Below are 115,343 nucleotides of genomic sequence, written 5' to 3' on the forward strand. Positions count from 1 at the left end.
GCGCACGCCTGATAAGCGTGAGGTCGATGGTTCGAGTCCATTTAGGCCCACCATAATTATTCCGCAGTAGCTCAGTGGTAGAGCTATCGGCTGTTAACCGATCGGTCGTAGGTTCGAGTCCTACCTGCGGAGCCATATTATAGAGAAGTACCCAAGTGGCTCAAGGGGCTCCCCTGCTAAGGGAGTAGATCGCGAACGCGGTGCGAGGGTTCGAATCCCTTCTTCTCTGCCAGATTTGGCCCGTTGGTCAAGTGGTTAAGACACCGCCCTTTCACGGCGGTAACACGGGTTCGAATCCCGTACGGGTCATACTAAAAGAGATAGCATAAACTGCTATCTCTTTTTTGTTGTGTAAAAGTGGACTTTGAGTAGTCTGCTTTTTTTTATAGATTTTTGTATACTTTTTTCTATTCTAATCGTCTAACTAATAGAAAGGAGCGAGCGATGGAGTATGAAAAGATCATTATAGAAACCTCTAAAAGCATTTATAGGTATTTTCTTAAAATAGGGCTAACATCAGCAGATTTACAAAAATTAAACGGTCAAAATTATGTAAAGGCTGCTGTATTAGGGGCTACTGTGGAAAATAAATAATATATAGAAGAAGCTGTCTTTCAATAGGTAATCTATTTGGGGCAGCTTTTTTATGATGTTATCATTATCGATAAGGCGATATATTGCAAAAATCGCTGATATAATGTGAGTTGCGGTCGATATATTCAGAAAATCGCCTATATAATTTCATTTATCGGGATACTTCTAAGAAAAAAGCTTTCACAATCTAAAGAAAACGCCTCCATTGAGATGGATTTCACCCGCACTCTAATAACTTTACACTCTATGTGAAAAAGTTCACAAATAGGTCATAATTTGTGAAGTAATTCACAATGAATCGTGCTACAATATGAATGTAAAGAAGTTAAACAACATTAAATTAGTATTTTAATTAATTACTTAAACAATAATATAAAATATATGTGAACAATAGAGAGGGGAAATTAACATGAAAAAAGGTATCAATCGTGTAGTATTAGTAGGAACAGGAGCTGTAGGTTGTAGTTACGCTTACTCAATGATTAACCAAGGTGTAGCTGAAGAATTCGTACTTGTAGATGTAAATGAAGCAAAAGCAGAAGGGGAAGCAATGGACTTAAGCCATGCGGTACCATTCTCTCCAGCACCAACAAAAGTTTGGAGCGGTAGCTATGCAGATTGTAAAGATGCAGATCTAGTTGTTATCACTGCTGGATTACCACAAAAGCCAGGCGAAACTCGTTTAGACTTAGTTGAGAAAAATACAAAGATCTTTAAACAAATCGTTCGCGGTATTATGGATAGCGGATTCGATGGAATCTTCTTAATCGCAACTAACCCAGTTGATATTTTAACTTACGTAACTTGGAAAGAATCTGGCTTGCCAAAAGAGCGCGTAATCGGCTCTGGTACTACTTTAGACTCTGCTCGTTTCCGCTACATGTTAGGTGACTACTTAGATGTAGATCCACGTAACGTTCATGCTTATATCGTTGGTGAGCACGGTGACACTGAACTTCCAGTATGGAGCCACGCTACTGTAGGTGTACAAAAACTAGAAACAATCTTAGCGAACAACGAACAGTACAACCAAGAAGATTTAGATAAAATCTTTGAAAATGTACGCGATGCAGCTTACCACATTATCGAGCGTAAAGGCGCAACTTACTACGGAATCGGTATGTCACTACTTCGTGTAACTAAAGCGATCTTAAGTAACGAGAACAGCGTGTTAACTGTATCTGCATACCTTGAAGGCCAATATGGTGAGAAAGATGCTTACGTAGGTGTTCCAGCTGTTATTAACCGCGAAGGTGTACGTGAAATCGTAGAGCTTGAATTAAACGAAGAAGAAAAAGTGAAATTCGCTCATTCTGTAAAAGTATTAAAAGAAACAATGGCACCAGTACTTTAATAATTGATAAATAATTCAGAGGTGGGAAACTGCTTCCTCCTTCTGGACTTATATATAATTGAATATAAATTCCTTTTCCGGTTTCCCTTGTATATCCCCAATATACCCCTTTTGCTGGAGAAGGGTCGTTTATAGAAAAAGCACTCTATTTTTGAATAGAGTGCTTTTGTGCGTTATCCCACTATTTGCGAGCAGAGTTTCACTTTATTCTTTAGGAGTTAACCTTGTGGCAATTTTTCCTAACCGCCATTCATCTCACGCATACTCATTGGACCATGTCCTACCTATTCCTTGAGGTGGGAGTTTTCCGTCGGGAAATGATAAAATTTGTGACAAAAAATGTTGAGAAATATTTTTAAACAATAGATTATTTCACTTGTATTTTACGTGAGAAATAGCGTAAAAAATGGAGAGAAACCAATAAAATAAATATTGAGCAACAATGAAAGGCGAGAAATAGTAAGGAAAATGAAGCGTTTGCAATGAATATTCGTCAAAATTCGATATTTTATATGGAAATTCGAAAAAAATTAAACATTTTCAAGGAAAAAACGTATATTTTTAAAAAATAACAAGGGTATTTCAGTTTTTTGCAGAAATAGTTAAAGTGTTAAAAATTTCTGTCATCTTAGTGAGGTGAACATATTGGATGTAATAAATTGTGAAGAAGTGAAACGAGATGAGTTTCATACAGAAAAGTACTATGACAGTTATAACATCTTTGGGGCACATATTGTGACGGAAGATGGGATGCGAGGTGTACGATTCACAGTATGGGCTCCTCATGCGAAAGCAATGAGTGTTGTTGGGGATTTTAATGAATGGGATTATGAGCAACATAAGATGCTACAAGTGACAGAAGAGGGGATTTGGTCCTTGTTTGCACCGCATATTGAAGAGAACGAGATATATAAGTATGCGATTGAAACGATGGACGGTGACGTTATTTTAAAAGCGGATCCTTATGCAGTATATGCAGAAGTAAGACCAAATACGGCATCTGTAGTTTTTGATATAGAGGGATATGAATGGAATGATAAAAACTGGATTCGTAAGAGAAAGAAAAAATCGATTTATAAAGAAGCGATGGCAGTTTATGAATTACATTTCGGTTCTTGGAAAAAGAAAGAAGATGGCGCTCTGTATTCTTACAGAGAAATGGCCGAGGAGCTCATTCCGTATGTGGTGGAACATCAATTTACACATATTGAAATTATGCCGCTTGTTGAGCATCCATATGATCGTTCTTGGGGATATCAAGGAACAGGATATTATGCAGCGACAAGTAGATTCGGCACGCCACATGATTTGATGTATTTTGTCGATGAATGTCATAAATGTGGAATCGGTGTCATTTTAGATTGGGTGCCGGGGCATTTTTGTAAAGATGCTCACGGTTTATATTTGTTTGATGGGACACCGACCTATGAATATAAAGATAGAGACGTACAAGAAAACCTGGTATGGGGAACTGTTAATTTTGATTTAGGGAAGAGAGAAGTACGTAATTTCTTAATTTCAAATGCGTTATTTTGGATGAGGCATTTCCATATTGATGGTTTCAGGGTAGATGCGGTTGCGAATATGCTGTACTGGAATAAAGAAGGAAAAGAGCAAAGCAATGAACACGCTGTTTCTTTCTTACGAGAGTTAAATGAAGCTGTGTTTGCAGAAGATGAAGAGTTTCTTATGACAGCGGAGGATTCAACAGCTTGGCCACTTGTAACAGCTCCAACATACGAGGGTGGACTTGGATTCAATTATAAATGGAATATGGGTTGGATGAATGACGTGCTGAAATATATGGAATGTGCGCCAGAGTACCGGAAATACATTCATGAGAAAATGACATTCTCTTTAATATATGCTCACTCTGAAAACTTCATATTGCCGCTTTCTCATGATGAAGTCGTTCATGGGAAAAAGTCGTTATTAAATAAAATGCCGGGAGATTACTGGGATAAGTTCGCCCAACTTCGTTTATTATATGGATATTTCTTTACTCATCCAGGTAAGAAATTACTCTTTATGGGTGGAGAATTCGGGCAATTTGATGAGTGGAAAGATCTTGAAGATTTAGATTGGAATTTACATGATTTTGAAATGCATCGTTACATGCATGATTACTTTAAAGAGCTCATAGCATTGTATAAGCGCTCAAAACCACTTTGGCAGTTAGATCACTCGCCTGAAGGATTTCAGTGGATTGATGCTAATAATAATGAGCAAAGTATTTTCTCGTTTATCCGCCAAGGTGATAAGCAGGAAGATGCGTTAGTTGTCGTATGTAATTTTACGAAAGCTACATATGAAAACTATAAAGTAGGTGTACCAGATTTCGAGTATTATAACGAAATTTTAAACAGTGACGCTATGCAATATGGCGGATCGGGGCAAGTTAATAAGAAACGTCTCAAGACGATTCTAGAGCCATATCATAATCAAGCGGCACATGTAGAAATTACAATTCCACCATTTGGCGTATCCATATTACGACCAGTGAAGACGAGAAAGGGGAGCAAAAAACAAGATGGCTCAAAAACAAAAGTGCGTAGCAATGTTACTAGCAGGGGGAAAAGGTAGTCGTTTAAGTGCATTAACAAAAAATTTAGCCAAGCCAGCTGTTCCATTTGGTGGTAAATATCGCATTATTGATTTTACGTTAAGTAACTGTGCAAACTCCGGTATTGAAACGGTGGGGATTTTAACACAATATCAACCGTTAGAACTTCATAATTATATTGGAATCGGAAATGCTTGGGATCTTGATCGTGTAAACGGTGGAGTCACTGTGTTACCTCCTTATGCGGAGTCTTCAGGTGTGAAGTGGTATACAGGTACGGCAAGTGCTATTTATCAAAACTTAAATTATTTAAGTCAGTACGAACCAGAATATGTCCTTATTTTATCAGGTGACCATATTTATAAAATGGATTACAGTAAAATGCTAGATTACCATATTGAGAAAGAAGCAGATGTTTCGATTTCTGTTATTGAAGTGCCGTGGGATGAAGCAAGTCGCTTTGGCATCATGAATACAAATGAAGAGATGGAAGTTGTTGAATTTGAGGAGAAACCGCAATTTCCAAGAAGTAATCTTGCATCAATGGGAATTTATATTTTTAACTGGGCTATTTTAAAAGAATATTTAGAGATGGATGCAAGAAACCCTGAATCTAGTAATGACTTCGGAAAAGATGTACTTCCGCTTTTATTAGATGAAGGGAAGAAGCTGATGGCGTATCCGTTTGAAGGATATTGGAAAGATGTTGGAACGGTGAAAAGCTTATGGGAAGCGAATATGGATTTACTTCGCGATGAAACATCGTTGAACTTGAACGATCGTGATTGGCGCATTTATTCTGTGAACCCAAATGAGCCACCACAATATATTGCAGAACAGGCAAAAGTAGAAGAGTCACTTATTAATGAAGGGTGCGTCATTGAAGGGGACGTGAAGCATTCTGTTTTATTCCAAGGAGTGACGGTGGAAGAAGGTAGTATGGTAATCGATTCTGTCGTTATGCCGGGGGCAAAGATTGGTAAAAACGTTGTGATTGAAAGAGCGATCGTTGGATCGGAAATGGTTATTGAAGATGGGACAATAATTCGCCCAGAAAAAAATGTTGATGACGTAGTACTAATTGCTGAAGGGAAATAGAAAAGGGGGATGAAATGAATGGGAGAAAAAATGTTAGGAATTATTAATGCAACGGGAAGTTTTCCTTCCTTAAAGAAAGTAACAGGGCATCGTTCATTAGCGGCGTTACCGTTTGGGGGCCGTTACCGACTCATTGATTTCATGCTTTCAAATATGGTGAATTCTAACATTCATAGCGTGGCGGTTTTTACAAGTCATAAAAATCGTTCTTTAATGGATCATGTCGGTTCAGGACAACAGTGGGATTTAGATAGAAAGCGTGATGGACTGTTTTTATTCCCACCGAACTGCCAATGTGATCATGACGAATTTGGATCTTTTGCACATTTTAGAAGACATATTGATTATTTTCTAAGAAGCAGAGAAGAGTATGTTGTTATTACGAATAGCCATCTTGTAACAGCATTAAACTTTCAAGCGGTGTTAGAGCGACATATACATACGTCTGCAGATATTACTGAAGTTTGTCATGAAGGGGTTTCGCTTCAAACATATGTGTTAAAGAAACAATTATTGCTAGACTTATTTGAGACATATAAAGATGTGGAGCAATACAGTTTATTTGATGTAGTGAGAGCAAAGAGCGGGAAATCACTGCATATTGCTACGTATGAACATACAGGATATGTAGCTATTATTGATTCGATTGAAAGTTACTATAAACATAGTCTAGAAATTTTGCAGCCTTCTATTTGGAAGCAATTATTTAAGAAAGAAGCACCAATCTTTACGAAAGTAAAAGATGAGCCGCCAACTCGTTATATGAAGGGTGCAGCCGTGAAAAATACAATGATTGCAAACGGCAGTATTATTGAAGGGGAAGTAGAAAATAGTGTTGTCTCCCGTTCTGTTAAAATTGGAAAAGGTTCAATTGTTCGTAATAGTATTATTATGCAAAAGAGCCAAATTGGAGATAACTGTATAATAGATGGTGTTATTATCGATAAAGATGTGAAACTTGGTGATGGTGTAGTGTTAAAAGGAAGTGCTGATGAGCCATATGTTGTAGAAAAAGGTAGTGTACAAAATAGTACAATCAACAGTTATTCGTAAATAGCAGGTGCATAATTAGTGGGGGATTTAGAAAACCCCCACTAATTAAGGTTTTACTCTATATGAAAACTTGAAGGGAGGAAGCTGTAAGAAGAGCGATTTATGATGTATACGCTTTTCGTGCAGTGGGACAACAGGTGAATATTTTATTTGCAGTATCAGAATGTGTACCGTTTGTGAAATCTGGAGGTTTAGCTGATGTAGCGGGAGCGCTCCCGAAAGAATTAAAAAAATTAGGAGTGAATGTTCGCATTATACTTCCAAACTACAGTCTTATCCCGAAAGAGTTAAGAGAAGGATGTACGCTTCATAAAGTAATTAACGTTCCTCTTGGATGGAGAAACCAATATTGCGGGATTTTAAAAGGTGAGCAGGATGGGATTACGTATTACTTAATAGATAATGAATATTATTTTAAGAGAGATTCTCTATATGGCCATTATGATGATGGGGAGCGTTTTTCTTATTTTTCAAAAGCAGTTTTAGAGTGTATTCCGCATCTTGATTTCGAAGTAGATGTTCTTCATAGCCATGATTGGCATACAGCTATGGTTAATTTCTTACTTCGTGAAAAGTATCAAGATAACCCGTTATATGAGCATATTAAAACGGTATATACGATTCATAACTTGCAGTTCCAAGGTGTATTTCCTCCTGAAGTGATGTACGACTTACTGGAGCTTGGTCATGAATATTTTCATAGTGAACAGCTTGAGTTTTATGGAAACGTGAACTTTATGAAAGGCGGTATTATCGCATCTGACCAAATTACAGCGGTTAGCCCGACATATAAAGAAGAGATTCAATATGAGTTTTTCGGTGAGAAGTTAGATGGATTGCTACGAAAATATAATGATAAGCTTAGTGGCATTGTAAATGGAATTGATACGAGCGTATATAATCCAGAAACAGATCCATATATTACGGCTCAGTATAGTGCAGAGTCGCTAGATGAAAAGAATGAAAATAAACGCGCATTGCAGCGTTATTTTGGTTTACCAGAAAAAGAAGATACACCAGTTATTTCGATGGTAACACGATTAACGAAGCAAAAGGGGCTTGATCTAGTACGTACTGTATTCCGTGAAATAATGGAAGAAGATGTACAATGTATTATTTTGGGGTCAGGCGATTCTGAATACGAGCAGTTCTTTGAATGGATGGCATACGAGTATCCAGAAAAGGTAAAAGTATATATTGGGTTTAATGAAGCGTTAGCGCACCAAGTGTACGCGGGAAGCGATTTGTTTTTAATGCCATCGCTGTTTGAACCGTGTGGACTTGGACAACTTATTGCGCTAGCATATGGCACGATTCCAATTGTAAGAGAAACAGGCGGATTAAATGATACTGTACATTCTTACGATGAGGACACTGGAATTGGGAATGGCTTTAGCTTTACGAATTTTAATGCGCATGACATGTTACATACGATTCTTCGTGCAATTGAGTTTTATCAAGATAAACCGGTATGGGATAAGCTTGTAAAGCAAGCGATGACTGAAGATTACAGCTGGGGGAAATCTGCTCTTGCATACAAGAAATTGTATAAAAGTCTCATGGAATAACATTGAGGTGGTGAAAAAATGTTTACTCATGTTGAAAGCTTCAAATCCGCTTTTCTAGAAAAATTAGAAACGATGTATGGGAAAAGTTTCAAAGATTCTACAACTCGTGATCAGTATAATACGCTTGGTCATATGGTACGTGAGTATATGAATAGTCAATGGATTGCAACGAATGAAAGTTATCGTTCTGGAGATCAAAAACAAATGTATTATTTATCCATTGAGTTTTTACTTGGGCGTTTGCTAGGCAGTAACATATTAAATTTAGGCATTCGAGATGTATGTGAAAAAGGACTTTTTGAACTTGGAATTTCTTTGCACGAGTTAGAAGAGATTGAAGCAGATGCTGGCCTTGGTAACGGTGGACTTGGACGTTTAGCAGCCTGTTTCCTCGATTCACTCGCTTCTTTAAACTTACCAGGACATGGCTGTGGTATTCGTTATAAGCATGGTCTGTTTGATCAAAAAATTGTTGATGGCTATCAAGTAGAATTTCCAGAACAATGGCTTCTTCATGAAAACGTTTGGGAAGTAAGAAGGTATGACCAAGCCGTAGAAGTAAGTTATTTTGGAAACGTTGAACCACTAGAAATTGATGGACGTTTAGAGTTCAGGCATACAAATGCAGAAGTTATTATGGCAGTACCATATGACGTTCCAGTTGTAGGGTATGAAACAAGTACTGTAAATACGCTTCGGCTTTGGAATGCGGAGCCAGTTCCTTTCCCGCAAAATTGTAAAGATATTTTGAAATATAAGCGTGAAACAGAGGCCGTATCGGAGTTTTTATATCCAGATGATACGCATGATGAGGGGAAAATACTTCGTTTAAAACAACAGTATTTCCTCGTATCAGCAAGTTTGCAAAATATCGTTCGTATGCATAGGGAGAGACACGGTAGTCTTCGTCAGTTACATGAAAAAATCGCGATTCATATAAACGATACACATCCGGTTCTGGCAATTCCAGAACTTATGCGTATTTTATTAGACGAAGAAAAATTGACATGGGAAGAAGCTTGGCACATAACAACGCAGACGATTTCCTATACGAATCATACGACGTTATCAGAAGCGCTTGAGAAATGGCCAATTCACATTTTTAAACCGTTATTACCGAGAATTTATATGATTATTGAAGAAATTAATGAACGTTTCTGTCATGAGCTTTGGGACCGTTATTCGTACGATTGGAAGCGTATTGAGGACATGGCCATTATTGCGCATGACCTTGTGAAAATGGCTCATTTAGCGATTGTTGGTAGCCATAGCGTTAACGGTGTGGCGAAAATTCATACAGAAATTTTAAAGCAGCGTGAAATGCGATTGTTCTATGAATTTTATCCAGATAAATTTAATAATAAAACGAATGGAATCGCTCATAGACGCTGGCTTATGAAAGCAAATCCGCAGCTGACCAATCTCATTTCAGAGGCGATTGGAACAGAGTGGAAGAAAGAACCAATTAAACTGCAAGCATTGCAAACATTCCAACACGATGCTAGTTTCCAAGAGAAGGTTGCAGGAGTAAAACAAGAGCGTAAAGAGATTTTAGCGGAGCGTATTCATAATAAAATGGGGATTACAATTGACCCAAATTCTATTTTTGATGTGCAAGTAAAAAGACTGCATGCTTACAAACGACAATTATTAAATGTTCTTCATATTTTATACTTGTATAACCGTTTAAAAGAGGATAATAGTTTTTCATTTTACCCGCGCACTTTTATTTTTGGAGCGAAAGCATCACCTGGCTATTATTATGCGAAGAAAATTATTAAATTAATAAATGAACTTGCAAGAAAAGTAAATAATGATCCGTACGTAAGTCAATATATGAAAGTTATCTTTCTGGAAAACTACCGAGTTTCTTTAGCGGAAGATATATTCCCAGCAGCGGATGTAAGTGAACAAATTTCAACTGCGAGTAAAGAAGCATCGGGAACAGGTAACATGAAATTCATGATGAATGGTGCAATTACACTCGGAACGCTAGACGGAGCTAATATTGAAATAAAAGACCGGGTCGGTGATGATGCCTGCTTCATTTTTGGCTTAACAGCGGATGAGGTTCTTCATTATTACCAAAATGGTGGATATCGTGCAAGTGACTATTATCACCACAATATGCACATTAAAAAAGTAGTAGATCAGTTAACGAATGGTTTCTTTGCACAGTCGGGAGCTGAATTTGAAGCGATTTATGATTCTCTCGTTATTCAAAATGATGAATACTTCGTTCTTCGAGATTTTAACCCATATGCTGAAAGACAAGAAGCTGTCGGAAGGGCCTATGAAAATAGGACGAAATGGCTAGAAATGTCGATTTTGAACATTGCACAATCTGGGCATTTTGCGAGTGATCGAACAATTTTGCAGTACAGTAATGAAATTTGGGGTATTGGTAATACTGTTAAACTTTTTTAGATGAAAGCCCCTTTTGAAGGGGCTTTTATTTATTCACTTTTAAAGCAGGGATACGCTTGCTTAGAAAAATAAAACGAGCTTAAGGATATTAAGCTCGTTTTACTTATGTTGCTTAAGAAAGGTAAGGCAAGAATGTATATATTATACCTGTTCCGCCATACTCCCCTGTCGCAAAGTATGAAAATGTAAAGAAACCTGTAAACGAAAAAATTATTATAAGAAAAAGTGCAAAGAAAAATTTTAGCATGTAAGGTCCCCTCATCCGAAAGTAATTTCATAGATTATTATAGTATACAAATATTTAATTTCCAATTGTTTACTGGTTAAAAATGAGAGGTCAGACATGTTTTGTATGTTGTAATGGAATGATTATTCGTAATGGATTTTGTATTTTTCGTAAATGTCATGTTGTGATGGACGTGTGCATATTCCCAGTCTTTCTCATTAAAATGGACATTTCTTGGAGGGAGAAGAGGAACGACATCGAATAAATTGACAAAACGAAAGCTACTAGCTACTTGCAGTTTATAATAATTTCGAAAGGCGATATCTCCAACTTTTGGAGAGGCAAAGGTATAAAGACCGTACTGTGCGAAGGCAGTATTTATACGTGCATCTAGTATGTGTAGTGTAGCGAGTGCACCGCCTAAGCTATGGCCTGTTGCAAGAAGTTTCTTATGGGCTGGTAATGACACGAGCATATCCATAATAGAATCCCGGCAAGATTCATAAATTGAAAGAAAGCCGTTATGAACATTTCCGCTATTTAAAGCGTATGGGTATGGTCTTTGGTTGACGAGTGAATCGATAATCCAATCTGTATCTGTTTGTGTGCCCCTAAAAGCTACAATAATCGTATCTTCAGATTCTAATATGAACCCAAACCATTCCATCGTTTGAATCGCTTTTCCTTGAAAGCCTTGTACATATTGGAATCCATCAGGTATTTCAAAAATCCCATTTTGTTTATATTGTTCATACGTTAGATCGCAGCAAGAAGCTAACAATATGGCAGTATCTTTATCAAAGGATAAAGGAGTACGCATCAAGAAAGCCCTCCTTAAGAAAAGGTATAGTTCAATATATGCAGTGAGGGACTTGATTCATTCTTTTTGAAAAAAGGCTTGAACCTACTGTTACGTGAGGGAGTATGATTTTTGTAAACATAGTGTTAGGAGGAGTGTAGGATGAGCAAAAAGGAAGGCTATTCAATTGGTGAGTTTTCAAAGAGAACAGGCACATCAATACGGACACTACAGTATTACGAGGAACAATGAAGTGATGGAATATTATATGATTAAAAATAGTTTATATAGTCCAAAAGAAACAGATAGTTCCCTATGAAGGGGACTATCTGTTTTTAGTGTTTTACTCTTTCCCATCTAAAAGGCGACCAAGTCCGCCTAAAACGCTGCCTTCACCGCTATTTTGAGCTGCTGGGCTTGTAAGACGTGCTGCTAAGCGGCTAAGTGTTAAGGACTGAATCCAAACCGTTCCAGGACCTTCTAACGTTGCGAAGAATAAACCTTCACCGCCAAATAGAGCTGTTTTTACTTTTCCAACGAATTGAATATCGTAGTTAACATCTTTTGTCATTGCAACGAGACAACCTGTATCAATGCGAAGTTTCTCGCCAGGTTTTAATTCGCGCTTATATACAGTTCCGCCTGCATGCATGAAAGCTAGACCATCACCTTCAAGTTTCTGCATGATGAAACCTTCACCACCGAAGAAACCAGTTCCTATTTTTTTAGTAAACTCAATTCCGATAGAAACACCTTTTGCGGCACAAAGAAATGCATCTTTTTGGCAGACTACTTTTCCTTGATATTCTGTTAAATCAACAGGAATAATTTTTCCAGGATAAGGAGCGGCGAATGATACGTGTCGTTTGCCATGACCTGTATTTGTAAATACAGTCATAAACATACTTTCACCTGTAACGAGACGTTTACCTGCGCCCATTAATTTACCGAATAGACCACTAGATGGTCCAGAACCATCACCGAAAATCGTTTCCATTTCGATATGATCTTCCATCATCATCATTGCGCCAGCCTCTGCGATAACGCTTTCTTCTGGATCCAATTCAATTTCAACAAACTGCATATCATCGCCATATAATTTATACTCGATTTCATGTGCTTGCATTTTTCACCTCATCATATGTAGTAATTATATTGTACAGAAATCAAAGGAATTAGAATACTGTAGTTTTGTTAATTTTTGAATAAAAGTAGAATGGAAATTTAAGGTTATACTAGGATTATAAAAAATGATGGGACGAAAGTGTTCTCATTTGACGTTTTTGATATAGCATGATATAGTGAAAACACTATTGAGCTACATAATGTGGTACGGAAATAAAGCACGTTGTATTAAAGGCTGTAAGCTTGTTATACATTCATGTCCTTTATATCCACCTTTTCATGTGGATTCATAGTTTCATTTTTATTTAGGAGGTACATGACATGCAAACAGGTAAAGTAAAATGGTTTAACGGCGAAAAAGGTTTTGGCTTCATCGAAGTTGAAGGCGGAGAAGACGTATTCGTACATTTCTCAGCTATTCAAGGCGACGGCTTCAAAACTTTAGAAGAAGGTCAAGAAGTTTCTTTCGAAATCGTTGATGGAAACCGCGGACCACAAGCAGCTAACGTTACAAAAAACTAATTAGCTAGCGAAAAAAAAAGCATTCCGAATTTCGGAATGCTTTTTTTATGCTTTAGAACCAGACTCATCTGAAGATAATTCACCTTTAAAGGTGCGCTCTTCAAAGTCATCAAGCAATTGTTCATATTCTTCATGTTCTTCTGTTGCGAAAACTTGTAGGTTTTTTCCATACATATCTGTTCCAATAAAATTTTCGAAATCCTCTACATACCCAACATTTTCTTCACTATTTACGTACATGCCATTATAGTTTTTTGAATCCTGTCTTTCTAAATCGGATGGTGTTTCTGATGTTCCGTAATTTGCGACGTCTTGCCAAGCATCTTCAGCATCGTACTCTACAGAATGATCTTCGTCGTGCTTGTGAAACGAAGGAGCCAACACTTCTTCTTCAACTGGGCGCGCCTTCATATCTAATTTATTTGTAGTGTGCTGAATACACGTTGTAGCAGTTGGCATTGCTTCTAATCTTTCAAATGGAATTTCCTCACCAGACACTTCGCAAATTCCGTACGTACCCGCTTCAATTTTTTGCAGGGCATGTTTCGTATCTTCTAGCTGTTTATGCCAGAATTCGATGAGTCCGAAATCTTTCTCACGTTCGTACAATTCTGTTGCCATATCACCTGGGTGGTTGTCATAGCTAGATAATTCTCCTACTGAATCACGTTCAGATGCACGGTCTTCATTTTCATGAGTTTGTATCGTTTGTTCAATTTCTTGTTTTTGCTTTTCTAAACTCGATTTAAATTGATTTATTTGTTGTGGAGTTAACATAGTAGTCCACCTTCCTACAATTCAGTTTCTTTACATAGTATGAGCGTTGAGAGTAGGAATTATGAGATGAATTTCAGCCGGGAAGTCGGTATATTCGGTATATGAAAAAAGGAGCCGCATAAGCAGCTCCTTTCTATAGGAAGTATCCAAGCAATAATCCGATTCCCATTAGGAAACCGAAAATTGTATTTGTTTTTGCTGTTGAAATCATCGCAGGTACCATTTCCATTGGAATACTTTTGCCGATAAAGCCTTTCGTCGCTTTAAATGCTTTCGGTGCACTTAAGAATACGATAAGCATCCATGGTGATACGATGTTAACGATGATTAAAGCGATTGTCCAAATGTAGGCAACGATAAACATAGAAGCAAGTACACCAACGGCTCTTTCGCGTCCAACGAGAATCGCTAACGTTTTACGACCATTTTCTTTATCACCATCTAAATCACGAATATTGTTAGATAGTAAAATTGCACCAATTAAAATGGAGCTTGGAATAGATAATAAAATCACTTCTGATGTTACTGCCCCTGTTTGGATAAAGAATGAAATACCAATAATAATGACACCCATAAATAATCCTGCTGTTAGCTCTCCAAATGGTGTGTACGCAATTGGAATGGGGCCGCCGGTGTAAAGGTAAGCAACGGCCATACAAACAAGACCGATTGCAGCAAGCCACCAGCTAGAGTTCATACAAATATAAACACCTAATAGCGTTGCGATACCTAAAAATCCGAATGCTAAGTTAAGCACGGTTTTTGGTTTAATGCCATCGCGGACGATAGCACCGCCGATTCCAACCGAACCTTCATGATCGAGTCCTCTTTTATAATCAAAATATTCATTAAACATGTTCGTTGCTGCTTGAATGAGAAGGCAAGCAAGAAGCATCATAAAGAAAAGAGGAAGATGTATTTGATTTATACCTCCGACCTGCATTGCAAAAGCTGTTCCGATGAAAACAGGAACGAAAGCTGCTGTTAATGTATGGGGACGTAATAAACTCCACCAAATGCGCCAGCCTGTTTGCTTACTTGGCTTTTGCGCCGTAGGAGAGGAATTCGTTTCGACGTTCATTTCCATGTTGAATCCTCCTTGGTCACATATTGTACACAATTAAGTGTAGAAAAAGCATCATTTAGTGTCAACGTTTATTTTCTAGGAAGAGAAGGTGAATTTCTCAGAAATGCTAAACGTTGACAGGCCTTTCCTTTGAGGTGTATCTTAAAATCAAGCGTAATTATGACTATTTTTCGCCCATAGGGGGGAGACAATTGTGATTCAAACGAAACAAAAAGGCTTACAAGAAGTTCTTGTTACAGCTATTAAGCGTGTGACTGATGAAAAAACATTAGTTAGTTTTGTAAAACAAATAGATTGGGTGGATCCACTTCTGTTTTATGCAGCAGGAAAAAGGATCGCATTCGAAAATAGATGTTATTTTGCAGACCCAGCTCAGCATGTAATATTTGCTGGAATCGGCTCTGTTTTCACTATAGCAAATTCTTCTCACAAACGCTTTCAAACTGCTCGTGACGAGTGGGATAAAGTAAAAGAAAAAGCATTTGTACAAAGAGAAGGATACGAATTTGGAACAGGTCCTCTTTTATTTGGTGGATTTTCATTTGATCAAGAAAAAGAAAAAACGAATCTTTGGAAAGAATTTGATGATACCACATTTTCACTACCAGCATTTTTATTAACTGTAAAAAATGAAAAAGTGTGGTTAACGATTAATAAGTTCGTTTCAGCTGAAGATTGTGCAGAAACTCTTTATAACGAAATTATTTCTGTAGAAGAGAGAATTTTACAAGAGAGTAAATGTGAACTAGAAGGATCAAAATTAACAGTTACTTCTAAAGTAGAAGTTGATCCGAATGGCTGGATGAATGCGATTGGAAAAGTGCAAGATGAAATGAAGCAAGGGAACGTGCAGAAGGTTGTATTAGCAAGGGAGCTAAAATTAACGATGGATCAACATATTGATTCCGTTCTTGTTTTAGAAGCGCTTCGCATTGGGCAACCGGATTGTTACGTATTTTCTTTTGATTATAAAGGAGCATGCTTCTTAGGGGCGACACCTGAGCGATTGATTCGAAAAGAAGGCGAGAAGTTCACATCGATGTGCCTTGCTGGTTCAATTGGTCATGGCAATTCTATAGAAGAAAGTAAACAAAATGGTGAGACGCTTCTTCATGATGAAAAGAATTTGGCTGAACACGGTTATGTAGTTAACATGATTCGAGGTGTGCTAAGTGAGCATTGCGAATCTGTTAATATTCCGGAGAGCCCAGGCTTATTAACGACGAAAAATTTAATCCATTTATATACGCCAGTAGAAGCAAAAGGTGATGCAAGTCTTTTAACGATGGTAGAAGAATTACATCCAACACCAGCTCTTGGTGGTACACCTCGTCATGAGGCGTTGAAATTAATCCGTGATGTAGAGCTTTTAGATAGAGGATTATATGGCGCACCAATTGGCTTTATAGATGATGAAGGAAATGGTGAATTTGCGGTTGCACTTCGCTGCGGATTATTAAATGGCGAGAAAGCATCCTTATTTGCCGGCTGTGGTATCGTAATTGATTCAGTAGCTCAGCTTGAATATGAAGAAACAAGTTTGAAGTTTAGACCGATGCTTGGTGCTTTGGAGGAATTAATGAAATGAACAAACATATAGAAGCATTATCATATTATTTAGGCGCGTTCGTAGACGAACTGACGCGTCTAAATGTATGTGATGTTGTCATTAGTCCTGGCTCACGGTCAACGCCGATTGCCTTACTAATGGAACAACATGAAGGAATGAAAACATATTTACATGTAGACGAAAGATCAGCAGGATTTTTTGCGCTCGGTATTGCGAAAGCAAAAAAACGTCCTGTTGCGCTATTATGTACGTCAGGGACGGCAGCAGCGAACTATTATCCAGCTGTATGTGAAGCGTTTCATTCACGAGTGCCGCTCATCGTATTAACAGCGGATAGACCGCATGAATTAAGAGATGTGGGTGCACCACAGGCGATGAATCAATTTAATTTATACGGTACTTTTGTGAAGCAATTTACAGAGATGGCACTTCCTGAAGCGAGTGAAGCAATGTATCATTACGCTCGAATGACAACGCAGCGTACGATAGCAAGTGCCTGTTTAGCGCCGCAAGGACCTGTTCATCTTAATTTTCCAGTTCGCGAGCCGCTTATACCGGATTTCTCATTAGAAAGTTTATGGGATAAAGGGCGTGGTGAATATACAGGAGTAGTTCAGCAAGGGAACGTGACGATGCCGAGTGAATATGTAGATTCTCTTGTAGGGCGCCTTTCACATATGGAAAAGGGGCTTATTATTTGTGGAGACGGCAGTCATCCAGAAATCATAGAAGTTGTTATGAAAGTAGCTGAGAAAACAGGGTATCCAATTTTAGCAGATCCACTTTCTAACCTCCGTAGTGGTAATCATGATAAAACGATGGTTATAGATTGTTACGATACATTTTTACGAAATGAATTGTTAAAAGAAACGTGGAAGCCGAATGTTTTAATTCGTTTCGGCGGAATGCCTGTCTCTAAAGCATTAACGCAGTTCATCAAAAAACAAACGAAAGCTGTTCATATCGTTGTTGATGAATCTGGACAATGGAGAGATCCAGCTCTAGTTGCGACAGAAGTTGTACAAGCTAGTGACATTGAATTTTGCAGAGCATTATTAGAGAAAATGCCAGTTATGAAAAAGAATGATTGGTTTGGAATGTGGAAACATATAAACGAGAAAACGAGAGAAACACTTCGTGAGATGGAAACATATGAAACGGCATTTGAAGGAAAAGTAATTACGGATATTGTACGTGTATTACCAGAAGGGGCAACGTTATTTGCGAGTAATAGTATGCCAATTCGCGATACCGATTCATTTTTCTTCACATCGGATAAAAACATTCAAGTAATGGCGAACCGCGGTGTAAATGGTATTGATGGAATCATTTCAACAGCTTTAGGAGCGAGTATTATTTGTGATCCGCTCGTATTAGTAATCGGTGATTTATCATTTTATCACGATTTAAACGGATTATTAGCTGCAAAATTACATGAATTAAATATAACGATTGTTGTTGTGAATAATGATGGTGGAGGTATTTTCTCATTCTTACCACAATATGAGAAAAAGGAACATTTCGAATCATTATTTGGAACACCAATTGGGCTTGATTACGAGCATGTTGTCAAAATGTATGGTGGTTCATTTAGCCGTGTGAATGGATGGGAAAACTTCCGAGAAGAAGTACAAACTGGAACGAAAACGAATGGATTACACGTTGTGGAAATTTGTACGAATCGCGAAGAAAACTTGAAATTACATCGTGAACTATGGGCAAAAACAATGGATGTTATTACTACATCATTGCAAGGTGAATCAAAATGAGAGTAACATTGCAAGATGTATCGTATGAATATGAAGTAGCCGGAAGCGGGGAACCACTTCTACTTCTTCATGGTTTTACGGGAAGCATGGAAACGTGGCGTCCCTTTATTCCTTCTTGGAGCGAGCAGTTTCAAGTCATTCTAGTAGACATTGTTGGACACGGGAAAACGGAAAGTCCTGAAGATGTGACGCATTATGATATTCAAAATGTGGCGCTGCAAATGAAAGAACTACTGGATCATCTTCATATTGAAAATGCACATGTACTTGGCTATTCAATGGGGGGGAGACTTGCGATTACGATGGCATGCTTATATCCAGAATATGTGCGTTCGCTTCTTTTAGAAAACTGTACAGCTGGACTTGAGAGTGAGGAAGAGCGAAAAGAACGCAGGGAAAAAGATGAACGACTTGCCGATAAGATTGAGCAAGAAGGTATCCGAATTTTTGTATCAATGTGGGAAAATATTCCGCTATTTGAAACGCAAAAACGTTTAGCGCAAAACGTAAAAGAAGCGGTGCGAAGAGAACGACTTGCTAATAATCCAAAAGGACTTGCAAATAGTCTTCGCGGCATGGGAACAGGGGCTCAGCCTTCATGGTGGAAAGATCTGCAAAACCTAAAAATGCCTGTCCTTTTACTGAATGGAGAAAGCGATGAAAAGTTCTTTCGCCTATTAAAAAACATAGAAAAATGCATCCCACACGCGAATTTTGTCAAAATTGATGGTGCTGGCCATGCAATTCATGTGGAACAACCGGAAAAGTTTGATACAATAGTAAAGGGATTTCTAAAAACTATGCAGTGATGCTTTTTTCCTTGTGAAGGAAGTTGAGCTTATAGAGAAATTAATGAGAGATCATTAAGAGTATAAAAAGGAGGTAATAGTAATGACTATTGAATGGGTAAAAGAAGGAAATTACGAAGATATTATTTATTCAACATACAATGGCATCGCAAAGATTTCGATTAACCGTCCTGAAGTACATAACGCATTCCGTCCTAAAACGGTAATGGAGTTAATCAATGCTTTTGCGCACGCTCGTGATGATGCAAATGTTGGCGTTATCATTTTAACAGGTGAAGGTGGACGTGCATTCTGTTCTGGCGGCGACCAAAAAGTTCGCGGTCATGGTGGATATGTAGGCGACGACCAAATCCCACGTTTAAACGTATTAGACTTACAACGTCTAATTCGCGCAATCCCTAAACCAGTTATCGCAATGGTAGCAGGTTATGCAATCGGTGGTGGACACGTACTTCATATCGTATGTGACTTAACAATCGCTGCAGACAACGCTGTATTCGGACAAACAGGTCCTAAAGTAGGAAGCTTTGACGGCGGATATGGAGCTGGTTATTTAGCTCGTATGGTAGGCCATAAGAAAGCTCGTGAAATTTGGTACCTATGCCGTCAATATAGTGCACAAGAAGCGCTTGATATGGGCTTAGTAAACACAGTTGTACCATTAGAAGAGCTTGAAGCAGAAACAGTACAATGGGCACAAGAAATTTTAGCAAACAGCCCAATGGCACTTCGTTTCCTAAAAGCTGCATTCAACGCAGACACAGACGGTTTAGCTGGTATTCAACAACTAGCTGGAGACGCAACGTTATTGTACTACACAACTGACGAAGCAAAAGAAGGCCGCGACGCGTTCAAAGAAAAACGCAGTCCCGACTTCGGTCAATTCCCTCGTTTCCCTTGATCAAAAGCGGAAGCGGCTCGTTTAGAATGTGAGGGGGATGGAGCTTCTGACAAAGAGGCGCTTTTTGCCTCGTAGGAAGAAGCGAAGCCACCGAACATTCTAGCCGCTGTAGCTGGATGAGATCAAAAGCGAAAGCGGCTCGTTCAGAACAAGAGGGCGTTGGAACTCCTGACGAAGAGGCGCTTTTTGCCTCGCAGGAAGGCGTGAAACGACCGACTGTTCTAGCCGCTGTAGCTGGATGAAACCAAAAGCGGAAGCATCTCGCACAGAATGTGAGACGCAACCGAAGATCAAACCAGAAACAAAACAACTAAGAGACTTGATTTCATATCAAGTCTCTTTCTTTCATGAAAGGAGAATGGATGATGGAGACGATGCCTAATTGGTTAATGCAACGTGCATTTTTAACACCTGATCGCACTGCAATTGAAATAGAGGACGAGAAGATTACTTTCGTGCAGTTACATGAAAAAGTAGTATCTGTTTGTGAACACCTTTCGCATGTAGGAGTGAAGCGGGCGCAAAAGGTGGCTGTTCTGATGAAAAATGGTATGGAGATGATTACAGTTATTCACGCCTTATCTTACGTAGGGGCAGTAGCTGTGCTTTTAAATATGCGTCTTTCAAGAGAAGAGCTACTTTGGCAAATGGATGATGCTGAAGTTGTTTGTTTAGTGACGGATCAAGAGTTTGAGACGAAAAATGTTCCGGTATATTCATTTGCTGAAGTGATGCAAGGACCGAAGGCGGAAGCATCTATACAAGAAGAATTCTCTTTAGAAGAAGCGATGACAATTATTTATACGTCAGGGACGACAGGGAAACCGAAAGGCGTTATTTTAACGTACGGTAATCACTGGGCAAGCGCAGTTGGTTCCGCGCTTAATTTAGGACTTCGCGAAGATGATTGTTGGTTAGCCTGTATGCCAATGTTCCATGTTGGTGGGTTATCTCTTTTAATGAAAAATATTATGTATGGTATGCGCATTTTACTCGTTCCAAAGTATGATGCTGATTTTATTCATAAAGCACTTCAAACGAGGGGCGTTACGATTATTTCTGTCGTTTCTAAAATGCTAACAGATTTATTAGAACGACTTGGAGCGGAAACATATCCAACTACTTTACGATGCATGTTACTTGGGGGAGGACCAGCACCGAAACCGTTATTAGAAACGTGTGTAGAAAAAGGAATTCCTGTTTATCAAACGTACGGTATGACAGAAACGTCTTCGCAAATTTGTACGTTATCAGCAGATTATATGTTAACGAAAGTAGGATCAGCTGGAAAACCACTATTTCAGTGTCAGCTACGTATTGAAAACGATGGTGTAGTTGTGCCGCCCCGTGCTGAAGGAGAAATTGTTGTAAAAGGACCGAACGTAACAGGTGGCTATTTTAATCGTGAAGATGCGACGCGAGAGACAATTCAAAATGGCTGGCTTCATACGGGTGACCTCGGTTATTTAGATGAAGAAGGATTTTTATACGTGTTAGATCGCCGCAGTGATTTAATTATTTCTGGCGGGGAAAATATATATCCAGCTCAAATTGAAGAAGTATTACTTTCTCATCAGGCGGTAGTGGAAGCGGGTGTTGTCGGTATGAAGGATGAAAGTTGGGGACAAGTACCAGCTGCTTTTGTTGTAAAAAGTGGAGAGGTAACAGAAGAAGAAATTCTTCGTTTTTGCGAAGAGAAATTAGCGAAATATAAAGTGCCGAAGAAAGTATGTTTCTTAGAGGAATTACCACGAAATGCTTCAAAGAAATTGTTAAGACGAGAGTTAAGACAATTAGTGGAGGAGATGTAGGTGGAAATAAAAAAAGCGACACTTTATATAACGGAAATGCCACTTGTCATTCCGTTTGCCGCAAGCTACGGGACTTACGAAAAACGTGAAAGTATCGTCATTGAATTAGAAGACACGGATGGATACATTGGTTTTGGTGAAGTCGTTGCATTTTCCGAGCCTTGGTATACGGAAGAAACGGTGAAGACAGCGCTACATGTACTTCAGGATTTTTTATTACCAGATTTATTGAAAGCTGAAATCCCTCATCCGAATGAAGTACCGTCTTTGTTCAAACATATAAAGAGAAACCGAATGGCAAAGGCCGGAATTGAAGGTGCCGTTTGGGATTTATATGCGAAGCGTCAAAAGAGGTCATTAGCGACATTACTTGGCGGAACGAAGTCTGAAATTGAAGTCGGCGTTGTGATTGGGATCAATACGATTCAGACGATACTTAAACAAATCGAGAAGTACGCGGAAGAAGGATACGAGCGTTTTAAAGTGAAAATAAAGCCAGAGCATGATTACGAATTGCTGAAAGAAATTCGAAAAGAGTTTCCGAATATACCATTAATGGCTGATGCAAATTCAGCTTACACATTAGCGGATACAGAGAAATTGAAACGACTAGATGAATTCCAATTGATGATGATTGAACAACCATTAGCGGATTATGATTTTCTTGATCATGCACAGTTGCAAAAGAAAATCGAAACACCGATTTGTCTAGATGAAAGTATCCATAGTTTAGAAGACGCGCGTGTTGCCATTACGCTTGGCAGTTGCCGCATCGTTAATATTAAACCAGGGCGAGTGGGCGGATTAACAGAATCCATTCAAATCCATAATTATTGTATGGAGTATAACATACCAGTTTGGTGCGGCGGTATGGTGGAGATGGGGATTTCGCGAGCGCAAAATGTTGCTCTCGCTTCGCTGCCGAACTTTACGATTCCAGGAGATATATCTGCTTCTAGTAGACATTGGGAGAAGGATATTATTTCACCGGAAGTGACGCTAGAGGGCGGGAAAGTGATTGTACCGCAAAGTATTGAACGTGAGTATGAAGTTGACCGCGGAAGATTGGAAGAAATAACGAAGCAGCGGATTGTGTTTGAAAGATGAAATAACAAAGGTTACTCTTATGAGTAGCCTTTTCTTATTGTACAAATTGGATAGACTAGTTTACAATCGAGCGTATGAAAACGGAATGAAGTAGGGGGATTAAAATGAAGCATATTTCAATTTTAATAGCTGATGATGAGGCGGAAATTGCTGATTTAATTGCGATACATTTAGAAAAAGAAGGTTACCACGTCGTTAAAGCAGTTGATGGAGAAGAGGCAGTTCATGTTATTGAAACTCAGCCAATCGATTTAGTGGTTTTAGATATTATGATGCCGAAAATGGATGGTTATGAAGTGACGCGCCAAATTCGCGCCAAGCATCATATGCCGATTATTTTCTTAAGTGCGAAAACATCTGATTTTGATAAAGTAACAGGTCTTGTGCTTGGTGCGGATGATTATATGACGAAGCCTTTCACACCGATTGAATTAGTCGCGCGTGTAAATGCACAATTACGCCGTTTTCTTACGTTAAATCAACCGAAAGTAGTGGAGAATAAATCTGCTTTAGAAGTAGGCGGAGTTGTTATTGATCCTGAACAAAGAACGGTAAATGTGTACGGAGAGCCAATTGAGTTAACACCGAAAGAATTTGATATTTTATATTTATTAGCAAGTCATCCGAAGAAAGTGTACAGTGTGGAAAATATTTTTCAGCAAGTATGGGCTGAAGGGTATTACGAAAGTGGAAATACAGTTATGGTACATATCCGTACTTTGCGTAAAAAACTTGGAGAAGATAAAAGAAAGAATAAGTTAATAAAAACAGTGTGGGGAGTAGGTTATACTTTCAATGGCTAAAAAGATGAGAAGCTTTCGCTCGAAGATGGTTATGCTATTTGCGTTAAGTATGATATTAGCTGGTGGCGTAACGTATATGATTTATGAAGGATTACGGCTTTACTATAAATCAGTAGTCCGTTATGAGGATCCTTTAGCTCAATTTCGTTCAATGGTAAGACAAATTGGGGACATTAATTTCTTTTTAATTATATTTATTCCTCTGTCCATTATGTTTTTCTTCTTCCTTACTAGACCGTATTTAAAATATTTTGATGAGATTTCTAATGGGATTCATCATCTTGCGAACGGAGATTTTACAAATCAAGTTCGGGTTTCATCAAATGATGAGTTTGGATATATCGCCCGCGAAATGAATGTAGCGAGTGAGAAATTAAAAGAAGCAGTTGAACGAGGAGATTTTGCGGAAAGTAGTAAGGATCAGCTCATTGTTAACTTAGCTCACGATTTAAGAACGCCATTAACATCTGTTTTAGGTTATTTAGATTTAATTCTTAAAGATGAAAATTTGACGAAGGAACAAATCAAACATTTTTCCACAATTGCTTTTACGAAATCCGAAAGACTGGAAAGTTTAATTGATGAATTATTTGAAATAACGAGAATGAATTATGGCATGTTGCAAATTGAAAAAAGACCAATTGATATAAGTGAATTACTTATACAGTTAGATGAAGAGTTATATCCGTTATTAGAAAAAAAGGATTTAGAAGCGAGATTGAATATTGCTCCTCATTTACCTATTAATGGTGATGGAAAATTATTAGCACGAGTATTTGAAAATCTTTTAACGAATGCAATTCGCTATGGGTATGATGGAAAGTTTGTTGATGTGAACGGATATATTGATCTTGAAGAGGTAGTTGTACAAATTATAAATTACGGAGATAGCATTCCAGAAGAAGATTTACCGTATCTTTTTGATATGTTTTATACAGGTGATAAAGCAAGATCGGAGCAGCAGGGCGGAACAGGTCTTGGACTATTTATCGCTAAAAATATTGTCGAGCAGCATAATGGGACAATCACTGCTGAAAGTAATGTAATTCGAACTGTATTTGAAGTGAGATTACCGAAAGAAGAGACTGCGGAAATTTAATAAAAATTTAAACTTTGCCCCACTTTTTATTTTAATAGTTTTTTCTATTCTATACGTAAGTTACGTTAAGGAGGAACTAGAAATGAAAAAGTGGGTATTTATTTCTCTTTTTATATTATGTACAGTCTGTGTAGGCTTTTATATATCACCATTATTTCAAAAGGATATCGATGTTAAAATTGCAGAAAAAGCTAATAAGGTAAAATCGGCGAATATTGAAAAGATAGAGGTTACAAAAGAAGAGATTTATAAGGGAAATCTATTATTAGTTAACAAAGATTACCCAGTAAAAAAAGATAGTATTAGGTCTGATATTATAAATGTAAATCACAATAGTGAATTAGTAAGAGGTTATGTGATATTCGATAGAAATCTGCGTTTATCAAAGGAAGTTGTGAAAAAGTTTTTAAACGTTGTTGATGCAGCTGGAAAAGAAAGTGTTAATCATTTTTTGATTAGTAGTGGCTATCGAGATTTCCAAGAGCAAAGACAGCTATATGAAAAAATGGGATCCGATTATGCACTTCCACCAGGATATAGTGAGCATAATTTAGGATTATCGCTGGACGTTGGATCAACTCAAAAGAAAATGGAGAAAGCTCCTGAAGGAAAATGGATTGAAGATAACGTATGGAAATACGGATTTGTTTTACGTTATCCGAAAAATAAAAGTAACATTACGGGCATTCAATATGAGCCGTGGCATATACGTTATGTCGGCCTACCTCATAGCGCAATTATGCAAAAAAAGAAAATTACATTAGAGGAATATTTGGACTTCTTAAAAGAGGAAAAAGAAATTTCGACTGATGTTGAAGGGAAGAAATACACGGTTTCTTATTATAAAGTTTCAAATCGCATGAGCGTAAATATTCCGGTGAATAAGCAGTATGAGATTTCGGGGAATAATATGGACGGGGTTATTGTGACGGTTCAAGAATAGATGTTCCTTTGAAATAAAGTGAAACTTTAATCAGTGGGGGTTTTGTCCATCCCCCACTGATTATTAGCCTTCACCAATCGGGCTTTTACGGGCAGCCCGACTCCCACCTCGCATTCGCCGAATTTTGAGGTGGGAGTCTTACTACCCGCAAATAGCGGGATAAAGTTTGATTTTCCCATAATAGGAGAATCAAAATAGAGGAACAGGTACAATTCTTAATAATAGAAAAAGCAATCTTCATAGGAAGAAGATTGTAATTAAAATATTCTCAACGGCTTTCATTCAGAGTGAAAAAAATTGGAGCCTCATCAACATTCTTCAGCCATATATACTCTTGACCATTTAAACCATTCTTCACCCAAACATCACCTTTATATACATTTGTCTTCTTGCGAAACCAAGTAAGATAAGATTCAACAACTTGAGGATCTTCATCAAGTTCATTCTTTTTGGGGAACGAGATTTGTCTTTGTTCTTTTGTTTTTATATTGATAATATAAAGCGTTGTGACCATCGTCGGAACAGGACCTTCCTTCCATTCCTTGTTCTCTTTTGCACGAGCCACAATCACTTTGTCTGGTGAGAACCATTCCAAATCAAGGTCTACATAACCTACAGGTGTGTATTCCTTTTGTTGCGTTAATGTTATTATGTCTGCAACTGTGAATTTTTTGTTTTCTACAAAAAATCTTCCTTCTCCTGAAATATAGGCCAGTTGATTGGCTGATGGAGCCCACTTCATCCAGTCTTTGAACCCTAGCATTTTACCAATCGCTTGAAAGTGCTCTCCTTTTGATGAGATTGCACATAACGTATTGCTATCCATTGACAAGGAAGCGGTAGGGGTGGCTAAAAAACTAATCCACTTTCCATCAGAACTCCACTTAAAATAGTTAGCATTAATCGAAAATAAATCATTTTCATTTGTTTGAATCGTATAAAAAGGTTTCACTTTATTTGTAGCAAGACTTGCATCTACTGGAATTCTATAAAGTGGGATTGGTCCCCATCCAGTAGGACGCAAGCAGGATTGTGAGGAAACGATAAATTCCTTCCCATTCGGGAACCATTCGAAATCACTAACCCCAAGTGATACATTTTCAAAACCTTGCGGGCGACCATTCTTTGTTTTTGTAATGTTTAATAAACCTTGATCGGTGTAGGCTAATTGATTTTTGTTTGGTGACCACTTAAAGTCAGATGTTACGACCCTCACATAAGGCTGATAGCTTATTTTCTCCTTAGTATCATAAATGAATAGATTAGATTTTTCCGCCTGTTCATCACTATCAATATAACCAATAAACCTACCATCATAAGACCATTTCGGAGAATACACATATTGATTCTTTGTGATTTGTATTTCTTGATTACCCTTTTTAATCCATAGCCGTGAGTGGTGGGGTCTCTGCGCTAACCATCGTTGATAAATGAAAACTGATTAAGATTATAAATAATAAAATCCGAAATCCCAAGAACATCCCTCCTACATATAGGCTGTCCGGATATTTAATGAAAATTCTCCAAGATGCTCATTTCAATTTATAATATTCTAAGTGTTCTTCCACAAAATTGTCCTTTAGTGGAACGACTTTATTTCAAATTCACATTAGAGGAGGAAGTAACGTACAATTAAACATTATAACGTTATATTTACTTCTCCCTTTTTTTGTGTTACGCTAAACGTGTAAAAGAGATATAAAATGAAACTTTAATGTAAGCGTATTCTTATGGCTTCTTATAGAAAAGGGTGGAAATACAATGACAGAACGATTCGTGCTACGTAATGTGAAGCGTGTGAACGGGGAAGAGGTTGACATTGTAGTTGAAAATAATAAAATCGCTGAGGTGACGAAAGCTGGTGCTGGCGTGGGTGGAGAGGTTCTTGATTACTCAGGTACTTACGTATCGAGTGGCTGGATTGATTTGCACGTTCATGCTTTTCCAGAGTTTGATCCGTATGGCGATGAGGTGGATGAAATTGGCGTTAAGCAAGGGGTAACGACAATTGTTGATGCGGGTAGCTGCGGGGCTGATCGTATTACAGATTTAGTATTAAGTAGAGAGCAGGCAAAAACGAATTTATTTGCCTTTTTAAATATTTCTCGCATCGGTTTGAAACGAATTGATGAATTATCCAATATGGAATGGATAGATAAAGAGAAAGTGATAGAAGCAGTAGAAAAGTATAAAGATGTAATCGTTGGATTAAAAGCGAGAATGAGTAAAAGTGTCGTTTGTGATAGTGGAATTGAACCGCTTCATGTTGCACGCTCTTTATCTCGCGAAACATCATTACCGATTATGGTACATATCGGATCAGCACCTCCGCGTATAGAGGAAGTTGTACCACTTTTAGAAAAAGGTGATGTGATTACACATTACTTAAACGGGAAAGAAAATAATTTATTTGATGAAGAAGGAAAACCGCTACCTGTATTACTAGATGCAGTGAAACGCGGTGTGCATTTAGATGTTGGTCACGGTAATGCTAGTTTTTCTTTTAAAGTAGCAGAGGCAGCGAAGCGTCACGGCATTGCCTTTAATACAATTAGTACAGATATTTACCGGAAGAATCGTATACATGGTCCAGTTTACAGTATGGCTAACGTTCTTTCGAAATTCCTTTACTTAGGTTACACACTTGAAGAAGTGATTGATGCGGTTACGAAAAATGCAGCAGAATGGATAAAAAAACCAGAGCTTGGCCGCATTCAAGAAGGGGATATTGCAAACTTAACTTTGTTTACGGTTAAAGATGAACCGATTACGTTAATTGATTCAGAAGGGGATCAGCGCATTGCTGAAAGAAGAATTGATACGAAAGGGGTTGTAATTAATGGGTCATTCATTGAATGCTAAGTACGGATTAAAAAGAGTTATTAATGCGAGCGGTAGAATGAGTATTTTAGGTGTATCGGCTCCTACAGATACAGTCATGGATGCGATGAAGCATGGTGGACAAAATTATGTGGAAATTGCCGATTTAGTAGATAAAGCGGGGGACCATATTGCGAGAATTCTAGATTCAGAGGCGGCAGTTGTTGTGAATTCAGCATCGAGCGGAATTGCGCTTTCTATCGCAGCACTTGTGACAGAAGGAAATCGCCGCAAAAGTGAAAGACTTCATCAAGAAGTCATCGCGAAAAATGAAGTGATTATGTTAAAAGGTCATAACGTTCAATACGGTGCTCCTGTTGAAACGATGATTTATTTAGGCGGAGGTAAGCTCGTTGAAGTAGGTTACGCAAATGAAGGGAAAGCAGAACATATTGAAGATGCGATTGGTGAAAATACAGCTGCGATTCTTTATGTAAAATCACATCATGCAGTGCAAAAAAATATGATTTCTGTTGAAGAAGCATGGGAAGTAGCGCAGCGAAATAATGTGCCACTTATCGTCGATGCGGCAGCTGAAGAAGATATTCAAAAATATGTGAAGTATTCAGACCTTGCAATTTATAGCGGTTCAAAGGCAATTGAAGGACCTACTTCTGGTATCGTTGGCGGTAAACGAAAATATATTGAATGGCTGAAAGTGCAATTACATTGCATCGGAAGAAGTATGAAAGTTGGGAAAGAGACGACTTTTGGCTTACTTCAAGCGCTTGATGAATACGGAGTAAAAGAAGATAAGAGCCAGCAAGAAAAAGAGTTGTTACAAGTACTTATGCCGCTGAAGGAATTAAACGGTGTAAATGTAACGATCGTTCAAGATGAAGCAGGAAGAGCGATCTTTAGAGCACGTATTCAAATTAACGAGAAAGAGTTAAATAAAACAGCAAAAGATGTTGTGACCGCGTTACGCGAAGGGGACATCGCAATTTACACACGTGATTATGGAGTAAGACAAGGATTCTTTGATATTGATCCACGTCCACTTCAAGGTGATGATATACATGTTATTGAAGAAAAAATGAGAGAAATTGTAGGGGGAAACTAAAATGACAAACATTCAAAAACGTTTTTATAAAGGCCGCGTAGCATTAAATGTATTAGCGAACAATATCGAGAATGCGAAAGACATTTTCGAAGCAGCAGAAGGTTATGTAGTAGTCGGTGTGTTATCAAAAGATTATCCGACAGTAGAAGAAGCAGTTACAGCGATGAAAGCATACGGAAAAGAAATTGATGACGCTGTATCAATCGGACTAGGTGCTGGAGATAATCGTCAAGCGGCGGTTGTAGCTGAAATTGCGAAGCATTATCCTGGTAGTCATATTAGCCAAGTGTTCCCTTCAGTTGGAGCAACGCGCGCAAATCTTGGCGGGAAAGATAGCTGGATTAATAGTTTAGTATCCCCTACAGGAAAAGTAGGTTACGTAAATATTTCTACTGGCCCAATTAGTGCGGCTGGGGAAGAACAAGCAATCGTTCCAATTAAAACAGCGATCGCACTTGTACGTGATATGGGCGGAAATTCATTGAAATACTTCCCGATGAAAGGTTTAGCTCATGAAGAAGAGTATCGCGTGGTTGCGAAAGCTTGTGCTGAAGAAGGATTCGCACTAGAGCCAACAGGCGGAATTGATAAAGAGAACTTTGAAACAATTGTACGTATTGCGTTAGAGGCAAATGTAGAACAAGTTATCCCGCACGTATACTCTTCTATTATTGATAAAGAAACTGGTAATACGAAAGTAGAAGATGTTCGTGAATTATTAGCAGTAGTGAAGAACTTAGTTGATCAATATGCGTAAGAAAATTGCAGCGTTCGGCGAAGTAATGATGCGCCTGCAAGTGCCGGGATATGAATTGCTATCGCAAGCAAACACATTAAATTACTCATTTTCTAGTACAGGTGTGAATGTTGCAGCAGCACTTTCACATCTAGGGCATGAAGGATTTCTTATTTCAACTTTACCGGAAAATTCAGTTGGAGATGCTGCGGTATCGCATATTCAAAAATTAGGCATTCAGGCACCGTTTATTTCAAGAGGCGGTAAATATGTTGGCATGTACTTTTTAGAAAATGGATTTGGGGCACGTGCAAGCCGCGTTACATATTCGAATCGACTAGAAAGTAGTTTCAATACGGCATCTGAAGAGATGTATCAATTTGAAGAAATCGCAAAGGAAATTGATATCGTTCATTTTTGCGGTATTACACTTGCGATGAATGATACTGTTCGTCATCATATGAAATCTTTAGCGAAAGCGGTAAAGGAAAACGGAGGTACTGTTGTTTTTGATTGCAACTATCGTCCATCGCTTTGGGGAGAAGAGGGGTATGAACAGGCGAAACCGCATTATGAAGAAATGCTGGGGCTAGCCGATATTGTAATGATGAATGAAAAAGATGCGATGTTTGTTCTTGGAATGAAAACAGAAGAGACTGAGCGGGAAGCACAGCTTGTCGATCTTATTCCAAAAGTCGCTGAAATATATAATATTGCTACAATTGCTGGTACACATCGTTCTATTAACGGTGATAATACACATTCGCTTCGCGGATTCATATGTAAAGATGGAACGTTCACTTTTGCAAAAACACTTACGTTTTCTGTATATGATAGAATAGGTGCTGGAGATGCTTATACGAGCGGAATTATTCATGGCGAGATAGAAGAGTTTGCACCAGAGAAAGCTGTTTCATTTGCGTCAGCAGCTGGAATGCTTGCGCATACAATCGTCGGTGATACGCCAATGTCATCAGAGAAAGATATACTTCGGGCAATGACGGCATCAGTAGGTGATGTAGAAAGGTAGAGGGTGTAACGGTGAACGTAACGAGAAAAAGAGGTCCATTATATTTACAAATTAAAAATATTATTCGTGATCGAATATTACATGGTGTTTATGCCATTCATACAAATATTCCTTCTGAACCACAATTAGAAGAAGAGTTCAAAGTGAGTAAAATTACAGTGCGAAACGCAATTAAAGAACTCGTTCAAGAAGGATATTTAGAAAAGAAAAGTGGTAAAGGAACGAGGGTCATCCGTAATACTTCTGCCACAAAGCTTTCAAAAGGGAAGAAATTTACAGAAGTGTTAGTGGAAGAAGGATATAAAGTACAAAAGAAATTGTTAAAGGCAGAAGTAGTTCATAATGAAGAAGGAACAGTGCCATTTCGATTATTCGGTAAAGAGAGTTTTCGTATTGAGCGTCTATATGCTTTAAATGATACTCCGTACATTCATTATACGCACTATTTCTCAGCACAAATGGCAAGTACAGACTTATCGGACTTTGACTTACAATCGCTTTATGATCTAGTCGAGGACCGTGGTATACATTTAGAAAACTTCAGAGATGAATTCGCTGTTGGATTTGCGCCTAATTTCGTTGCAGAAGCATTAGGAGAAAAAGAGGGAACAGCATTATTAAAACGTATGCGTTATTCTTACGATGAAGTAGGCGAAGTAATTGAATATAGTGAAGGCTACTACAATACGGAAATGCAGCATTATGTAGTTAATTATGACGTATAAAAAAGAGGGGATATTCCCTCTTTTTTTATAAAAGTAAGGGGAATGAGATATGGATATATACTTATTAATCGTCACGTTAATTGCAATCGCAATTGTTATTTTAGGAGTATCGTGGTGGAAATGGCATGCGTTTATTAGTTTAACGGTTGCTAGTCTATTTTTAGCTATCATGTCTGGATTGAACTTGGCCAAAATTGTTACTGCCTATGAAACTGGTGTTGGAAGTGTACTAGGGCATTTAGTTGGTATTTTAGCTCTCGGTACGATTTTGGGTAAAATGATGTCTGATTCAGGGGCTGGCATGCAAGTAGCAGATTTCTTCATTCGATTCTTCGGGGTGAAAAAATTACCTTGGGCAATGTTATTTGCTGGATTTGTAATCGGGATTCCAGTGTTTTTTGAAGTAGGGATCGTCATCTTATTACCACTCGTTATTTCTATTCGAAAAACAACGAAGCAAAATATATTATTAATTGCTTTGCCTGTTATTGCGGGATTATCCATAGTACATGGACTTGTGCCGCCGCATCCAGGTGCGATGACAGCAATCGGTATTTATAATGCGAATTTAGGGAAGGTACTATTGTATTCATTAATTATCGCGTTACCAACAGCAATTATCGCAGGGCCGGTATTTGCAAAGTGGGTACATAAGCGAGTTATACCTGAAAATGAACCAGAACTTGTTCGTGTTAGAACAGTATCTACCGATTTACCAAGTCGTAAAGCTTCATTCTTTATCATTTTATTACCAGTAGTCTTAATGATTTTATCAGTAGTCGCACCATATATTTCATTACCGAAAAAAATGACGGAATTTTTAATCTTTATTGGAAGCCCAGTGATTGCTTTACTTATTTCATGTTTCGCAGCATTTTATTTATTAGGTATACGACAAGGTATTGATAAAAAGATGATTAAAAAATTAACAGATGAAAGTTTATTACCGGTCGGTTCAATTATTTTAATTATCGGTGCAGGTGGTGGATTTAAACAAATATTAATTGAAAGCGGTGTCGGAACAGCAATCGCTCAAATGGCAGAGCATATTTCATTATCACCAATTGTATTAGCTTTCATGGTAGCTGGATTAATTAGAATTGCAACAGGATCAGCCACAGTAGCATTAACGACAGCAGCAGGAATTGTTTCACCGGTTATCCAGCACATGTCTGGTGTGAATTTAGAATTGCTCGTTATAGCGACGGGGGCTGGTTCATTAATGTTTTCTCACGTAAATGATGCAGGGTTCTGGCTTGTAAAAGAGTATTTAGGTTTGACGGTGAAGGAAACGTTTAAAACGTGGACGGTACTGGAGACATTGTTATCATTTATTGCATTCGGCTTTGCTCTTTTATTAAATATGTTTCTTTAGAAGATACCTTAACAGGTATCTTTTTTTTGCAGCCCTTTTCACGAAACAAGCCCGTTTTTAGGAATGCCAAGCTTCCTATTTGCCCTGAAAACATACTATAAATGGAATCCCCTCATTTAGAACAAGAAGAACTTGTTATGAATGATACTAAAGGAGGAATAGAATAATGGGCGAAAAGTGTGAACACAGACATGATGATTGCGACCGCAGACATGATGATTTCGATCGCAGACGTGGCTGCGGAGGCGGTTTTGCGCTTCTAATCGTATTGTTTATTTTATTAATCATTATCGGTGCTAGCTGCTTCGGCGGAGGCGGCGGTTGTGGCGGTTATGGTGGCGGTTATGGTGGTTATGGCGGCGGCTATGGTGGATACTGCTGCTAATTATTAAAAACTATTGAAAATGGCCTTGTGCGTATTGCACAAGGCCATTTTATTCATGTTCTAATATGCTGTGATAATTTATTAATGTACAGGGAGCGGATTAAGAAGAAGAAAATGATCTCGATAATCCCGAATAAAGTGAGGATGATTAATAACTCTTTTAGTAAAGAGAAAGCGAACATGCTTTGTAAAAACTTAACCGCAAATAATGTGTGAACACCAGCAACGATATAAGGAACGAAAAATAAAATTCCTAATTGAATCGTTGCAGAGCGAAACATTTCTGATTCTGTTAAACCGAGTTTTGTAATCGTAATGTACTTTTGTTTTTCAGAAGTTAAGTCGTTATACATACGGAAGTATAAAACACTAGCTGCACCAATGAAGAAAATAAAGCCGAGAAATGCCCAAATAAAGAATTGAGCAACCGCATTTTCTTTACTGTGAACGAGTTCATCTGTAGCTGTATGAATATAAAACGGTTTGATAAAACCTTCTTCATCCTTATGTGCTTCATACAAGTTGTTTGCATCATGATCTAAGCTTTTTAATATATTTTTTGTGGGGACAATTGCATTTTCCCAATTTTCCACGAAGTAGTTATAAACTGTAATTGTTTCAATATGAGGAATCATATTTTCAATCACACTATCTTGCATAACGATTAAATGAGGTAATGCAAAGGATGGTTCGATTCCTTTATTAATAAAGCCTTTAATATGAAATTTCTTTTTATTAGAGCCAAGTGTAATAGTGTCCTGCTTCGCAAATGGGTTTGACACGAGATTTAATAACTCTGGCGAATAGTGAGAAATAATATAAACTTGTGTAGAATCGAGAGTGATTTCTGCCCTATTTAATTGTTTAGCTAATGCGTTATAATCACTCATTTTCATAATGGCAATTGACTCTTTTAAAGCTGTATCTTTTAAAACGGTAAATTTATATTTGTTATATTGAAAATTAGCATTTGTAAGTTCAGTTTCAATAGTAGTAATATGTTTTTGTTCAAATGCATTATCACCTTCTGAAGTATAGGTGAATGGTATTGGATATCGTTCTAATATCGATGCTTTCGTATGGTTATTTGCAGCAAATAACCCGATAATGATTGTAAATGCAAGTGCAGATAGCATAGAAACGATAAAGAGTACATTAATATTACTACGGGTACGAGCAACTAAATCTGAAATCCATAACATATTTATTTGTTTCAGATAAAACTTTCTTCGCTGTTTTAAAATGTAGATAAAGAGAAGAAATGTTTGTGAAAAGAAAAAATATGTTCCGACTACTACGAGCGGTAAAATAGATAACATAATAAAGACTACAGAGCCATTTTGTACATTTTTTTCTGTTACGTAGCCTTGTGGATAACCGGCAATATAATAACATAGTCCTAAACAAGTTAAAGCGAATATCGAAATGAGTATAGATGGTTTTTTTTCGTTCTTTTCTTTTTTGGTCCCCTTAATGAGCTGCGTTGTTTTACGAGTACGAATAAATATGGGTGTAAACGTAGAAACAATTAAAAATAAAATGATAAAGGTAACGGTTGTAACGATAATCGCTTCTGTTGGCCAATATAAATAAAGGCCTTTCGCACTTGTCAATTTCGAAGTGACTAATAAGAAAAAATTAGAAAATACAAGCCCACCTTGAATACCGATAAAGATAGACAATATCCCGATTATCATGTTTTCGGTAAATAAAAGTCTTTTTAGTTGTCTCTGTGAGATACCAAGAATAGTGAGTATCCCGAATTGTTGCTTTCGTACATTTAAAAATGTTCCGATTGAATATAAGAGAAAGAAGAACGAGAACAGAACGATAACAAACTGTGCTGTACTAGCTAAATTCATTAGAGGATCCCGTTCTTGAAAGCTTTGTACATTGTGTAAGCGCGGGTGATATGCATATACAGTAAATGAAAAGAAAACCATAATGGAAAATGCACTGCTTACAAAATAAGCGAAATATGCTTTAGAATTACGCGTGACATTTTTAAATGCAAATTGCCAAAACGTCATCCACGTCTTCCTCCTAATAATGCTAAAACATCTAATATTTCTTGATAAAATTTCTCGCGATATAGTCCGCGGTGCAGTTCATTGTAAAGTCCACCATCTTTAATGAAGATGACGCGGTTACAATAACTAGCTGCAAACGGATCGTGAGTAACCATTAAAATCGTTGCATCCTCTTCTTTATTTAACTTCGTAAATAACTCCATTACATCAATTGCCGCTTTCGAATCTAAGTTTCCTGTCGGTTCATCCGCAAGTAGAAGTGACGGATTATGAATAACAGCACGTGCTACCGCGGTACGTTGTGCTTGTCCTCCAGAAACTTCAAAAATACGCTTGTCCAAAATATGATCAATTCCAAGTTTTGTTGAGATGTTATCGAGTTTTTCGTCCATTTCTTTCAAAGGGACATTATCTAACGTTAAAGGTAGTACGATATTTTCACCGATTGTCAGTGTATCTAGTAGGTTAAAGTTTTGGAAAACAAATCCTAACTCTTGGCGACGGAAAATAGCAAGCTTCTCTCTGCGGAACGTGTGCGGTTGTTTTCCGTTAATAATGACTTCACCAGAAGTAGGTGAATCAATTGTAGAGATAACGTTTAAAAATGTAGATTTTCCGCTTCCAGAAGGTCCCATAATCGCAACGAATTCACCTTTATCTACGTGTAAATTTATATTTTTTAAAGCAGTATGAGGGACTTTTCCTTCATACACTTTTGAGACGTTTTTTATGTGTAATACTTCTTCCATAATAATCACCTTTCTATTCGTTAAAACTTAATATGTTGTGATAATTTTTGCATATAAAAGGAACGAATTAAAAGGAAAAAGAGAATTTCAACCGTTCCAAAGATTACAAGTACAACTGTAATCTCAGCGAATAATGAGAGATTTAATATTTCTTGCAACATCTTTGTCGCAAACATCGTATGGATGGATGCCATAATGTAAGGAACAAAGAATAAGATAGCAAGTTGGATTGTAGCGGACTGTTTCATCTCAGTTTCTGTTAAACCGATTTTTGTAATCGTTATATACTTTTCCTGCTCATTTGTTAAATCTGTATACATACGGAAGTAAAGAACGCTGCCAGCACCGATAAAGAAAATGACACCTAGGAAAGTACCGATTAAGAAGAACGAAGCGACATTTAGTTTTGTTTTGTATAGAGAATCGCTCGCTTCACTTGCATGGAAAGGTGGGTGTTCTGCTTGGATAGCTTCATTATCTTTATTAATTTTTGTTGTAAATGCTGAACCAATGTCATGTGCTTTTTCCCAATCGTTCACTTTGAAACTATATACACTCATCTGTTTTGAAACGTTTGATAATGCTTCTACATTTTCATCAGATAATACGACTAACTGTGATATTAAGCTATTTGGGAACGGGTTATAACTTTTATATTCTTTTATTTGTAACTGTAAAGAATTTTGGTTCAGCGTAAGAGTATTTTTTGCTTTTTGATCATGAATGGTTCCAATAACTTGACTGTCTAAATCTTTAATAAGGATATAAGATTCATTATTTTTTACGTTGAGATGTTCCCAGTTTAATGCATTAGCCAGTATGTTGTAGTCAATTTGTTTAATTGCATAATAGAGCTGCGGGCTTTCTTCCGCCGAAGATACTTCATATATATCTGTTTTAAATTTCTTATAAGTAAACTGCTCTTCGTTAAATTTTTGTTCTAACCAATTTAAATGTTCATCGGCTAACGTATTTTCAGTATGTGATAAATAAGTAAAAGGGAAAGGGTTTTGCCTTATTTCATCAAACTTTGTGAATTTCCCAAACCCATATAAGAATGTAATCATTGTGAAAGCGAGCGTTGATAACATCGTCACAATGAAGAGCATGTTAATATTTGTCCGAATACGAGTTGCTAAATCAGAAATCCAAAGCATATTAATACGTTTCATATAAAACTTTCTTCGCGCTTTTAATATACGAATGAGTAAGAAGCTAATTTGTGAGAAGAAAAAATATGTCCCAGCTGCAGCAAGTGATGGAATGACAAATATACTGGCGGCGGCGTATAAAAGTCCAGCGATATCTCCTAGTGACATAAAATATAGCGGATTCGCTGATAAAGCATATCCCGATATTAAACATGTCGCGCCAAAGAGAGAGATGAGTACAGATGCTTTTCTTTCTTTTTGTTTTTCACCTTCTTGCAAAAGTCGTACAGCTTTTCTCGTACGGATTAGCATCGGTGTAAAGGAAGATACGAGAATAAAGAGTCCGAAAAAGATTATTATTGTTAAAATAATAGCACTTGTAGGCCAGTATAAATATAGACCAGGTACATGTGTGATTTTGGCGGTAACTAATAGAAAGAACTGTGAAAAGACAAGGCCAAATTGAATGCCAAAAAATATGGAAAGGACACCAATTAACATGTTTTCTAGAAATACAAGCCTCTTTAACTGCTTTTGAGATATGCCAAGTACTGTTAAAATCCCAAACTGTTTTTTTCGTACCTTTAAAAAGGTACCGATCGAATATAGTAAAAAGAAAAATGAAAAGAATACAATGACAACTTCTGAAATTGTCATTAATATGTTCAGAGCATAATTAACGTCTGTCATATGCAATTTAGGATGAAATAAATAAACTGCAAATGAGAAAAAAATTGCAATGGAAAACGCACTGCTTACAAAATAGGCGAAATAAGCTCTGGCGTTCCGCGTCACGTTTTTAAATGCAAACTGCCAAAATGTCATTCACCTAAACCTCCTAATAGAGTTAACGTGAAAGGAGTATGGGGAGAGGTTCCCTCATACTCTTTTCATCAAGTTTGTTTTAAATATTTTGCCCATTAGTATACTGTGATAATTTTTGCATATAAAGCGAACGAATGAATAAGAAAAATACGATTTCAACGACTCCAAAAATAATAAGAACAGTTGCAATTTCAGTAAACAATGATAAACCAATTACATCTTGTAGCATCTTTGTTGCAAACATTGTATGAATGGATGCCATAATGTACGGAACGAAAAATAAAATACTAAGTTGAATGGTTGCAGAGCGTCTCATTTCTGCATCTGTTACGCCAATTTTTGAAATCGTTATATACTTCTCTTGTTCGTTCGTTAAATCGGTATACATTCTAAAGTAAAGAACGCTACCAGCTCCAATGAAGAAGATAACCCCTAAGAATGTCCCAATTAGGAAGTATGCAGCACTTCCTGATGTGATTTTATATAATAAGCCTGCTGATTCATAGGAGCGTATAAGAGGCCCTTCGTACTGGAATTCTTGTCGATCCTTTTGTACTTTTCGTATAAACTCATCAGCAATTTCATACGTTTTTTCCCAGTTTTGTACTTTATAATTGTACGCTGATACATGCTTTATTGTACTTGGTAAGCTGTTTACAACAGCGTCCGGTAAAATTAAAGTTTGATATGAAAAGTCAGATGGAATGGCTCCTGCTTGTTCATAGCCCTTTACTTGTAATATCGTATTTGTGCTAGAAAGTGTAATGGATTTTCTATTGTAGCTTGGCTCAAACTCGCTGAATAAGGTGAAATAAGCGCTACCGCTTAAGACATATGCTTCGTTATCGCTCATGAATAGTTGTTTCATTCGCAGGGCAGCTGCAAGTTTATTATAGTCACTTTGTTTCATTGCATATATGTCATTATAAGCTGTTATACCTTCATCTTCTTTCAGTGGTGTTTCATATAAATCAGCCTTTATCTTTTTATAAGAGAAATTTTCCTTTTGTAACTGCTGTTCAAGCCAAGTTAAATGCTCGTTGACAAAAGGATTTGCGTCATATGAAAAATAAGAAAATGGAAAAGGTGAACTTCTCGTAACCTCTAGCTTTGTAAACTTTCCAAATCCATATAGAAATGTAATCATTGTGAAGGCGATTGTAGATAGCATCGCTACAATAAAAAGCATATTGATATTCGTTCGAATACGGCTTGCTAAATCCGAAATCCAAAGCATATTAATCTGTTTCATATAAAACGTTCTTCTTTTCTTTAAAATATAAATAAGTAAGAAACTAATTTGAGAAAAGAAAAAATATGTCCCAATTGTAACAAGTGTTGGAATCACGAAAATACTTGAAACCATATATATAACGCCTACTTGCGGGTTTATTGAGAAGAAATATTTAGGATTTGCAGCTAACGCATAACCACCTAATAAACAGATTGCACCAAATAAAGAGATAAATATGGATGGTTTTCTTTCTTTTTGTTTTCCGCCATTTGTTTTTAAAAGATGTACCGCTTTTTTTGTACGAATAAGCATTGGTGTGAATGCAGATACAATGATAAAAAGACTAAGAAAAACGATGGTCGTTAAAATGATCGCGTTAGTAGGCCCGTATAAATATATACCTGGTACGTGCGTAATTTTCGCTGTCACTAATAAGAAAAATTGCGAAAAAACAAACCCAAACTGCATGCCGAAAAAGATAGATAAAATACCAATTAACATATTTTCCGTAAAAACGAGACGATGTAATTGCTTTTTCGATATACCTAAAATGGCTAAAATCCCAAATTGTTTTTTTCGAACTTTTAAAAACGATCCGATTGAATATAGTAAAAAGAAGAAAGAGAACAGTACAATGACAACTTCTGAAAAAATCATTAATCCTGAAATTTCAGAGATCATACTGAAATTTTGTAATTTCGGATGAAATAAATAAACAGCAAACGAAAAGAAAACAGCAATGGAAAAGGCACTGCTTAAAAAATAGGCAAAATAAGCTCTTGAGTTGCGCGTTACATTTTTAAATGCAAATTGCCAAAATGTCATAATATGTACCTCCCGTTAGAAGGCCAATATGCAGTTTTATTGCAAAAAATGTATGAGAGTATATTCTCATACATTTTGCTAGCATATGTTATGGTCATGCTTTGGTCACCTTCTCTGTATTTTCTGCTTGATTATTTGCAGCGTTGTGGAAGATGATTTTAATCGTCGTTCCTTTACCAACTTCAGAGTCTAGTTTCACAGAATGACCTAAATAATCACAAATTTTACTTACGATATAAAGTCCCATACCAGTAGATTCTCCGAATGTACGACCATTTTTCCCAGTGTAAAATGGTTCAAATACTCTTCGAACATCTTCTTGCGGAATACCGACGCCTTCATCACGAACTTCTAAAATAATATCTTTTCCATTTCGATAAGCTGATAAGAAAACTTTCTTTCCGCGTTCACCAGAATACCGAACAGCATTTGTCATTAACTGATAAATGATGAACTTTAGCCATTTCGCATCAGAAGTAACTTTTAAATCTGAATGAACTTCTAAAACAGGGAAGACCCCGTTTCGAATGAATAGTTCTTTTAATCCGTTAATATTTTTTGTTACAGTATCTTTTAATGAAATCGTCTCAACATGGAAATCTTCATGGAAATTATTCAACCTTGCCATGTATAAAGCCATATCGAGTCCTTGATTTAGTCGCTCTAACTCTTTTTTAAATTGCGGGATTAAATGTTCATCTTCCATTTCAAGCACCATAAGTTGCATAACAGAAACGGGCGTTTTCATTTGATGTACCCAATGGTTAATAAATAATTGGTGTTCTTGTTGTTTTACTTCGAATGTTTGTAGGTCTTTTTGGAATAGACGATATTGCGTACGAACGAGCTCGTTTACACCGTGGGGCATAGGAGCAGTCGCTCTTTCAATAAACGCATCTTCCATTTTCTCTGGTGGTTCACTTAATCTGTGGTACATTCTACGATTACGAACGTAACGATAAGCGAGGAAACAGATGAATAAGTAAAGACTTAAAACGATGAAGTAAAATTTATTATTTTGAAATCCGTCTACTGCATCATAGAGAACGAAAATAATTCCGAAGTTTAATACATATAGTAGAAAAAATGCAAAATGATCACGTAAAAATAGCTTCATGCTTATTCACTCCAAGTTGCGTTAAAACGATACCCAAGTCCACGTACTGTTTCAATAGAGTTCTCAATACCAAGCTCATTAAACTTTTTACGAAGACGCGTGATGTTTACGTTTAATGTATTTTCTTCAACGAAGCTCTCATCATCCCAAAGGGCAGCTAATAAATCTTCACGGCTTGCTGTACGAGGGAATTTAGATAATAGCATTTCCGCTAAAATTGCCTCTTTCTTTGTTAAAAGAACTTGCTCAGATTCAAAATGAATTTCTGGACGCTCAGGGAATAATTTAAGCCCTTCTACTTCAACGATACGCTCAGAAATATTTGGTGCATAATCACCGTAAATACGGCGTAATTGACCTTTAATTTTTGCCATTACAACGTCGTAGTGGAACGGTTTCGTAATATAATCGTCCGCACCGCTTTCAATCGCCATAATTTGCTCCATTTCACCTGCACGTGCCGAAATGAAAATAATTGGACAAGTAGATTCATGGCGAATTTGACGGCACCAGTAGAATCCATCAAATTTCGGTAAGTTTACATCAAGTAAAACAAGGTGTGGTTTCACAGCGTTAAATGATTCCATAATATCATCAAAGTTTTCAGTAACAACAGCGTCGTAACCGTACTTTTGAATGTGAGATTGCAGTAATGATGAAATATTTGGATCGTCTTCAACGATTAAGATTTTGTACATATGTATATTCCTCCTCAAAAAAACAATTGTAGCTATAGTGTACCATGTGTTTCTCGTCTTTTCATTATGTTGAAATGAGAGCTATATAAATATAAAAATTTAAAAGACGACATAGAACTTGTCTTTTTAGGGGAGAGAGAGGATCCAGTCATGCATAGAAGCGGTCAGAGCCTTTTTCTGCCCAGTACGAAGTAAAAACAAAGAAATCAAATGAATAGGCTTTCCTTTTTTGTTATACATAGTATAGCTGTGGCGTATTTATATGACGAAAGATTAAACAGGATTTATATAGTAAACAGTATAGGTCAAAAGTGGAAAAAGTAAAAAGGGCCTCATAGATAATTGACAATTGACTGAAATCATTTTAACATTTAGATAAATATCTAAATGTCTAATTAGTGGAAGGAAGAAAGACATTGAATCAAGCATTTAAAGCATTAGCAGATCCAACAAGGCGAAAAATTTTAGATTTATTAAAAGAGGGTGATTTAACTGCCGGTGAAATTGCCGAACAATTCAATATGACGAAGCCAAGTATTTCACATCATTTAAGTGCGCTTAAAAATGCTGAACTTATTCAAGATGAAAAGAAAGGACAATTCGTTGTGTATTCTTTAAACACAACTGTCTTTCAAGATTTATTGACTTGGGTGTTTACGTTTACGAATAAGGGGGAAGAGGGGAAATGAGGAAGCATGTATTTCCGTTATTATTAATTGCTTTAACGATTATTGTATGGTGCATCGCATGGCCATATTTACCAGAAGAGGTTCCGAGTCATTGGAACGTTGCTGGTGAGGTAGATGGGCATATGTCAAAAATGGGAATGATGATTTTTGATATAGCAATTATGGTTTTCATATATGCATTATTGACTGTATTGCCTATGATAGATCCGAAGCATGGGAATTATGATAAGTTTTCTAAAGGATATAAGGTAATGAATTATAGCGTACTATTCGTATTATTTTTAGTAAATATCATTGGAATTGGAGCTGGATTAGGTTATCAAGTTCTGATGAATAGTACACCGTATATTATTGTTGGTCTTTTATTTATAGTCATTGGAAACTATTTACCACAGTGCAAACCAAATTACTTTGTAGGCATAAAAACCCCTTGGACGTTAAGTAACGAAGAAGTGTGGAGAAAGACACACCGTTTTAGCGGAAAAGTGTTTGTTGTATTAGGGGTTGTTATGATGTTAAGTAGTTTTGCACCGGTGGCATGGAAATCTTTCTTGGTGATTGGCATTATTATCGGTGCAGTAGGACTAACGATGGGTTATTCTTATGTTGCTTATAAGAAAGAGATAGGGTCTTAATAGAAAAATATAAAATTTATGGTGGGTGGAGTGATATTAATATATACCTTCATATCAGCAATAAAAGCATATGTTATTTATAACAAAGAACTAGCATAGAACGAGTGAATTAAAAACAGGGGAGTGCAGGAAAGATGAAGAAACATCTTTTTGCAATTATATTAATTGTTACAACTTGTGTAGCGTGGGCGTTTGCTTGGCCACATTTGCCAGATACAATCGCGACACATTGGAGTGGCGGTAAGGTAGATGGCTATTCTTCTAAATTTTACGGAATGATTTCTATGGTTGGAATTATGATTGTGCTATATATATTTCTAAATGTAATACCAAAGATTGATCCAAGGAAAGCAAATTACGAGAAATTTTCTAAAGCTTTTATGATGATGAATAACGGGATACTATTGCTACTATTTGTAGGGAATATAGATATTATTACAAGTGGATTAGGATATAACTTATTCATTAATCGGGTGCCAGAATTATTAGTTGGTATTTTATTTTTAGTAATGGGGAATTATTTACCGCAGTGTAAGCCTAACTTTTTCGTTGGGATGCGTAATCCGTGGACGTTAAGTAATGAAGAAGTATGGCGGAAAACGCATCGATTTAGCGGAAAAGTATTTGTGGCTTTAGGAATTATTATGATTATAAGTGTTTTCGCTCCAGCTGATTGGAGATCTTATATGATGCTTGGGATTATAGTAGTTGCTGTCCTCATAACGAATTTATATTCTTACATTTTATATAAAAAAGAAATGCAATTGTGAGCAATAAGGGATTGAACTACACTATTCAAATTTTATATTTATAGTTTCTATGTGTTAAGAGGTTCTAATACTCAGTGGGGATAACGAAAAAGCTCACTGAGTAAATTTTTTGTTATCAGGTCTGAAAATTCAGTCAAAAATATAGTTTGGGGGAAATAACATGTTAGAAATTATAAATTTTAGCAAGACATACAAAGGTGGAAAAAAAGCAGTAGATCATTTAAATATTACTGTTCAAGCAGGAGATATCTTTGGATTTATCGGGCACAACGGTGCGGGGAAAAGTACAACAATTAAGTCGTTAGTAGGAGTTATAGATTTTGAAGAGGGTGAAATTTTTGTTGATGGTCATTCAGTAAAAAAGGATCCGATTGCATGTAAGAGAGTAATGGCGTATATTCCCGATAATCCAGATTTGTATGAGCAATTAACAGGAATTCAATATTTGAACTTTGTTGCGGATGTTTTTAAGGTGTCTGCAAAAGATCGGGAAAAGGAGATACAAAAGTATGGAGATGCTTTTGAGATTACACCGCACTTGGGAGATTTAATATCTTCTTATTCACATGGTATGAAACAAAAAGTGGCGATTATATCAGCGGTTTTGCATAAACCGAAATTATTAGTTTTAGATGAACCTTTCGTTGGTCTTGATCCAAAGGCTGCTGTAGTATTGAAAGGGATTATGAAAGAGCTTTGTGAAAAGGGAAGTGCGATTTTCTTTTCTACTCATGTTTTAGATGTGGCGGAGAAGTTATGTAATAAAATAGCGATGATTAATAGAGGGAAATTAGCACTTTCAGGGGAAGTGAATTCTTTAATAAAGGAAGGCTCATTGGAAGAGCTCTTTATGAAGGAGCTTGCTAATGAATATTAGTAGTCTAGGTCTTTTAAAAATCCGCTTGATAACACAGCTTGGTTTAAATACTTTTAAATACGAAAAAGATAAAAAGAAGAAGCAGAATAAGATTTTGCTGTCAGTGTCTATTGCCTTGGTGGGTGTCATGTTAATGCTATATTGTGGTGCCTCAGCATATGGATTGGTGAAACTAGGAATAAGTGAAATTATCCCAGTTTATGCACTAGTTATTAGCAGTGTATTGACGTTGTTTTTCACTATATTTAAGGCAAATGGAGAAATTTTTGCTTTTAAGGACTACGATCTTTTAATGTCATTACCGATTCGTGTAAGTACTGTTATTACAAGCAGATTTTTGTATTTATATTTGCTGAATACGATATTTTCAATCATAATTATGCTACCAATGGGAGTTGTTTATGGCATACATGAGAAACCATCAATTTCTTTTTACTTTATGTGGTTCATCAGTATGTTTATAGCATCTTTAATTCCAACAACAATCGCAGCGATCTTTGGAGCTATGATTACGGCAATCGCTTCTAAATTTAAAAATACGAATAAAATAACTACGATTTTAAGTTTTATAGTAATTATTACATTCGGCTTCTTTATGCTAAAAAACGGAAATGCTCAATATAGCCTTAATGATATGAATGGGATTGGTGCAATTGTTTCAGAGCAACTAACTAAAGTGTATCCATTAGCTAACATGTTTCAAAAAGCAATTGTTAATGCTGATATTGTAGCTTTCATCCTATTCGTTGGGATATCGGTTATTTGGTATTATCTTTTTGTAAAAATACTTTCGTTCAAATATAAGCAAATAAACACAGAGATTACCGCTTATCATATGCTTTCAAATTATGAGATTAATAGTATGAGAAAAGAAAGTGTATTAGTCGCGTTGTATAAAAAAGAACTGAAACGTTTCTTTTCTTCTACAGTGTATGTCATAAATAGTGGAATGGGAGTTGTGATGGCAATAGCTTTCGCGCTAGCTATAGTTGTAGTAGGACCAAGTCAATTAATAGCGTATCCTGGAATTGAGACCCTGTTGCAAAAGATTGCACCATTTGCTATTGCAGCAGCGATTTCGATGACGTGTACAACATGTGTGTCATTGTCTTTAGAAGGAAAAAATGTATGGATTATTAAGTCATTGCCTATAGCGCCAAAGATGATTTATGACAGTAAAATTCTTATGAATCTTTCATTAAGTATACCTGCATCACTTATCAGTGCCGTATTACTCATAATAGGGTTAAAACTAGATGTTTGGAGTTCTCTTTTAATCGTCATAACACCGATAACATATTCATTATTTTCGGCAGTATGGGGGATATTTATTAATAATCGATTTGGTTATTATGATTGGGTATCAGAAACTCAAGTAGTAAAACAAAGTGTAGGATCGTTTGTTGGTATGTTTGGTGGCTTAATTATGGCTGTTATACCAGCCTTATTAATCGGTACTGCTACGATTTCGAGCTACAGAGCATTTACTTTTGGAGTTGTTATAGTGCTAGTGATTATTACTATTTTCTTGTATAAGAACGAGTCGAGAAGAAGTATAAAATAAAGTGAAACTTTAATCAGTGGGGGTTTTGTCCATCCCCCACTGATTATTAGCCCTCACCAATCGGGCGTTTACGGGCAGTTATCTCCCACCTAACTTCCTCGCATTTGCTGAATTTTGAGGTGGGAGTTTTACTGCCCACAAATAGCGGGATAAGAAGCTGCTTTTCTTGTAAAGAGGAAGAGCAGCTTCTTATTTTGAAACAGTTTAGACCCTTATATTACTTTTTCAAAACAGGTACCCATATCTCGCTTCTGAAATTCGGCGAGGATACGTCTTTACTTTCATTCCATAAAATTTCTGGTCCTTCTGCTAATTCATAGTTTGAAGAAGGAAACCATTCGGAATAAATACGTCCCCACACATTTTGTAATGCATCAGGAAATGGACCGACTGCTTCAAATATAGCCCACGTTGAAGCTGCGACTGCAAGTTGTTTGAATTGCTCCGGACAATCTTTCGTTGTGGCTACCCCAATATAGTGATCGAGTTCGCCTTTTTCCTCCATTCTTCCTTCAGAAAAATTAGTTGAAGCACTAATAATTCCTGTAGGTTCAATGTTTGAAAGGGACTTTAATGTTTCGATTGATTGGCTGTCTAAACCTTTCCACATAGAAGCAATTTCTTCATTTACACCAGTAAAAACAATCGGTACTCGTTTTTGTATACCAATGATTCGAAATGGATCTTTTTCTTCAATTCGATAGTTCATTTCAGTTCCTCCTTGAATGGATAGTTGGAAGGTCATCGGTGAATAAGCTTTCAAAGAATGACTACTATTCCGAGCTTCTGAAGGTGTTATGCCGTGCAAATTTTGAAATGCACGAGCAAATGAATCTGGTGAATTGTAGCCATATTTTATAGCGACATCAATGACTTTTATATTGCTGTTTTTTAGTTCAAAGGCAGCGAGAGTAAGGCGTCTACAGCGAATATATTCTGATAGTGATATGCCAGCTAAAAAAGAAAACATTCTTTTGAAATGATATTCGGAGCAGAAAGCTATTTTTGCGACTTCTTTAAAATTAATTTCGTGTGTAAGGTTGTCTTCAATATAGCGCATTGCCGCATTCATGTTTTTAAGTGAATCCATTATATGACCTCCTCTGTACATAGAATAGCAGGAATGAAATAGCTCCATCCGACATTTCATGCACAACTTTGTAGGGTGCATTTTTAACCTTACAAAAATGTAATGTTCCTGTAAGGAGAATGAATGGATGGTATGATATCCCAATGCTATAGTAACAAAGTACTTTCATTCATTAGGTTAAATTTTGATTCCTCTGCTTATGTGCCTTACGTAACTGTCATGTTTGTGTAAGAAACATCGATAGTGGCAAGAGTAGAGAGTGTATATAGTTGAAAATAGAGAATAGAAGAAATGAGGGATGTCGAGATGAAAACAGTGTTAGAAGCAAAAAATATAAAAAAAGTGTATGACACAGGTGGTAATAAATTTGAAGCGTTAAAAGGCATTAACTTACAAGTAAAAGAAGGTGAGTTCGTTGGAATTATGGGACCTTCTGGTTCTGGTAAGACGACTCTTTTAAATGTTCTTTCTACAATTGATAATGCGACGAACGGTGAAATTTTAATTGATGGAAAAGATATCGTGAAGATGAATGATGATAAGCTAGCTTTGTTCCGCCGCGATCATTTAGGTTTCATTTTCCAAGATTATAACTTATTAGATACGTTAACGGTGAAAGAAAATATTGCGCTACCTCTTGCGTTATCAAAGGTGAAAGCGAGTGAGATTGATCGCCGCGTTCTTGAAATATCAAAGAAATTCGGCATTGATCATATTTTAAGCCAGTTCCCATATCAAGTATCTGGTGGGCAGAAGCAGCGCTGCGCAGCATCGCGTGCGATTGTTACAAGTCCTAGTATGATATTTGGGGACGAGCCGACTGGAGCACTTGATTCTAAATCAGCGACAGATTTATTAGAAAGTATGAAGTCGTTAAATGAATATGATAACTCTACAATTTTAATGGTAACGCACGATGCATTTGCGGCGAGTTATTGTAAACGAGTTATTTTCATTAAAGATGGTGAGTTATATAAAGAATTGCACCGAGGTGAATTAACGCGTAAACAGTTCTTCCAAAAAGTCGTTGATGTGATGTCTTCCATTTCTGGAGGTATGGCTGATGACCTTATCTAGCATTGCCCTCCGCAACATACAGCGGAACTTTAAAGACTACTTTGTATATTTTGCATCTATGATATTTAGCATCGTCATTTATTTTACATTTAAGGCGTTGCAGTATAATTCACAAATGGAAAAAGCTGCGGAAGCTTCTAAAAAAATTAGCGGTGCATTTCAAGTTTCAAGTGTCATGCTAATTATCTTCGTAGCGGTGTTCATTATATATTCGAACGGTTTCTTTACAAGAAAACGTAAAAAAGAAGTTGGGCTATATTCGTTACTCGGTATTCGAAAAAGACAGATCGGTAAAATGCTCTTTTATGAAAATATGTTAATGGGATTAATGTCTTTAATTATTGGGATTGCGATTGGTAGCGTCCTTTCAAAACTATTCCTTGAACTACTAGTAAGTATGATGGGGTTAAATTTAAATGTTCATTTTGAAGTACCGATGGCTGCAATTGTTGATACAGCAATTATTTTCTTTGTGATTATATTGTATACATCACTTCAAGGATATCGTTTAATTTATCGCTTCAAGTTAATTGAGCTTTTCCGCGCAGAACGTGAAGGGGAAGCAATGCCAAAAGGATCTGTAATTATGGCGTTAATTTCAATTTTCTTAATTGGTTCAGGTTATTTCTTAGCGTTAATGTTTATGAAGGCAGTTAAGTATGCAGACTTTATGGCAGTTGCACTTTATATTTTACTTGCGACAGTATTAGGTACGTACTTACTATTTATGTTCTTTACAGTATTCGTATTAAAACGAGCAAGAAATAATAAATCATCGTTTTATAACGGTATGAATATGGTAACGACGTCACAGTTACTATATCGTATTAAAGGAAATGCAAAGTCACTTGCGACAATTTCTATTTTAAGTGCAGTAACATTAACAGCAGTTGGTACGTCAGTTACGATGTATTACAACACATTTACGCAATCAAAAGAAGTGGCGCCATACAGTTATTCTTATGAGAAAAAAGATGCAGAACTAGATAAGAAAGTAAATGCGATTTTTGCTGAAGAGAAAGAGAATCATCCTGTTAAAGATCAATTTGAAGTTGAGATGGTTCCTGTAAAAGGAAAGTTTGAAGGAGATAAAGTTGATTTCATCCTTAATATGAACTACAGTATCTCAGAGAAATATCAATTTATGTCTCAATCTGAATTTAATAAACTTGCTAAAAAAATCGATGCAGAAACAGTGAATGTAGCTGCTGGTGAAGCATTTATATATGATAGTTCTTATATTGAAGGGCATGAGTTTAGTCCTCAGTATAAAGGAAGTAAAGCGGTATTCCAAATTGGAAATGAAACGAAGAAATTAACGATTCAAGGTGCAAATAATAATGCAATTACGAACTTAGGTGAACTAGTTGTTGTCGTTCCAGATGAAATGTATGAACAAGCGAAGCAAGCATTTGGAACACGTATTGTAAAAAATATCGATGTAAAAGATGAAAGAAACAGTAAAGTGTTAACTGAAAAATTAACAAAAGTGATGCCAGCTGGTGAATCAGAAATGGTACCACCATTTAGAGACTTCTACACTGGTTTCCATATGGGGCTTGAAGGAACTGGACTAATGATGTTCATCGGAATGTTCTTAGGACTTGTATTCTTACTAGCAACAGGTTCTATCATTTACTTTAAACAATTAACAGAAGCAAATGCGGATCGTGAGCGTTATGTTGTACTTCACAAAGTAGGGGTCACAAAACAAGAAATGAAAAAAGCTATTGCAAAACAAGTAAGCTTTATCTTTGCGATTCCGTTAGTAATCGGAATTTTACACAGCTTGTTTGCATTAAAAGGTTTAGGGAACATACTACCATTTGAAATTATGATTCCGCTCCTAATTAGTATCGGGGTATACGGTGTCATTTATATCGGATATTACTTCTTAACAGTTCGCTCTTATTATAAGATTGTGAACGCGAAATAATAGGCAATAGCTGTAAGAGAATAGAAACTAGAAAAATAGCCATTTACCTGATTTTTTATGAGGTGGATGGCTATTTTTTATTTTGCAATATTAGTACTACTAAGAGGAGGACAGAATTAACGTGCATCTATTATGTCAATAAAATTAAAATTATGTTTACGGTCAAAGGTATCTATGCATATTATAGAGCGCTTCAAAGGGTTTATTTCAATTACAGCCATACAACTTGTAGGAAAATAATCATCTTTATAATAAGTAATCAATATTTCTTTTTCTGAAATGTATGAGCGTAATAGATGATCTTCAATCCGCTCTCTATCATCGTATGGTGATACTTTTCGGTCGGCAGGTTGTTTAGACATAATAGTCAGTTGCATCGATTTTGTAATATTAGTACTACTCATGCTTTCTATTCTCCTAACAATATGTTTTCTATATCTTTCTGACTTAGGAAGTTATTAGTTAATCACTATGGAAGTAGCTATTATCAATAATTCAAGCGCCACATTGTATAAACATCCTATTTTAGATTTAACATGCATATAGCGAAGAAATTATGGATTAGTTGAAAGACTAATTTGCTTAGTACTAAAAAATTACCAAATTCACTAACTTATTTATAGTAATTTATTTGTCATTTTTGTACTTTTTTGAATGTGGTTAAAAATTTATTAAAATCAATTTGGATGAAGGAGAATAAAGGTATGGAAAGATTAGAAGAGTATAAAATCGAGGTACATGTTTATTAAATTAAGAAGAAATAAATCGTGATGGTATTACTAATTGAATGGATGAAGGTGAGCTAGTATTCCATCTATCTCACCTCATGTTAAGAAGGTGTTGTTATATTACAGTATGATTTTCACGATATTGTCTAGGAGTCATACTAGTTATTTTTTTGAAAACCCTTGTGAAATAACTTTGATCATTAAAATTAAGCCAGGTACAAATATCTGATAATGGGTAGGTCGTTAATGTTAATAACTTTTTTGCTTCTTCTACTCGCTCTCTCTGAATATATTCACTTAAAGGAATTCCCACTTCTCTTTTAAACAATTTAGATAAATAGGTAGGAGAAATATGTAAAAGGTTAGCAAGGTCATTGAGAGATATATCGTCGTAAATATGTTTGTGAATATGATTTAGGCATGTAGTTATTGAATTAGAATATGCTTGATTACTATATTCTTTAACACGTTCTGCGAAAGTACATAATGCATCTTCAATTAATCTATTTACGGAGTACATGTTATCTAGTTTTTCAATGGTTTGGATATATAAAGTACCAAGTGAAAAAGCAATATCTGATGGAAGATTACCCTCTATCGCATATCGAATAGCTAGAGTAATTGCGATAATACCATTATTTTTTTGGTTTCTGAGTTGATCTCCTTTTGATGAAATTGCCGCGTCTTCTTGTGGGAATGAATACGCATATTGTATTACTTTTTCTTTATTTCCTTCTTTAATTGCTGAAAAAAATTTACGTTCTAATGACATGTTGTAATTTTTAGGGTCATTCCGCCGGCGTTTTGAAATATATAAATCGGGATTTACAATTTTATAAGAAACATCCTCTAGAACTTTGTTTTTTTCCCACACAATATCTATATCTAATTTTTCATTGAAAATTACGTAATGTAACCAAATGCTTATATCAATGAGAGTACTTTTTTTAATCTCAGGTAGAAACTGATAGTAGTCTATTCCTTGTTGCATTTTATTATTAATGTTGGAATACTCCATAAGTTTGATAGCCATTTCATCTGATACTTTTGGATAGGTAGTGGGTCCGATTATAATTGTTCCTTTTATATGTTCATGATTTGTTATATGAATGATAACGAAATTCTCAAGATACTTATTCCCTTTAAGAATTGGAAAGTTACAGGGAGCGTTTTCTTGATAAATCTCACCAAGATGTTCTTCTTTAGAAGAATAAAAAGGACTACAAATAGTATTAGAAGTAGATTCATATAAGATTTTTCTATTAGTAGATAAAAATTGAATAGGTACATGAAAGGTTCTATGTACAAGATCACATAAGTATTGTAGGTCGATGGGATTATTCATTATTTTCTATCTCCTCCTTTTAATTAGGTCGTAAAACACCACATATTAATACCTAGATTTATCTTTTCCTCTGCAAGATGTAAATTTCCTAGTATCTAATTGTTCAAGCGTATTTAGCTATTCTTATTTAGTTGAACAAAAAGGATTACATATATTTCTGTTTGTAGATAAAAAACGAATAGGAACTGAAAATGATTTATGTATTATTTCACATTAGACGTAGCCATGGTGTTTCTTCTTTTAAAAACTAAATTCATTAATGTACTATTAGTTAAAAGTTTATCCAGCAAAAACGATTGGTAAGGGCCAATAATTAGTAAGGGATGAGGAAAATCCTCACTAATTAAAGTTTTAACTTATTTAATATCCATTATATCAAATAAATAAATTTATTAAGGGTAGATATTTATAAAATTAGGAACACAAAATATTTCATGTATAAGAACAAACACACATTGAAAGTATTGTAGCAGTGGCGATAAAGTAGGGCGTGTATTTGTATAGGCAAAAAAGGAGTACAGTGATGAGTAAATATCCAGAATAAAGGCCTAAGTTTATTGAGAGTAGTGTAAAAGATTAGAACAAAAAGAAGGAGAGTTATTCTGTAGAATAACTCTCCTTCTTTTTAATGTAATGGTTTTTCCGTAGATAGATCAGGCTTTGTTTGAAAAACGATTATATAAATAGTTAATATAATTGTATTGATCAGATTGGCTAATATAGTCATTAAATCACTTGATGGAATGAGGAGAACAAAGATTGAAAGTACGGCAGAAGCAAGTGGAATGAACTTTTGTAGAGTAGTTAACTCTCCATCTTTATGAAGCTTCGAAGACTTAAAGAAGCTAATTAAGAAAATAAAGGATGTAAATAATAATCCTAAATAGCCCCAACCATCTTCAATATACCAAGGTAAAAAGCTCATTCGTGATGTGAAAATAAAAAGATTTAATATTAACATGCTAATCATTAACATATTTAATATAGTGATATTTGTCTGTTTTTTCACTTGAATTACACTCCGATGTTTATTTGTTTTTTATAGATTATAGTATCAATTAACGCTTAGTGAATTGATTTAATTCTTGTAATTCCTTTTCTTTAAAGGAATTAAAGTTGCTCTTTTCAACTTTATAAATCTCTTCTTTTATAAGATCTGCTTTATATTGAGCATCTAAAAATTGAATCTCTTTATCCCAAACTTTGATACTTAATTGAAGGCATTTTTCTCGCTGATTAGTTGGTAAATCCTCTAGATGTTTCGGTTCTTTATGTGGATCTTTTGTATTATCAACACGAATTCCATAACTTAGTTCTAATTCACTTAATTGGTTATATAATTCATCTAACTCTTCTCGTTGTTTCATTATTGAATTGACTTCTGAGCTTGTGATAGTAGGATTAGTTAATTTGAAATGAGCTAGTTCCGCTGCATAAGCCTCAGTTTTTGTACCTGTATTTGCAAACACAACAGTGGATACTCCCATTAGTAGGCCAAGGGATAACGTTGTAATAATTATTTTTTTCATATCATTTTATTCCTTTCATTGTTTAGTATAAATAAAATGTTTTTCGATCTCTTTATTGAGACGTTTTTGCCATTTCCATAAATTTTTCTTCAATTTCATCCAATTCGAATGAATGACATATTCTGTGGTCTTCTTTATCTAAAATTCTATAGTGTTGAGATAGAATATTTTGTTGTATTTTATAACCGTTTACTTCTTTTATTTGTCGCCACCATACCTTTCCTCCTAAAGTCTTCGGGAAGTTAGTGTTGTAATGTGTAAAAGCAATCGTTTTTATAATTTCATTCACATCATCTCCGAATGTCATCTGGACTGTATTGCTCTGTTCAAAGAGTGTTACGACGCAAACTGCGCCTGCCCATGTGAGGGTGCGTCTACCCTTTTCAATTTCTACTAACGTTTTCTTTGATAAACCAATAATCTCTGACATTTTATCCTGTGATAAATCGCTCTCAACACGAATGAGTTTTAATTTTGAATTGACGAGTTCAATAAATTCTTGCTTATCCATAATGTATCTCCTTCTTTCTTGTAGTGTAAATTTACACTAAACGTGTAAATTTGTCAATGATAGTGAAAATGAATTTTTCCAATCAGTAGCTGCTGCAATAGAGAAGAAAGATCCAAGTGTTATTGTGAATAAGGATTCTAATACACATTGAAAAATTGGATGGATTTTGAGTGTGAATGAAATTTAAAGGATAGGAGAACTCATAATAGATGAAAAGAAGAAGAAAGTCCGGAGAAAAGATACAAATGAGCCGCTTTACACTCCCTTTATGTTACGGAAGTGAAGCACCATATTATTATTACGAGGTAGAGCCTTATGAAAGAGAGGGACGCTTCCATTTAACATCAGATCTTTGCGTAATGGACGATGAAAATTACTTTATTAGGGGATGTTTAGAGCTTCCTATAATTGATTACCATGAAAGTTTTATCTGGACTGTGTGGGTATCACTTAGTAAAGAAAGTTATGATAAAGTACTAGAAAAGTGGGATGAAAGAGGACGAGAAAATAGTGATCCTTATTTTGGCTGGTTATCTGTAGAAATACCAGTTTATTCAGAAACACTAAATTTAAAGACAAATATACATATAAGAGAAGTTGGAATGGCTCCGTTCATCGAATTAGAACCGACTGATCATCCTCTTGCGCTGGAACAAAGAAATGGAATTACTTTAGAGAGAGTTAAAGAAATACAAGAAATTATACAACGACATAATTAGATTAGAAGAGAAAAAACGAGTGATATCACTCGTTTTTTTTTATTACACAACATTAGGATTATAAATCATTGTAAAGTGCCCTTGTAACAATTCAATATGACAAGGTGTATGAAGGGAACTTTCTCCATCTGTATCTACTTCTTTTTCTTCTTCTGTTTCAATATGAATGGATTTTGCTTTTACGTGGAAGATGTCATTTTCATTTGAGTCTTCAAATAATTTCTTTCCGATATAATCTTTAAACGCCTGGATGCCTGTTGATTTTACGACGAAAATATCAAGTGTTCCGTCATCACATTTTACGTTCGGAATAAAGGAAGGAATACCACCGAGATATTCACCGTTTCCAACCATAACAAGGACAGCTTCGTCTTCATATACTTGCCCGTCGTAAGTGATTTTTACTGGGAATGTTTCAGCATTTTTTACAGTTCGAATTGTGCTTAAATAGTAACCAATTTTACCAAGCTTTGCTTTCTCTTCTGCATCGATATTGTTTGATACTTCAGAGACGAGTCCAATACCCCAAAAGTTTAAGAAGTGTTGTCCATTTGCTTTTGCGACATCAATTGGTTTTACATGTCCTTTTGTAATGAGTTTTGCTGCTTCTGCAATATTTTGCGGAACACCAAGTGTGCGAGAGAAGTCGTTGCAAGTTCCGCCTGGAATGATTGCAAGTGTAGGTCTAGTTTCAAGAGGGGCTAAGCCATTTGTGCATTCAAATACAGTTCCGTCACCACCGAAGACGATAATTAAATCTACTTTACTAGCAAACTCCTGACAATATTTTGTTGCATCACCTTGTTGTTTCGTATGTAGGATGCGTAGATCAGGAAAGGCCGTAGCAAGAGGTGGTACGATTTTCGTTAAGTTCGTATGTAAATCGCCTTGTCCTGCTTTCGGATTTACGATGAGGAGTACTTTTTTAAATTTTGTCTTTGTCATTCTTCATCTCTCCCTTTGTTTTTATAAATTACGATAGAAATAAAACTTCCACCAATAATGCATGGAAGCTTATTTGATCCCGCTATTTGCGGGCCAATAATCATTGGGGATGGACAAAATCCAATGATTATTGTTTCACTTTATTGTAATTAGTCTGTTACAACTGAAGCGATAAATGGTAAGTTACGATATTTTTCTGCGCAGTCGATACCGTAGCCAACGATAAATTCGTCTGGAATTTGGAAGCCAACATATTCAGCTTTTAAGTCCACTTTACGACGCTCAGGTTTATCAAGTAACGTACAGAATTTCAATGCTTTTGGTTTATGCATAAAGAAGTGATCTTTTAAGAAGTGAAGTGTTAAACCAGAATCGATAATGTCTTCTACGACAATTACGTTTTTTCCAGTAATGTTTACATCGATATCTTTTAATAGTTTTACTTTTCCAGTTGTTTCTGTTTGATTTCCGTAGCTAGATGCAGCGATAAAGTCGATAGTTAATTCGTTTTTAATATGACGAATTAAATCAGCAGCGAATACGAAAGATCCTTTTAATACAGCGATTACAACGATTTCTTCTCCTTCAAAATCACGTTCGATTTGAAGCGCTAGTTCTTTTACTTTTTCTTGTAATTGTTCTTCAGAAATTAAAGTGTCTTTTATTTCAATATTCATTGGAGTCCTCCTACAGTGTAAAACTTGTGAACATTTCGACTGTAAAGGATAGAAAGAAAAAAGTCAAAGAAGATATAAGGTTTTTACAGAAATCCCCACAAAATAGTCATATGATATGATATACTGATTACATTGAGAAAACGCTTCCATAAAGGGTGATTATGATGAAAAAGAAACAGTATACAAGTGTAACATTTATAAAAGCATTGCTTTTAACAATTGTTCTTGGTATGTTGGCCTACATAATTGATGTACCTGCAATTCGCATTTCACTAATTGGAATGGCTTTAGTATTAGGTGCAATTTCCCATGGTATGATGTCGCAGCTGCAAGAGGCTGGACTTGATGATATGAAAGATCCTATAGATAAGAAATGAGAAACCTTCACGTATATAGAGTGAAGGTTTTTTCGTTTCTTACAAAAATGTAAGGTGATTTGTAAGACAAATCGATAGTTGCATAGTAGTGTTTTGGATAAAATATAAGTGTAAGGTAAAAGGCAAGCATATTTTAGGTAAATTAAGTTTTAGGCACTCTATATGTGAAAAAGGAGTAGGAAGGTATGGAGAAACATTGGACGACCTTTTCTTTTTTAGCAACTAGTAACACCGTAATGCTAGCTGGAGAAACGGATTTTTTGCAGATGTTTGATCGAGAAGACGATCATTCTTCTTCTAAATTTACAATGAAATGGAGTAAGTGGAGCGATAGTTGTAAATTGGAAGAAGAGGCCCCTAACGACAGGCAAAAAATTATTTTAACAAATCCTATTAAAGCATGGGTCGTTCAATGTCGTAAGTGTAACGTCAAAAATCACTTCAAGAAAACTGAGCCGAGACAATTAGTTATCACTCCGGCCCTTTCTACTTCTCACTCACGCGAAAGTAACAAATAAATATCGAGACACACACCCGAAAAAACATCGTATATATTACGGTGTTTTTTTATTTTTCTAAAATGAAATCTTTAAATGAAATATATTTCATCTGCATCTTATATTTACATCTGTTGTTTATTCTAGTAATACATCCGGTGCGATGTGATGTGAATAAAGTATAAAAGGAGAGAAATAAAATGAAAAAAAAACTATTACCAATTTGTGCAATGGCACTTTTAACAGTAGGATATTCTTCAGTAGCGAGCGCTTCTACTGGAACGTTAACAAAAGAAGAAGCGGCGCAAGTGCAGCAAGATGCAGCGAAAAAAGAAGAAGCAATTAAGGCCGGGCAAAAGAATGAAGTAGAGAAAAAGGAAGCAGCACAAGTACAAGAAAAAAGTGATATGGCTAAAAAAGAGGAAGCAATAAAAGCCGGGCAAAAGAATGATACAGCTAAAAAAGAAGTAGCGCCACAAGTGCAAGAAAAGGAAGCTCTTGCAAAAAAAGAAGCAGCAATTCAGGCCGGGCAAAAGAATGATGTAGCGAAAAAGGAAATAGCAAAACCAGCTGTAAAGGGAGAGAAATTACCAAATACAGCATCAAATAATGTAGCAATGATGGCATTAAGTGCATGTCTTGTAGCAATAGGCACATTATTTGGATTGAATCGTCGTAATAAAGTGAAGGCATAAAAATAAAATCTTTATTAGCCTATAAAGAATGGGATAATTTCATATATTAAAAATGGTAGGATGTCCCTACCATTTTTTGCATGGAGGGATTAACAGTGACGATTCTAAATCGTATTGGGTTTACGTTAATGATAGTAGGTCTATTAATGGGAGCTTATTATTCTTTTGAATGGTATAAAGGAAAAAGTTCTGCACAAGATTTGACGACGGAAGAGATTAAAAATTTTGAGCAGCAAACATCCAAGCAGCATTCTAGCGAAGTACCAGTAAACGCGCAAATACCTTCTTCTCAAATACAACATAAAGAAGGAGAAAAGGTAGCAATGTTAAATATACCGAAAATAAAGAAGAAGTTTTCTATATATTGGGGAGCGAATGATGCAACTTTGAAAAAAGGAGTTGGTATGTTCGTTAGTGATTTAACGACAACGCCATCTGGAGGAGGACATACTGTACTGAGTGGGCATCGAGATACTGTATTTACAGATTTAGGGGAGCTAAAAGAAAAGGATAACCTTATTTTGGAGTATGATAATAAAACTTACACATACGAAATTCAAAAGACATGGATTACACATGCGGATGATCGCACTGTTATTGTGAAAAAAGAAGAACCGACATTAACATTGACGACTTGCTATCCATTTGATTATATAGGGGATGCACCGGATCGATATATTATCGAGGCAAAGTTAATTACGAGCAATTCAAAATAAAATTATAAAATGCTATCTAATTAAAATGAGAGGGGGAGGCATAGAGTATGTCAAAAAACATTTTAATTGTTGAAGATGAAGATATTTTACGTGAAATATTAAAGGATTACTTTTTGAGTGAACAATATAAAGTACTTGAAGCGAGGGACGGGAAAGAGGCTTTAGTTTTATTTGAAGAAGAAGAGGTTGATTTAGTTATTCTTGATATTATGTTGCCAGAACTTGATGGTTGGTCTGTTTGCCGAAGGATTCGTAAGACGTCCCAAGTTCCAATTATTATGCTGACGGCACGTGTAGATGAAGATGATACGTTACTTGGGTTTGAGCTTGGGGCAGATGATTATGTTGCGAAACCATATAGTCCGCCTATTTTATTAGCGAGAGCGAAAAGGTTGTTAGAAAGTAGAAAAGCAAAAAAGAAACCTTTAGAGAATGAAGATGACACGTTATCAATTCATGGCATTCATGTCCATTTTCCGTCACGTACTGTTACTGTTGATGAGGCAGACATTAGTTTAACACATACAGAGTTTGAAATATTAGTGTATTTCATGAAAAACCAAGGAATTGTACTAACAAGAGAACAATTAATTTCAAGAATTTGGGGATATGAGTTTGCTGGTGATGATCGAACGGTTAATAGCCATATTCGTAATTTGCGAAATAAATTAGGAGAGAAAGCAAAGCACATTACAACTGTAGTGCGAACTGGTTATAAATTCGAGGGGAACATATGAGAAAAGGGATTGTACTTAAATTATTTACCCTTACAACAGCCTTATGTATGTTGATTTTAGCGACGATATTTATTGGACAAACGATATTTTTTAAACAATATTATGCAAATCGAAAAGTGGAAGATATTAAAGTGAATTTAGATTCCTTTGTAAAGAATTATTTAAATCATGCCGAAAGTGCAGAAGAAATTCAGAAACTGGAGCAAGATTTTTTAAGCGAAAATAATACATGGATTACGACATTAGATCAGAATGGGAATTTAAAACATGCGGATGATTTTTATTTTGAGGTAACGATAGACCGTAAGCAACAGAAGAGCTTTGGACAACAAATAATCATGATTCCCTTATACAATCTCATCAATATAGAAGAGATTGATAATAAACCGTCAAATCAGTTTTTAGACCAAGAAATTAATTTTTCTGGAGTGAAAAAAGAAGATAGTTTTATTCCATTTTCTTTCGCGTTAGGCAAGGGGAATTTAAGTGGATCTAATAAACCGTTAGAAAAAAAAATCAGTGAGATTCGAGAAGAGAAGGAAAAAAAGAAAGCGGACCAAGAACCACTTGTTAAGGAAAAGAAGCAAGTTACTCAAGAACAGGCTGCTCAAGAACGAGCTAATCAGGAACAGGGTGCTAAGATAGACGGGCGTGTTACGAAAGTACAGTTACCCGATGTAAAAGGTCCTGTGAATCCAATTTATAAAAATAGTTTATTCTTAGATAGCATAAAGGAATTTCAAACTGATTTATTATTAAAAGAGAGCAATCACATACAGTATTCAACACAAATAGTGGATTATGAAAAAAATGATATAAAATATAAATTATTAATTAAACCAATAAAAGAAAAAGACGGATCGATAGCATATATATATGCGATGGCTTCTTTGCAGCCTGTAGATGAGGCTGTACAAATGGTGCAAGATTATTACATCTATATTGTTGCGTTTGTAGTCGTTCTCATTTTTCTAGCTTCGTTCTATTACTCAAAACAAATCGCAAAACCGTTACTAAAAATAAATGATACAACAAAGAAAATAGCGCATTTAGATTTTACAGAAAAAATTCCGATTACTTCAAAAGATGAGATTGGTGATTTATCAAAAAATATTAATACACTATCTAATAAGCTACATTCACATATTGGACAGTTAGAACAAGATATTGAAAAAGAAAGAAAGTTAGAAAACACAAGGAAAGAATTTATTGCAGGTGTATCGCATGAACTAAAAACGCCGCTGAGTATTATGAAAAGCTGTATTTCCATTTTAAAAGATGGGGTAGCTGAACATAAGAAAGACTACTATTTTCAGGCGATGGAAAAAGAAGTAGACAAGATGGATATACTAATTTTGGATATGCTTGAATTAGCTAAATTTGAGTCTGGCACATATAACATGAAGATGGATTCGTTCTATATCGATGGAGTGATTGAAGAAATATGTGAACAGCTTTCATCGGAGATAGAGAAAAAAGAACTGAGTGTGCACAAACATATATGTCCAGCAGAAGTGATTGGAAATCAAAATAGAATTGAACAAGTAATTGTGAATTTTATTACGAATGCAATACGTTATACACCAGATAAAAAAGATATCATTATTTCCGCAATAGATGAGAAGAATCATATAAAAGTGTGTATTGAAAATAAGGGTGCCCACATTGAAGAAGAACAATTAGATAAAATTTGGGATCGTTTTTATCGAGTAGATGCGGCACGGAAACGTTCACAAGGTGGAACCGGGCTTGGCCTTGCGATTTCAAAAAACATTTTAGAGCTGCACAATGCTGAATATGGGGTCAAGAATACAGAAGATGGTGTGTTATTTTACTTCTACTTACCGAAAAAAGCGTAGACAATACATGTTACGCTTTTTTAATTTAATTTCATATTATCTTTACCTAATCTTTATTTTCAAACAGTATAATTTGGATAGAAAATGAGGTTATGTAAGGAGTAGATTAGCCGTGAATAGCAATTTACTAGGTGTGATGGTATTTATTTTCTTTTGTGCATTTATCGTATTTATTATTGATATTACTCATTGAGAGCTTTGATAAAAAAAAAGAGCGCTAATTAAGCGCCTTTTTTTTGTGAATTCATTTGATAAGCACCAATGCTTTTGAATAAGCGTGGTGAAGTTGTAAATAAAAGAATTAGTAATACAGTACATAATGTGAAAGAAGCGAGCATCGTACTACCGTTTACAATTAATGAATATAAGACGGCTGATTGCCCTTTTGGTGCATATTGGCCCCAAAAGATAATACCTGCAATAAAGTGCCAGAAATAACGTGCAAGGCTACCAATAAATGTAGCAAAGATAATATAAGCAATGGTTTTCTTTCTTTGATTATTCATTAATGTTTGCTGAATGGGCTTATAAAATAGTCCAGCAAATCCAATGAATGCGAAAGCAACGAAGTATTCAATTATTACTTGAATTGGTGTGACGATAATTGCATCTCCAACGACAATTTGCAATAATCCCCAAATTAAGCCGCCTAAGAAAGCCATTTTGAAACCCCAGCGGTATGCGATAATAAAAATAGGTATCATAGCAAATGAGATGGAACCGCCTGTTGGAAGTTTAAGTGATAATGGTAAAATATCGATAATCAAGGCGAAGGCTGCAAGAATAGCAGATTCGATCATCGCTTGTAAATTGGTGTTACGCATGTTGTCTCCCCCTAAATCCAAGTGACGCAAAAAAGAACATTATCATAGGAGGATACGAAATACGTAAATAAAAAAAGAGGTATGTATTTCGAACGTTTGCACAATCCCTGCGCTAGTATTAACTAACAGGTTCGAAGGGTCGGAACGAATTGTTCCCTCTCAGCGGTAAGGCTCCCCCTGTGATAACGAGATTCTTTATTTGCTATTGTTTATTGTAAGCGAAATGGATGAGAATGGCAAATGAACCTTGTATGACAATAAGTGAAATATAATTGTATTGAAATGTTAATAAATATGAAGCAAAAAGATATAGTCCAATTGAAATAGAGTATGATATAATTTGTTTGAAAATAATTATCATTCTCTTCTGAGGGGGAAGGTTATGAGCTTAGTAGATATTAAAATTGGTGAGAAAGTGTTAGTAAAAAGTATTCAGTCGTTAGATAATTTACTAAAGAGAAGACTGGCTGCTTTCGGTCTCGCGGAAGGAAGCGAACTTAGTCTGAAACAGAAAGCGATGTTTAAAGGTCCTTGTACATTGGAGTGTCGCGGACAGTTAATTAGTATTCGTCATTGTGACGCGAAAATGATAAAGGTGGAATTAGCGTGAATAAGGTAGCTTTGCTAGGGAATCCGAATACAGGGAAAACATCATTATTTAATGCACTTACTGGTTCTTATGAGTATGTAGGAAACTGGAGCGGTGTAACAGTAGAAAAAAAGGTTGGTAAATTAAAAGATAAGCAAGGAACATTAATTGATTTACCAGGCGTCTATGATTTGAATCCAGTTTCACGTGATGAAGGTGTCGTTACGAATTTTCTACTAACAGACGAATTTCATCATATGTTAAATATAGTGGATTCTTCACAATTTGAGCGAAATATGCATTTAACATTGCAATTACTTGAATTTGGTAAGCCAGTTTCAATTGGTTTAAATATGGTTGATGTGGCAAAGCAAAGAGGAATTGTGATTAATGTAAAAAGGTTATCAGAAATATTAGGTGTAACAGTCGTTCCTGTCATCGCAAGGACCGGAAAAGGCTGTGAAGAATTACTTACTACTCTTCATGAAGAGAAACAAAAAGAGAAAAAGCCATTCATTATTTCATATGGTGTACAAATGGATGAAGGAATCGGAGAGGTAATCGCTCTTTTAGAGACAGCGAATTATGAGCATCCGAGATGGTTAGCTCTTCAATTTCTAAGCAATAACGAAGTAGTAGAAAAAGAAATGAAAGCATTACCAATTTATAAGGAACTTATAGCCATTCGATCTCGTTTAGACGGAAAACTTGATTGTACGTTGGAGGAGCACATTTACAAAACTCGAGAAGCGTATATTGAAAAGTTAAAAACAAATGTCATGCAGCATGAGAAAGAAGGGAAAATTCCTTTTTCGGAAAAAATCGATAAGTTAATTACACATAAAATTTTAGGACTTCCAATCTTTTTAGCAGTTATGTTTTTTATTTTTCAGGTTACGTTTACGTGGATTGGTACGCCTTTATCTGATATGCTTGATGGATTTTTGGGCGGACAACTTACTGATTGGGTTACAGCTGGGCTCACAAGTGTTGGGGCTTCTGACTTTATTCAAGCACTCGTTACAGAAGGTATTATTGCGGGCGTTGGTGCAGTATTAGTATTCGTTCCACAAATCTTTGCACTATTCTTTTTCATCTCGCTATTAGAAGACTCGGGATATATGGCACGAATCGCAGTTGTTATGGATAGAATTATGGAGTTTTTCGGCTTAAACGGAAAAGCATTTATCCCAATGATTATCGGATTTGGATGTAACGTTCCAGGGATTATGGCAGCGAGAACGATTGAACAGGAAAAAGAACGTTTACTTACAATCCTTGTAACACCGTTTATGTCTTGTTCAGCACGTTTACCTGTATATGCATTATTTGCGGGAGTGTTCTTCCCTCATAGTCAGGCGACTGTTGTATTTTCTTTATATGTTGCAGGGATTGTTCTTGCATTACTCGTTACAAAAATTATGTCTCTTACTATTTTAAAAGCGGAAAAATCTATTTTCGTAATTGAATTACCTCCTTACCGTGTGCCGCAAGCGAAAACGTTATGGCTGAGCACGTGGGAGAAAGGTAAAGGATTTGTTCGTAAAGCAGGTACATTCATCTTCGGTGGTTCGGTTGTTATTTGGTTATTAAACTATGCAGGTCCATCAGGATTTGGTGTTGATATGGGAGATAGTTTCTTAGCGATGATTGGTGGATTTATCGCTCCACTATTCGCACCGCTCGGCTTTGGAACTTGGCAAGCTGGGGCATCCCTTTTAACAGGATTTTTGGCAAAAGAAGTTGTCGTTTCAACAATGGCGATTATTTATGCGGTTAAAGAAGATGTGCTAGGAAATGTAATGGGAGCACATTATACTGCTTTATCAGCGTACGCATTTATGTTCTTTGTTTTATTATATGTTCCGTGCTTAGCGACAGTAGCTGTCATTAAACGTGAAACTGGATCGGTGAAATGGACAATTTTCTCTGTCGTGTATCCATTAGTTGTTGCTTATGTATTAACGCTCATTATATACCAAGTTGGATCCTTACTCGGATTCTAGAAGGAGATGTATTGCAATGATGGTCAATATTATAATTGGAGCTATCATTTTTGGTTATGCAGCATATACGTTAGTTAATTTTGTAAAGAGAAGTAAAAAAGGAAAATGCGCAGCATGTTCTTTAAATAAATCATGTCAGTCGCAAACTTGTAGTCCGGATATGGAGCAAATTGCTCATAAATAGAAAAGAGCTTTGCGAATTTCGCAAAGCTCTTTTGTTTTACTTTTTAATTTTTACAAGTTGAGAAGCTTCTACTCCGTTGTAACCAGGGAATTCTTTACTAGGATCTTTATCGAATTTTAGTACACCTACAGATTTTTCTTCACCTTTTACATTTCCGTAAGTTGCATCGTCAACAATGGCGAACATGTCTGCATATGCACGGCCACTGCCGATAATTGTGTTTCCTTCATATTTTAATTTTGCACCATCAATTGTAGCGTTTTCTACTTTATCTTTTGCGAATAATACACCTTGCTCTGCTGTCACAGCTGGTAATTTATCAAGTGGTGTTGTGTCGTCCTTTTTATCAACTTTGCTAAGTAACTCTTTCTTCACCAGTTCTTCACCAGTTGTCTTATTCATTACAAGTACTTTTTTATCTTCTAATGTTGTAAGTTTCATTTTATAGAAGTCTTTTTCTTTCACTTCTTTTTTATTTTTATCTGTAATTTGTTGAACTTGGTCTTCTGTTCCGTACAGTACAAACCCGTTCGCTTTCTCTCCTAATAAAGAACAACCTGATAATGCTCCGAATGAAATTGCTGCTGCTAATCCGATTCCTACTAATTTTTTCATGATGTTGTCTCCTTTTTGTATGTTTTTTATAGTAAATACACTTTTTGTATTAGTCCTTAAATGATGAGAAGCATGTTTGTTATTTCGTTGCTTCTGGTATTAGTGTATAAGAAATATGGAGATGCAACTATCGAGTTAGCTTACAGTAACATTACAATTATGTAATTTAGTGAAAGTACGTAAAAATAAGTTAATTTTGAGAAAAGAAATAATAAGAATATAGTAGGAATACAATATTCTATCTAAAATGTCATATTATATTGTATGTATTTTGGAAATAACATGTAAGGACATCTTTGTTTTGCTATAATAAACACATAGGTTGTAAAAATGAATATTCTTACTGTAAAGGGAGATTTTTGAGTTTTCCAAGTAGCGAATTTGAAATATGAGGTATATCATAGGAGGAATTTGGATGTCTGTATTTAAGCGATTAAGAGATTTAACAATGTCGAATGTGTATTCATTAATTGAAAAAGCTGAAGATCCAGTTAAGATGACGGATCAATATTTACGCGATATGCAAGCGGATGTACAAGAAGCTGAGAAAAGTGTAGCAGCTCAAATCGCACTTGAGAAGAAGTTTAAATTATTATTTGAAGAGCAAGAAGCACTTGTGAAAAAACGCGAAGAGCAAGCTCATATGGCTGTTCAAGCTAGTAACTTAGATCTTGCGCGCCGTGCATTAGAAGAAAAACAAAATGCAGAGCAAAAGATGAATGAGTATAAAGCAAGCTATGAGCAAAACAAAGCAGCTGCTGATAATCTTCGTGCGAAGTTAGAAGAAATGCGTAAGCAATTAACAGAGCTGAAAAATAAACGTGAAACACTTGTTGCGCGTGTAAATGCAGCGAAAGCACAAAAGAATATTAATCAGGCGATGTCTGGATTCGATTCAAATTCAGCAAAAGCTGGTTTAAGCCGTATGGAAGAGAAAGCCCTTCAATTAGAGGCTGAAGCAGAAGCGAGCGGTGAAGTTTACAAAAAAGAAAAGTCATTAGATGATGAATTCGCAAGCTTAAACAAAAATTCTGCTGTTGACGATGAATTATCCCGTATTATGAAGCAGTATGAGAAATAATATAGAATAGACAAAGAAACCGACATGTCTGAAGAGAATTCATGTCGGTTTTCTATTACCTTTTAGAGGAGGTTTTGCAATGACGTGGACGAATGTTTTAGCCATGCTTGTATGGACTGGAGCGAGTGCGGTACTTTTATTTGCAATTATGTGGGTTGATTCGATTTTTACAAAATACAATGATTTAAAAGAGATAAAAAATGGAAACACAGCAGTGACAACGCGTTTCGTTATGAAATTATTCGCTCAAGGATACATTTTGTCACAATCGATTACGAAAGCGAATGATTTATGGCAAGCGCTTCTTGCCTCAGCAGTTTCTTTCGTTATTTTATTAGTTGTAGAAATGTTCATTGAATTTGTGTTAAAGAAAATGTCTGGTTTAGATTTAGAAGAAGGAACGAAAGAAGGCAGCGTAGCACATGCGTTGTTAGCTGGTTCATTACATATTGTTGGTGCACTAATTTTAGGTGCTTGTTTATAAAGAGAAAAGGAGGGGTAGATTGTGAGTTTATTTAAACGTATTAAAAATATAATGAAGAGCCCCGAGCCGCCGAAACCAGAAAAGAGCCTTTTAACGTTAGCTCCTGGCGATATGATTGAAGTTTCGTTAGTAATGTACGAATTAACTGGGAAAACGAGCATGCATTCTCGCAAGGAGATTGTTTTAACCTTACAGGACGGGAAAGATATTCGTTATTTGAAAATTGAAGACCGTGAAAATACGTATTACAAATTGTATACACCGATTGATGGTCGTTTAGATTCAATCGATGAAATTCCGACGACGATTGAAATGGATGATATAGAGTATCATATGGAAGAACAATATAATGGACGTGTTGTTGTTATGGGAAAAACACCATTCGCTGCTTCAGAAGAACAGTACGTATGGGAATTCCAATCTGATAACCGCAAATTATTACGTGTTGAATGGCAAAATGGTCGCACAATGATGTATGAGGGAGAAGCAATTATTCCTGCTGATGTACAAATCATAAGAGCAACATAAGGGGGGCGTAATCATGTCAAACCGATTGTTTACCATGATTAAATCGTTCGTGATCCCTATACTTGCTATCGTTACATTACTTGTTATTGCCGGCTATGCTTTATCGGGCTGTCAAAGTGGTCAGGCGAAGTCAATTCAAGACCGTTATCCGCTAGAGTCTGTCGCAAAGGATGGTAAACAAGAATCTTACGTGTATAGGGCTGCTAATCGGTCAGTTCCTGAAGTCGCAAAGGAACTTATAGCCGAAAGGAAACCGAAGCAAGCATCTAAAGAAGACGAAAATCAAATGTTCCTCGTTTATTCTGATAAAATGTATAATTTGCAAAAGGATAAAGAGAAACCATCTGATACGTTAATTGAAATAAGTAATGAAGAATTTGTCCGTCAAAATTACCAACCATCCTTCTTACAAGGATATATTATGGGGAGTATATTAAACGATATATTCGGTTCACGGAAATCATCATACGGTGATTATCGCGGATATAACGACAGACAAAATCATAAACCGGTTATCCCGGAAAGACCACCTACGAAAGAAGAAAAGAAAACCCCGCCTCCAATTACGAAGGAAGGGAAAGGATCTATTATTAAGCGAGGCGATAATGTAGATCCGAAATCATCTGTAGGTGATAAAGGAAATATTACGGAAAAAGGAAGTAAAACGACGCCTCCGCCTTCTACCGGAAGCAAAGGGAAAATTACGAAAACGCCAGGTGGATCGAGCGGATCTGATGTGAAGCCGAAATCATCTATTAAAACCCCGCCAAAGAATACGTCTCCCCCGAAAACGAGGGTTGGTGGTTCAGGGAAAATTACGAAGAGAAGATAGCATAGAGACCGAAAAGTGGAATTTACTTTTCGGTCTTTTTTTATGGTAATTAATTCCTTATAGCTGGTACACTTAATACATAAGGAGGGATTAGTATGACTATGTACAAAAGATTTAGTTTGATTATGTTCCTCGTCTTATTCTTGAGTTTGTTCATTAGTACAACGATGAAATTTCACTTTATAGTAGGTATTGTATGGATAATATGTACATGTACTCTCTTTCTGTATTTTCCGCTTCGCTTTCAACATGAAGTGAACGCCTTTCAAAAGTATGTAGATTGGATTAAGAGTGGGAGACGGTGGGGTGAGTGAAAATATATCAATAAAAAAGCCTTCTCATTAGAGAAGGCTTTTAACTATTAATGAATATCATGCTTCTTGAAATTACCGCCTTTTACTTCAGCTACGTCATAAACTGTAATAAAGGCATTAGGATCGATTTCATGAATAAGTTCTTTCATTTTACTTTCTTCTAAACGGTTAATTACACAAGAGATTTCTTTAAATTTCTCTCTTGAATAACCGCCGTAAACTTCATTGTATGTTGCGCTTCGGCCTAAACGATCACGAATTGTTTCTACTATTAATTCAGGCTCTTTTGTAATGATTTTAAACGTTTTAGAACCACTTAAACCTACTTCAACAATATGAATCACTTTAGAAGCGATAAAGTAAGCAATCGCCGAAAGGATAGCTCCTTGAAGACCAAATACTGTTGAGACAAAAATAAAGACAAACATATTTAAGAATAAAATAAGGTCACTTGTTCCAAATGGTAACTTTCGAGAAAGTAATACGGCTAGCATATCGATTCCATCTAATGCCCCGCCGTTACGTAATGCGAGTCCCATACCAAAACCGATAATAATACCACCAACAACAGTAATTAAAAGTGTATCGCCCTCAATAATTGTTGGTACTCCGTGCATGAGAACGGTACCTACTGCTAGCGAAGCAATCCCGATAATAGAATAAATTGCAAAGCTTTTACCGATTTGTTTATATCCTAACCAAACGAAAGGGATGTTAACGACTGCGATTAGAAGTCCTAATGGTAACCCGAATAATCTTGAACTAACGATACTTAAACCAGTTACACCACCGTCTGATACGTTGTTTGGAATTAATACGGCTTCTAATCCGTACGCTGTGATAAATGCCCCAATAATAATCATCAAAGCTTTTAAAGCGATTTTCAGCTTATTGGGCTTGTTTTTCATAATTTTCTCCATATAATTTCCTCGTTTCAAACTAGTTTCTTATTTGTTACATAATTCACATCTAAATTTCATTTTAACATTTTATTTGAAAAAATTCTCCTTTAATGGATGTATGCAGGAAATATTATCACCATATTACCATTAAAATATTTTTGGAATTCGTAAAAGAAATCCCATCCTTTCAAAGGATGGGAGGTTGTTAAGAAAATATAAAACTAACTACTGTTAGGAATAAAGAGAATCCTAAAATAGTTCCGCACACTTTCATATGTCGTTTACGTCCCATAACGACGATTGCAACATATTCGCGAATCATTGCGTTAGGCCAGTAATAAAATGCTGTTTTTGATCCGATTCCTTGGCTATTCAGACTGGCTTGTTTTGCATATATACCAGCTCGGAAAAGATGGAAATTATTCGTTGTAAAGATACTTTTATACTTACCTTCAGGCTTTAATGAATCCATAATTTCTTTAGAAAACAACATATTTTGATATGTGTTTACAGAGCGATTTTCTTGTAAGGTATGTTCAAAAGGAATTCCTTTTTCAACAGCATAATTTTGCATTGCTTCTGCTTCTGGAAGGTTTTCATCTGGACCTTGTCCACCAGAGAAAATGATTGTTGGCGGTGTAGTAACAGCTGCTTGTTTCCAATAGAAGTCGATTGCTTTATTAATACGACTTGCAAGTAACGGCGGTACTTTATCGTTAATTAAGCCGCTGCCAAGAACGATGATGAAATCTTGATTACGTCTTGGTCTATTGAATTGGTATAGAAAATAAGCACTTAAGAAGTTAGATAAATGTATAAAGAAATACATAGTTATAAGAGAAATGGCAGCAAAAATAAATTGAAAGTGTGTTGAGACTAAACTTGCTGGATTTATGATAGGGAGTAGCATAAAGAATAAAATCCCTAAAGCTGCAATTAAAGTTAAAGAGTTTGTAAAGCGTCTTCCTTCACGCTTCATCAAGATTCTCGCATTAAGAAATAGCCCAAACATTAAAGCGACTATAGCAAAAGGTATCATTAAAATTAGTGCTATCATAGGAATAATAACGATAAAATGTAAAGCGTTATTACCAGATGCAAACGAGACGATTGCACAAAATAATAGAAATGAACAGAAAAAGGCATTAAATAAAAAGCCATTTATTATTTTTCGTGGATCTTTTAAGTAAGAGATAAGAAAAATAATAAACAATATAAGAGGAATGATTCCGAAAAACATAAATGTTGTACACCTCAATTTTTATAATGTTTTGTAATACTTTCTATATTACATGATTTTATAATTGTTTAATTAAAAAATAAGGATTTGGAATTTTCTCAATAAATACTATAGATAAATATGGTAAAATATATTCAAGGCGAGATATTAAAAGTAAAATGGTTTAGAGGGCACTCTGTAGAGTGTCTTTTTCTTTGAAATATGTAATTTTGCATATTTTGTTCCTTTTTAATGAAAGAGGATTAAAATATAAATTGTGGGTACACTCTATAAAGCAGAATTGTATACAAACATTAGCCTCTACTCTTTTTGTATCTAACAATCTTGTAACGATTAATGATTCTGTTTTCTAGTGTGTGTTTACGAAAAGTGGGATGGGTTATATATAAATAGGGGAAAGGGTGTCTTCTTGAAAGGTACCTTTTTAATGTTTAGTATAGATAGTTTCCACTATTAAAGTAGTGGAAACTATCTATACTAAACATTAGCAATCTTCCGTATAAAGATTATCAATTTACTATATATTCCAGTGGTGATAAGCTACATATGAAAGGCTTTCTTTTTCAAAATATTACCCCTAATAAAATTTTGAAGAAGTCAACTGTCTCCAAACTTGCCATTCATGATATGAGAAAAAGCACTCTTCTGAGTGCTTTTTCTCATATAAATAAGCTATTTTTATAGGCATTTTTCATACACTGGAAGTAACGAAATGAAAGTAGGTGATAAAATGCCAGCTATTGTTGAAGGGGTTATTATTGAAAACTGTAACGGGACAATTAACTTAGGTGATAAATATAACGTACATCCAATTGAAAAAACGAAAGCTTATAACGGATCAGGATCTTCAAATACCGGACTAAATGTGAGGACATTCAGTGGTATTAGTACGGCAGATGTAAGCGATAGCGATGTGTATGACCAAGTAATTCAATCTACGTTATAATTTTTATATGTAAAATTGCATAAATTGATGTGTTTGCCCTGTGATACAATTGAGCTGTTAGTGATTCTTCTTTATCATAGTTGTTAGATTAGAAATGTAACATCTTATCGAAAATCATACGTATAAGTAAAAAAGACACTTCGCTCGAAGTGTCTTTTTCATTTTAGTGATACCCTTTAGCAGAGTCTTTATGAATTTTATTTTTAAATATGCTGTAGCTCCAAAGTTGGTAACCGATAACGATCGGTACCATGACTATTGCAACGAAGAACATAATTTTTAAGTTTAATTCACTACCGGCTGCGTTATATAACGTTGTACTGTATGCGTCGTTAATACGTGATGGTAGCATTCTAGGGAACATACCTGCAAAACCAGTTGTCATAAACATTGCGATTGTTAAGCAAACGAATGTGAATGCAAGGCCGATTTTATGTTTGTACACCATAATAAGTGCGAGTACACTCATTAACATTGCAAGTACTGGAAGAATGAATAGTACAGGATATTCCGTAAAGTTTTGGAATAAATTTGTACGATTTGCAGTTGCGACATAGAAGATAGCTAAAATGATAGCAGCTGCCATTGAAAATGGTCTTGCGATTTTATAAGCACGATCAGATACTTCGCCAGTTGTTTTAATCATAATCCAAAGGGCACCAGATACGACGAATATAGCAGTGAAGAAAAGACCACCTAAAATACCATAATGGTTTAGTAAGCTAAGTAAAGTTCCTTCATAACCATCTTTTCCGATTTGCAGTCCGTAATACAGGTTAGCGAATGTAACACCGAATAAGAAGGCGATTAGGAAACTACCACTTGTAAATGCCCATTTACAAGTTTTTTGCCAAATTGGTGAATCGTCTTTATGCATAAATTCAAGTCCAGCGGCACGAGCAAATAGTGCCAGTAATACTAAAAATAGTGGTGTATACAGGTAACTAAACATATTTGCATATGTGATTGGGAAGGCAGCGAATGTTGCGCCACCAGCTGTAATTAACCATACTTCATTACCACCCCAGAACGGACCAATAGCTTCTTGTAATTGATTTCGTTCTTGTCGGTCTTTCGCAACGAATGGGAAAATCATCCCGTTACCGAGTGCGTAGCCATCAAGAATGAAGTAAACTGTCCAAATTACGCCCCATAAACCGAACCAGATGACTGCAAGCATATCATGAGACATGAGCTGTACCTCCTTCAGTAGCAGGTTCTTCTAATGCAGCTGGTCCTTTTTTCGCGAACTTCAGCATTAAGTATACGTCTGCAATTAAGAGTAGAGTGTAGAACAATATTAAACTAATTAATGAGAACCAAATTTGTGGAACTGATATAGGTGATACAGATTCTGCTGTACGCATCAGTTTATATACTGTCCATGGTTGACGACCTACTTCAGCAACAATCCAACCAGCGTTAATTGCAATATAAGGAAGTAAGACAGACCACATTGTAATTTTTAAATAGCGTTTTGAGTTTTCTAGTTTTCCTTTTCGGTTTAAATAGAAACCGAACCAAGTTAATGCCATAAAGAACATGCCAAGTGCAACCATTAAGCGGAAGCTATAATACACGAGGTTAACGTTTGGACGATCTTCTTTCGGAATATCTTTTAAACCAACAATTTCTCCATCAAATGAATTTGTATAGAAGAAACTGCCGAGTTTTGGAATAGTAAGGAATTCAAAGTTCTTTTCATTTTTTACATCAGGAATTTGAATGATTGAGAAGCCTTGTCCTTTTCCAGTTTCCCAAACAGCTTCCATTGCAGCCCCTTTTGCTGGTTGATATTTAGCTGCTGATACACCAGATTGGTGTCCCATAAAAGGTGTAATAGTTGCTGCGAATAATCCTAACATTAAACCAAACTTAAATGACTTTTTGAAGAATTCTACTTCATTTTTACGTAGTAAATGATAGGCACTAATTGCCATAACGAAGAAAGCACCGACAATATAACAACCAATTACAGTATGGAAGAACATGTTCCAAGCATATGGATTTGTAACAAGTGCCCAGAAATCATTTAATTCAGCACGGCCGTTACGTACTACGTAGCCAACAGGATTTTGCATAAATCCGTTTGCTGTAATAATCCAAAGGGCAGAAATATTTGTTCCAAGTGCAACCATCCACATACAGAAAGCACGGAACTTTGGTGAGATTTTGTCTTTACCGAATAACCATATTCCCATGAAAGTAGATTCTAAGAAGAATGCAACGAGTGCTTCGATTGCGAGAGGTGATCCGAAAATATCTCCCATATATTTGGAGTACTCAGACCAGTTTGTTCCAAATTGGAATTCCATCGTAATCCCGGTTATAATCCCCATTACGAAGTTAATTGTAAATAATTTACCCCAGAAATTTGCCATTTTGCGGTATGTTGGATTCAATGTGCGGGCGTATTGAGTTTCCATACATGCTACTAAAATAACAAGTCCGATTGTCAAAGGTACAAATAAAAAGTGATAAAAAATAGTAATTGCAAATTGAAAACGGCTCAGTAACAGAACGTCGGACATAATAAATATTCACTCCTTTTTACATTATCTACAGTTAGTTTATAGTGAGAATAGGGGTAAAGTATGTGTGACTTGTTACAAAGCTGTGTGTATATTTTGAAAGAATTATGTCGGTTATCTGAAAATATATTGCTTTTATAATAAAACAATATCCTTTTTGAGTTTTTCATATTTTGGTACACTATCTATGTAGTGTAAATGAGAGAAAAGAGGGTTTTTACTATGAAGTCATTAGAAGAGATTTTACAATACAATGAAAAGTTCGTTGAAGAGAAAAAATACGAAGAGTATGAAACAGGAAAATTTCCAAATAAAAAAATGGTAATTATTTCTTGTATGGATACTCGTCTTGTTGAATTATTACCGAAAGCAATGAATATGCGTAACGGTGATGTGAAAATTATTAAAGTAGCAGGTGCTGTTATTTCACATCCATTTGGTAGTATTGTACGTAGTGTTTTAGTTGCTGTATATGAGCTTGGTGCTGATGAAGTATGTATCGTTGGTCATCATGATTGTGGGATGGCAAAAATTCAAGCGAGTAGTACAATTGAAAAAATGAAAGAACGTGGTGTAACAGGGGAGAAATTAGATACACTTCGCTATTCTGGAATCGATTTAGAAAAGTTTTTACGAGGATTCTCTAGCGTAGAAGAAAGTGTAGAACATAGTGTTTCGGTACTTCGCAACCATCCGTTACTTCCTGAAGAAGTACCTGTTCACGGTCTTGTTATAGACCCTGACACTGGAAAATTAGATCTAGTTGTGAATGGTTACGCCAATTAAGAATTTACTTTGTCATCCTTTTTATCTGGGACAGGATCAAATCCTCCTGGATGGAAAGGATGACATTTTAATATACGCTTACATGTAAGCCAAAAACCTTTGAGCGCACCATGTTTTTGAAATGATTCTAATCCATAATGAGAGCAAGTTGGATGAAAGCGACATGTTGGCGGTGTCATTGGAGAAATGAACTTTTGATAAAAGCGTATAATACCGATAAAAATCTGTTTCATAATGGTCTCCTTTTCAGCATAGTCTTAAAGTATTATAGCACGACCGTACATAATTCTTTACTAATACGAAATTCCGTTATATCATATTGGATATAACGGAATTAAATTAAAAGCGGGAGAGATGTTGTATGCCATCAGTAGAAAGCTTTGAATTAGACCATACGATTGTAAAGGCGCCTTATGTAAGACATTGCGGAGTTCACATTGTAGGTAGTGACGGTATTGTAAATAAATTTGATATTCGTTTTTGCCAACCGAACAAACAAACGATGAAACCAGATGTGATTCATACGTTAGAACATTTATTAGCATTTAATTTACGTAAATATATTGATCGTTATCCGCATTTTGATATTATCGATATTTCACCGATGGGTTGTCAAACAGGATATTATCTTGTTGTAAGCGGGACACCAACAGTTCGTGAAATCATTGATTTATTAGAACTAACATTAAAAGATGCGGTTCAAATTACAGAAATTCCAGCTGCAAATGAAACACAGTGTGGCCAAGCGAAGCTTCACGATTTAGAAGGAGCAAAACGCTTAATGAACTTCTGGTTAAGCCAAGATAAAGAAGAACTTGAGAAAGTGTTTGGATAGAAGGAAAAAACTGCCTGTGAAAGGGCAGTTTTTCTTTTTTATGCTTGATGTTTAAATGTAAATAATTCATTTTCTGATACGCTCGATGCAATATCAGTCTTACTTTCCACAGGTTCATCTTTCAATTTTGCTTTTTGTATCGCGGATTGAATACTATCGGTTATTTGGTCATGTAAATAGATTGTGTCCCAAAATAAATAAAATTAACGCAGAAACGAGGAAACAAAAGAATGCTTTCTGTTTTCTATTTTGCTGTATTTCATCGATACCTAAAAGAATAAGCGTTACACTTAAAAGAAGGAATACATAGGGGAAGAGCATAGAAAATTGTGCAAAAAGACTAAACAAAGCAAGGATACAAGCGATAGTAGATATTAAGATTCGAAGGTTTGTTAGCATGGTATCCTCCTTAGTAGAAGTGTTGTTATCGAGAGAAAATAATTACAATGGCAACGATTAAAGTGAATACACCAGAAAAGAAAGAGAGTGTACTATTTACTTTCTTTTGTTTCTTTTTTTCTTCTGCGCTCATGATGAAAGTCATAATAGATAAGGCAATAAGCATATAGGGCATAATAACAAGCGGATTTGTAAACATTCCGGATAGAGCGAGAGCGATGACGATAAGAGCGGATATAATGCGAAATGTTTTTAGCATACTATTCTCCACCTTTTTTGTTTTTTAGATTGTCCTCAAATTTATTACCTGTTCGAAAAAGCCAAATTGGTGAAAGATAATAGTCAGTAGGTGATTAAAAGTACATGTTACCTTTAGCGAAAGTAGATCGATATTAAAACGAAGAACATAAGAATAGAAACGAAAAAATACGGAATACTCATTGATTTTCGTCCGGATTTCAGTTCATTAATTCCTAGAAGAATAAAGAAACAACTGAGAGTAAATTGTATGTATGGGAGAAGTGTGAAATTATCAGTAATAAAAGAATAAGTGCAAAGAGAGAGTATGAGAAGCATAAAAAGCATGAGAAAAATCCTTAATCCTTTTAGCATGAAGTCACTCTCCTGCTATCTTATGTATGTAATGATAAGAACAATCCACAAGAAAGAACCAGCAACAATACAAATAAATCCGGTTCCTGAATCCTTCTTTTTTATTTGCTCAATTGAGATGAGAAACATTAAAGCTCCTAATAGAAATTGTGAAAGTGGTAGAAAGTTATTTTGACCTGTTAGTAAACCAATTGTGGATATGATTATTACAATGAACGCAATTAGTAAGCGTAGTATGCGAAGCATATTATGAATTCTCCTTACTGTTTTTTGTATAAGGGTTATCTTCTGGTTTATCAACGGAATGTTTATATGCATAGCCTTTATTAATTGTCATGACGGAGAGTACTAATATGATCAGTACGATTATAATGCCGATAATTAATATTTTGAGCATGAAATCCCTCCTTTTCTTTATTTTACATAATTTTGTAATTAATGAAAACAATAGAAATTAAAAGGATGAAAGAAGGGTGTTACATGGAGAATAAAAAAACATATTATATATCAGTTGGAAATGGTCAAATTTCACAAGTGAAGACGGCGGATACGTATAATTTTGAAATTTATGCAAATGACGAAGAGATTACGGAGTTAAGAGAGTATTTTGATCAAGCGTATGAAGAGGACTTAGGTTCGTATGTACGTTCCCACGTTCCATTCGTTGAGTATCATCACGATTCGAATAATGATCGATATGATGAACAACTACAAAAAGCATATAAAATGATTTATGATCTAGGGAATCATGAAACAAAAGAATTAGTCGCGCAAATGGGAATAATCAATGGATTGTAATTGGATAATATTATGCAGAAAAGCGAGAATATGCTACAATTTGTGGTAGGAAAAACTTGTAACCATCAATAGGGGAGTAATGGCATGTACAAATTTAAAGATTATTACCACAACACTGTACAATTATCGTTTGAACGTTATCCATTTTCTCCTGAGCCAAAGCATGTTTGGGTTGTATGCCGGTACGGGGATCAATGGTTATTAACGCATCATTTACGCCGCGGTCTTGAATTTCCAGGTGGTAAAGTAGAACTCGGGGAAACACCGGAAGAAGCGGCAGTTCGAGAAGTTCATGAGGAAACCGGCGGCATAGTTTCTGATTTAACTTACTTAGGACAATATAAAGTATCCGGAAAAGACAAAATAATCATTAAAAACATTTATTTTGCAACAATTAGTGGGGTAGAGCAGCATACGCATTACGAAGAAACGAAAGGGTCTGTTTTATTAAAAGACATTCCTGATAATATTAAAACTGATAGAAAATTTAGCTTTATTATGCGCGATGATGTATTAGCGCGTACAATGAAACATATAGAAGAAATCGGCTGTTTTACGAAGTAAAATGGCCGGTTTCTTTTTTGTTCCAAAAAATGGTGTGAATATATCTTTACATTATGGGCTATTCTCCACTTCTAAAAGCGAAAGAACTTCTAATAAATCATCCACCACACGTGAATGTTCAAAGTCACCCCAAAATAAATCTCTCGCCCAAACGCCAAGAATCCCTACTTGTTCAGAACCAAGCACATCGTTTTCAGGATGATCCCCAACGTACATACATTCTTCCGCGTTTACGTTTAGCTTTTGCAAAGCTCGTTCGAAAATTTCTCGGTGTGGTTTTTTAATTCCTTCTGCTTCTGAAATGAGAATTGTATTTGTATACGTATGTATGTTTAAGGCGCGAAGGTTGTTCATTTGAAAATCAGTAAAGCCGTTTGTAATAATACCGATTTTTATATTTTGCTGAGTTAGTCGTTGAAGTAATTCATGCATGTTTGGGAGAGGAATGCAGTGATGTTGAAAGTTTGTAATGTAGTCATGCAGCAGTTGCTCTGCTGTTAAAGTGTTAATGCCGTATTCAGAAAGAAGAGAATCGTATACTCTATCCTTCCACGTATATCCATTATTATCGAGTTCAAGAAAACGAGAACAATACTCGGCTTGTTCTATGTTTATAAAATGAAGAGAAAAGCGATTGTATTGGTCGTGAATAAATCGTACTAAAGATTGACGACGATCTAATAGTGTCCCATCTAAATCAAATAGCACCGCACGAATCATATGTAACCTCCTCAAAGTTTTTATAAATAATTATCGCATATTTGTGAAAAAATGATTATCATATTTTTGTAGACTGTAACGACGGAGGTTCAAATGAAAGAACTATATGGTGGGAAATTAGTTTGTTTTATACTTTCAATTGGCTTAGTAGCTGGATGTGATATGGCGGAAAAAACTTCGAAAAGAGAGAAAAAAGATGTGTGCGAAACGGCAGAAGAATGCACACAAATAGGTGATAAGACGCTTCAAAAAGTATATAAAAAGATAGATGGACTTTCAGAACTTGAAGTACTAGAGGATTATGATTTAGAAGGACATTCAAGTAATGATATGAAAGAAGCGGAAATGAAAAAAGAGGATGATGAAAATTATTTCTTTTTAGCTTCTTATTATATTGATGGTGATGAAATTGTAGATCCTTATTTCGATAAACTAGATCGCAAACGATTGAATAAGGTTTTTGCGGAGGATAAGGACGCGAAAGAAGAAGTATTAAAGCAACGTCAAGATAGGGATTATCATGAATCGTTATGGGAGATGTATAGCACGCTTATTCCAGCTAAATATCGCACTGACATAAAAGAGTTTGACATGGTAACAGATGGTTACGACGGAATTGTCGCCCACGTTATGCCGAGTAGGGAGTATCCGAAAGAGTGGACCATTAGTTTAGATACGCTTGATTCTGCAGTAAATGTCGATCAAGTGATGAAAACATTAATACATGAGACGGCTCACGTATTGACACTGGGACATAAACAAATACCAGTAAATGAAAAATACTTAAAGGCTTTTGAAGAAGATAAAGATATTTCATCATACCAAAATAAATGTAAATCTCTTTTCTTACAAGAAGGATGTGCGAAGGAGAGCTCTTATATAAATCAATTTTATAATTTGTTCTGGAAACCAATTGACCAGGAGTGGACAGAAAAGAAAGTGGAAGAAAGCGAAGAAACTCAAATTGAATTTTTTAAGGAAAAGCATGGTGAGTTTGTTTCACTGTATGGAACGACAAATGTAGCGGAAGATATCGCCGATACATTTACAGCGTTTATTTTACAAGATTCAAAAAAGGTGAAAGAAGGAACAGAATTAAAATATAAAAAAATTGCCTTCTTCTATCAATTCCCCGAGCTTGTAAAAATGAGAGCGGAAGTGTTAGCAGGATTATATGATATTTCAAGGGATATAGAGCAGTCATAGTTTAGTGGTAATTATTTGTTGGTAAGTCGATAAAATTGGATTTATGTTCGATATATTTTTGTTCGATCAAATGAAAACGTGAGGATGTTCTGTTCTTTGCGTTTCTTTATATTGATAAGATTGAAAATTCTGTCTTTTTTAAAAAGGAAGAAGGAACTGAATCATTAAAAGAGAATTAGTATAAAAACGTCACAAATTAGACACAATTATAATGCGTATATTGTAGGGACTATAAGTTTACTCTCAAGGAGGTAATGAAACGTATGAAAACGATTCTTGCTGTTGCTGGTCTCATTTGGGTAATGTCTCACGGTTTTCCGATTTTTGAAGGAGAGCAAATTCGTAGTGCATTAAATAAAGAGTTTAATGATTATCATATTATTGATCGAAAAGATAATGTCGTTACGGTGCGTGTGAAAGATTGTTTCCATACAGTTACGGTTGCTAATGGGAATGTTACAGATGATTCGAAAATGTGTGATAAAAAGTAAAAGAAAGAAGCTGACTCTAGCGTATCGCTCTAAGTCAGCTTTTTTTTCGTTTTCCAATAAGGAGTTTTTCAAATGCCTCGACAAATACATACATAAGAGTTGCGAGGACGCAAGTGAGCAATACACTGAGTAAGACGAGTGTGAAGTTAAAGACTTGGAATCCATAGCTAATTAAATAGCCAAGTCCTTGTTTAGAAACGAGGAGTTCCCCGAAAATAACACCGACCCATGATAAGCCAACATTCACTTTTAACGTTGAAATAATTGCAGGGAAAGATGAAGGGAGAATAACGTGCTTATAGCATTGCCATTTATTTGCGCCAAATGTGTCCATGACCTTAATATAGTTGGAATCGACTTCTTGAAATGCGCTGTAAATAACGAGAATAGTAATGATGATGGAGATGATTACCCCCATTGCGATAGAGGATGAAATATTTGGACCGAAAATAACAATGATGATTGGACCGAGTGCAACTTTTGGCATTGCATTTAGGACGACGAGATAAGGATCAAGTACGCGAGCTAAAAGTGGCATCCACCAAAGGAAAGTAGCAATAATAGCTCCGAGTACAGTTCCGAGAATAAAACCTACTCCGGTTTCAAGTAATGTCGTCCATATGTGAATCCAAAGTGAACCGTCAATCCATTTCGTTAAGAAGAGATCCCAAATACTTGAAGGAGAGCTAAAGAGTAAAGGATCAATCCATTCTTTTTTACTAGCTATTTCCCATAGTGCAAAGAAAAGAACAAGAAGTACAAGTTGTAAAGAGCGAGCTAACCATGCATGTTGTCTTTCTTTTTTCCGAAACTGTTCATGTAGTTGTTTTATATTATCCAAGTCGTTCCAACTCCTTCCATATTTCTTGGAAGAGGGATGGGAAGTCATGGTGGTGGCGTGCTTCTAACGGCGATAAGGAACGGATACTTTCTGGGACGATGAACGTTTTTGCAATTTTTCCAGGGTTCGCCTGCAGCAAATAAATACGATCACTCATCGCAATTGCTTCTTCAATATCATGTGTCACAAGTAGGGATGTTTTCTTATAGTTACGTAGTAATGTAAAGACGAGATCTTCTAGTTTTAATTTTGTTTGATAATCAAGAGCGGAAAATGGTTCATCTAGCAATAAAATTTTTGGATCGGTCGCTAATGTTCGAACGAGTGCAGCACGTTGGCGCATACCGCCGGATAGTTCACGAGGGTATTGCTGTTCTATATCATATAAGCCGACTTGTTTTAAAAGCTTTAATGTATGTTCTTTCGTATTTTCATCATAAATTTTTCGAATATGAAGTCCGAGCATAATATTTTCTTCAATTGTTTTCCACGGAAACAAGTAATCTTGCTGGAGCATATAGCCCATAGATGGGGTCTTAGTTGTAATCGGTTCACCATCTAAAAATACGATGCCTTCAATTGGATCAAGTAGCCCTGCGATGATGGAGAGGAGCGTTGTTTTCCCACAACCACTTGGACCAAGGATTGAAATAAATTCGCCTTCTTCTACTTGCAAACTCATATCTTCAAGAATAAGTTTGGCATTTTCTTTTGCAAAAAAGCAGTGAGAAACGTTACGTATTTGTAAAAAGCTCATACACTTCGCCTCTATTTCTTAATAACGCTTTCGGCAATTTTTGTATTGACGAGCGCTTCATGTGGAACTTCTTTTTGTAATTCACCAGCTTCTTTCATAATCGTTTGGAGCTGTTTCCATTCTGCATCATCTAATAATGGATTTGTCGCATATGAATGTTGTTTTTTGTAGCGCTCAATTACTTTCACTGAAATGTCTTTTGAAGTGTTTTTAAATAGTGGTGAAACGGCATCGGCAATCTCTTCTGGACTATGTGTATCAACCCATTGCTGCGCTTTATATAGTGCGCACGTGAATTTTTCTGCAGCAGCCTTATCTTTCTTTAAGAAACTTTCTTTTGCCATAAACGTTGTATAAGGAACAGTACCAGATTCAGCCCCGAAAGATGCGACGATATAACCTTTTCCTTCTTTTTCAAGTATACTTGCAGTCGGTTCAAAGAGCTGTACAAATTCTCCTGTACCAGATGCAAAGGCATTTGCAATGTTAGCAAACTCGATATTTTGAATTAAGTTCGTATCTTTGCGAGGGTCAATGCCATTTTTCTTTAAAACATATTCTCCAACCATTTGTGGCATACCGCCTTTACGCTGTCCTAAAAACGTAACACCTTTCACGTCATTCCAATTAAAAGAGTCTAATTTTTTACGTGAAACTAAAAATGTGCCATCTGTTTGTGTAAGCTGCGCAAAGTTAATGATAGGGTCTTTTGCTCCTTGTTGATGAACATAAATGGACGTTTCTGAACCAACGAGAGCAATATCAATTCCGCCGGATAAAAGGGTGGTCATCGTTTTATCTCCGCCAGCGGTTGTTTGTAAGTCAATATTTAAACCTTCATCTTTAAAAAATCCTTTTTCAATTCCAACATATAATGGTGCGTAGAAAAGAGAGTGGGTGACTTCGCCAACGCGAATTTTTTGAGCTTGTTCTTTCGTACTTTCCTTTGTACTACTACAAGCAACGAATGTGAAAACAGCTAGTAACATGATGCAAAAAACGGTTATTAATTTTTTCACTATATGACACCTCCTAGAAGTCAATCTACAAGCATAATATGTAGGTAAGTGCCCATATGTGAGTATATATAGCAGGAATTTTTTGGGTAGTAAAGAAGTAAAAATATAAGGGGTGATAAAATGGATTATGAATACGATGATAGTGTACATTTACATCTTGATTATTTCGGAACTGAATGTGATATGGAATCGATTGCTTATAAGAGGAAGCATGAAGACGTATGGGATGTGTATTTTAATTTTGGAGCATACGGTATTCAGAAAGATGGTGTAGAGGCGGGAATGTTTATGGACGAATATGCCGGTTATTATGTTTTTTCTGTACATGCTCGTGATTTGAGCTGGGAATTTGGAAGTGCTCAGTTTGAGGAGTGGGTGTTGAGGAACCATATCGTAGAAAAAACGCTGCAAAAATAGGGAGGAATTTCGTGATTGGATTTCTCATTTTATTATGTATTTGCGTAGCCGGATTTTTCATCATGCAAGTGCTCATTTACCGATTTGCAAAGAAAAATATTCATAAATACAAAGAAATGAAATGGATTCATATGTGGTTAGATATGAACATGAAAAAGGGTCCGAGATTAGATTTTTTTGATTTTGTACTTATACTAATCGTGAGCATCATATGGAAAATATGGATGCTTCCTCTTGTATAGTAAACATGCTAATCATTTCATCATTTTTTCCCTTTCAGAAATAAGTAACAAAAAGAACCTGTCGCATTGGCAGGTTCTTTTCTATAATAATAGTTTTCCGAAACGCGTGCCGACAAGTAAAACTGCACTTGCGAAAATTATTGTAAAGATCGTCTGCTTCTTTTTGTAATTTAAAATGGTAATTGCTAAAAAGGAAAAGAGGATAAGAATATGAGAAAACAATCCAAATTCTAACGGCTTGTGAGAAATAATTCGAATGAAGAATGGAATATATAGCATGAAATAAATAATGAGGAAAATGATTTTGGAAAATGAGAATGTAGGTGTATTCATATCGAAAACCTCCTTTTTCAAATTGTAGCATGTAGTGTTACATGGAAAATTCAATACATACGACAAATTGCGACAAGGGAGTTCATACATATTTGCTATTCTATTAAAGGTCATTATTTGTAATGTATATATAGGAGGATTTTTTAATGTTAAAGAAATTATTATTATTTTTACTTATGAGCTTATGTGTAGTTGTTTTAACAGCTTGTAAAGATGAAGAGGAAAAACTGAAAGCAGCGGAAGAACAGAAAATAGATGAGAAGAAAGTTGAAGAAGATAAGAAGGTAGAAGAAAAGCGTAAGCAAGAAGAACAGCAAAAAGTAGAGGAAGAAAAACGTAAGCAGGAAGAACAACAAAGAGTAGAGGAAGAAAAACGTAAGCAAGAAGAACAACAAAGAGTAGAGGAAGAGAAGCGTAAGCAAGAAGAGCAACAGAAGGCTCAGCAACAACAGTCTGCACAACAAGAGAGAACACAGAAACAAGAAAAAACAACACAAGCAACCGGTGGGAAGCCGACAAGATCACAAATTTCGGTCGGTTCCCATGTAGTTATCCAATTAGATAAAGATTATAGTAAAACTGTGAGCGGTGTTGTGAAGGATATTTTAACAAACACGGAAACACATACGTACGGAATTAAAGTTCGATTACAAGATGGACAAATTGGTCGCGTTCAAAGTGTTGGATAAATAAAAAAGAGGTCGTCCATCTTTGGACGACCTCTTTTTTGTTATGCTTGGCTAGTGCGGAAAAATGGAAGCTTCTGCACAGCGTAAACTAACCCATATGCAAGAATTAAGCACATAAGAGGGTTAATGAAAAATCCGTAGCGATTAATTGCTAAGAATAAGTTTGAGAAGATGATGTAAATAACAGAACTTGCTACTAGCATCATAACGCGTTTATGTTTAAATGAATTTAGCATGCAGCAGAAACTGCTCAAGAATGTGCCTATGATGAAGACTTTATGACACATTTGCATAAATTTATGAATATGGTATTGGTCTACAGCAGGAGCTGTTTTGAATAATTCAATTGTTTTACCAACAGTGAACCACGAGAACCAATATGTGAAGTCCGTTTTAAATCCATTTTTGATTAAATCTTTTGCGTATGCATTTTTATCCTCTAAGCCCTGGGCTTTCATTTGGTTAACTACATTTTCATAGCCAATTTTGTTAAATGGATCTGCACCGGCAATTAATGGGTCCGCACCTTGGGTTGAGAATAAGATAAATTGATTGAACGCTAAATAGTTACGAACAACCCAGGCACCGATAATAAAGAACGGGCCAATGAGCCATAATAATCCAATTCGAATTGAGTCTTTAAATCCATATGTGAACAAGACGACAAGAACAGGAATGAGCATCATTGGAGCTGGATTTGGACGGAACATAAGTAAAATGGAAACGACAATTCCGAACCATATATGGAATTTCACTTTATTATATTTCCATGCGAGAACAAATACATATACACTTAACGTTAATAAGAATATTGAAGGAACTTCGGTTAATAACGTACGGAAGTATGTATAGTTACTTGGATAAATAGCATATAAAATACTTGCGACAATTCCATAAATATTCTTTTCAAATAATTCTTTTCCAATTAAGAATACTAATAAAACCGTGCCGAGGTTCAGTATCATATTAATGACAGTTGCCACGTAATAGTAAGGAAGTGATGTAACATCAGAAATAATCATAGCGCCAGCTAATAATAGCGGCTGACCTGGTGTGATGTATGCATTTTTTCCAGGAACTTCACTAGGCTCCAAATAAACATATCCAAAGACACCGTGTTTTAATAGCTGTTCAGCTGTTAACGAATAGTTGAACGCATCATATGCACCATATGTTACTTTGACTACCTCTCCATTTAATCCTGGCTGTTTTACTAGACAAAAAACATGCAACAGGAAAGAAAGCGCCAAAATTACATATACCGCTTTAGGCAAATTTTTAAACTTATTTAACAAAAATGAGCAGCTCCTTTTTTATTAATTGTTTCTTATTTTCATGATAAAACCCTAATAGTATTAAGGTTTTCCAAAACATAGTTATTATATCATAAAGTGGAGCGTAGTAATTTGATTTTTCAATACTTCATAGTCTGAATTCCAAAATTTAACTGATAGTTAAGGGATAATTAAGAAAATATATTTATAGTAAAAGCAAGTTGGAAGACGAAATACACGTTATATGTTATTTTTATAGAAAGTATTTTTACGATGCGGGGTGAAATTAATAGATAGAAAAGAGGGAATGAAGTGAAGTATGGTTCCACACTTTATCATCTTCCGAGAAGAAATATATTAATTTCTACCATGTTAAGTGGCATGATGACCTTACTAGTAACAACTATGCTATTTATGATTTTAAAGATTTTTAATTTAGACATGATTAAAGACCGTTTAAATCAAAATCTTATTTTAAGCGTCATGATGATTTTAATATGTGGTACAACATTATATTTTACGCATTCCAATAAAAAAGAGACGTCTATACTTAGAGCGTCCTTTCGAGTGCATTTTATATTATTTTTAGTAGCTCATACAGTAGCTTTATTTTATATTGTGATACAAGTTAAAATGGACTTCTTAGGAGCGATGAATTGGATTTACTATTATAATATGCGGTTTATATTAAGCTGTGTAGTAATATATGCAATATATATTCTTGTGTATAACTTACTAGGAAAGATTTTTCTAAGTGTTATTTTAACGAGCTGCACGTTAATCATTTTAGGTATCGTAAACTATTTGAAGCTTATTTTTAGAGGAGATCCGCTATATCCTTCTGATTTCACACAAATTACACATATGAAATCTGTTATACCGATGGTGATGGACTATTTTAGTTGGAGTTATATTTTAGGCGTTATCGTAAGTATTGTAGCTTGTATTATAGCAGGGATGTATATTAGAAAATATATTCAAAATGTAAAGATTCATCCAGGAATAAGAGTTTTATTAGTAGTGGGATCTGTTTTCGTTTTATATGCGTACGGTAATTTTACGAATACGTTTATGAATAAAGTGTTTCAAAAATCGGGTGTAGATTTCATTTTGTGGAATCAAAATGAAAATTATTCCTCAAATGGTTTTGTGCTGGGGTTTATTAGTAATTTAGATACAACAGTTATTGAAAAACCAAAAGATTATTCAGAAGAAAATATGCTTCAAATAGCAAACGATATAAAGAAAAAATATAGTAGTAATATAGGAAAGCAGAAACAAAAAGAGAAACCGAATATTATTTTTGTAATGAGTGAATCGTTTTGGGATCCAACGAAGTTAACTGATCTTTCCTTTAGTGAAGACCCTTTACCTAATTTACATCATTATATAGAGAGTTTTCCAGGTGGACAAACTATTTCTCCTACATTTGGGGGAAATACAGCAAACGTTGAATTCGAGGCGTTAACGAGCTATTCAATGAGTTTGTTAAAGCCAGGTTCTATACCGTATCAGCAAGTTGTTACAAATAAGAAAGAAATTCCATCTATTACTCGAGAGTTAAAAAAAGAAGGGTATTACACAAGTGCAATTCATTCGTTCGGTCGCTCATTCTTTAAACGGGATGATGTATATAAAGTGTTAGGCTTTGACAAATTTAATGCGCAAGATACGATGGAAGATGTAGAAGTTGATGGAGATTATATTAGCGATTTATCTATGAGTAAAGAGATAATAGCTGAATTAGAGAAGCAAAAGAAACCTACGTTTGTTTATGCCGTTACGATGCAAAATCATTTTCCATTTACAGAGGGAAGATTTGGCGGAAATAAAATAGAAATTAGTGGATTAGAAAATGAAGAGTCGAAGGCTGAATTAGAGACATATACAGAAGGTTTAAGACGTTCAGATGAAGCACTTCAATATTTAATAGAGCAACTAGATAATTTAGATAGACCTACATTACTAGTATTCTTTGGCGATCATCTCCCATCGCTAGGAACAAATAAATCTCTTTATAAAGAGACTGGTTATATAACAAATGAAAAAACGCCAAGTGAACGATTAGCGATGGCACAAACGCCGTTATTAATGTATGCAAATTTTGATATACCAAATGACAATTTAGGTTTAGTAAGTCCAATCTATTTTTCAAATCTTGTCTTTGATTATGCTGGATTAAATAAGGTACCGTTCTATCAATTTTTATCGAAGTTATATGAGGAAATTCCCGTACTTCGTGATGAATTGAAGATAGGAAAAGACGGAGAAGCAATAAAAAGTTTGACAGAAAAACAAAAAGAAATGCTAAAGCAATATGAGTTTATTCAATATGACTTACTCATCGGAAAGCAATATAGTAAGGAAATATTATTTAAATAGGCGACAAAAAAGAACTTGTATACGATACAAGTTCTTTTTTTCATAATATTTAACGGGGTAACCAGACAAGCTGGGGTTAGGGAGTATTACTTGTATATTTAGTATAAATGATAATGTGATTGTTTTATTTATTGATTTGTGAGAATTGTGTGAATTTTTCATTCTCTTTGAAATTATATGAATAGAGCCCTCGGATTATTTTAGTGTGGCGGAATGTATACTTTATCTAGTATATAATTGGACAATTTGTTTAATACGTAAAAAACTCTTTTACATTGCTAAGAGAGTTTTTTATTTGGATATCTATTAAAAAAGTCAGAAAAATCAGTTATAATAAAAATGTGGTAATTTTAAAAAAAGAGGTGGGATATTGAAAAGTTTTTGGGGCGAGAAAATAACAGAATTTATCATTAGTATCGCAGTTATTCTTACTGTGAGTTACTTACCATTCTATTTGTTTCTAGGAAATAAGTTGGACTTTATTACATATTTACAAAAATTAGCTTCTCCAAAGGATATTATGCATATTAATGTAACCTCTATGCGATCGGTTCCTTTTTTTGAAGGTATTATTGAACCTTATACGTATTCTATGTCCATTCTTTTTATTGCTACTTGTTTAACAATTGTCCTTTCAATTGGGCTTTCATTCTTGTACTTATTAGTTTCTGCTAAAATTAAAAAGTGGATTGAGAGTTGTTTAATTTTAATAGAATCAGTTCCAGATTTATTATTAATTTTTAGTTTACAATTATTTGTTGTATGGATTTATAAACAGACAGGATATCGCTTCGTTACTATTTATGCGTTTAATGATGAACGTGCCTATTTCTTACCTATTCTTTGTATGACTATCGTTCCAACTCTTCATTTTTTCCGTATTATCGTTTTATTTTTAATGGAAGAGAAGAATAAGCCTTATGTGGAATTTGCTCGTGCAAAAGGGTTTAGTAATAAATATATACTGTATGTTCATTTATTACGTAATATTATGTACCATCTGTTAAATCACTTACAGCCGCTTTTTTTGTTCATGATTTCAAGCCTTTTAATGGTAGAGGCAGCTTTTAATATTCATGGGTATATGTCTTTCTTAGTAAAGGCAGGCGCTTTAAATCCTCTAACGATGGCATGGTGGATTCTTTTATTATTTGTTCCATTCTATATTCTATTTGCTATTATACATTACCGAGTGAATCGTATTACAGGAGGGGCTTCTCATGACATATAGAAACATTCGCTCCAAACGTTTTTTATGTGGTGTCCTTTATTTTGTAGGTATTGTTGTAATTAGTTATCTTATTACGTGGTTTGGTAAAGATTTATATACGAGTAAGACAATCTGGATGAAAGATGCGAATGGGGATGTGATTGCAGTAGCTCCGTTTAGTCCGCTTGTAATACCACCACTCGGTTCAGATCGTAACGGCTTTAATTTATTTTTTCAATTACTAGTAGGTGCAAAGTTTACGATTTTGTTCGTATTTGGCTTATGTGTTGTACAAGTTTTTCTAGGTACTATATTAGGTGTAGCATTGGCACATACACCATCTATAGTCCAAAGTTTCTTTCAAAAAGTATGTAAAGTGTATTTTTTTATTCCGACAGTGTTATGGGCAATTTTGTGGATGTTTCCAATCATGGTACACAGTGAACTAAATGGATTTAATATGGATATTATTATAAAGCAGTTTACTGTTCTTTGTTTTGCTCTGTTACCAGCTGTTATTCTTTACGTGAATCAAGAAATCAATTTATTTATGAAAAATGAGTTTGTTACAACTTCGAAAATATTAGGTGCTTCAAAGTTTCGTATTATTAGAAAGCATATATGGTTGTATTTAAAAGATATTCTTATTGTTCTTTTTTTACAGCAGTTTGTTCAATTATTTACGTTATTAATTCACTTAGCGTTTTTTGAAATTTTAATTGGCGGACGAGGTGTAGATTATGACACTAAGAAGGCATTCTCACTTACGAATGAATGGGCCGGTTTAATTGGGCTAAACAAAAATGAATTGTTAACAGCGCCATGGATTGTCATTGCGCCACTACTATTTTTTACGGTTTCTATATTCGTTTTACATATGATGATTAAAGGGATAAAGAAAGAGAACGGTAGCAGTCTATATTCTATGTATAAAAAGACAAAGAAAGAGCCATATGAACAAAGACAGGAAAAGAAGGAAATAGATAAATCATTGTTCATTCCGGTGTCTTCTAAATCGATAGAAAAAGGTAGTTAGAAAAAAAGAATTTGCCGTCAGGGCAAATTCTTTTTTTACTGTAAAGGAACTATGAATTTAAAAATTTTATTAGTTCCTTATTTAATTCATCCGCTTGATCGATTGGAGAGCCATGACCGCTATTTGTAAGAGGGTATATTTCGGAGCTTTTAATTCGCTCTTTTATTAGCTCAGCACTTTTGTAAGGGATGAGTTGATCGTGAACACGGTGGAATATTTTTGTTGGGACGTTAATTTTACTTAAGTCCTTCGTTTGCAGCAGCTTGCAAAATTTTGATGAGAGCATAAGAAGCGGACTGCATACCGAGATAAGAAAACCATTCTAACGTGGCAGCTCCTAAGTTTCTATTAAAAAATGATAAAGATACATCATTAAGAAATTTAGGTAAATTCGCATACATTTGAGCAATCAGGGCATCTGCTTGCTCTTTCGGTACGCCGTAAGGGGATTGTTGGTTTTTTACAAAAGAGGGGGAGACGGCATCAATTAATGCAAGTTTAGAAATACGGCGACCGTTATATCGTGACATGTATCGAATAGAAAGAGCACCGCCGACTGAGAAACCAACTAACGTAGCATTTTCTATTTGAAGTGCTTCTAATACAATTGCGATATCATCAGCTAAACGATCATAAGTGTAACCAGTCCATGGTTTATCAGACTGTCCGTTTCCTCGTATATCCATGGCGATGCAGCGGAAACCATGTTGTGGTAAGATATTAAATTGATATTGGTACATTTGATGATTTAAAGGCCAGCCATGAAAGAAGAAGACAGGTTTACTTCCAGGGCCTGGGTTAATATCCTCAACAAAAATGTGTACATCTTTTTCAACTGTAACGAACATGATGTATCCTCCTCATGCATTTTAATAGGCTCTTTCCCAAAATCGCTGTTTTGTCATTGCCTGAATAAATTCATTCGCAAGTAAGGTAGGGTTTTGTTCTGTTATAACGCCAGGTTTTCCTTCGATGTTTAAAGATTGAATAATAGTAGTTCCATTTTGGAAAGCGCCAATTGGCTTAAAGTGATTATACGATTCTACGACAAATGAACTTGCCTTGTTAAGAAAATGATCATTAATATTTCCGCCAATAAGAAGTAGCCCATCATAAAGAAGCGGTGATCCTGTTAAGAAAGTATCATTTACATCCCACTGTCCATTTTGAGAGCCTTGCACAAAACCTAATTGTTCGGAAATAATAACTGGCTGAAGGCCGGCTTGTTTGAATTGATTTATAATATATTGTGAGTTTTGACTGTCATATCCGTTTGCGACAATGACTCCTACTCGTAATGTATTTGGGCTGAATGTTGTATTTGCCATACTTAGTGCAGGTGAGGATTTTGTAACATTTGATTCTTGAACATTTGGTACTGTTGCTCCAACTGCTTCAGCTACTAAAGTAGCTAATTCTGTACTTATATGACCAATCATACCTACGACTTGTTGGCGAACTGATTTACTTTTTACTTTTCCTAATTCAAAGGAGAAGGCCTGCATAATATGGATTTTTTCGACGTGGCTCATACTATTCCAAAATAAACGGGCTTGTGAGAAATGGTCTTTAAAACTAGCGGCTGTTTCTCTTGTTTTATGTCCAGAAACAGTAGAAGGGTATGTAACGAAACCGCCTTTCGTACCAGGTACAGTAAAGGGAGAGTTATTTGCTAAAGAGTTATTATGGTAAGCGACTTTTCCTTTATCAATTATATATTTAGACGCACCATCTCTTTGGTTGTTATGAAAAGGACATACCGGGCGGTTAATCGGTAACTCTTGATAGTTTGTACCGACGCGGGCTAATTGCGTATCTGTATAAGAAAAGAGTCTACCTTGTAAGAGGGGAGCATTTGTAAAATCAATACCGCGGACGATACTTCCAGGGTGCAGTGCGACTTGTTCTGTTTCCGCAAATACGTTATCAACGTTCCGATTTAACGTCATTTTTCCGATGATTTTAACAGGGAAGTCTTCTTCCGGCCAAATTTTCGTTGCATCTAATATATCGAAATCGTATTTAAATTCGTCCTCTTCTTCTAAAATTTGAATACCAAGTTCATACTCAGGATAGTTTCCAGCATTAATATTTTCCCATAAATCACGGCGATGGTAATCTGGATCAGCGCCGCCAAGTTTTTGAGCTTCATCCCAAATTAACGAATGAACTCCGAGTTTTGGTTTCCAGTGGAATTTTATGAAACGAGATTTTCCATGTTTATTAACTAAGCGGAATGTATGAACACCAAATCCTTGCATCATTCGAAAACTTCTCGGAATTGTACGATCGGACATAATCCACATCATCATTGCAGCTGATTCTTGATTATTGGCGATAAAGTCCCAAAAAGTATCATGTGCTGTTTGCCCTTGCGGAATTTCATTATGTGGCTCTGGTTTAAGAGCATGAATAAGATCTGGAAATTTAATGCCATCTTGAATAAAAAATATCGGAATGTTATTGCCAACTAAATCGAAATTTCCTTCTTCTGTATAAAACTTAACAGCAAATCCTCTTACGTCTCGGTTCGTTTCATTCGCCCCTTTTGATCCGGCGACTTCAGAAAAACGAATAAAAATAGGCGTCTTTTTAGATGGGTCTTGTAAAAAGTGAGCCATTGTTAAGTCTTCTAAGGATTCATATAGTTCAAAGACACCATGTGCCCCGTAACCGCGGGCGTGCACGACTCTCTCAGGAATTCGTTCGCGGTCAAAATGAGCGAGTTTTTCTCGCATAAGGAAATCTTCTAAAAGTGTAGGACCACGATCGCCGGCGGTTAAAGAGTTTTCATCATTTGAAATTTTGACACCTGTATTTGTTGTCATCTTTTTTCCTTCATTGTCTTTTGTAAAGGATTGTAACTGTTCTATTTTTTTATTTTCACGACCGTCCATATAAAGCACCTCCCATATTATACGTATTATTGTTCATGATTTTTATGCTTACATATGGTCTGAAGAAGTATATTATCTATGGATTGATTTTCCTCATTTGTTCAATTTATCTTTGTTTGTCTATGAAAATCATTTATTATAATAAATGGTATTCTTTTGAAGGGGTGTTGAAGTGGGAGAGAGTTTTCTATCAGCTAAAGAAGAAAAGAAAAACGCTCAGATTTTCTTATGGGTAATGCATGTTATTTTAATTGTATACGAGGTTGCATACGCGATTATATTAGAAAATACAATGCCTTTAGGAAATTGGCATAAAGTGATATGGAAGCTTGCATATATTATGGCTATATTAGGTATTAGTGTTTACTTATTTGAGAGAGGAAAAGCATATTTAGTTAAACATACATGTTTATTTGCATATATGATCGCAGAGATTTTTAATATTGGATGGTATGCTTTTCATAATACAATAGCATTTGATGAAGGGAATGTAATTGAATATATTTTCATTTTCTTCGTACCGATATTTTTGAGTAAAAGATATTTATTTGTCTTAGCGCCATTTCTTATAGGGAAATATATGATATACCTATTTGTATTTGGAGAACTTAACTTGTTTATACCTCTTGTTATAAATATGGTGTTACTTTTCGTGTCATTTATTATTTTAAATCGATTTTTACAATATCTTTCAGCGGTAAAGGGACGTATTGCAGAGGCAAGTCAGTCACAAAAATTGGCGGTTATTGGAAAAATGGCAGCGACAGTCGGACATGAAATTAAAAATCCACTTGCTTCATTAAAAGGGTTTACGCAATTACAAAAAGAGAAACACGAAAAAGATGCAACATATGGACAAATGATTCTCGAAATAGAAAATATGAATAATATGATTAGTGAATTAATGGAGGTTGCTACATGTAAACCTTCTGTTTATGAAAAACACATTGTAAGTGATGTTTTAGTACAAGCGGTAGAAAACATGCGCGAAAAAATGGACGAGTTAAATATAAATTGCACCTTTAATGAAGAGCAAAATAGAAGTGAAATTGAATGTGATAAACGTAAATTAAAAGGAGTATTTTTGTATGTTATTAAAAATGCTTTAGAGGCAATGGAACATGGCGGAACATTAAAAATACAAGTTGAAAATAAAAAAAGAGATTACGTAATAGTAAGTATAGTAGATAGTGGTTTTGGGATAAAAAAGGATAATTTAGGAAGAGTTAAGGATGCTTTTTATACAACAAAGCAAGATAGAATTGGATTAGGTCTTACGGTAGCAGAGCGAATTATGACAGAGCATCTTGGAGAATTACACATTTCTAGTGAAGTAAAGAAAGGAACGAGAGTAGAAATACTGCTCCCGAAAAAATGTGAGCGCAATGTGACACAAGATTAAGAGGTGTTGTTAAAGGAGTTATCATATGGAAAAAGGCAATATATTTGAAAAAGAAGAGATAAAGGCATTAAAAATATTTTTAAGCTTATTCTTCGTTATATTTTTTGCGTATGATTTTACTGAAAAGGCTAGTGTCCTTTTATCAGATGAAAATCAAAAACTAGCAGATGTTTTTGGAGAAGGATTAGGTCTATGGCTATATAGTTTGATGATTGGATTATTCTTTATAGGACTTTATTTTATGAAATGGAAAAAGCCGTATATTGTGAAGTATATTATTTTAATTGGCTATAATATATTGGATTTTATTAATAACTTCACTATTTATTACGGAAGTGATACGGAATTTGATGGCGGGAATATAGTAGAAGGATTCTTTATTTTATTTGCACCGATATTTGTGAATAAGAGATACTTTTGGTTAGTTGCCGGAACTATTGTTGGAAAATATGCACTTATGGGATTCGTTGTTCAATCCTTTATTGTTCTTATCCCAATAGCATTATATAGCGTGTTTGTTATTATATGTTGGATTATATTTTTAAGATTCCAATCTTACGTTCGTACACTTGAAATGATGGACAAAGAAATACAAAAGGTAGAAAAATTAGCGATGGTTGGAAAAATGGCAACAGTAATTGGCGATAAGATTAGAAGACCGTTAGAAAAATTGAAAAAACTTGTGAATAAGCAAGCGAAAAAATATCCAGAAGATAAGATTTATAGTGAAATTATGAGACAGGAAGTAGAGCGAATTCATACAATTGCTACAGAACTAAATGGGTTTGAGAAATCTAAATCGGTAGAATCCGAAACGCATAATATTAAAGAAATCATCTCTTATGTTATCAGGGTTATGGAAAAACCAGCTTTAGAACAAGGGATAAAAATGCATGCTATTTATAGTAAAGATATACCTTTAATTACATGTGATGAAAAACGATTGAAACAAGTATTTTTTAATTTAATAAAAAATGCGATTGAAGCAATGTCAGTTGGCGGAACTATTACTGTAAAAGTTATAGTGGAAGATGTGATCATTGTTCAAATTATAGATGAGGGATGCGGCATTCCGAAAGATAAAATTCCGAAGCTAAATGAAGCTTTTTACACAACGAAAGAAACTGGAACAGGCTTAGGATTAGTAGTTACGGAAAAAATTATTAAAGATCACCACGGTAAATTGAACTTTGAAAGTGAAGTTGGAGTTGGAACGACTGTTGAGATTATGTTGCCGATTTAACGGTGGGATATTTTAAAAAGGGGAAATCACTTTCTTTAGAGTGATTTCCCTTTTCTTTTTGGATGGAAGTACGGAATCCAATAAAGGGGATGTTTACAATATTGACATAGTGTACCAATTTAAAAACCAAAATATGGATATATACAAGGTGAGGGTATATAATGAATTTGTCTGTTATTTGTTTTAATTTATTTGTGATTTTTTTGTAAAATGAACGATTTGTAAGTGTGGGCTATATATCAGTGATTAGAAAAATAGAATATACAGCACTTGCCGTAATCCCGGGGGTAATATAAAGAGATATCGAATCCCCCCTCGAAACCAGGTTTCCAGTTGTAATACTAGTCCAAGTTACAGTGGCAGGTCCAGGTACTGGAGTAGGGTTATACACTTGAGGTTGTCTAGAGCCAATATCCGTAGGTTTAATTGAAAATGTCATAGTCCCCGTAATTTTATCTGTAGTAGTTAAAGTGATAGTAGATAGGATGTAACTAGAGGTAGGGGCAGAGAGGTTTGTTGGGACATCCTTGCAAATATCAATCGTATAAACAGCAGCGGGTAAGTTATTAATATTTATAGATGCAGCAAAACCAACTATATTCCCATCTCCAGCAGTTACATACGGAATAACGTTAGAATCAATTCCTGGAGAACCTGCTATACGTTGAAAACCAGCATTCGTCCCTTGAAAAACAATACTTTTCGCTGATGAACTACCAGCAGGTCCAGTGATGCCAGTAGAACCAGTGATGCCAGTAGGTCCAATGATGCCGGTAGCACCAGTAGGCCCAGTGCTACCAGTAGGTCCACCTTCTACTAATACGATATAATCTGGGGACACATTCGGAAACCCTTGAGGTGCATCTTTTTTTACAACATAGCCGCTACTTGTGTAAGCCACAACTTGTCCCGTTTTATAGTTAGGAGCGGCTGCTAGACTAAAAGCGGTAGTGCTTTGTAAACCGGCCCCGGTAGGTCCGGCATTGCCAGTAGGACCCGTAGCGCCAGTAGGACCTGTAGCACCAGTAGGTCCAGTGATTCCGATAGAACCACTGTTGCGTCTACCGTCACAACTAAAGCAATTGCGTTGGTACATATATTTTCTCCTTTCTATAGTTTTGAAAATCTAGTTTTAAAAGTAGAACTACTATATATATATTGTAGATTCTATATTTTTGTGTGGTCGATCGTATTGTGTATATAGATTTCAAAAATAGGGGAGGTGTTATTAGTTTGATAACCACCATGTCTCCTGTGGAATCAAAGTAACGTCTACATCAAAATTCTCTTTAAACCAATCATACATCAATGTCTCTTTCACTAAATATTCAGAGGCAGAGTGTGACACACCGATGAGGGACATATTTGTTTCTTTCACATAATCCATAATGAGTGAGTATTTATGCTTGCCGTAATCATTGTCGATATGGCAATGGATTTCTCCTGTAATATATGCTTCAGCGCCTTTTTCTTCGGCTTCTTTCATTAAAGATACGACATCGCCACAGCCAGCGATAATTGCAATTTTCTTGATGGAATCATGTTGTTTACCTTCGAAGTCTGTATACGGAATGTTGAAGAGTTTTTTTAGGTATTTTTGGAGTTTTTCTGTTGTTGTTTCAGCTATTTCACAAATGAGACCGACCGGTTCGTTCTCTGGACCACCGTAAGCAAATCCGTCAATTGCATTGGCTTGTAGTGCTTTTGCGATTGAAATGCTAGTTCCATATGTTTGATGAAAATCCATTGGACCGTGACATGTATATATAGAAAGTTTCTTTTCTTTTATCGCCTGCAAATATTTTGATGGAATTGGAATAAATCCTCGCCCTGATTTTCCGAGTGGATCACCGCACTCCATCACAAGTGGATGGTGCATGAAGAGTAAATCACCTGGCACGGATTGTGAAATGAATTTTTCGAGAACATCATCAGTTGGGAACACAGCTAAAAAGATTGTGTTTACATTTTCAGCACCTCTTATCATAAGACCGTTAAATAGCTCAACAAAATTTGCTTCGAAAAATTGTTGCCATGGAAATTGGATTTGATCATATGTAGCTGGAATGAAGCGACTAAAGGCACTGTCTTTTCCGTATTTTTCAATTTGGAATAAATGATTAAGTGATTGTTCTATTTCTTTTAAGGCTGGCATGTTTGGTAATCCTCCTTAAGATAATTCTTACTTTGTTAGTTCTTTTTATTTTTCATAGCAAAATAAGAAGCGGATGTAAAACAAATAAAACCTAGAATCCAGCCAATAGAAGGAGAATAGGGAAGTATATGTTGTAATACCATTCCGCTAGAAATAAAAAAGCTACCTAATAGACTTAAGAAAATGGGATATCGCTGTAGTTTGAACATCAGTGATACAACCTCCTTTATCCCGCATTAACGGGCAGTAAGACTCCCACCTCAAAATTTGGCGAATGCGAGGGAGTTAGGTGGGAGGTCAACTACCCGTAGAAGCCCGATTGGTGAGGGCTAATAATCAGTGGTGGATGGGAACCCCACTGATTAAAGTTTCACTTTATCACATATATTTTATAGGAATCTAAAATTTCTGTATATAAGTTTTAAGAAAAATGGTGGTACAATATATAAATGATACGAGAAGAGAGGGTGTAGATTCACGCATGTACGTTACTGTAACAGAAGCAGCATATAAAAAGATTATGGATACGATTCCAAGTGAAGCGAAATATATAAAGTTATTTTATGATAATGAAGGTTGCGGTTGTGTCATGAGCGGGATTATTGATTTAGTAGCCGTTTCAGAGAAAGATGAGCGTGATGTAGATATTGAATCAAGCGTACTGAACTTTATCGCAGATCGAACAAAGCTTGTATTTATGGATGATAAGTTAACAGTTGATTGGCATGAAGTTGGAGGGACTTTTCAGCTGAAGAGCCCAAGCCAGTTTTATAATCCGAATATGAAGTTACATGTTCGAGTATAGTAAAGAGAGAAGGAGTATATAATATGCTCCTTTTTCTTATGGATTTTTTCACATAATGAAATGTACATCTGATTTAATTTTCTGTATAATTCTCTTTGCGGAGGGGATTGCGCATGAAAAGATGGGGAATTGAGTTATTAATTTTAAGTGTCGTTATTATTTGGGGGATTAACTATACGATTGCGAAATATGGACTTTTAGAATTTACAGCGATTGAGTTTACTGCAGTTCGAATGATGGTAGCAGCACCACTATTATTATTACTTACGTTCTTTATTGAAAAGTCACTTTATATGGAGCGAAAAGATATACCAAGATTAATCATTGTTAGCACGGTAGGTATTGTACTGTATCAAACGCTATTCATGGAAACGGTACAATATACATCGGCTACAAATGCCTCTTTACTCATTTCTATTTCACCTATTTTTACAACTCTATTTTCGATTTTCTTGAAACAAGAAAAATTTTCTTCTCGAAAGTTAGTTGGTTCCATGATTGCCTTTGTTGGTGCTACATTAGTTTTAGTAGCGGGGCATTCACTCGCTAGTTCTTTCTACGGAAATGGGATTGGACTGATTACATCAATATGTTGGGGACTTTATCCTGTATTAGCAGGGCCGCTTATTAAAAAATACTCAGCATTACGTGTTACTGCATGGTCGACATTAGTTGGAGCGGTTCCGCTCTTATTGTTAAGTGGTCCACATGTATTTGTAATGCCATTTCACATTACACACGGGATGACATGGTTTGCCTTGCTGTATTCTATTTTCTTCGTGACTGTATTCGGTTTAGTGATGTGGTATATTGGTGTTCAAAAAATTGGAGCATCACATACGATGGTATATATGTATATTACGCCGCTCGTTGCTGTCTTATTTGCTGCAGTATGGGCAAATGAATATGTATCGTTACAACAAATTATCGGTGGAATTATCATTTTCTTCGGTCTATGGTTTGTGAAATCAGAGAAAGTAGAAGCTCATTCTATCGTGCAAGAACCTATATCAAAATAGGAAAACAGATCACCTATGATCTGCTTTCCTATTTTTTTATTTTTGGTAAGAAGATGAGAAACAAGATAGCAGTAATAAGTGGAATTAAATTAAGAAAAGGAATGCGGAAGAGTGTAATTAGAATAATTCCTGGAAGAAGAACACCGAGGACAGCATAGAAAATACTATGTTTTTTCGTGTACCAATATAATGAAAGTCCAATAAGTGCAGGAACAATGAGATGAATGAGAGCCATTAAAAAATAAATCATTAGACGCCCCCTTTATTTATGTGCTTATTACATCATATCCGTATGTTCATAGATTGATATCACTTTTTTCATAATTGGACGAAAATGTTTTGAAAAACGTCACATTTATGAGGGATTCTATATTAGAAATCTTGTATAATATTATTTTCTAAAAGCATTTTAACAACATAAACATACAGTTTATGTTGTTTTTAATTTGAATGAAATGGATTCATAAATGAATTTGTAAGTAGTATGGACTCGTTGTTCATTAATGAACAACGAGTTATATAGCTTTTGTTGGATAAATAAAAACCATTGAAGAGGAGTACAGCATGATTAGTATGTCACTGAGGTCGTTTAAAATTCAAATGTATTATTTGCTAGGCGCAATGTTAATAGGCTGGGCAATGACACCTTTTTCAGCACATTTTTTAGGTGCAGGCATTGGACTTATTGTAAGTATGTATTGCGTTTGGATTTTAGGAAGGCGTATCGAAAAGCTTGGAGATAGTATTGTAAAGAAAACGAAGGCACCGACACTTGGTATGTTTAATCGCTACGCAGCGGCGATCCTTGGTGCAATTATTATGTACGAAATTGAGCACCATATGGTTATGTGGGCATTTGCAGTTGGGATTATGGGTGGTTATTTCTTAATTGTTATTAATTTAGGTTACTATAGTATGAAGGATGAAGAGGAATTAACAAAAAGCTAAAAAAGATAAAAAGCCCCTTTTTAGATGGAATAGAGGATCCGGCGGTGGATAGAAGCGGTCAGAGCTTTTTTTGCCCCCATGCGGTGTGAAACCAGAAGGAGTAAGTGAGCCGGAAATCTATCTATATTTTCAAATCCTTGATTTGTATGTGTGAAAATCCGAGTATATCAATTGAAAATTAGGTTAGGAACTTTTTCAGATGGAATAGAGGATTTGGCGACGGATAGAAGCGGTCAGAGCCTTTTTTAATCCCATACGATGTGAAACCAGAAGGATGTAGTGAGTGGGAAAATAGTTTATATGTTCGAAGCTGTGGTTTGTATGTGGGTAAATTAAAGAATATATAGAAAGAAGCTTACGTTTTTCACGTAAGCTTCTTTTTTATGTAAGTATGTGTAACCGTTAAGCCGCATTGGGTTTTGTCGGTGAGTACGCGAAACTTTTGGCTACACGATACTTATTCATATGAGTAAAGGGTTATTGCAACAGAAAGTTTATATATTAAGCGATTGGACCGCCTAAGTTAATAATATTTTCAGAAACGCTATCGAATTTTGTGAAGTTTTCTTTAAATTCGTTTGCAAGCTCAATTGCCTTCGCTTTGTAAGCATCTTTATCAGCCCAAGTTTGTTCAGGCATTAATACTTCGTCAGGTACACCTGGAACGTGACGAGGTACTTCAAGGCCAAAGATGTCGTGTTTTGTAGTTTCAGCTTTAGCAAGTTCACCGCTTAGTGCTGCTTGAATCATTGCACGAGTGTAACCTAAGTTCATACGTTTACCAACGCCATATTCGCCACCAGTCCAGCCAGTGTTTACTAAGAATACTTTTGCATCATGCTTCTCGATTTTCTCACCAAGCATTTCAGCATAACGAGATGCATCAAGCGGTAAGAATGGTGAACCGAAGCAAGTAGAGAATGTAGCTTGCGGAGATGTAACACCGCGCTCAGTTCCTGCTAGTTTACTAGTGTAACCGCTTAAGAAATGGTACATAGCTTGCTCTTTTGATAGCTTACTGATTGGAGGCAATACGCCAGATGCATCAGCAGTTAAGAAAATAATTGTATTTGGATGTCCTGCAACACTTGGCAGTACGATATTGTCAATCGCATGCATAGGGTATGCGGCACGTGTATTTTCTGTTAAAGTAGTATCGTTATAGTCAGCGATGCGTGTTTGACCATCAATGACAACGTTTTCTAAAACTGAACCAAATTTGATTGCATCGAAGATTTGTGGTTCTTTCTCATGAGAAAGATTTACACATTTAGCATAGCAACCGCCTTCAATATTGAATACACCGTTATCAGACCAACCGTGCTCATCGTCACCGATTAATTTACGGTTTGGATCAGCAGATAATGTTGTTTTGCCTGTTCCAGATAAACCGAAGAATAGTGCTACGTCGCCTTCTTCGCCTACGTTTGAAGAGCAGTGCATAGAAAGAATGTCTTGTTCAGGTAGTAAGAAGTTCATAATAGAGAAGATTGATTTTTTCATTTCTCCAGCGTATTCTGTACCACCGATTAGTACGATACGTTTTTCGAATGAAACCATAATGAACGCTTCAGAATTTGTACCGTCAATTGCTGGATCTGCTTTGAAGTTTGGTGCAGAAACAATTGTGAATTCTGATTCGTGAGTTGTTAATTCTTCTTCAGTTGGACGAATAAATAATTGATGTACGAACAAATTATGCCATGCATATTCGTTAACAACTTGAATTGGTAGGCGATAGTTGCGATCAGCGCCAGCAAATCCTTTGAAGATGAATAACTCTTCTTTTTCTTTTAAGTATTCTAAAACTTTTGTATATAATTTATTAAAATGTTCTTCAGAGATCGGTTGGTTCACGGCTCCCCAAGCAATTTTGTCAGCAACCGATGCTTCCTTCACAATAAATTTATCTTTAGGAGAACGTCCTGTGTATTTTCCTGTTGAAGCAGAAACGGCACCAGTAGAAGTTAATTTTCCTTCGTTTCGCATTAATACTTTTTCCACTAATTGCGGAACACTTAATTGAATCTGTGCATTGCTTCCGTTCAATAATTCATGTAAACCAATTTGGACATTCACAGTACTCATATTTATATACCATCCTTTTCATTTAATGAAATATTTCTCGTAATCCCCATCAAGAGTATAACACAATTATATAAATAATGTATACTATTTATTTATTTTTGTTTGTGTGAATGTATCATTTCCTTATTAATATTTCATTCTATGCGTATTGAGAAAAACTTTCAGGAAAATGTGAATATTAATTGACAAATGAATATCATTTCTTTAGTATAGGTTGGGACGGATACTCTCTTATCCCGAGCTGGCGGAGGGACAGGCCCGATGAAGCCCAGCAACCTCACTTGTAGTGGTAAATACAGGTGAATAGGTGCTAAAACCTGTGCGAGGCTAATGGTCTCGAACGATAAGAGCAAAGGGCAAAAAGCAGTATGCAAGTAGCAAATTAAACCTTTCCTCTATGTTAAGTAGGAAAGGTTTTTCTGTATGCTTGTGTGGGAGAATAAATGTATGTCGCAGTTTGTGGCAAATTAAGGATGAGTTCCGTACAATATATACAATTACTGTAGGGAGGTTTACCACATGACAAAAAAACGTCATCTGTTCACATCTGAGTCTGTAACTGAAGGACATCCAGATAAAATTTGTGACCAAATTTCTGATTCAATTTTAGATGCGATCTTAGCAAAGGACGCAAATGCACGTGTAGCTTGTGAAACAACTGTAACAACTGGTTTAGTATTGGTAGCGGGGGAAATTACGACTTCTACTTACGTAGATATTCCAAAAATCGTTCGTGAAACAATTCAAGGCATTGGTTACACACGCGCAAAATACGGATTCGATGCAGAAACTTGTGCAGTTTTAACATCTATCGATGAGCAATCTGCTGACATCGCTATGGGTGTTGACCAAGCACTAGAAGCACGCGAAGGTCAAATGACTGACGCTGAGATTGAGGCAATTGGTGCGGGAGACCAAGGTTTAATGTTTGGGTTCGCATGTAATGAAACACAAGAATTAATGCCACTTCCAATCTCGCTTGCTCACAAATTAGCTCGCCGTTTAACTGAAGTACGTAAAGATGACACATTATCATACTTACGTCCGGATGGAAAAACGCAAGTTACAGTTGAGTATGATGAAAATGGTAAACCTGTACGTGTGGATACAATTGTAATTTCTACACAGCATCATCCAGATGTTACGTGGGAAGAAATCGATCGCGATTTAAAAGAGCACGTAATTAAAGCTGTAGTTCCAGCAGAATTAATGGATGGAGAAACGAAATTCTTCATTAACCCAACTGGCCGCTTCGTAATTGGTGGACCACAAGGTGATGCTGGTTTAACAGGACGTAAAATCATCGTTGATACTTACGGTGGATATGCTCGCCATGGCGGTGGTGCATTCTCTGGTAAAGATGCAACGAAAGTTGACCGTTCTGCAGCATATGCAGCTCGTTATGTTGCGAAAAACATCGTAGCAGCCGGTCTTGCTGACAAAGCAGAAGTACAACTTGCATACGCAATCGGCGTAGCGCAACCAGTATCAATTTCAGTTGATACATTAGGCACTGGTAAAGTATCTGAAGACGTATTAGTAGAACTAGTTCGTAACAACTTCGATCTTCGCCCAGCTGGTATTATTAAAATGCTAGACTTACGTCGCCCAATTTACAAACAAACAGCAGCTTACGGCCACTTCGGACGTACTGATGTAGATCTTGCATGGGAACGTACAGACAAAGCAGCTACTTTAAAAGAGCAAGCTGGTCTATAATATATGAAAAAAAGCTTTGCGCAGTGAGCGCAAAGCTTTTTTTATTTGGTTTTATTTACGATTTGAATGCATGAACTACAATACACTTCGCCATCTAGCTCAATATACTTTTTCATATTTGTCATACCGCTCGCCGGAAATGGCATATGAATCCACGCTTTTTCATACGTTTGTATTTCCTTTTTACATGATTTGCAAATTATCGGCTTCTTTTGGAACATGTGAAATCACCCTTTCAGTTGACGTGCTTTTCCTGCACAAAATGCACTGCACAGTAAAAAGAGCGTTGCGAATATAATGCTTATTAATGTAGCGTATGGGATTGCGCCTTTTAAGGAAAAACCGACAGTGATTGAAGCGATAAAGTGAAACTTTAATCAGTGGGGGGGCATCCCCCACTGATTATTAGCCCTCACCAATCGGGCGTTTACGGGTAGCCCGACTCCCGCCTAACTTCTTTGCTCCAGCCGAATTTTGAGGTGGGAGTTTTACTGCCCGCAAATAGCGGGACAAATAAGAGGATGAATGTCGGTGTTAATTTTTTGTAAAATTCCATAGTGTGTGGACCTCCGAATTATTTTGTAATGCAAGTTTTAAAATAAAATCTATTATGTAGAAAATATAAGGAGAGTTAAATAGTAGCTAATTATGTGAAAGAAGTATAAGACATGGAATAGACAGTATAATCTTTTTCCCTTTTTATGGGCGTGCATACTTATATCGTATCATGACGTATCATTAGCTTCATACAAAATTGTGTAAAGGTATGTATGATAAAATGAAGAAAAGTCTGTAAGAAAGGAAAGATAAAAAATGAGCGTAATCGAACATAAAAAACAAGCTCCAAAAGAAGTGCGTTGTAAAATCGTTACGATCTCTGATACACGTACGAAAGAGACGGACAAGAGTGGTCAACTACTACATGAATTGTTAAAAGAAGCAGGGCATACAGTGACTGCTTATGAAATTGTAAAAGATGATAAAGAAAGTATTCAGCAGGCTGTGTTAGCTGGTTATCATAAGGAAGATGTGGATGTCGTGTTAACGAATGGCGGAACTGGTATTACGAAACGTGATGTAACAATAGAGGCAGTGTCGGCGTTATTAGATAAAGAAATTGTTGGATTTGGTGAATTGTTCCGCATGATTAGTTACTTAGAAGATATCGGAAGTAGTGCGATTTTAAGTAGAGCAATCGGCGGTACAATTGGACGCAAAGTAGTCTTCTCGATGCCAGGGTCTAGCGGAGCAGTTCGTCTTGCGATGAATAAATTAATTTTACCGGAATTAGGTCATATTACATTCGAGCTGCATCGCCAATGAAAATTGCAGGAATTGTATTAGCTGGCGGACAGTCTAGTCGTTTTGGAGAGCCGAAAGCATTAGCAACTTGGCGCGGGAAAACATTTATTGAGCATAGTATAGAGGCATTGAAAGAAGTTGTTACAGACATTGTTGTAATCAGCCATCCAGCGATTACTAATAATCTCTCGCATATACTGCATGTACCAGTTGTAGAAGATATTGCGCTGTATAAAGGAAACGGTCCGCTTGCTGGTTTGTTAACAGGCATGGAATTCGTAGATGCAGATTGGTATATCGTTGCACCGTGCGACACACCAAATGTTTCGAAAGAGTGGGCGATGACATTTATAGAACGAGTAGATGAAGCGTATGAAGCAATTGTTCCATTGGTGGAGGGGCGGAAACAACCACTTTTAGCATTGTATCATCACCGAGCAAAAGAAAAAATAGAGAAGTTATTAAAAGAAGATAAGAGAAGTATGCAGGGGCTATTATCTCATTGTAATACTCAGTATGTTACGGCAGAAGAAACACAGCTGTCGAATGGGTTATTTCTTAATGTGAATACAAAAGAAGAATATAGCCAATTACAGAATAAAAAATGAATGGGGAAGAAGGAAATATATAATGGAGAGTGAATTGCTGAAAATATATGAATAACTTGGATTCAAAGTATTATCTTCTACTGGTAAAAAACAATTATGAAATTGATTCATGTACATCTTTAGTTCTATACGATAGACATAGAATATATTTACAATTATAACATTTGATGGGTGGCGGAATGGAGAGGCCTGTTTTATACTAATATTGTGTCACCCCTTCTAAGGGACAGTGCACAGCCGGTGATTGGCTAATGGGAACCTTCTCATTTTGCCAGTGCCGGTTTTTTAGTAGATAATGATGATAATTAAGTGAAACTATAATCAGTGGGGGTTTTGTTCATCCCCTACTGATTATTAGCCTTCACCAATCGGGCGTTTACGGGCAGCAGGGCTCCCACCTAACTTCTTTGCTCCAGCTGAATTTTGAGGTGGGAGTCTTACTGCCCGCAAATAGCGGGATAAATTTTTTGAGGGAGGGATCGTTTTGAAAAAGATAGATTTTACTTCTATGAGAGAGCAAGTAGCTAGTTTTTATATTTATTCTATCTCTTTTCTTGGTTTAATTGCTGTTATCATTTCCTTATTTTTAAGTGAAATGCCTTCTCATCTTATACTGCTTTTGTTGTTAATTATGTTTATGGGAATTACTGAGTATTTTCCTATCCGCATTTGGAGAGGGGGAATCACACTCAGTCTTACGCTTATTTATACAATGAATTGGCAGTTTGGAATACATATAACTGTTGTTTCGTGTGTGTGTGTGATGTTAAGTATCCAGTTGCTTCGCCGCTTACCTATGCAAAGGACAGTATTTAATTGTGCGCAACTTGCTCTTAGTATCGTATTAGCAGAATGGCTTTCCAGTGAATGTTTCTCTCTTTTTATTTCTGGAATGAATCTTTCAGTTTTATATGAAAAATTCATAATTTTGTTTTTATTCAGCGCGTTTCTTTGCCTTTTTAACAGTTTATTTTACGATCTTTTAATCATACTTCTTCCTCAGCCCTATCCGCTAGAAGAGTGGCGTAAAAAAAATATATTAGTACTCTGGAGTTTGAGTTTTTGTTTATTTTATTCTTCACTTATACATATTTTAGATTACCGATATCGCGGAGTGATGGATGAAATCATGGTTCTGTTCTTCTTTTTCCCACTTGTAGCAATCTGTATCATTAGCTCTTTCGTTAGACAAATACGGGTGGAAAAAGAACGATTATATAAGCTTTTTTCCATTACGACGGAATTAAGTCATGGATTATCTGCCGGAAACTTACAGCAGATGAAACAATCACTGAAAGGATTCCTAGGAATACAGGCATATGTTTTATGGGCAAAAGATGAAGAGAACTGGACACTTTTATTAAAGGATGGAAAAGTACGTCATGATATTTCTAATTATTCTGACCTGTATAAGGAGTTTGAAGAGATATCAGAAACTGTTGTTGTTACTGATTGGAAAACAGGTATGGCTCCAGGAGATGAAGTGTTTGAAAATACTATGCGCTCTCTTGTATATTTACCTCTTAAGGTAAATCATGAATTAGTTGGAATGTTTGTGGCAGGGAAAAGCAGGAGTGCGAGTTTTATTACTGAAGATGTACAAACTTTAGCTACGTTTGCCAATCAATTAGGCAGCTTGCTTAAAACGCGGACACTCGTCTCTGAACAGGAAAAAAGAACGATTTTAGAAGAAAGAAATCGAATTGCTCGTGAAATCCACGATGGAATCGCACAAGCATTGGCCGGAGTGATATTTCAGATGGAGTCAGCTCAGAGAAAATATGCAGATCGACCAAAGGACATGCAGCAAGTGGTAGATACAAGCATAAAAAAATTAAGGAAGAGTTTAAGTGAAGTTCGTTATTCTATTTATGCTTTAAAGCCATATCCAACACAAAGATTAGGACTAAAACAAGCAATTATAAATAAAGTTCAATCCTTAAAACAAGAATATGGTCTAGCCATTACATATCATGAAAGAGGCCGTTCTCGAAAACTTAGTTTTACGAAAGAACGAGTCATCTTCGATACTTTGCAGGAGAGCTTGCAGAACATTATAAAGCATGCAAAGGCAGACAAAGTTGACGTTTTACTAAGCTATCAACGGGAGCATGTACTTTTAAAGGTAAAGGATAACGGAATTGGCTTTTCTCTTTTTGAATCTATGATTAAAGCAAAGCATGAGCCGCATTATGGTATATTACATATGAATGAACAGGCTGAACAGCTTGGGGCTGCCCTTCAGATTGATAGTTCAGCAGGAAAAGGTACAGAAATCACATTGTTAATTCCAGATTCAGAAATGGGGGAGGAGTATCATGATTCGAATATTAGTAGTGGATGATCATACTGTTTTGCGTGATGGAATTCGAAGTATATTGGAACTCGAATCTGATATGCGAGTAGTTGGAGAAGCTGTTTCTGGGGATGAGGTAGTAAAGAAAGTGGAAGAGTGTAGGCCTGATTGTATCTTAATGGATATTAATTTACCAGGGAAAAATGGCATTGAGGCTACATCACTCGTGAAAGATCAGTATCCGAACTGCCGCGTTCTCGTATTAACAATGTATGAACATGATGAATACTTGATGGCTGCTCTTCGGGCAGGTGCAGATGGTTATTTACTGAAGGATTCATCATCCGAGCAGGTAGTGGCGGCAATCCGAATGGTATTACAAGGAGATTCTGTGATTCATCCGCGTATGACTAAAAAGTTGATTACATATCATCAGCAAACGAAATCAGAATCAAATGAAAATGAACTAACAGAGCGTGAAAAAGAAATACTGTTTGAATTGGTCAAAGGTTTTAGCAATAAGGAAATTGCTGAAGCTCTATATATCAGTGACAAGACAGTTAAAATCCATATTAATAAGATTTTCAGAAAACTAAATGTGAAAAGCCGTTCACAAGCAGTCATATATGCTGTTCGAAATCAGCTTGTTCCATTTTCTTAAATGAAAATCATTTAAAAGAACTACCCTGTGTTTTATTATTTTACTCAAAATAATAAAACACAGGGTAGTTCTTTTGTACTATACGGTATAGAACTAATAACTAAAAAAATATTACTTTTTGATAATTTTCAGAAAAGTTTAAATTTAATAAGATAAGAAAGTAGAGTCGTAGTCTAAAAGCCTCGGAAATTTATGTTATGCAATGACTACAGATACAAATAAATTTAGATGGGGGAACTTGTATGAAGAGAGGGAAATTTGGAAGGGTTCTTACAGGAACTTTAGTTACTGGTATGCTATTGTCACAAGGTATTCCGTATAATGTATTGGCAGAAAGCGCGGTTGAACTGAAGCCAGTTGATAATGCGGAACAGGTACTAATGAATCTGTCTCCAGAACAAAGAAAGGCGTTGGAACAGTTAGATGTAAGTCCTAATTTTACGATTTCACCTGATATTGATTCTAATAGTCCTGAATTAGTTAACGTTATCGTGGAATTCAATCAAGCTCCAGCAAAAATTGAAGTGATGAAACAAGCGGCGAAAGGGAAGAAAATAGCTACTACTACTGCGCAAGCAAAAGTAGATGAAGAGCATAAAGTGTTCAAACAACATGTCGAATCCTTAAAATCGAAGAAGGATGCCGGCACTTACGATACAAAAAAAGTGAAAGTTACACGCGAATATAAGAATGCGATCAACGGTGTAGCTATGACTTTACCTGGTGTGGCAGTGCAGGAGTTAATCCAATCCGGAGTCGTAAAACGTATTTTTAAAGATTACGAAGTAAAAGTGGAACCTCCGGTAGAAATGAAGGAAACAAAAGAAACAATTCAGCCAAAAATGGCGGACAGTATTCCGCAAATTGGCGTGGACAAGCTTCATGCAGAAAACATTACGGGTAAAGAGATTAAAGTCGGCGTTCTTGATACAGGTGTTGACTATAATCATCCTGACTTAAAAGGTGCTTATAAAGGCGGGTATGATTTTGTAGATAACGATGCAGATCCGATGGAAACGACATACGAGGACTGGATAAAAGCAGGTAAGCCAACATCTCCTGGTTATGTGTATTATACAAACCATGGTACACATGTAGCAGGAACGATTGCAGCTCAAAAGAAAAACAATGCGGATTATGCTGTGAAAGGTGTAGCACCTGATGTAGATTTATATGCTTATAGAGTATTAGGTCCTTGGGGCGGAGGTAATACAGCAGGAATTCTTGCTGGAATAGATAAAGCGATTGCAGATGGTATGGACGTTATCAATATGTCACTTGGTGCGCAGACTAACGATCCGTTATATGCTACTTCTGTCGCGACAAATAACGCTATGCTTTCAGGTGTGGTAACAGTTGTTGCCGCAGGTAACGCCGGACCGAACGAAAAAACTCTCGGTTCCCCGGGAACGGCAGCTCTTGGCATTTCAGTAGGAGCAAGTGATGTTTCTATGTCCATTCCTACATTCAGTGCAAGTGCAGCGAGCGAAAAGTTTGAAAACATGCAGTTATTAGGTAAAGATTTTCCTGATAAGTTAGAAGATTTGCAAGGACAATCCTTACCGATTGTATTCGCGGGATTGGGTAAACCAGCTGATTTTACGGGGAAAGATTTGAACGGAAAAATTGCGCTGATTCAACGCGGGGAAATTACGTTTGATGAAAAAATAAAAAATGCTAAAAAAGCCGGGGCGAAAGCGGCTATTGTGTATAACAATGCCGATGGACAAATAACCACCTACTTAGGTGAGGGGGTAGATTTTATTCCATCTTTCCGCCTATCAAAAGCGGATGGCGAGCGATTAAAGTCACTAGGTGAAGTATCTTTCAAATTCGAAACGCTGAGCAATACAAAAACGGAAGGCGATCACTTAGCTGATTTCAGCTCCCGTGGACCGGTAAATGGAAATTATGATATTAAGCCGGATGTAGTCGCTCCGGGTGTGTCAATTTTCTCTACCGCACCGGAATATATTAACGATCCGCAGGACGGTACTAATTATAGCAATGCATATGTACGCTTGTCTGGTACATCTATGGCTACTCCTCACGTGACAGGTACAGCAGCATTGATTTTGCAGGAGCATCCAAAATATACTCCTTTCGATGTGAAAGCGGCTCTTATGAATACATCCGATGATTTGAATGGCAAGAATTCTGTATACGAAGTGGGTGCGGGGCGTATCGACGCGTATCAAGCTGTTCATACGGACACATCCATCAAAGTATTGGACAAAACAAAAAATATTGAGAATGGAAATATTGTTGAAATTGATGAACAAACAGGATCTATTATGTTCGGCAGACATTTTAAGCAAGGTGATAAACCAATTGAAGCGAGTAAAAAAGTGACGGTCCAAAACAACGGCAAAGAAGAAAAATCCTTTAAAGTAGAAGTGGAGTATCACGATGAACGTACAGGTATTCAAGATGCAGTGAAGAATGGTGTACAAGTTGAGGTACCGGCATCCATTACAGTAGCAAGCGGACAATCACAGGATCTGGAGCCGAAAATTACGATTCCTGCTAGCGCTAAGACAGGCAGATACGAAGGGTATATCCATGTGACTAATGCGAACAATCCGGCCGAAACGTATCAAATTCCATTCGCTGTCATGGTGACGGAAAAAGGATTTGAATATATAAAAACGACTAAACCATCCGTAACAAATATGACACCTTTCTGGCAATATTTAGAACCTATGGTTCACGGAGTAATGAAGTTGAATAGCCCGATGAAAACAATCGATGTGCTTGTTAAGGACAGTAAAACAGGAAAAGCTGTAGGTTTTATAGGAACAGCGAATACTAGTAAATTACAGACAGACGTAGAAACTTTTCTTCTAGGAGTATTCAGTGGTACTGTCTATCCATTTACAAATGATCCTTCCAAACCGATTGGCGATCTTCCTGTGAAGCTTCCGGCAGGCGATTATACACTAGAAATGGTTGCGCACGATGAAGAAGGGAAATCGTATGTTGTAGACAATCCGCTTATCGTGGATAATACAGCACCGGAAGTAAATATGGACAAAAAACCGGGTGTAATCGAGGTCAATGACTCCATGTTTACAGTAGAGGATGGACAAAAAGCGGTATGGCTGCATGGAACAGCTAAAGATTCGACGGTAGATGTATTAAAATCAAAAGGCTTAAACTATGATCAATCATCCAACACAATGGGTTACTCTGCAAATTCTGGATTCATAGATGGATTCTTCCCAGTCCAAGCGAACGGAGATGTGAAATTTGGAATTGAGGAAAGTGATATTGCAACAAATCCTTTACGTTTGACTTTGACTACGTTTGATATTGCAACGGCAATGGAGAAACAAAACTATGTTTTCGTAAAAGAAGGTACGGAATATACGACTTCTAGTTACGATAAGAAAGATGTGAAAGTTGACGATAACGTTACGATGACACTGAGTCTCAATAATGTGAAGCAGCTTGCATCTGGAGAATTTAATGTCGAATTCATAAAAGACTTGTTTAAGTTTGAGAATGTGAAATTGAACAATGCGGCAAGCGAGTATGCGAAGGACAAGGGCTTGGAAGTATCGCTGCAAGAACCTATGGTGACAGAAGGAACTCACACTAATACAGTGAAGGTCGGCGCATCTATGAAAGGGAATTCATTCAGCGGTATGGATGGAGATATGCCTTTTCTTGATGTAACGTTTAAATTAGTAAGTGATGCATATTTCGATAA

Annotated in this window: 112 protein-coding genes, 3 tRNA genes, 4 pseudogenes and 2 riboswitches (1 of these 121 running past the window's edge); of the genes and pseudogenes, 76 read left to right on the plus strand and 43 right to left on the minus strand. The window is 35.9% G+C overall.

Features of this window, described 5'->3' with window-relative positions; translation table 11 throughout:
* Positions 1-60: 60 nt before the first annotated feature.
* From CQZ94_RS13870 to glgP, 10 genes are all read left to right on the plus strand, one after another.
* Positions 61-135 (plus strand) — tRNA-Asn (locus CQZ94_RS13870).
* 6 nt (positions 136-141) lie between these two features.
* Positions 142-232 (plus strand) — tRNA-Ser (locus CQZ94_RS13875).
* A 5-nt stretch (positions 233-237) separates the two neighbouring features.
* Positions 238-309: transfer RNA gene (locus CQZ94_RS13880), tRNA-Glu, on the plus strand.
* A gap of 135 nt (positions 310-444) precedes the next feature.
* Positions 445-594, plus strand: coding sequence for a hypothetical protein (locus tag CQZ94_RS31225; protein WP_181149499.1), 150 nt, complete (start codon positions 445-447; stop codon positions 592-594).
* A 409-nt stretch (positions 595-1,003) separates the two neighbouring features.
* Positions 1,004-1,948 carry an L-lactate dehydrogenase gene (locus CQZ94_RS13885; protein WP_002089250.1) on the plus strand — a complete coding sequence of 315 codons (945 nt, stop codon included), beginning with the start codon at positions 1,004-1,006 and terminating at the stop codon, positions 1,946-1,948.
* A gap of 645 nt (positions 1,949-2,593) precedes the next feature.
* Positions 2,594-4,531, plus strand: a complete 1,938-nt coding sequence (gene glgB / locus CQZ94_RS13890) for a 1,4-alpha-glucan branching protein GlgB (protein WP_105585865.1) — start codon at positions 2,594-2,596, stop codon at positions 4,529-4,531.
* Positions 4,479-5,609 carry a glucose-1-phosphate adenylyltransferase gene (gene glgC / locus CQZ94_RS13895; RefSeq protein ID WP_105585866.1) on the plus strand — a complete coding sequence of 377 codons (1,131 nt, stop codon included), beginning with the start codon at positions 4,479-4,481 and terminating at the stop codon, positions 5,607-5,609. The genes glgB and glgC overlap by 53 nt, the downstream gene beginning before the upstream one ends.
* A gap of 18 nt (positions 5,610-5,627) precedes the next feature.
* Positions 5,628-6,662, plus strand: a complete 1,035-nt coding sequence (gene glgD, locus CQZ94_RS13900; RefSeq protein WP_105585867.1) for a glucose-1-phosphate adenylyltransferase subunit GlgD — start codon at positions 5,628-5,630, stop codon at positions 6,660-6,662.
* A 137-nt stretch (positions 6,663-6,799) separates the two neighbouring features.
* Positions 6,800-8,230, plus strand: coding sequence for a glycogen synthase GlgA (gene glgA / locus CQZ94_RS13905; protein ID WP_105585868.1), 1,431 nt, complete (start codon positions 6,800-6,802; stop codon positions 8,228-8,230).
* A gap of 18 nt (positions 8,231-8,248) precedes the next feature.
* Complete coding sequence (gene glgP, locus CQZ94_RS13910; protein ID WP_105585869.1) at positions 8,249-10,657, plus strand: glycogen phosphorylase; 2,409 nt, start codon at positions 8,249-8,251, stop codon at positions 10,655-10,657.
* Between the two features lie 323 nt (positions 10,658-10,980).
* Here glgP and CQZ94_RS13920 read toward each other — a convergent pair whose 3' ends face one another.
* Complete coding sequence (locus CQZ94_RS13920; RefSeq protein WP_105585871.1) at positions 10,981-11,703, minus strand: lipase family protein; 723 nt, start codon at positions 11,701-11,703, stop codon at positions 10,981-10,983.
* Positions 11,704-11,844: 141 nt separating this feature from the next.
* Here CQZ94_RS13920 and CQZ94_RS13925 point away from each other — a divergent pair.
* Positions 11,845-11,928, plus strand: a pseudogene (locus CQZ94_RS13925) (MerR family DNA-binding transcriptional regulator); the annotation flags it as partial.
* A gap of 97 nt (positions 11,929-12,025) precedes the next feature.
* On the opposite strand, the gene CQZ94_RS13930 reads toward CQZ94_RS13925, so the two are convergent.
* Positions 12,026-12,808: a TIGR00266 family protein gene (locus CQZ94_RS13930; RefSeq protein ID WP_098775843.1), complete on the minus strand. Its 783-nt coding sequence runs from the start codon at positions 12,806-12,808 to the stop codon at positions 12,026-12,028.
* A gap of 320 nt (positions 12,809-13,128) precedes the next feature.
* Here CQZ94_RS13930 and cspD point away from each other — a divergent pair, with 320 nt between their 5' ends.
* Positions 13,129-13,329, plus strand: coding sequence for a cold-shock protein CspD (gene cspD, locus CQZ94_RS13935; protein ID WP_001193051.1), 201 nt, complete (start codon positions 13,129-13,131; stop codon positions 13,327-13,329).
* A gap of 45 nt (positions 13,330-13,374) precedes the next feature.
* On the opposite strand, the gene CQZ94_RS13940 is transcribed toward cspD, so the two are convergent.
* Positions 13,375-14,106, minus strand: a complete 732-nt coding sequence (locus CQZ94_RS13940) for a yteA family sporulation protein (RefSeq protein WP_105585872.1) — start codon at positions 14,104-14,106, stop codon at positions 13,375-13,377.
* A 133-nt stretch (positions 14,107-14,239) separates the two neighbouring features.
* Positions 14,240-15,193: a 1,4-dihydroxy-2-naphthoate polyprenyltransferase gene (locus tag CQZ94_RS13945; RefSeq protein WP_105585873.1), complete on the minus strand. Its 954-nt coding sequence runs from the start codon at positions 15,191-15,193 to the stop codon at positions 14,240-14,242.
* 193 nt (positions 15,194-15,386) lie between these two features.
* Between CQZ94_RS13945 and CQZ94_RS13950 the strand changes: the two genes are divergently transcribed.
* From CQZ94_RS13950 to CQZ94_RS13995, 10 genes are all read left to right on the plus strand, one after another.
* Complete coding sequence (locus tag CQZ94_RS13950) at positions 15,387-16,781, plus strand: isochorismate synthase (RefSeq protein ID WP_105585874.1); 1,395 nt, start codon at positions 15,387-15,389, stop codon at positions 16,779-16,781.
* Positions 16,778-18,532, plus strand: a complete 1,755-nt coding sequence (menD, locus tag CQZ94_RS13955) for a 2-succinyl-5-enolpyruvyl-6-hydroxy-3-cyclohexene-1-carboxylic-acid synthase (RefSeq protein WP_105585875.1) — start codon at positions 16,778-16,780, stop codon at positions 18,530-18,532. Before CQZ94_RS13950 ends, menD begins: the two co-directional genes overlap by 4 nt.
* Entirely contained in the window at positions 18,529-19,341 is an 813-nt protein-coding gene (gene menH, locus CQZ94_RS13960; protein WP_105585876.1) for a 2-succinyl-6-hydroxy-2,4-cyclohexadiene-1-carboxylate synthase, read from the plus strand. The genes menD and menH overlap by 4 nt, the downstream gene beginning before the upstream one ends.
* 82 nt (positions 19,342-19,423) lie before the next feature.
* The gene (gene menB, locus CQZ94_RS13965; RefSeq protein ID WP_105585877.1) at positions 19,424-20,242 is read left to right on the plus strand and encodes a 1,4-dihydroxy-2-naphthoyl-CoA synthase; all 819 of its coding nucleotides are present in this window, start codon (positions 19,424-19,426) and stop codon (positions 20,240-20,242) included.
* A 116-nt stretch (positions 20,243-20,358) separates the two neighbouring features.
* Positions 20,359-20,484 (plus strand): hypothetical protein, encoded by a 126-nt coding sequence (locus tag CQZ94_RS31755; protein WP_255833681.1) that lies wholly within the window; start codon positions 20,359-20,361, stop codon positions 20,482-20,484.
* A gap of 123 nt (positions 20,485-20,607) precedes the next feature.
* Positions 20,608-22,053, plus strand: a complete 1,446-nt coding sequence (locus CQZ94_RS13975) for an o-succinylbenzoate--CoA ligase (protein ID WP_142395838.1) — start codon at positions 20,608-20,610, stop codon at positions 22,051-22,053.
* A complete protein-coding gene (gene menC, locus CQZ94_RS13980) occupies positions 22,054-23,160 on the plus strand; it encodes an o-succinylbenzoate synthase (protein ID WP_105585880.1) in 1,107 nt (368 codons plus the stop codon).
* Positions 23,161-23,264: 104 nt separating this feature from the next.
* Entirely contained in the window at positions 23,265-23,963 is a 699-nt protein-coding gene (locus CQZ94_RS13985; protein ID WP_105585881.1) for a response regulator transcription factor, read from the plus strand.
* On the plus strand, positions 23,956-25,062 hold the full coding sequence (locus tag CQZ94_RS13990; RefSeq protein ID WP_105585882.1) for a HAMP domain-containing sensor histidine kinase: 1,107 nt from the start codon (positions 23,956-23,958) through the stop codon (positions 25,060-25,062). The genes CQZ94_RS13985 and CQZ94_RS13990 overlap by 8 nt, the downstream gene beginning before the upstream one ends.
* 82 nt (positions 25,063-25,144) lie before the next feature.
* Positions 25,145-26,005 carry a M15 family metallopeptidase gene (locus tag CQZ94_RS13995; protein ID WP_105585883.1) on the plus strand — a complete coding sequence of 287 codons (861 nt, stop codon included), beginning with the start codon at positions 25,145-25,147 and terminating at the stop codon, positions 26,003-26,005.
* Positions 26,006-26,273: 268 nt separating this feature from the next.
* On the opposite strand, the pseudogene CQZ94_RS14000 reads toward CQZ94_RS13995, so the two are convergent.
* Positions 26,274-27,480, minus strand: a pseudogene (locus tag CQZ94_RS14000) (translocation protein TolB).
* A gap of 286 nt (positions 27,481-27,766) precedes the next feature.
* On the opposite strand from CQZ94_RS14000, the gene CQZ94_RS14005 reads away from it, so the two are divergent.
* From CQZ94_RS14005 to CQZ94_RS14035, 7 genes are all read left to right on the plus strand, one after another.
* A complete protein-coding gene (locus CQZ94_RS14005) occupies positions 27,767-28,867 on the plus strand; it encodes an amidohydrolase/deacetylase family metallohydrolase (RefSeq protein WP_105585885.1) in 1,101 nt (366 codons plus the stop codon).
* Positions 28,845-29,948 (plus strand): DgaE family pyridoxal phosphate-dependent ammonia lyase, encoded by a 1,104-nt coding sequence (locus CQZ94_RS14010; RefSeq protein ID WP_105585886.1) that lies wholly within the window; start codon positions 28,845-28,847, stop codon positions 29,946-29,948. Before CQZ94_RS14005 ends, CQZ94_RS14010 begins: the two co-directional genes overlap by 23 nt.
* Before the next feature lies 1 nt (position 29,949).
* Positions 29,950-30,705, plus strand: a complete 756-nt coding sequence (gene dagF / locus CQZ94_RS14015; RefSeq protein WP_105585887.1) for a 2-dehydro-3-deoxy-phosphogluconate aldolase — start codon at positions 29,950-29,952, stop codon at positions 30,703-30,705.
* The gene (locus CQZ94_RS14020; protein ID WP_105586016.1) at positions 30,698-31,714 is read left to right on the plus strand and encodes a sugar kinase; all 1,017 of its coding nucleotides are present in this window, start codon (positions 30,698-30,700) and stop codon (positions 31,712-31,714) included. Before dagF ends, CQZ94_RS14020 begins: the two co-directional genes overlap by 8 nt.
* An 11-nt stretch (positions 31,715-31,725) precedes the next feature.
* Positions 31,726-32,439, plus strand: a complete 714-nt coding sequence (locus tag CQZ94_RS14025) for a GntR family transcriptional regulator (RefSeq protein WP_105585888.1) — start codon at positions 31,726-31,728, stop codon at positions 32,437-32,439.
* Positions 32,440-32,488: 49 nt separating this feature from the next.
* Positions 32,489-33,814 (plus strand): gluconate permease GntP, encoded by a 1,326-nt coding sequence (gntP, locus tag CQZ94_RS14030; RefSeq protein ID WP_105585889.1) that lies wholly within the window; start codon positions 32,489-32,491, stop codon positions 33,812-33,814.
* A 166-nt stretch (positions 33,815-33,980) separates the two neighbouring features.
* A complete protein-coding gene (locus CQZ94_RS14035; protein WP_105585890.1) occupies positions 33,981-34,199 on the plus strand; it encodes a YjcZ family sporulation protein in 219 nt (72 codons plus the stop codon).
* Between the two features lie 53 nt (positions 34,200-34,252).
* Here CQZ94_RS14035 and CQZ94_RS14040 read toward each other — a convergent pair whose 3' ends face one another.
* From CQZ94_RS14040 to CQZ94_RS14065, 6 genes are all read right to left on the minus strand, one after another.
* Positions 34,253-36,229 carry an ABC transporter permease gene (locus CQZ94_RS14040; protein ID WP_105585891.1) on the minus strand — a complete coding sequence of 659 codons (1,977 nt, stop codon included), beginning with the start codon at positions 36,227-36,229 and terminating at the stop codon, positions 34,253-34,255.
* Positions 36,226-36,978, minus strand: a complete 753-nt coding sequence (locus tag CQZ94_RS14045) for an ABC transporter ATP-binding protein (RefSeq protein WP_105585892.1) — start codon at positions 36,976-36,978, stop codon at positions 36,226-36,228. The genes CQZ94_RS14040 and CQZ94_RS14045 overlap by 4 nt, the downstream gene beginning before the upstream one ends.
* 20 nt (positions 36,979-36,998) lie before the next feature.
* On the minus strand, positions 36,999-38,954 hold the full coding sequence (locus tag CQZ94_RS14050; RefSeq protein ID WP_105585893.1) for an FtsX-like permease family protein: 1,956 nt from the start codon (positions 38,952-38,954) through the stop codon (positions 36,999-37,001).
* 79 nt (positions 38,955-39,033) lie between these two features.
* Positions 39,034-41,013, minus strand: coding sequence for an FtsX-like permease family protein (locus CQZ94_RS14055; protein WP_105585894.1), 1,980 nt, complete (start codon positions 41,011-41,013; stop codon positions 39,034-39,036).
* Between the two features lie 94 nt (positions 41,014-41,107).
* Positions 41,108-42,130, minus strand: a complete 1,023-nt coding sequence (locus CQZ94_RS14060; RefSeq protein ID WP_105585895.1) for a sensor histidine kinase — start codon at positions 42,128-42,130, stop codon at positions 41,108-41,110.
* A gap of 2 nt (positions 42,131-42,132) precedes the next feature.
* Positions 42,133-42,828, minus strand: a complete 696-nt coding sequence (locus CQZ94_RS14065; protein WP_105585896.1) for a response regulator transcription factor — start codon at positions 42,826-42,828, stop codon at positions 42,133-42,135.
* A 416-nt stretch (positions 42,829-43,244) separates the two neighbouring features.
* Here CQZ94_RS14065 and CQZ94_RS14070 point away from each other — a divergent pair, with 416 nt between their 5' ends.
* From CQZ94_RS14070 to CQZ94_RS14090, 5 genes are all read left to right on the plus strand, one after another.
* Positions 43,245-43,517 (plus strand): autorepressor SdpR family transcription factor, encoded by a 273-nt coding sequence (locus CQZ94_RS14070; RefSeq protein ID WP_002067754.1) that lies wholly within the window; start codon positions 43,245-43,247, stop codon positions 43,515-43,517.
* Positions 43,514-44,152, plus strand: coding sequence for an SdpI family protein (locus CQZ94_RS14075; RefSeq protein WP_105585897.1), 639 nt, complete (start codon positions 43,514-43,516; stop codon positions 44,150-44,152). The genes CQZ94_RS14070 and CQZ94_RS14075 overlap by 4 nt, the downstream gene beginning before the upstream one ends.
* A gap of 134 nt (positions 44,153-44,286) precedes the next feature.
* Positions 44,287-44,922 carry an SdpI family protein gene (locus tag CQZ94_RS14080; protein ID WP_105585898.1) on the plus strand — a complete coding sequence of 212 codons (636 nt, stop codon included), beginning with the start codon at positions 44,287-44,289 and terminating at the stop codon, positions 44,920-44,922.
* A gap of 160 nt (positions 44,923-45,082) precedes the next feature.
* Positions 45,083-45,799, plus strand: a complete 717-nt coding sequence (locus tag CQZ94_RS14085) for an ABC transporter ATP-binding protein (RefSeq protein WP_105585899.1) — start codon at positions 45,083-45,085, stop codon at positions 45,797-45,799.
* Complete coding sequence (locus CQZ94_RS14090; protein ID WP_105585900.1) at positions 45,789-47,363, plus strand: putative ABC transporter permease subunit; 1,575 nt, start codon at positions 45,789-45,791, stop codon at positions 47,361-47,363. Before CQZ94_RS14085 ends, CQZ94_RS14090 begins: the two co-directional genes overlap by 11 nt.
* A 217-nt stretch (positions 47,364-47,580) precedes the next feature.
* Here CQZ94_RS14090 and CQZ94_RS14095 read toward each other — a convergent pair whose 3' ends face one another.
* Positions 47,581-48,453, minus strand: coding sequence for an AraC family transcriptional regulator (locus CQZ94_RS14095; RefSeq protein WP_105585901.1), 873 nt, complete (start codon positions 48,451-48,453; stop codon positions 47,581-47,583).
* Positions 48,454-48,759: 306 nt separating this feature from the next.
* Here CQZ94_RS14095 and CQZ94_RS14100 point away from each other — a divergent pair, with 306 nt between their 5' ends.
* Positions 48,760-49,530, plus strand: a complete 771-nt coding sequence (locus CQZ94_RS14100; RefSeq protein WP_105585902.1) for an ABC transporter ATP-binding protein — start codon at positions 48,760-48,762, stop codon at positions 49,528-49,530.
* Positions 49,517-51,466 (plus strand): ABC transporter permease, encoded by a 1,950-nt coding sequence (locus CQZ94_RS14105; protein ID WP_105585903.1) that lies wholly within the window; start codon positions 49,517-49,519, stop codon positions 51,464-51,466. Before CQZ94_RS14100 ends, CQZ94_RS14105 begins: the two co-directional genes overlap by 14 nt.
* 116 nt (positions 51,467-51,582) lie before the next feature.
* Here CQZ94_RS14105 and CQZ94_RS14110 read toward each other — a convergent pair whose 3' ends face one another.
* The 5 genes from CQZ94_RS14110 to CQZ94_RS14130 all read right to left on the minus strand — a co-directional run bounded on the left by CQZ94_RS14110 (position 51,583) and on the right by CQZ94_RS14130 (position 55,579).
* A complete protein-coding gene (locus CQZ94_RS14110) occupies positions 51,583-51,870 on the minus strand; it encodes a YolD-like family protein (RefSeq protein WP_105585904.1) in 288 nt (95 codons plus the stop codon).
* 439 nt (positions 51,871-52,309) lie between these two features.
* On the minus strand, positions 52,310-53,539 hold the full coding sequence (locus CQZ94_RS14115) for a helix-turn-helix domain-containing protein (RefSeq protein ID WP_105585905.1): 1,230 nt from the start codon (positions 53,537-53,539) through the stop codon (positions 52,310-52,312).
* A gap of 625 nt (positions 53,540-54,164) precedes the next feature.
* Positions 54,165-54,548, minus strand: coding sequence for a hypothetical protein (locus CQZ94_RS14120; RefSeq protein ID WP_105585906.1), 384 nt, complete (start codon positions 54,546-54,548; stop codon positions 54,165-54,167).
* Between the two features lie 49 nt (positions 54,549-54,597).
* Positions 54,598-55,068: a hypothetical protein gene (locus CQZ94_RS14125; protein ID WP_105585907.1), complete on the minus strand. Its 471-nt coding sequence runs from the start codon at positions 55,066-55,068 to the stop codon at positions 54,598-54,600.
* 52 nt (positions 55,069-55,120) lie between these two features.
* Positions 55,121-55,579 carry a helix-turn-helix transcriptional regulator gene (locus tag CQZ94_RS14130; RefSeq protein ID WP_105585908.1) on the minus strand — a complete coding sequence of 153 codons (459 nt, stop codon included), beginning with the start codon at positions 55,577-55,579 and terminating at the stop codon, positions 55,121-55,123.
* Positions 55,580-55,640: 61 nt separating this feature from the next.
* On the opposite strand from CQZ94_RS14130, the pseudogene CQZ94_RS32565 reads away from it, so the two are divergent.
* Both CQZ94_RS32565 and CQZ94_RS14135 read left to right on the plus strand, forming a co-directional pair.
* Positions 55,641-55,759, plus strand: a pseudogene (locus CQZ94_RS32565) (DUF7003 family protein); the annotation flags it as partial.
* Between the two features lie 29 nt (positions 55,760-55,788).
* Complete coding sequence (locus tag CQZ94_RS14135) at positions 55,789-56,298, plus strand: DUF2199 domain-containing protein (protein ID WP_105585909.1); 510 nt, start codon at positions 55,789-55,791, stop codon at positions 56,296-56,298.
* 42 nt (positions 56,299-56,340) lie between these two features.
* Here CQZ94_RS14135 and CQZ94_RS14140 read toward each other — a convergent pair whose 3' ends face one another.
* Positions 56,341-57,243 carry a diacylglycerol/lipid kinase family protein gene (locus CQZ94_RS14140; RefSeq protein WP_105585910.1) on the minus strand — a complete coding sequence of 301 codons (903 nt, stop codon included), beginning with the start codon at positions 57,241-57,243 and terminating at the stop codon, positions 56,341-56,343.
* A 149-nt stretch (positions 57,244-57,392) separates the two neighbouring features.
* Positions 57,393-57,920, minus strand: a complete 528-nt coding sequence (gene hpt / locus CQZ94_RS14145) for a hypoxanthine phosphoribosyltransferase (RefSeq protein ID WP_105585911.1) — start codon at positions 57,918-57,920, stop codon at positions 57,393-57,395.
* Between the two features lie 161 nt (positions 57,921-58,081).
* On the opposite strand from hpt, the gene CQZ94_RS14150 reads away from it, so the two are divergent.
* The 6 genes from CQZ94_RS14150 (at position 58,082) to CQZ94_RS14175 (ending at position 62,801) form a co-directional block, all read left to right on the plus strand.
* Positions 58,082-58,297 (plus strand): hypothetical protein, encoded by a 216-nt coding sequence (locus tag CQZ94_RS14150; protein ID WP_142395839.1) that lies wholly within the window; start codon positions 58,082-58,084, stop codon positions 58,295-58,297.
* Positions 58,298-58,482: 185 nt separating this feature from the next.
* Complete coding sequence (locus CQZ94_RS14155) at positions 58,483-58,815, plus strand: hypothetical protein (protein WP_105585913.1); 333 nt, start codon at positions 58,483-58,485, stop codon at positions 58,813-58,815.
* 179 nt (positions 58,816-58,994) lie between these two features.
* Positions 58,995-59,489, plus strand: coding sequence for an LPXTG cell wall anchor domain-containing protein (locus CQZ94_RS14160; protein ID WP_105585914.1), 495 nt, complete (start codon positions 58,995-58,997; stop codon positions 59,487-59,489).
* A gap of 95 nt (positions 59,490-59,584) precedes the next feature.
* Positions 59,585-60,205: a class D sortase gene (locus CQZ94_RS14165; RefSeq protein WP_105585915.1), complete on the plus strand. Its 621-nt coding sequence runs from the start codon at positions 59,585-59,587 to the stop codon at positions 60,203-60,205.
* Between the two features lie 47 nt (positions 60,206-60,252).
* A complete protein-coding gene (locus CQZ94_RS14170; RefSeq protein ID WP_105585916.1) occupies positions 60,253-60,942 on the plus strand; it encodes a response regulator transcription factor in 690 nt (229 codons plus the stop codon).
* Entirely contained in the window at positions 60,939-62,801 is a 1,863-nt protein-coding gene (locus tag CQZ94_RS14175; protein ID WP_105585917.1) for a sensor histidine kinase, read from the plus strand. The genes CQZ94_RS14170 and CQZ94_RS14175 overlap by 4 nt, the downstream gene beginning before the upstream one ends.
* Positions 62,802-63,022: 221 nt before the next feature.
* Here the strand turns inward: CQZ94_RS14175 and thiT are convergent, their stop codons facing one another.
* Positions 63,023-63,646 carry an energy-coupled thiamine transporter ThiT gene (gene thiT / locus CQZ94_RS14180; protein WP_181149501.1) on the minus strand — a complete coding sequence of 208 codons (624 nt, stop codon included), beginning with the start codon at positions 63,644-63,646 and terminating at the stop codon, positions 63,023-63,025.
* A 65-nt stretch (positions 63,647-63,711) separates the two neighbouring features.
* Positions 63,712-63,813: riboswitch (TPP riboswitch) on the minus strand.
* Between the two features lie 194 nt (positions 63,814-64,007).
* Between thiT and CQZ94_RS14185 the strand changes: the two genes are divergently transcribed.
* Genes CQZ94_RS14185 through CQZ94_RS14195 form a run of 3 tightly spaced genes read left to right on the plus strand, consistent with a single transcriptional unit; the run spans position 64,008 to position 66,404 of the window.
* A complete protein-coding gene (locus tag CQZ94_RS14185; RefSeq protein ID WP_071744389.1) occupies positions 64,008-64,235 on the plus strand; it encodes a FeoA family protein in 228 nt (75 codons plus the stop codon).
* The gene (gene feoB, locus CQZ94_RS14190; protein WP_105585919.1) at positions 64,232-66,220 is read left to right on the plus strand and encodes a ferrous iron transport protein B; all 1,989 of its coding nucleotides are present in this window, start codon (positions 64,232-64,234) and stop codon (positions 66,218-66,220) included. The genes CQZ94_RS14185 and feoB overlap by 4 nt, the downstream gene beginning before the upstream one ends.
* Before the next feature lie 16 nt (positions 66,221-66,236).
* Positions 66,237-66,404 carry a FeoB-associated Cys-rich membrane protein gene (locus CQZ94_RS14195; RefSeq protein WP_000989597.1) on the plus strand — a complete coding sequence of 56 codons (168 nt, stop codon included), beginning with the start codon at positions 66,237-66,239 and terminating at the stop codon, positions 66,402-66,404.
* Positions 66,405-66,440: 36 nt separating this feature from the next.
* Here the strand turns inward: CQZ94_RS14195 and CQZ94_RS14200 are convergent, their stop codons facing one another.
* Positions 66,441-67,019: a lipoprotein BA_5634 family protein gene (locus CQZ94_RS14200; protein WP_105585920.1), complete on the minus strand. Its 579-nt coding sequence runs from the start codon at positions 67,017-67,019 to the stop codon at positions 66,441-66,443.
* Between the two features lie 415 nt (positions 67,020-67,434).
* Between CQZ94_RS14200 and CQZ94_RS14205 the strand changes: the two genes are divergently transcribed.
* The 5 genes from CQZ94_RS14205 to CQZ94_RS14225 all read left to right on the plus strand — a co-directional run bounded on the left by CQZ94_RS14205 (position 67,435) and on the right by CQZ94_RS14225 (position 70,258).
* A complete protein-coding gene (locus CQZ94_RS14205) occupies positions 67,435-68,100 on the plus strand; it encodes a PspA/IM30 family protein (protein WP_105585921.1) in 666 nt (221 codons plus the stop codon).
* Between the two features lie 79 nt (positions 68,101-68,179).
* Entirely contained in the window at positions 68,180-68,584 is a 405-nt protein-coding gene (locus CQZ94_RS14210; protein ID WP_098889437.1) for a DUF350 domain-containing protein, read from the plus strand.
* 21 nt (positions 68,585-68,605) lie between these two features.
* Positions 68,606-69,112 carry a DUF4178 domain-containing protein gene (locus tag CQZ94_RS14215; RefSeq protein ID WP_000051748.1) on the plus strand — a complete coding sequence of 169 codons (507 nt, stop codon included), beginning with the start codon at positions 68,606-68,608 and terminating at the stop codon, positions 69,110-69,112.
* A 13-nt stretch (positions 69,113-69,125) separates the two neighbouring features.
* Complete coding sequence (locus CQZ94_RS14220; RefSeq protein ID WP_105585922.1) at positions 69,126-69,944, plus strand: DUF4247 domain-containing protein; 819 nt, start codon at positions 69,126-69,128, stop codon at positions 69,942-69,944.
* A 95-nt stretch (positions 69,945-70,039) separates the two neighbouring features.
* Positions 70,040-70,258 (plus strand): hypothetical protein, encoded by a 219-nt coding sequence (locus CQZ94_RS14225; RefSeq protein WP_105585923.1) that lies wholly within the window; start codon positions 70,040-70,042, stop codon positions 70,256-70,258.
* 47 nt (positions 70,259-70,305) lie between these two features.
* Here the strand turns inward: CQZ94_RS14225 and CQZ94_RS14230 are convergent, their stop codons facing one another.
* On the minus strand, positions 70,306-71,178 hold the full coding sequence (locus CQZ94_RS14230; protein ID WP_105585924.1) for a YitT family protein: 873 nt from the start codon (positions 71,176-71,178) through the stop codon (positions 70,306-70,308).
* 187 nt (positions 71,179-71,365) lie between these two features.
* Entirely contained in the window at positions 71,366-72,400 is a 1,035-nt protein-coding gene (locus CQZ94_RS14235) for a YdcF family protein (RefSeq protein WP_105585925.1), read from the minus strand.
* Between the two features lie 712 nt (positions 72,401-73,112).
* On the opposite strand from CQZ94_RS14235, the gene CQZ94_RS14240 reads away from it, so the two are divergent.
* Positions 73,113-73,346: a spore germination protein gene (locus CQZ94_RS14240; RefSeq protein ID WP_105585926.1), complete on the plus strand. Its 234-nt coding sequence runs from the start codon at positions 73,113-73,115 to the stop codon at positions 73,344-73,346.
* 163 nt (positions 73,347-73,509) lie between these two features.
* Here CQZ94_RS14240 and cydB read toward each other — a convergent pair whose 3' ends face one another.
* Together cydB and cydA are read right to left on the minus strand one after the other, a co-directional pair.
* A complete protein-coding gene (gene cydB / locus CQZ94_RS14245; RefSeq protein ID WP_105585927.1) occupies positions 73,510-74,538 on the minus strand; it encodes a cytochrome d ubiquinol oxidase subunit II in 1,029 nt (342 codons plus the stop codon).
* Positions 74,528-75,877, minus strand: a complete 1,350-nt coding sequence (cydA, locus tag CQZ94_RS14250) for a cytochrome ubiquinol oxidase subunit I (RefSeq protein WP_002112462.1) — start codon at positions 75,875-75,877, stop codon at positions 74,528-74,530. The genes cydB and cydA overlap by 11 nt, the downstream gene beginning before the upstream one ends.
* A gap of 222 nt (positions 75,878-76,099) precedes the next feature.
* Here cydA and CQZ94_RS14255 point away from each other — a divergent pair, with 222 nt between their 5' ends.
* On the plus strand, positions 76,100-76,663 hold the full coding sequence (locus tag CQZ94_RS14255) for a beta-class carbonic anhydrase (protein ID WP_105585928.1): 564 nt from the start codon (positions 76,100-76,102) through the stop codon (positions 76,661-76,663).
* Here the strand turns inward: CQZ94_RS14255 and yidD are convergent.
* The gene (gene yidD, locus CQZ94_RS14260; protein ID WP_085312588.1) at positions 76,660-76,896 is read right to left on the minus strand and encodes a membrane protein insertion efficiency factor YidD; all 237 of its coding nucleotides are present in this window, start codon (positions 76,894-76,896) and stop codon (positions 76,660-76,662) included. The two genes, CQZ94_RS14255 and yidD, sit on opposite strands and share 4 nt — an antisense overlap.
* A gap of 128 nt (positions 76,897-77,024) precedes the next feature.
* Between yidD and luxS the strand changes: the two genes are divergently transcribed.
* Positions 77,025-77,498 (plus strand): S-ribosylhomocysteine lyase LuxS, encoded by a 474-nt coding sequence (gene luxS, locus CQZ94_RS14265; protein ID WP_105585929.1) that lies wholly within the window; start codon positions 77,025-77,027, stop codon positions 77,496-77,498.
* 168 nt (positions 77,499-77,666) lie between these two features.
* Here the strand turns inward: luxS and CQZ94_RS14270 are convergent, their stop codons facing one another.
* From CQZ94_RS14270 to ytzI, 4 genes are all read right to left on the minus strand, one after another.
* Positions 77,667-77,897, minus strand: coding sequence for a DUF3953 domain-containing protein (locus tag CQZ94_RS14270; protein WP_105585930.1), 231 nt, complete (start codon positions 77,895-77,897; stop codon positions 77,667-77,669).
* Between the two features lie 25 nt (positions 77,898-77,922).
* A complete protein-coding gene (locus tag CQZ94_RS14275) occupies positions 77,923-78,156 on the minus strand; it encodes a DUF3953 domain-containing protein (protein WP_105585931.1) in 234 nt (77 codons plus the stop codon).
* Positions 78,157-78,524: 368 nt separating this feature from the next.
* On the minus strand, positions 78,525-78,755 hold the full coding sequence (locus CQZ94_RS14285) for a DUF3953 domain-containing protein (protein ID WP_105585933.1): 231 nt from the start codon (positions 78,753-78,755) through the stop codon (positions 78,525-78,527).
* Between the two features lies 1 nt (position 78,756).
* On the minus strand, positions 78,757-78,906 hold the full coding sequence (gene ytzI / locus CQZ94_RS14290) for a YtzI protein (RefSeq protein ID WP_142395840.1): 150 nt from the start codon (positions 78,904-78,906) through the stop codon (positions 78,757-78,759).
* Between the two features lie 83 nt (positions 78,907-78,989).
* Here ytzI and CQZ94_RS14295 point away from each other — a divergent pair, with 83 nt between their 5' ends.
* Together CQZ94_RS14295 and mutTA are read left to right on the plus strand one after the other, a co-directional pair.
* Positions 78,990-79,307 carry a hypothetical protein gene (locus tag CQZ94_RS14295; RefSeq protein WP_002089150.1) on the plus strand — a complete coding sequence of 106 codons (318 nt, stop codon included), beginning with the start codon at positions 78,990-78,992 and terminating at the stop codon, positions 79,305-79,307.
* 84 nt (positions 79,308-79,391) lie between these two features.
* Complete coding sequence (gene mutTA, locus CQZ94_RS14300) at positions 79,392-79,871, plus strand: antimutator 8-oxo-(dGTP/GTP)ase (protein ID WP_105585935.1); 480 nt, start codon at positions 79,392-79,394, stop codon at positions 79,869-79,871.
* Positions 79,872-79,922: 51 nt separating this feature from the next.
* Here the strand turns inward: mutTA and CQZ94_RS14305 are convergent, their stop codons facing one another.
* Positions 79,923-80,591, minus strand: coding sequence for an HAD family hydrolase (locus tag CQZ94_RS14305; RefSeq protein ID WP_105585936.1), 669 nt, complete (start codon positions 80,589-80,591; stop codon positions 79,923-79,925).
* 93 nt (positions 80,592-80,684) lie between these two features.
* Here CQZ94_RS14305 and CQZ94_RS14310 point away from each other — a divergent pair, with 93 nt between their 5' ends.
* Positions 80,685-81,797: a hypothetical protein gene (locus tag CQZ94_RS14310; protein WP_105585937.1), complete on the plus strand. Its 1,113-nt coding sequence runs from the start codon at positions 80,685-80,687 to the stop codon at positions 81,795-81,797.
* Between the two features lie 263 nt (positions 81,798-82,060).
* A complete protein-coding gene (locus CQZ94_RS14315) occupies positions 82,061-82,288 on the plus strand; it encodes a hypothetical protein (protein WP_105585938.1) in 228 nt (75 codons plus the stop codon).
* Between the two features lie 34 nt (positions 82,289-82,322).
* Here CQZ94_RS14315 and CQZ94_RS14320 read toward each other — a convergent pair whose 3' ends face one another.
* The 3 genes from CQZ94_RS14320 to CQZ94_RS14330 are packed head-to-tail and all read right to left on the minus strand — an operon-like array spanning position 82,323 to position 84,905.
* Positions 82,323-83,129 (minus strand): ABC transporter permease, encoded by an 807-nt coding sequence (locus tag CQZ94_RS14320; protein ID WP_105585939.1) that lies wholly within the window; start codon positions 83,127-83,129, stop codon positions 82,323-82,325.
* A complete protein-coding gene (locus tag CQZ94_RS14325) occupies positions 83,122-83,886 on the minus strand; it encodes an ABC transporter ATP-binding protein (RefSeq protein WP_105585940.1) in 765 nt (254 codons plus the stop codon). Before CQZ94_RS14325 ends, CQZ94_RS14320 begins: the two co-directional genes overlap by 8 nt.
* An 11-nt stretch (positions 83,887-83,897) precedes the next feature.
* Complete coding sequence (locus CQZ94_RS14330) at positions 83,898-84,905, minus strand: ABC transporter substrate-binding protein (RefSeq protein ID WP_105585941.1); 1,008 nt, start codon at positions 84,903-84,905, stop codon at positions 83,898-83,900.
* A gap of 120 nt (positions 84,906-85,025) precedes the next feature.
* Here CQZ94_RS14330 and CQZ94_RS14335 point away from each other — a divergent pair, with 120 nt between their 5' ends.
* Together CQZ94_RS14335 and CQZ94_RS14340 are read left to right on the plus strand one after the other, a co-directional pair.
* A complete protein-coding gene (locus CQZ94_RS14335) occupies positions 85,026-85,322 on the plus strand; it encodes a DUF3986 family protein (protein WP_105585942.1) in 297 nt (98 codons plus the stop codon).
* A gap of 11 nt (positions 85,323-85,333) precedes the next feature.
* Complete coding sequence (locus tag CQZ94_RS14340) at positions 85,334-85,564, plus strand: hypothetical protein (RefSeq protein WP_105585943.1); 231 nt, start codon at positions 85,334-85,336, stop codon at positions 85,562-85,564.
* Positions 85,565-85,645: 81 nt separating this feature from the next.
* Here CQZ94_RS14340 and CQZ94_RS14345 read toward each other — a convergent pair whose 3' ends face one another.
* Positions 85,646-85,897, minus strand: a complete 252-nt coding sequence (locus CQZ94_RS14345) for a hypothetical protein (protein WP_105585944.1) — start codon at positions 85,895-85,897, stop codon at positions 85,646-85,648.
* 146 nt (positions 85,898-86,043) lie between these two features.
* On the opposite strand from CQZ94_RS14345, the gene CQZ94_RS14350 reads away from it, so the two are divergent.
* Complete coding sequence (locus CQZ94_RS14350) at positions 86,044-86,586, plus strand: YwbE family protein (protein ID WP_105585945.1); 543 nt, start codon at positions 86,044-86,046, stop codon at positions 86,584-86,586.
* A gap of 41 nt (positions 86,587-86,627) precedes the next feature.
* Here the strand turns inward: CQZ94_RS14350 and CQZ94_RS14355 are convergent, their stop codons facing one another.
* The gene (locus tag CQZ94_RS14355; RefSeq protein ID WP_002015720.1) at positions 86,628-87,881 is read right to left on the minus strand and encodes a glycosyltransferase family 39 protein; all 1,254 of its coding nucleotides are present in this window, start codon (positions 87,879-87,881) and stop codon (positions 86,628-86,630) included.
* Between the two features lie 348 nt (positions 87,882-88,229).
* Between CQZ94_RS14355 and CQZ94_RS14360 the strand changes: the two genes are divergently transcribed.
* The 3 genes from CQZ94_RS14360 to CQZ94_RS14370 all read left to right on the plus strand — a co-directional run bounded on the left by CQZ94_RS14360 (position 88,230) and on the right by CQZ94_RS14370 (position 92,488).
* Positions 88,230-90,242, plus strand: a complete 2,013-nt coding sequence (locus CQZ94_RS14360) for an LTA synthase family protein (RefSeq protein ID WP_142395844.1) — start codon at positions 88,230-88,232, stop codon at positions 90,240-90,242.
* A gap of 370 nt (positions 90,243-90,612) precedes the next feature.
* Positions 90,613-91,473, plus strand: a complete 861-nt coding sequence (locus CQZ94_RS14365; protein ID WP_105585947.1) for an ABC transporter permease subunit — start codon at positions 90,613-90,615, stop codon at positions 91,471-91,473.
* Complete coding sequence (locus tag CQZ94_RS14370; RefSeq protein WP_105585948.1) at positions 91,463-92,488, plus strand: ABC transporter permease subunit; 1,026 nt, start codon at positions 91,463-91,465, stop codon at positions 92,486-92,488. The genes CQZ94_RS14365 and CQZ94_RS14370 overlap by 11 nt, the downstream gene beginning before the upstream one ends.
* Before the next feature lie 49 nt (positions 92,489-92,537).
* Here CQZ94_RS14370 and CQZ94_RS14375 read toward each other — a convergent pair.
* Positions 92,538-93,336 (minus strand): annotated as a pseudogene (locus CQZ94_RS14375) (alpha/beta fold hydrolase).
* A gap of 21 nt (positions 93,337-93,357) precedes the next feature.
* A complete protein-coding gene (locus CQZ94_RS14380; protein WP_105585949.1) occupies positions 93,358-95,385 on the minus strand; it encodes a catalase in 2,028 nt (675 codons plus the stop codon).
* A gap of 172 nt (positions 95,386-95,557) precedes the next feature.
* Between CQZ94_RS14380 and CQZ94_RS14385 the strand changes: the two genes are divergently transcribed.
* On the plus strand, positions 95,558-96,787 hold the full coding sequence (locus CQZ94_RS14385; protein ID WP_105585950.1) for an ATP-binding protein: 1,230 nt from the start codon (positions 95,558-95,560) through the stop codon (positions 96,785-96,787).
* Between the two features lie 25 nt (positions 96,788-96,812).
* The gene (locus CQZ94_RS14390; RefSeq protein WP_105585951.1) at positions 96,813-98,030 is read left to right on the plus strand and encodes an ATP-binding protein; all 1,218 of its coding nucleotides are present in this window, start codon (positions 96,813-96,815) and stop codon (positions 98,028-98,030) included.
* 232 nt (positions 98,031-98,262) lie between these two features.
* On the opposite strand, the gene CQZ94_RS14395 is transcribed toward CQZ94_RS14390, so the two are convergent.
* Both CQZ94_RS14395 and CQZ94_RS14400 read right to left on the minus strand, forming a co-directional pair.
* A complete protein-coding gene (locus CQZ94_RS14395) occupies positions 98,263-99,126 on the minus strand; it encodes a collagen-like domain-containing protein (RefSeq protein ID WP_105585952.1) in 864 nt (287 codons plus the stop codon).
* 132 nt (positions 99,127-99,258) lie between these two features.
* Positions 99,259-100,185: a Nif3-like dinuclear metal center hexameric protein gene (locus tag CQZ94_RS14400; RefSeq protein WP_105585953.1), complete on the minus strand. Its 927-nt coding sequence runs from the start codon at positions 100,183-100,185 to the stop codon at positions 99,259-99,261.
* 481 nt (positions 100,186-100,666) lie between these two features.
* On the opposite strand from CQZ94_RS14400, the gene CQZ94_RS14415 reads away from it, so the two are divergent.
* A complete protein-coding gene (locus CQZ94_RS14415) occupies positions 100,667-100,990 on the plus strand; it encodes an iron-sulfur cluster biosynthesis family protein (protein ID WP_070145227.1) in 324 nt (107 codons plus the stop codon).
* A 113-nt stretch (positions 100,991-101,103) separates the two neighbouring features.
* A complete protein-coding gene (locus tag CQZ94_RS14420) occupies positions 101,104-102,009 on the plus strand; it encodes a DMT family transporter (protein WP_105585955.1) in 906 nt (301 codons plus the stop codon).
* A 28-nt stretch (positions 102,010-102,037) separates the two neighbouring features.
* On the opposite strand, the gene CQZ94_RS14425 is transcribed toward CQZ94_RS14420, so the two are convergent.
* Positions 102,038-102,259 (minus strand): hypothetical protein, encoded by a 222-nt coding sequence (locus CQZ94_RS14425; protein WP_002123250.1) that lies wholly within the window; start codon positions 102,257-102,259, stop codon positions 102,038-102,040.
* Between the two features lie 314 nt (positions 102,260-102,573).
* On the opposite strand from CQZ94_RS14425, the gene CQZ94_RS14430 reads away from it, so the two are divergent.
* Positions 102,574-102,957, plus strand: coding sequence for an ATP synthase subunit I (locus CQZ94_RS14430; protein WP_088032196.1), 384 nt, complete (start codon positions 102,574-102,576; stop codon positions 102,955-102,957).
* A 501-nt stretch (positions 102,958-103,458) separates the two neighbouring features.
* On the opposite strand, the gene pckA is transcribed toward CQZ94_RS14430, so the two are convergent.
* Positions 103,459-105,045 carry a phosphoenolpyruvate carboxykinase (ATP) gene (gene pckA / locus CQZ94_RS14435; RefSeq protein WP_105585956.1) on the minus strand — a complete coding sequence of 529 codons (1,587 nt, stop codon included), beginning with the start codon at positions 105,043-105,045 and terminating at the stop codon, positions 103,459-103,461.
* Positions 105,046-105,273: 228 nt separating this feature from the next.
* Positions 105,274-105,395, plus strand: a riboswitch (SAM riboswitch).
* Positions 105,396-105,564: 169 nt separating this feature from the next.
* Between pckA and metK the strand changes: the two genes are divergently transcribed.
* Complete coding sequence (metK, locus tag CQZ94_RS14445; protein ID WP_105585957.1) at positions 105,565-106,764, plus strand: methionine adenosyltransferase; 1,200 nt, start codon at positions 105,565-105,567, stop codon at positions 106,762-106,764.
* Between the two features lie 41 nt (positions 106,765-106,805).
* On the opposite strand, the gene CQZ94_RS14450 is transcribed toward metK, so the two are convergent.
* Complete coding sequence (locus CQZ94_RS14450; protein WP_105585958.1) at positions 106,806-106,985, minus strand: hypothetical protein; 180 nt, start codon at positions 106,983-106,985, stop codon at positions 106,806-106,808.
* A 592-nt stretch (positions 106,986-107,577) separates the two neighbouring features.
* On the opposite strand from CQZ94_RS14450, the gene CQZ94_RS14460 reads away from it, so the two are divergent.
* The 5 genes from CQZ94_RS14460 to CQZ94_RS14480 all read left to right on the plus strand — a co-directional run.
* Complete coding sequence (locus CQZ94_RS14460) at positions 107,578-108,087, plus strand: MogA/MoaB family molybdenum cofactor biosynthesis protein (protein WP_105585959.1); 510 nt, start codon at positions 107,578-107,580, stop codon at positions 108,085-108,087.
* On the plus strand, positions 108,084-108,674 hold the full coding sequence (mobA, locus tag CQZ94_RS14465) for a molybdenum cofactor guanylyltransferase (RefSeq protein WP_105585960.1): 591 nt from the start codon (positions 108,084-108,086) through the stop codon (positions 108,672-108,674). The genes CQZ94_RS14460 and mobA overlap by 4 nt, the downstream gene beginning before the upstream one ends.
* A 484-nt stretch (positions 108,675-109,158) precedes the next feature.
* Positions 109,159-111,018, plus strand: coding sequence for a GAF domain-containing sensor histidine kinase (locus tag CQZ94_RS14470; RefSeq protein ID WP_105585961.1), 1,860 nt, complete (start codon positions 109,159-109,161; stop codon positions 111,016-111,018).
* A complete protein-coding gene (locus CQZ94_RS14475; RefSeq protein WP_105585962.1) occupies positions 110,993-111,631 on the plus strand; it encodes a response regulator in 639 nt (212 codons plus the stop codon). The genes CQZ94_RS14470 and CQZ94_RS14475 overlap by 26 nt, the downstream gene beginning before the upstream one ends.
* A gap of 242 nt (positions 111,632-111,873) precedes the next feature.
* Positions 111,874-115,343: the 5' portion of a S8 family serine peptidase gene (locus tag CQZ94_RS14480; protein ID WP_105585963.1), read on the plus strand. It continues 688 nt past the right edge of the window; the window shows 3,470 of its 4,158 coding nt (coding positions 1-3,470); it begins with the start codon at positions 111,874-111,876; its stop codon lies off the right edge, out of view.

Origin of the sequence: Bacillus sp. MYb209, assembly GCF_002975175.1 — a bacterium.
Taxonomy (GTDB): Bacteria; Bacillota; Bacilli; order Bacillales; family Bacillaceae_G; genus Bacillus_A.

Bases quoted from the DNA above. Each gene is read 5' to 3' on its own strand.
- CQZ94_RS14310 (WP_105585937.1), top strand. From the start codon at position 80,685: ATGAAAGAACTATATGGTGGGAAATTAGTTTGTTTTATACTTTCAATT.
- cydA (WP_002112462.1), bottom strand. From the start codon at position 75,877: ATGTCCGACGTTCTGTTACTGAGCCGTTTTCAATTTGCAATTACTATT.
- hpt (WP_105585911.1), bottom strand. From the start codon at position 57,920: ATGAATATTGAAATAAAAGACACTTTAATTTCTGAAGAACAATTACAA.
- CQZ94_RS14220 (WP_105585922.1), top strand. From the start codon at position 69,126: ATGTCAAACCGATTGTTTACCATGATTAAATCGTTCGTGATCCCTATA.
- CQZ94_RS14135 (WP_105585909.1), top strand. From the start codon at position 55,789: ATGAAAAGAAGAAGAAAGTCCGGAGAAAAGATACAAATGAGCCGCTTT.
- CQZ94_RS14475 (WP_105585962.1), top strand. From the start codon at position 110,993: ATGATTCGAATATTAGTAGTGGATGATCATACTGTTTTGCGTGATGGA.
- CQZ94_RS14035 (WP_105585890.1), top strand. From the start codon at position 33,981: ATGGGCGAAAAGTGTGAACACAGACATGATGATTGCGACCGCAGACAT.
- gntP (WP_105585889.1), top strand. From the start codon at position 32,489: ATGGATATATACTTATTAATCGTCACGTTAATTGCAATCGCAATTGTT.
- CQZ94_RS14045 (WP_105585892.1), bottom strand. From the start codon at position 36,978: ATGGAAGAAGTATTACACATAAAAAACGTCTCAAAAGTGTATGAAGGA.
- CQZ94_RS14095 (WP_105585901.1), bottom strand. From the start codon at position 48,453: ATGGATTCACTTAAAAACATGAATGCGGCAATGCGCTATATTGAAGAC.
- cspD (WP_001193051.1), top strand. From the start codon at position 13,129: ATGCAAACAGGTAAAGTAAAATGGTTTAACGGCGAAAAAGGTTTTGGC.
- glgD (WP_105585867.1), top strand. From the start codon at position 5,628: ATGGGAGAAAAAATGTTAGGAATTATTAATGCAACGGGAAGTTTTCCT.
- CQZ94_RS14285 (WP_105585933.1), bottom strand. From the start codon at position 78,755: ATGCTTCGCATACTACGCTTACTAATTGCGTTCATTGTAATAATCATA.
- CQZ94_RS14150 (WP_142395839.1), top strand. From the start codon at position 58,082: ATGATGAAAAAGAAACAGTATACAAGTGTAACATTTATAAAAGCATTG.
- luxS (WP_105585929.1), top strand. From the start codon at position 77,025: ATGCCATCAGTAGAAAGCTTTGAATTAGACCATACGATTGTAAAGGCG.
- CQZ94_RS14175 (WP_105585917.1), top strand. From the start codon at position 60,939: ATGAGAAAAGGGATTGTACTTAAATTATTTACCCTTACAACAGCCTTA.
- CQZ94_RS14270 (WP_105585930.1), bottom strand. From the start codon at position 77,897: ATGCTAACAAACCTTCGAATCTTAATATCTACTATCGCTTGTATCCTT.
- CQZ94_RS14010 (WP_105585886.1), top strand. From the start codon at position 28,845: ATGGGTCATTCATTGAATGCTAAGTACGGATTAAAAAGAGTTATTAAT.
- CQZ94_RS14040 (WP_105585891.1), bottom strand. From the start codon at position 36,229: ATGACGTTTTGGCAATTTGCATTTAAAAATGTCACGCGTAATTCTAAA.
- ytzI (WP_142395840.1), bottom strand. From the start codon at position 78,906: ATGCTCAAAATATTAATTATCGGCATTATAATCGTACTGATCATATTA.
- CQZ94_RS14105 (WP_105585903.1), top strand. From the start codon at position 49,517: ATGACCTTATCTAGCATTGCCCTCCGCAACATACAGCGGAACTTTAAA.
- CQZ94_RS14325 (WP_105585940.1), bottom strand. From the start codon at position 83,886: ATGAGCTTTTTACAAATACGTAACGTTTCTCACTGCTTTTTTGCAAAA.
- CQZ94_RS14075 (WP_105585897.1), top strand. From the start codon at position 43,514: ATGAGGAAGCATGTATTTCCGTTATTATTAATTGCTTTAACGATTATT.
- yidD (WP_085312588.1), bottom strand. From the start codon at position 76,896: ATGAAACAGATTTTTATCGGTATTATACGCTTTTATCAAAAGTTCATT.
- CQZ94_RS14395 (WP_105585952.1), bottom strand. From the start codon at position 99,126: ATGTACCAACGCAATTGCTTTAGTTGTGACGGTAGACGCAACAGTGGT.
- CQZ94_RS14160 (WP_105585914.1), top strand. From the start codon at position 58,995: ATGAAAAAAAAACTATTACCAATTTGTGCAATGGCACTTTTAACAGTA.
- CQZ94_RS13940 (WP_105585872.1), bottom strand. From the start codon at position 14,106: ATGTTAACTCCACAACAAATAAATCAATTTAAATCGAGTTTAGAAAAG.
- CQZ94_RS14125 (WP_105585907.1), bottom strand. From the start codon at position 55,068: ATGAAAAAAATAATTATTACAACGTTATCCCTTGGCCTACTAATGGGA.
- CQZ94_RS13945 (WP_105585873.1), bottom strand. From the start codon at position 15,193: ATGGAAATGAACGTCGAAACGAATTCCTCTCCTACGGCGCAAAAGCCA.
- CQZ94_RS14210 (WP_098889437.1), top strand. From the start codon at position 68,180: ATGACGTGGACGAATGTTTTAGCCATGCTTGTATGGACTGGAGCGAGT.
- mobA (WP_105585960.1), top strand. From the start codon at position 108,084: ATGAAAATTGCAGGAATTGTATTAGCTGGCGGACAGTCTAGTCGTTTT.
- CQZ94_RS14085 (WP_105585899.1), top strand. From the start codon at position 45,083: ATGTTAGAAATTATAAATTTTAGCAAGACATACAAAGGTGGAAAAAAA.
- CQZ94_RS13885 (WP_002089250.1), top strand. From the start codon at position 1,004: ATGAAAAAAGGTATCAATCGTGTAGTATTAGTAGGAACAGGAGCTGTA.
- menD (WP_105585875.1), top strand. From the start codon at position 16,778: ATGAACAAACATATAGAAGCATTATCATATTATTTAGGCGCGTTCGTA.
- CQZ94_RS14200 (WP_105585920.1), bottom strand. From the start codon at position 67,019: ATGAAAAAATTAGTAGGAATCGGATTAGCAGCAGCAATTTCATTCGGA.
- CQZ94_RS14060 (WP_105585895.1), bottom strand. From the start codon at position 42,130: ATGAAGCTATTTTTACGTGATCATTTTGCATTTTTTCTACTATATGTA.
- CQZ94_RS14415 (WP_070145227.1), top strand. From the start codon at position 100,667: ATGTACGTTACTGTAACAGAAGCAGCATATAAAAAGATTATGGATACG.
- CQZ94_RS14430 (WP_088032196.1), top strand. From the start codon at position 102,574: ATGATTAGTATGTCACTGAGGTCGTTTAAAATTCAAATGTATTATTTG.
- CQZ94_RS14110 (WP_105585904.1), bottom strand. From the start codon at position 51,870: ATGAGTAGTACTAATATTACAAAATCGATGCAACTGACTATTATGTCT.
- CQZ94_RS14390 (WP_105585951.1), top strand. From the start codon at position 96,813: ATGGAAAAAGGCAATATATTTGAAAAAGAAGAGATAAAGGCATTAAAA.
- CQZ94_RS31755 (WP_255833681.1), top strand. From the start codon at position 20,359: ATGAGATCAAAAGCGAAAGCGGCTCGTTCAGAACAAGAGGGCGTTGGA.
- menB (WP_105585877.1), top strand. From the start codon at position 19,424: ATGACTATTGAATGGGTAAAAGAAGGAAATTACGAAGATATTATTTAT.
- menH (WP_105585876.1), top strand. From the start codon at position 18,529: ATGAGAGTAACATTGCAAGATGTATCGTATGAATATGAAGTAGCCGGA.
- CQZ94_RS31225 (WP_181149499.1), top strand. From the start codon at position 445: ATGGAGTATGAAAAGATCATTATAGAAACCTCTAAAAGCATTTATAGG.
- CQZ94_RS14195 (WP_000989597.1), top strand. From the start codon at position 66,237: ATGATGGTCAATATTATAATTGGAGCTATCATTTTTGGTTATGCAGCA.
- CQZ94_RS14400 (WP_105585953.1), bottom strand. From the start codon at position 100,185: ATGCCAGCCTTAAAAGAAATAGAACAATCACTTAATCATTTATTCCAA.
- CQZ94_RS14130 (WP_105585908.1), bottom strand. From the start codon at position 55,579: ATGGATAAGCAAGAATTTATTGAACTCGTCAATTCAAAATTAAAACTC.
- CQZ94_RS14255 (WP_105585928.1), top strand. From the start codon at position 76,100: ATGAAGTCATTAGAAGAGATTTTACAATACAATGAAAAGTTCGTTGAA.
- CQZ94_RS14315 (WP_105585938.1), top strand. From the start codon at position 82,061: ATGAAAACGATTCTTGCTGTTGCTGGTCTCATTTGGGTAATGTCTCAC.
- CQZ94_RS14360 (WP_142395844.1), top strand. From the start codon at position 88,230: ATGTTAAGTGGCATGATGACCTTACTAGTAACAACTATGCTATTTATG.
- CQZ94_RS13930 (WP_098775843.1), bottom strand. From the start codon at position 12,808: ATGCAAGCACATGAAATCGAGTATAAATTATATGGCGATGATATGCAG.
- CQZ94_RS14240 (WP_105585926.1), top strand. From the start codon at position 73,113: ATGAAAGTAGGTGATAAAATGCCAGCTATTGTTGAAGGGGTTATTATT.
- CQZ94_RS13975 (WP_142395838.1), top strand. From the start codon at position 20,608: ATGGAGACGATGCCTAATTGGTTAATGCAACGTGCATTTTTAACACCT.
- CQZ94_RS14225 (WP_105585923.1), top strand. From the start codon at position 70,040: ATGACTATGTACAAAAGATTTAGTTTGATTATGTTCCTCGTCTTATTC.
- CQZ94_RS14115 (WP_105585905.1), bottom strand. From the start codon at position 53,539: ATGAATAATCCCATCGACCTACAATACTTATGTGATCTTGTACATAGA.
- CQZ94_RS14185 (WP_071744389.1), top strand. From the start codon at position 64,008: ATGAGCTTAGTAGATATTAAAATTGGTGAGAAAGTGTTAGTAAAAAGT.
- CQZ94_RS14205 (WP_105585921.1), top strand. From the start codon at position 67,435: ATGTCTGTATTTAAGCGATTAAGAGATTTAACAATGTCGAATGTGTAT.
- CQZ94_RS14155 (WP_105585913.1), top strand. From the start codon at position 58,483: ATGGAGAAACATTGGACGACCTTTTCTTTTTTAGCAACTAGTAACACC.
- mutTA (WP_105585935.1), top strand. From the start codon at position 79,392: ATGTACAAATTTAAAGATTATTACCACAACACTGTACAATTATCGTTT.
- CQZ94_RS14080 (WP_105585898.1), top strand. From the start codon at position 44,287: ATGAAGAAACATCTTTTTGCAATTATATTAATTGTTACAACTTGTGTA.
- dagF (WP_105585887.1), top strand. From the start codon at position 29,950: ATGACAAACATTCAAAAACGTTTTTATAAAGGCCGCGTAGCATTAAAT.
- CQZ94_RS14350 (WP_105585945.1), top strand. From the start codon at position 86,044: ATGTTAAAGAAATTATTATTATTTTTACTTATGAGCTTATGTGTAGTT.
- CQZ94_RS14305 (WP_105585936.1), bottom strand. From the start codon at position 80,591: ATGATTCGTGCGGTGCTATTTGATTTAGATGGGACACTATTAGATCGT.
- CQZ94_RS14055 (WP_105585894.1), bottom strand. From the start codon at position 41,013: ATGACATTTTGGCAATTTGCATTTAAAAATGTAACGCGCAACTCAAGA.
- metK (WP_105585957.1), top strand. From the start codon at position 105,565: ATGACAAAAAAACGTCATCTGTTCACATCTGAGTCTGTAACTGAAGGA.
- CQZ94_RS14370 (WP_105585948.1), top strand. From the start codon at position 91,463: ATGACATATAGAAACATTCGCTCCAAACGTTTTTTATGTGGTGTCCTT.
- CQZ94_RS14065 (WP_105585896.1), bottom strand. From the start codon at position 42,828: ATGTACAAAATCTTAATCGTTGAAGACGATCCAAATATTTCATCATTA.
- CQZ94_RS14230 (WP_105585924.1), bottom strand. From the start codon at position 71,178: ATGGAGAAAATTATGAAAAACAAGCCCAATAAGCTGAAAATCGCTTTA.
- CQZ94_RS13985 (WP_105585881.1), top strand. From the start codon at position 23,265: ATGAAGCATATTTCAATTTTAATAGCTGATGATGAGGCGGAAATTGCT.
- CQZ94_RS14420 (WP_105585955.1), top strand. From the start codon at position 101,104: ATGAAAAGATGGGGAATTGAGTTATTAATTTTAAGTGTCGTTATTATT.
- CQZ94_RS14020 (WP_105586016.1), top strand. From the start codon at position 30,698: ATGCGTAAGAAAATTGCAGCGTTCGGCGAAGTAATGATGCGCCTGCAA.
- CQZ94_RS14170 (WP_105585916.1), top strand. From the start codon at position 60,253: ATGTCAAAAAACATTTTAATTGTTGAAGATGAAGATATTTTACGTGAA.
- CQZ94_RS14450 (WP_105585958.1), bottom strand. From the start codon at position 106,985: ATGTTCCAAAAGAAGCCGATAATTTGCAAATCATGTAAAAAGGAAATA.
- glgP (WP_105585869.1), top strand. From the start codon at position 8,249: ATGTTTACTCATGTTGAAAGCTTCAAATCCGCTTTTCTAGAAAAATTA.
- cydB (WP_105585927.1), bottom strand. From the start codon at position 74,538: ATGTCTCATGATATGCTTGCAGTCATCTGGTTCGGTTTATGGGGCGTA.
- CQZ94_RS14090 (WP_105585900.1), top strand. From the start codon at position 45,789: ATGAATATTAGTAGTCTAGGTCTTTTAAAAATCCGCTTGATAACACAG.
- CQZ94_RS14345 (WP_105585944.1), bottom strand. From the start codon at position 85,897: ATGAATACACCTACATTCTCATTTTCCAAAATCATTTTCCTCATTATT.
- CQZ94_RS14460 (WP_105585959.1), top strand. From the start codon at position 107,578: ATGAGCGTAATCGAACATAAAAAACAAGCTCCAAAAGAAGTGCGTTGT.
- CQZ94_RS14100 (WP_105585902.1), top strand. From the start codon at position 48,760: ATGAAAACAGTGTTAGAAGCAAAAAATATAAAAAAAGTGTATGACACA.
- CQZ94_RS14335 (WP_105585942.1), top strand. From the start codon at position 85,026: ATGGATTATGAATACGATGATAGTGTACATTTACATCTTGATTATTTC.
- CQZ94_RS14380 (WP_105585949.1), bottom strand. From the start codon at position 95,385: ATGGACGGTCGTGAAAATAAAAAAATAGAACAGTTACAATCCTTTACA.
- pckA (WP_105585956.1), bottom strand. From the start codon at position 105,045: ATGAGTACTGTGAATGTCCAAATTGGTTTACATGAATTATTGAACGGA.
- CQZ94_RS14425 (WP_002123250.1), bottom strand. From the start codon at position 102,259: ATGATTTATTTTTTAATGGCTCTCATTCATCTCATTGTTCCTGCACTT.
- CQZ94_RS14235 (WP_105585925.1), bottom strand. From the start codon at position 72,400: ATGTTTTTCGGAATCATTCCTCTTATATTGTTTATTATTTTTCTTATC.
- CQZ94_RS13990 (WP_105585882.1), top strand. From the start codon at position 23,956: ATGGCTAAAAAGATGAGAAGCTTTCGCTCGAAGATGGTTATGCTATTT.
- CQZ94_RS14050 (WP_105585893.1), bottom strand. From the start codon at position 38,954: ATGACATTTTGGCAGTTTGCATTTAAAAACGTGACGCGGAACGCCAGA.
- CQZ94_RS13995 (WP_105585883.1), top strand. From the start codon at position 25,145: ATGAAAAAGTGGGTATTTATTTCTCTTTTTATATTATGTACAGTCTGT.
- CQZ94_RS14005 (WP_105585885.1), top strand. From the start codon at position 27,767: ATGACAGAACGATTCGTGCTACGTAATGTGAAGCGTGTGAACGGGGAA.
- CQZ94_RS14140 (WP_105585910.1), bottom strand. From the start codon at position 57,243: ATGACAAAGACAAAATTTAAAAAAGTACTCCTCATCGTAAATCCGAAA.
- CQZ94_RS14275 (WP_105585931.1), bottom strand. From the start codon at position 78,156: ATGCTAAAAACATTTCGCATTATATCCGCTCTTATCGTCATCGCTCTC.
- CQZ94_RS13920 (WP_105585871.1), bottom strand. From the start codon at position 11,703: ATGCGTACTCCTTTATCCTTTGATAAAGATACTGCCATATTGTTAGCT.
- CQZ94_RS14295 (WP_002089150.1), top strand. From the start codon at position 78,990: ATGGAGAATAAAAAAACATATTATATATCAGTTGGAAATGGTCAAATT.
- glgC (WP_105585866.1), top strand. From the start codon at position 4,479: ATGGCTCAAAAACAAAAGTGCGTAGCAATGTTACTAGCAGGGGGAAAA.